The organism is Brevibacillus ginsengisoli, from assembly GCF_050113715.1.
Classification (GTDB): Bacteria; Bacillota; Bacilli; order Brevibacillales; family Brevibacillaceae; genus Brevibacillus_H; species Brevibacillus_H ginsengisoli.
The window spans coordinates 1-115343 of the sequence record NZ_JBNJQR010000011.1; the positions used below are offsets into that span (position 1 = coordinate 1).

Genomic DNA, 115343 nt, shown 5'->3' on the forward strand with positions numbered 1-115343 from the left:
CCTCGCTCGACTTGCATGTATTAGGCACGCCGCCAGCGTTCGTCCTGAGCCAGGATCAAACTCTCCAATAAAGTTGAGTTGATTCTAAACTTCAAAACATTTTGCTTGGCTAGTGTTTGTTTCACTAAACGTTTATTGTTCAGTTTTCAAAGAGCATCTTCATTTACTTTTCAACAACTTTTCGTCAACCGTTTATCAGCGGCGACTCTTACTACTCTATCACATCAGAGTTGATTAAGCAAGAAGAAATTTTTGTTTTCTTTAAAAAAGACTCTCAAAATCTCTTTTTTCTTACATCCGCTCATAGCGACAAAAAGTAATATAACAAAAATCCTCTACAAGCGTCAATAGTTTATTCAAAATAAATCAGATGTAAAAAATGGATAAAAACTTAAACAAATCAGCAGAATAGAAATAAAGAATAAGGTGGTGAATTCCATGTGGTGGAGTAAGAACAAGCCAACCTACAAAAACAACTATAGCGAGTTGTCCACAGTTGAGTCTCAACGAAATGAAGTTTATTTTGAGGAGTTTCCTGAAGGGCCATATGGTGCTGCGACCAATGAAGAATTACTCGGTAAAGCAACAGGCTGGGAGGAGGGCCAATACTCGACAAATGTCCAGTTTGGCTATGAAAATCGGGCTTTGCATCAAGGTTTAGACCGGGGCGATCCTGCCTCACATCCGGCTAATGATCAACCAGAGATGCCTGAATAAACAAACGCCCCGCTTGCTTCCGGCCAATAAGCAAGCGGGGCGTTCTCCTATTCTTCTGCTACAACATGGTTTGTTAGTGTTCCAATATTCTCAATGGTTACCGAGATTTCATCGCCAGGCTGCAAAGGTCCTACGCCGCTTGGGGTGCCCGTAAGCACAACATCGCCAGGGAGTAGTGTCATGACAGCGGTAATCGCCTCAATGATTTGCGGAATCTTGACGATCATTTGATTGGTATTGGAGTCTTGACGAACCTCTCCATTAACCTTGGTCATGATGCGCAAGTTATTGTAATCGATCTTGGAGGCAATCACAGGTCCCAAAGGACAGAAGGTGTCGAAGCATTTGGCACGTCCCCATTGACCATCACTTTTTTGCAAATCGCGAGCCGTCACATCAATGGCGCAAGTAAATCCAAGAATGTAGTCTTCAGCGTCTGCCGCTTTCACTTTGCGCGCCTCTTTTTTAATGATGACAGCAAGCTCTCCTTCATAGTGAAGGTTTTGCGTCAGCTTCGGATAGACGATGGCTTCCCCTGGTCCGATCATCGCTGTGGAAGGCTTCAGGAAAATGAGCGGGTCTTTGGGTACCTGTTTATTCATTTCGTTTGCGTGGTCTTGGTAATTGACCCCGATGCAGACGATTTTGGAAGGAGTGCAGGGTGAAAGCACCTTCACTTCATTCAATGGGACTTCTAGTCCTGTCATGATGGTGCCTTTTCCTTCTTCTCGCTTATAAATATCTCCCTCAATAACCCGAACCTTGTTTTCCGCTTCAACCAACCAGCCATGCTTCACCTTGCCATTGCGTTCATAGCGAATAATCATGAACCATCTCTCCCATTCAGCTTATATATCTAGAATAAATCTACAATCGCTTCACGAGGTTTCGTCGTAATTACTTCTACTTCTGTACGCTCCACCGCATCCTGTACCAAAGCTTCAACGTCAAGAGCTTGCTCAAATTTTTCAGCCAGGTGCGGTTTGGGACGGGTAACCGGATTTTTGGGCGTGAAAATCGTACAGCAATCTTCAAACGGCAAAATGGACAACTCAAACGTATCAATCTTTCTGGATATTTGTGTAATCTCGGTTTTGTCCATCCCAATCAGCGGACGTAAAATTGGAATTTGCACGACACTGTTGATCGTATTCATGCTCTCCAACGTCTGGGAAGCGACCTGACCCAAGCTTTCGCCTGTGGAAAGCGCCAATGCTCCTGCTTTCTTGGCTACACTTTCAGCGATCCGCATCATGAAGCGGCGCATGATCGTAATCGTGTAATCCTCCGGGCAATGCTGGCGAATCTGCGTTTGAATCTCCGTAAAAGGAACAACGTGCAAATTAATCGTCCCGCCGAATTTCGTCAGCTTATGCGCCAGGTCACGCACCTTGTCCAGTGCGCGCTCGCTTGTAAACGGATAACTATGAAAATGAATCGCCTCAAGCGTAGCGCCCCGCTTCATCATCATCCATCCAGCAACTGGACTATCAATACCTCCGGAGAGCAATAGCAAAACCTTACCGCTGACGCCAACTGGAAGACCACCAACTCCTTCAAAGGTTTGGCAGCTTAAAAAGGTTCCTTCTGAGCGGATCTCCACATTCACGACCACTTCAGGATTGTGCAGATCCACTTTAATTCCTTCTACATTTCGCAGGATGTGTCCGCCAACCATACGACTTACTTCCATCGACTTCATTGGATAACGCTTGTCCGCGCGTCGGCTCTCCACACGGAACGTACGCGGTTGAGTCGGCAGGGATTTCACCATCTCCAAAGCCGTAGCGTTAATCAAATCAGGGTCTCCCTCAATTCGTTTGGTTGGGCTCATGGAGGTAATACCGAACACTTTTTGCAGTCGATCAATCACTTCATGCGCGTTTTCACCGTGTAGCTCCACATACATGCGGCCATAGGTGCGGCGTACTTTAATTTTATAAAACGAGCGAAGAACCGATTTGACACTGCGAGTCAACGTCTCTTCGAACTGGTCTCGGTTTTTTCCTTTTAACGCAAGCTCGCCGTAGCGAATCAAAATCACATCGTAATTCATTAGAAGTCCATCCTTTACACTTTCATATATGGCCGCAGCTGGTTCACGCTTTGGGCAAGCGCAGCCAAAAATTGATCGATCTCTTCCAGCTTGTTTTCGCGGCTGAGACTGACCCGAATTGACGCTAGCGCCCTCTCTTTATTCATTCCGGTCGCCATTAACACACGGCTGGGTTCGTTGGCTTTGGAGGAACAGGCAGATCGAGTAGAGACAAGGAAGCCCTTATCTTCCAGTGAATGAATCAATACTTCAGGTTTGACGCCTAAGATCGAGAAGTTCACGATGTGTGGAGCCGCTCCCGTTTCTGGCGTATTGATGAGGCAATTGGGTATTTGAGCCAAACCTTCCTTTAAACGTTGACTCATTTTGCTTAATTGGGGAGTATCGACAATTTGATTCTCCGCCACAAGTCGCATCGCCTTGGCCATTCCAGCAATTCCAGGCACATTCTGGGTACCTGACCGCATTCCACTCTCTTGCCCACCGCCGATAAGTAATGGCTGAAGGGTAATTCCTTCCCTTTTGACCAAAAGCCCAGTTCCTCGTGGACCGTGAAACTTGTGGGCAGACAAGCTGAGAAGATCGATTCCCCATTCGCGAATGGCAAGCGGTACCTTCCCGAAGCTTTGCACAGCGTCAACATGGAAAAAGAGTTTGGGATGCTGCTGCAGGAGCTTCCCGATTTGTTGAATCGGTTGAATGGTTCCCGTCTCGTTATTCACATGCATGATGGAGACGAGAATCGTATCGGGACGAATCGCTCGCTCAACATCTTCAGGTGAGACTCTTCCGTCCTCATTAACGGGTAAAAATGTCGTCTCAAATCCGAAATCCTCCAACTGCTTGCAAACACTGTAAACAGCCGGATGCTCCACTTGAGACGTAATAATATGCTTGCCTCTTCCTTGATATTGAAAAGCAATTCCTTTGATCGCCAAATTATTGCTCTCGGTACCGCCAGAAGTAAAAATAATCTCGCTTGGCTTTACATGAAGCGATTGTGCGGCCAAGGATCGCGCTTGTTTCAACACATTTTCTGCCTCGACACCTTTATGATGAAGGGATGAAGGGTTGCCATAGTATTGCTGCATGGCCTTCGTCATCACATCAACAACCTGCGGATGAGGTTTGGTTGTGGCGCTGTTATCCAGGTAGATCACAGAAGACACCTTCCTCTTGTAAAAACTACCTTTCATCATACCTGATTATCACTGAAATGTTCTACTTCAATTTGTACTTTATTCTGCCCTAACGTTATTTCCCTACACGCCTGGTCTTCTTTTCAAGTGGCATTGGTTCTTGAGCCGATTCTTAAGAATTGCCTCAAGCTCCTGAATAGTCGCGTAGTGTGCAATTTCTTTTGTCGGGAAGGAAAGACCTGTCTTGACGTGTATAACCGAGTCGGATTTCACTTGAAAACCAAACTTGTTTATTAGCTTCAGTTGTTCAGTCGTCAGCATGTTTCGCCTCCTTCAGCTCCATTTTCCTCTAAATTGTGTCAAAAAACATTAGTAAAAATGATTTAATCGATAAAATTTTGAAAAGCAAACGCTTACATCAAAAACCCATCTTTACGCCGGTTGGTCAACTTGTTAGAATAGTCTACAAATTCAGATATATTAAGAAAATATCAAAGGGGAGAAATTGTATGAGTATGGTAGAGGAGCAAATCAAGCGAGTAGAAGATGAATTGAATAAGTTGAAAACAGAACTGGATAAGATGCGCCGACAGACGAATGAATTTGAACGGACGGATACGGATGTCTTTTTGACGGAGGTTTACAACTTCTAAATGATTAACATTCATGGTTTATCCAAGCAGCGCTCAGCTTGTCGTACCTGATGTACGAAGCTGGGTGCTATTTTTTTGTATTTATAAATAAAAGAAGCCTCCGACTCAAGGCTTCCTTGTTCCAATTCTTCGGTATCTTAATGAGTTGATAACATTGGAATCTCTAATGAATAGACGCCGCTGCATACTTCCACCGCAGGGCCCGTCATATATACCCGATTGTTCTCTTCCCGCCATTCAATTTGCAGGTCGCCTCCAAGCAGATGGACTGTTACCTTTCTATCAGTGTCCCCTTTTAGTATGGCGGCTACCGCTGCCGCGCATGCTCCCGTTCCACAAGCTAAGGTAACACCGGATCCTCGTTCCCACACGCGAAAAAGGATCTCCTGACGATTGAGGATTTGGATAAATTCCACGTTCGTGCGCTCTGGAAAGCTTTCGTGAAATTCAATTAACGGCCCGTATTTCACGACTTCCTCTTCATCAATCTGGTCCACAAATAAAATGGCGTGCGGATTGCCCATGGAAACAGCCGTCATGGTATAGGTACGATCCTTTACCGTAAAAGGCTGACCTATCACCGTTTCCTTGGCCTCTCCAGTCATCGGTATCTGTTCTCGAGTAAGTCTCGGCTCGCCCATATCAATCGTCACCTGAGCGGCTTTTCCATCATGGCCCACTTCCACTACTGGTGTAACGATTCCCCCCAGCGTTTCAACAGTAAAGCTTTGTACTTGGATTAAGCCGTGGTCAAATACATATTTGCTCACGCAACGAAGCCCGTTGCCGCAATTGCGAGCCTCGCTGCCATCATTATTAAATACACGCATTCTGAAGTCAGCCGTGTCAGACGGCATAATCAGGATCAGACCGTCCCCGCCAATTCCAAAATGACGATCGCTCACTCGTCTAGCCAACTCTGGAAGGTCTACACCCTCTAAAGGCTCTTCAAAACAATTAACATACACGTAATCATTGCCTAAACCATGCATCTTCGTAAATTTCATTCGTAGACCTCCCCATTCTTTGCCCTCATCATATCATACACCCCCTGTCAGTAAAATGACGTTCCTTTTAGGGAAATATGGTAGAGTAGAATAGGTGAAGACCATCGGAATAGGAGGCTAGCAACATGAACTTGCCACCGCTCATATTAGGAACCACCAATCAAGCGAAACATGCTGCTGTCATACTCGCAACAGGAACAGAGCCTCTTGGTGTCAAGGTTTCCTCTGGAGTATCAGATCAGCCGTTAAGCGAACACGAAACCATTCAGGGAGCCATTAACCGGGCCAAAAACGCATGGGAAGCCTCCCCAAGGCCAACCTATAGAATTGGTCTTGGACTTGAGGGTGGACTACATTACGACGGCATGTATACACAGCAATGGTATTTGTTCTCCGTTTGTGCGGCATGGGATGGAACACGCCTGACGATTGGGAAAGGCTTGTATTTTCCCATACCGAACCAAATCGGTGAACGCGTTCAGCAAGAAGGAATCGAGCTCAAGACTGTAATTGACGAGCTAAGCGGAACAACGAATAACAATCATAAAGAGGGGGCGTATGGACTTTTCACTGCGGGACAAGTAACAAGAGCGAACGTCTTTCGTGACGCGGTGATTGCGGCCCTCACTCCTTTTACTTCTCCCCTATATAATCTGAAATGATCATGACGAAAAAAGCCTCTCCACAATTAAGGAGAGGCTAGCCTGCTTACAAGCCCATCATCGGGCTATGAAATACGGGTAGACAATCAACGCACCCAGAATCGCGATCGCACCCACAATCATCGCCCAGGTACCAAGCGTTGTCGCGTTGCGTCGCATGGCCAGATACCCTAAAACAATCCCAATGGGAGCTAACAGATACGGTAGCATGAATAAGGAAAGCAACGACAGACCGAGACCGACCATTCCTAATCCGCCCGCTGCGTCTCCCCTTGCCTGGTTAGGACCTGTCACAGGAGATTTGGATTCGTTCCGACGTGTATCCATTCTCGGCAAGGCTCCCGCTTCCGCACCCATCTCGTATTTGGTTAAATTGCTGATATCATTGCTTCGATTGGCATTGTTCTGGGAATTGTTTGCTTGTGTGGCAGGCAAATCGGTGTGGGACCATGTGGCTTGTGGCCCGAGGTATTCGTCTGTTTTCTTACCTGGATTATGCATCATGTTTGTGTTTGATCGGGAAGCGTCTGGATTCATGACTGCCCCCATCCAGGTATCCGCTCCGAACTCCGTATCGTCCAGATAGCTCTGGAAGGGCTGCGGAGTGGTCACTTCCTTCTTGTCAGCATTCAGTTGCGCGTTTTTTTCATCCGCCATGATATGCTCAACCCCTTTTCCATAAAGGATTTTGTTGAAGGAAGTAGCCTTATTGTCTCATGAAGGTGTACAATTTAAACTGGAGGCGAGAGGATGAACTCATATAAAAACCTAACGATTGGCATTGATATTGACGGAACAGTAACGGATCCGGGCAGTATATTGCCTTTTATGAATGAAGCGTTTGGCAAAAATTTAACGTTGGCCGATTGCATCGAATATAATCTGGCCACTGTTTACAACATTCCGGAAGAGGTTTTCGAAAAATGGTTGGACGAGCAGGGTGAACATCTGTATCGCTGTGCCACCCTTCATGACGTAGCCGATCAAATTTTAAAACAATGGCATCAAGCCCATCGTTTGGTTTACATCAGTGCGCGAGACGAGAAGCATTTGCCTGTAACTTATGAGTGGCTGGAACGTTTTGAGATTCCTTATCATTCCGTCAATTGCATCGGTTCCCACGATAAATTATCTTCGGCCAAAAAATGGGGCGTAGACGTTTTTCTTGAAGATCGCAAAGAAAACGCTGTTCAACTGGCCGAGGAGCTTCAGATCCCTGTTTTTCTATTCGACACTCCCTACAATCAAGGAACGCTTCCTTCTTTGGTGAAACGGATAAACACCTGGAAAGAGGGAAATATTCTGCTTAATCAGCTTGCCATGCAAACCACCTTCTAAATTCCACCAGATACTCGATGGTTGGCGTAATAAAAAGCAAAGACGCATCTCGTCCGTCGAGATACGTCTTTTTTGGTTGTTGATTACGCGTTCTTCGCTTTGAAGGTGTGACAACAGGTATGGGCAGCAGAACTTGCGGTATCGTGATGTTTGCTGTCATACCCATACTCATCCGCAAATTCGGTGTTGTACTTCGTTTTCGAGTGCTTGTCAATCTCTACCATGATCATATCGGCCTGGCAGTTATTGCCTTGACCCCAATAAGAACAATTCGATACGCTGCACTTCACTTGTGGCATATTGGTTCACCCCCTGACCCTATGGTAACCAGCAAGGGAGTCCTTATACCCAACGTTTTATAGTGACAATCCGCCATCGATGCTCAAAACCGCTCCATTCACGTATCGGCCAGCATCTGATGCCAAATAAAGATACGCGTTGGCAACATCAAGCGGGTCTCCCAGCTTTCGGAGCGGGACACGCTCTTCCATCATGTTGAGAATTTTTTCTGGTACCGCTTTGGTCATCGGAGTAGCGATAAAGCCAGGCGCTACAGCATTGCAGGTAATCCCTTTAGGCCCCAACTCTTTCGCCCATGTCTTGGTCATGGCTATGATTCCGCCTTTGGTTGCGGCGTAGTTGGTCTGACCAAAGTTGCCGTGAATCCCCACAATCGATGAGGTGCTGATAATTCGCCCGCTTCCCCGCTCAATCATATGCGGGACGACGAGTTGAGTACAGGTAAATACGCCTGTCAAGTTGATGGCAATCACCCGATCCCATTGCTCTTCTTTCATCTTGGTTAAGGTGGCGTCCGCTGTGATCCCCGCATTATTGATCAACACATCGATGTGACCATACGCCACCAGAACAGATTGAACCATCCTCTCTACACTTGAACGGTTACTTACATCCACCTGCTCAAATCTCGCTTGCCCACCTTGCCCAATAATCTTTGCAACCGTCTCCTTGCCAGTGGCTTCCTGATAATCGGCAACAACCACCTGTGCTCCTTCTTCCGCAAAAAGCAGGGAAGTCGTTCGACCAATTCCGCTTGCCCCACCGGTGATGATGACTACTCGATCCTTTAATCGCATGTTGTTCCCTCCTTATTTCATCGATTTCATACGAGCTATTCCTTATCTATCGGATGATTTAATCGAAAGAACTTCGATAAAAACTTTTCATATGTTACGATTGGTTTACTCATTATCTGTATGGTAGTTACATCTTAGTTACAAAAAAAGTAAAATCAGAAAGCGTGTGGAGCAATTTGTCTGACTTGGAACGAATCATTATCATTACAGGCGGTTCGGGTGGGCTCGGGTTCGCTTTAGCGAAGCTTTACCTTGCCTCGGGTGACACCGTGATCATAACCGGACGCAATGAAGAGAAGCTAAAAGCGGTCCAACAGAAATTAGGCGCTCCTTCCCACCTGCACACCTATGTCCTCGACGTTTCGGACAATGAACAGGTTAGACGGTTTGCGGCTTGGGTCAGGGTTCACTTTGAACGGTGCGATCTGCTTTATAACAATGCGGGTTCAGCTGTCTTCAAGCCGTTTATGGAGATGAGCGTAGATGAAATCAAAGAAACCTTAACGGCTAATTTAGACGGGGTCATTTATATGACGCGCGCCTTTTTACCCATGATGATTGAAGCGAATCGCGGGCAAATCGTCAATATTGCTTCGCTCGCGGGCCAAGTAGCTTCTGCCAAAGCTTCTGTCTATGCGGCGAGCAAGGCAGCCGTCATCCGTTTTAGTGAAGGACTTCGCAACGAGCTGTACCAAACTGGTGTCCAGATCACCTGTGTCCTGCCCGGACCGATTGATACCACATTCCTGGATCTTGCCGATACCACTGGTACCTACCGTTCCAAAGTTGGTCGCTTTTTGTTAAAACCAGATAATGCCGCTCGGATCATTCGACGCGCAGTCGAGACGAAAAAGGACGAAATCGCCTTGCCAGGACGACTGCATCTTCTCTCCATTATTCACCAGTTGCTTCCCGCTTCAATCAAACGCCTGCTCGCCCCCCTTATTAACCGCAAGTGATTAGCTGAGCTACCTGAGCTTCTGAAGCGGCTGAAGCGCGAGTAAACCAACAATGAGGCAAGCCAATGAAGAAACGAGCAATAAATTCATCACCCCAAGAAATTGAATCAGTTGCCCGGAGAGGAAAGCGCCAAGCGGCATTCCGACTCCTGTGATCGTTCGAGCTGAGGTAAGCACCCGCCCCAACAGATGATCAGGTGTCCCTTTTTGCAAGTACGAGAGGTACAACACATTGTATGGAGCAAAAGCCACTCCGGCAACAAACATAGAGACAACACCCACATGAAAGCTCGGCCAAATCGCCAACGGCAGAGTAGTTAACCCCCATAAGAGAATGATGACGGCAAGGCTCGTCCCAATTGGGTATTTCCAAGTCTTAACGGAGAACCACAGCGAGCCGCATAAGGCCCCGAGAGCCAAGGCTGTCCATAAAAAACCAAGAAGTGTCGCACTCCCTTCCAACTGCTCCTTAGCGAAAAACGGCAAGGCAACTTCTACTGGCCCATACGCCATGTTGAAAAATAGCGTGATTATCAGCAGCACGATCAAAATCGGGCGTTTTCCTATGTAGTGGTATCCAGTCACCAGGTCTTGCCACATGCTTTGGGTTGGGCGTTGATTGGGATTAGTCTGTTGGGTATTGACAGTTGCAATCCCCTTCATCTTATAAAAGCAAATGGCACAAAGGAAAAAACTGATCGCGTCTAAAAGCAGAACGATCACCTCGCCAAAATAACCAATCATCATCCCAGCCAACGCGGGTCCAACCAAATAAACCAGCTGCCATTGGCTTTGCATCAAAGAATTCGCTTTGGTTAACTGCTCTTTATCCTGTACAAACGAAGGAAGAATCGTTTGAGCCCCCGCCGAACTAATGGGTGCCAGCATCCCCAGAACAGCAACCAACACAATCACGATCCATGCCGGAGGATGAAGGATCATCACTAACGCAATAATTGCTAGCAACAAACTCCCCCGAATCAAATTATCCGCAATAACAAGAATCCGTCGATTCCACCTGTCCAACAAGACACCAATAAAGAGCCCTGCAATTACACCCGGAAATAAATAAGCCATGACCATACTCCCAACGATTGCAGGTGAATGAGTCTCTCGCATCATCAACCACGTTAATCCCATCCATCCCATTTGATCGCCCAGCGCAGAGAGAATCAGTCCACTCCAATACCATCGGAAAGAAGGAATTCTCCAGATTGAGTTCATGATTTAACCCTCCTTATGAAATGAAAAGATTCACGTAGAATATTTTAACACTTTTTCAATTATTTTGTATGATAAATTTAGAAAATTAAATAAAAAAGACCCATTCCATTATTGGAGGGTCCAAGTAAACTTTTTTGGTTTCGCAGGAAAAGAATGTCTACCGAGTTTCCGTTCCCAGATGTTGTGAGCGTCGGTTTGAGGGCTTTCGTCCAGCCACAAATACTCCACTTAAAATAAGCACCAGTCCCGCAAGCAACGTCCAGTGAATCGTTTCGTGCAGGATGAGGAATCCCCATAGGATCGCAGTCCCCGGCACGAGGTAGGTAACCATCGAGGCAAACTCCGGACTTCCCGCTTGAATGAGATGATAGAACAAGATGTAGGCGACTCCTGAGCCAAGTACGCCAAGCCCCAGCAAGGCTAACCAAACCGTACTATCTGTGGCAAACGGAACGAACGATATATGCTCATAGCTAAAAGCGACAATCCCGCTTCCCACCGAACAGACGAGCAGCGTTCCTAAAGCGGACTGAAACATCGTGAGACCAACCAGGTACTTCTTGCTTACCTGTGAAGAAATCCCGTAACAAAGCGTAGCGACGAGCATGGCAATAAAACCAACCATGTCAACGGAAACGATCCGGGCCGGATTAATATCTAGCAGGACAAGAATACCAGCAAAGCCTGTGATCATCCCCAACCACTGATTGCGATTGGCCTTGACAGAAAAGAATAACACCCCAATAATCATCGTCCATAAGGGAGTGGTTGCATTCAATACGGAAGCCATGCTGCTTGTTACTCTCGTCTCGCTAAAGGCGATGAGGGACCAGGGAATGGCGGTGTTGAACAAGCCTACAATCAGCATAGGTTTCCACGGGATTCGTTTGAAATGAAAGTTTTGTTTCATGAAGAACATGATGGTCAGAATGGTCAAGACTCCGAACCCGGATCGAAGAAAAGCGATGGACCACGGGCCAAAGTGACTCAAGAGAACTTTAATAAAAAAGAAGGAACCACCCCAAATTAAACTTAACAATCCCAAAGCTAGATACATACCTCGCGGCAAGGTAATCCCTACTTTCTTCTCCATTTCACAGGTCTTGAGGACCCAAGTTTGTTTATTGTATCACGTTTTTGGAATTGATTGAAAAATCAGCTTGTGTAAACGCTCTTTCAAGTGTTACAATACGTTCAAGAATATTTGAACGTTAATTAACACGTGAACGTTTTATCTTTTTAGTAGGTCTTACGAAACTGGAGGATTCGATGAAAAAATACTTCGTTATAGAGACACCAGAACAATTGAAAGCCCTCAGCGATCCATTGCGAATCCAGATCATCGTCATGCTGATTAAAGAGGAGCTAACCGGAAAACAAATCGGAGAGCTGCTGGGGCACTCTGCCTCTCGTATCCATTATCATTTAAAGGAATTGGAGGCGCATGGCTTTGTCAGCGTCAATCGCACGGAGGAAAAGAATGGAATTATCCAGAAATTCTATCGCGCAACCGCTCTTGACTTTGTCGTCAGCGAAGAGCTCCTCCCCCATATTCAGGAGGATACGATGGTTGGGCAAGAAATTATCATCAATCATCTTCGGCAGTCCACCTCGCGTGTGTATAAAGCTCCCGAGGAGTCCTTTCGATTGTTTGCCAATCAGGAAGCGAAGCCACCTCTTCTTTCAGTGGCAGGAGAATTCAAACTCCCACGCCCCGTCATCCATGAATGGCTCAAGAAATACGAGGAATTACGACAGGAGTTAAACCAACTGGAAAAAGAATATGCCAACAAGATTGCATCACAGGAAGCAGAAGATCTAAACGAGATATTTTATATGCTGAACATCGGATTTATGACGAATGAGCAGTTGTTTATCTCTGATGATCAGATTCTGCCGGAAGAGTACGAGAAGGTCACTCCTATAGTGGTCAAGAAACGCACGCGAGAAAAGAAAGGATGAATAGGTGATGCAATTGCAAGCGAATGTCGCGGAAGTACCTGTCTGGAGAAATCGGAATTTTATCAGTTTGTGGCTGGGAACCGTTTGTTCGGCTGTCGGTGATTCTTCTATTTATATTTTGTTATCGTGGTTCATTGTCGATGTTACCGGATCTGAAGCGGTCCTCGGCACCGCATTGCTCTGTATGTCCCTGCCCCGGCTGGTTTTCATGCTGTTTGGCGGGGTGATAGCGGACCGGTTTAATCGCAAACTGGTTCTCGGTCTCTCCTTGATGGCGAGGGCCATTGTCATTGGCTTGTTCAGTCTCTTTCTCTTAGCTGGTGAGAATGAATGGCTTGCTCCCGCTATTTATGTGATGTCCGTGGCATTCGGGATAGTCGACTCGTTCTTCTGGCCTGCTCGAAGTTCTATTGTTCCTCAAGTAATTCCCAAAGAGCGTCTGTCCACCGCCAACAGTATCATGGAAACCTCCCAGCAGGTAAGCAATATCATTGGTCCGCTGTTTGCTTCCCTGTTGCTTTACTCCAAAAACTATCCGCTCATGTTTGCTACCATTGCCGCCGTGTTTCTTCTGAGCGTAATTGCCATCCTCTCGTTACGTATCACTCACATCTCTGATGAAAGACCGAATCAATCAGCCGCCTCCTCCATAGTTCACGACACGTTGGAAGGAATTCGCTACGTTAAACCCATTCGCTCAATTGTGATTATTCTGTTCATTTCTTTGTTTTTTAACGTGACGTTTATGGGGCCGCTGTCCATTGGTCTTCCTATGCTGATTAAACAAATGAGCTGGGACGGAACTTTTTTTGGATACTTACAAGGAGCGATCGGTGTAGGGGCGATCATTGGAGCGCTCATCACAGGGCTTTCGAAAGGATTCCGCGGTTACTACAATCCAATTATTCCATTGTTCGCAGGTCTAATTGGAATGGCGATGGTCGGGGTTAGCTTCATGTCGAGTCTCCCCTATGGATTAGGGGCCATGCTCATGATTGGCATATGCTTAAGTATCATCAACATCCCGATTTTCACCTATATTCAAACCATTGTAGAGGATCGCATGCTTGGACGTGTCATGTCTTTACTCACCCTGATGTCTTCAGGATTAGGGCCAGTCAGTTACGCGATGTCCGCCTTCCTCTTGCAGCAGCACCTAGCGACACCTGATCTGTTGATTATGGGCGGAGGTATTTGCATGGCGATGATGGGCTTTTCTACCATCTTGTTGAAGGATCTTCGCCAGATGGAACAGCATCCGGCTTGGAGACAAGTACACGCCAAAACCAATCAGGAAGCATCGTAAACCACAAATCAATCTTTACAACCTACAAAATAAAATAAACGGGCTCTCCCCTCAGGGATGGGCCCGTTTTTAACTCATTAATGTTTTGGCGTAGGCGCTTGTGGCTGTTGCATATTCGTTGGCATGTTGTTCATTGGCATCTTCATTTTGCCATTCATTTTTGCTTTGTAGCGCTCTTGGGCTTTTGTATCCAGATCTTTCCAGGATGAAAGAGCAGCGTGCTGTGCCTTATTTTCTTTGATAAATTTGGCTGCCGATGCTTTATCTTTGAAGACGGCATAGCCGTAGTGCATCGGTGTTTTTATTTCACTGGAGACAAGGGTTGCCTTGGAAGCCAAGAACCACTCTTTCGTATAATAATCACGCACCCAAATGGCTTTAACGGGTTTGGTTTGCGTATGTTTATAATTCATCATACATCCCAGATCGTCAAAAAATAAGTTCTTCCCATCCGCTGTAACTACCTGAGCAATAAATTGTCCCATCTCATGACCTTTGCCGTAAACTTCCATTTTGCAAAGACCACATTCTTCTTTTACAGCCGGTTCGGTTGGCGACAGTTGTTGTACCGCTTGGTTATTGGTCGGCAGTGGTTTAGCCGCCGGTTGTGAAACAGGAGTTGATGGAGATTTAGCTGACCCTGCGGCTTCCACTAACAAGCCGCTCCCCCCGATCAGACTGATACTGACAAGTCCCGCTACCATCATTTTAGACCAATTAAGTGCTTTTCCCGAATACATGTAAGATCCTCCTTAGATTCCGGTGTTCAACTCCGCTTTGTCAAATCTAGTATAAAATCCCAGTACTCAAAGCGCATGACTCAACCTAGCTATCTTTCAACCAAAAAAATCAACAAATTCGTGAACAACGGACAAAAAACACCTCCGTTCACAAAAAAACAGAGGTGTTTCGCAGGTCGATTATGCAGGTAAGACTATTCGATTACGATGTCTTCCATTTCGCCAATTCGGTTTGGAATTTATCGTTTAAAACTTTAATATATGTACCTTTCATCCCGAGTGAGCGAGATTCCAACACACCTGCACTCGCTAGTTTGCGCAATGCGTTGACGATGACCGAACGAGTTAGTCCAGCTTGGTCCGCAAGTTGACTCGCCACCAATAACCCTTCTTTGGAATCGAGTTGCTCCATGATTTTTTCAATGGCAATCTGTTCGCTGTAAGACAAGGAAGAGAGCGCAATTTTAGCAAAAGTTTTCTCGCGCACTTCACTTTCAATTTCTTCTGTACGGTGACGAACGATTTTCATTCCGATTACGGTTGCGCCAATCTCAGACAAGATCAGGTCTTCTGTATCAAAGACTCCGAAAGCGCGCAGGAGTACCAAGGTACCCAGACGGCCACCACCCGCGATAATCGGCACAATAGTCGTCATCATGTGCGGGAACAAGCCTGTCCACTCAGATGCCAGCATACTGTAGGCACTATCGGTACCGACGTTCGCCAGAGATGAATTCACTTCCAACAGCTTGTAGGTGTAATCCTTTGGCAGGATACTTTTGCTTTCGTCCTGCAGACTGAATTCTTGAGAGTACCCACTACCGAGAATGATGCCGTCCGAGGTGATGATGTACACGTTACTCGCAACCACTTCAGATAAAAGCTTGGCGATTTCCTGATAGCTAACTCCGCTGCCTCCCATGGTCTTTTGCAACATCGTATTAATTCTTCTTGTTTTTTCTAATAGATTCATTTGGAAAATTCCTCCTCTTTACTTTCATGCTCACAGTATTGTCAGAAAAATGCCGTCATATACATGGGGGAGAAAAGTTTAATCACTTTGCCTCTGTATAGCAATTAAACTTTCCAATAAAAAAAGAACAGCTTGCCAACACATGGCAACTGTTCTTTTATACGTGCTTCATTTCTTTTAATAGCCGATTCACGGTTTCACGACGAACTCCGATCAGTTGTCCGATCTCTTCTTGGGTCAACAGCTCGCGAATCGGGGTTCTGCCGAAATTCCCCTGGAACCATTCATACAATAACTGTAGTCGTTCTCTTGGGGTTACGGCTGTTAATTGATCAATTCGCTGCTGCATAGTACGAAGCTTGCTCTGCAACAACAAGGCGACATCCCGGTATTGTTCGGGGTTCTTCTCCAACGTTTTGTACCATTGATCTGCGGGAATGACTTCGATTTCACTGGTCATTACAGCGATGGCCGTTCCGTGATAATCCTTTGGGGTAAGCAATGAGTGATGGGGAAAGACTTCTCCAGGAAGTAGAAGATTAAACAGAAACATCGATCCGTCTTCCTGTATGCGTGTAACCTTGCACAACCCACTGCGCAATTTATAGAGGGGGCCGGTATCACCCTGGCGGAAAAGCACCTCTCCCTTATGTAGAATCATTCGTCTCACCTCTTGACTGATACGCGGATCATTTCGTCGATGTACTCCGCTAATTGGGTTCGTGGACGCTTCAGCTCTGCCTCGGTTACGTGAAATCGCAAATAACGTTCATCCATGTTAAACGCTTCTTCCCTTGCTACCAAAAAACCGCGCGCCCTCTTATCCAACTCTATATACACATCCAACTCAGCATCCTTCAGGAAGAACACAACCTCCAATTCCTCCAAGCGACTGCGATACTCACCAGTCGGACGAAACTCGAACTCTTGCACAAACGGAAAATTGCGTCCCAGAAGACGATTGTACTCACAATCCACCTTAAACAGCTGGAATCCAATGTCCCCAATGGCGCCTAAAACATGTTCCATAAGCGGATGCGGAAGCACCTGAATGAAATCAGAGTCTCCAGGATCGATGGCATTCTTAATATCCAGTCCAGTCCGTATATACACAGGTTGTCTGCCCATCGTTAACGGCGTTTCATAGGGAAGCGGGAACGAGAATGTCAGGACCTTCTCCTCTTTTGGCTTCAGTTTGAATTTGGTCGACAGCAACTGCTTGGCCAGAATGCACTCTTCTTTTCCTTTTTTGTTATCATGCTCGCGCTCGTAGTGAGTAATCACATACATATATATATCGTCGATTTCTTGTTCGATTTCTCCGCCTTCCATATGCACTTCTCCAGTGATCATCTCCCCTGGAATTAACCGATCATTGTGCAACCTTGCGTCTACCTTGGCGGAGCCTACTCCGACACTTGCTAGAATCTTTTTAAAAAATGACATGAAACTCTCTCCTTACGAGCATTTTCATCTTCACGAGGTTCGTAATCACTTCTTTTGTCTATTACGATCTGTAGTTGTTTGTGGTTTCAGTCTGCTCATACATCTACTTTGATTTTAACCGTTACATATAAAAGAATAACACGGGATACAATCGCTGTCTTCAGCCTCACTTCGGCAATTCTTCCTTCCACCACATATTCCCTTCGATACAGCATCTCATGCAACAGCGGATGGAGCAGTTCCCCTACTACTTGATCTACCTTTTTTCCCTTCAACGAGGCGAGATCCTTTTCAATTAAACGAGCGACTGTAGTTTGGGTAAAAGGATCAGGCTTGGGGTCCACAATCACTACCTGAATTCCTTCTATGATCACATCATTACGTTTCTTCGCTACGCGCTGGGATTGATTTAATTTGTCAATGACTTCTTGCTGTCGTTCGATTCGCAACTCCAAATTTCTTTTAATCAGCATTAAATGCTCCATTTCTCGTCCATATAACAGGAGAAAAATCCCGATTCCCAACAGAACGCCCAGCACAAATAAGACCGTATACCGTTTCAAATGCGTACGCTTGGCTTCTTTCATGGTTTAACCTGAGTCAACCAATGAATCGTGATCGTTCCCGCATGAGCGCCGACAAACGCTGTCAAAATCAAAATCAGTTGATTTAACACAGGGGTAAGGTTGCCAAGAAAAATTTTTTCTATCTGTAAAAACGAATCAAATGTTCCACCCAAGGCACCAACCAGACCCCATATCTTTAACTGATTCGATAATTCCAGCATGGTCACCAACGGAGGTCGATGCGTAAGAAACGAACCGATTCCGCCACTGATCGAACCCCCGATGACAATTCCATAGGCCACAAAAAATGTGAGCATAACCTGTACCATTTTTGAAGCACTCCTCACCAAATCTATGCTTATCTCTACGCTGGTGAAGGACAAATTATGTTTCCGCTTTAGACAACCACTATTTGCCGGACAATAAACAGATCAAACCATCACACATTAGAAGGAGGATACAGTATTTCATTTGAAAAGGGGTGTTTCTCATGGCCAAAACAGGAAAAATCGCGGATAAAAACGTACCAATTGGCAAAAGCGAGGACGTTCAATATCAATCAAGCCTGGCGGACGCTGATGATATCGAAGCTCAAAAACGGGCGGATGCTGCTGACAGCCGACAGGAAATGACGCATTAATGGCTATTGACCGAAGGACGGATTCATCGATACGGCAGTTTGAACTTTCCGATCTTGAGAAACTCCATTTGGCGTTGGATATGGCGCAACGTTTTATCCGTGGAGAAGGCTACCATGGAGACAAGCCACAGATTTTGCTGCAGGATTTTGACAGGATGCTCGAAAAGATCAGAGACCTGCGGCATGAAGCAACCGAAGAGCTGGAGCAATTCCATCACCTGATTGATACTTCAGTGCAGGATGCGGACCACGGCAAACAGAATCCCTCTATTTAAAAAAGAAAAGGCGACCAGACAACCGGTCGCCTACCTCTGTTAGCTTCGCTTATTTTTTCACAGATACAATGCGGTTTTCTACTTGCGGTTTAATTGTTTTTTGCTGCATCAAAGCTTCTTCCACGACATCATACAGCGTAAGACCCGTATTGAAGAAGTTTTTCTTCAACGCTTCGTAGCCGTCTCCACCGGAAACAATGAAGTCGTTGGTTGCGACTTTATACGTTTTGGTCAAATCGAGCGGTTGTCCAGCCACTTTCACTTCAACCAAACGTGATCCAGCTGGTTTGGAAGGATCGTAGCTAAACGACATGCCACTGATTTGCGGGAAGCGGCCGGCTCCGGTCTCCACTTGGCTAACGCCATTTTCCAAAGCCTTTTTCAGTTCTTCACCTGTCGCTTCTACGACTACCAATGTGTTCGGGAATGGAAGCATGGAATACAGGTCTTTCTTCGTAATGTCCCCTGCTTTCAGCTGAACACGAATTCCACCAGCATTGGTTAAAGCGACATCTGCTTCATGTCCTTTGATCGTTTTGCTTTTTGCGAGCATGGTATCGGCGATGAAGTTACCTACATTGGTTTCACGCGTCCGTACCAGCGTGCGATCTCCATCCAAATCCACTTCCGATTTGCCGATAACCACATTCATAACACTGTCAATCTTCGCGACAACCTCTTTGACCATTTTATCCACTTCTGGATCGGCTTGAACTTTATCGCTGTACTCCAACAGACCTCCGCTAAATCCTACCAGTTTATCGTGGTAGTAATACAAGTCAGCGCGGCCAAGAGATTTGCCGTACTCCCAATCTTGTACAATGTATGTACCGTTGACTTTTTCAGGTTCTTTCAAAGCGGTATGTGAATGTCCGCCGATAATGAGATCAATGCCCGGTACAGCTTTCGCCAGTTCTCGGTCTACATCAATCCCAATATGAGAAACGACAATCACGTGATCCGCCTGTTTTTTCAGCTCTGGCACAATTTTCTTGGCTACTTCCACTGGACTTTTAAAGGTCAAGCCTTTTACGTTATCCGGGTGTGTCAGAACTGGCGTATCTTCCGCGACAAAGCCTACAAACGCGTATTTTTTACCGCCAATTACTGTGGTGTATGTAGGAACCAATAAGGTTTTTCCGTCAGCTGTGTACACGTTGGAGGAGATAATCGGGTGTTTGACCATGTCTTTCAGCTTCAATAATTGCTGATAACCAAAGTCAAATTCATGGTTTCCTGCCGCTTGTGCGTTGTAATTCAGGTAGTTGAGGATTGGCACGATAGATTCGCCTTTGAACTGATTTACGAACACCGTTCCTTGGAAGGTATCCCCCGCGTCCATGAGCAAGAAGTTCGAATTTTCCGCGCGCCATTCTTTAACCAGTGTCGCAATCTTGGCATAACCAAACTCTTTGCCGTTCGCGTTATCCTCAATATGACCATGTACATCGTTCGTGTGGGCAATTGTTACATGAGTAGTGATCGCCTCGCCCAATGCTTGATAGAAGTCTTTATGGGTTACTTTTGCCGCATCTGTCAGCTTTAACTCGATGCCGACTCTCTTGGCGATTTTAGTCAACTCGGCAGACGACACAGTCGCGTTAGGCAGTCTCACCTGATTATCAGCAATGACTCCTTTTCCTTTTGCCCAGAGCAGGTAAGGGGTCGCCCAATGACCGGATTTGCCCTTCTCAATCTTAACGTCTTTCACCCTGGACAGGATCGTTACAACCTCAGCGAGTGTTACAGGCTTGTCTATCTGCTGGTCACCAGTCGCGCTTCCAGAGAGGAGATGTTCATTGACCATCCAATCTGCATGAGACACCGGATGGAGCGGAGCGGCCAACACAGAACCTGCCATCAAACTTGCACCAAGAACACCAGCGATAAGTGAAAACCCTACGCGATTCAAAACTTTCACAATTTTACCCCCTTGACTCCCTATAATTCTTATATTTGCTAGGTTGAGTATACCAAATATTTACCATGGAAACAGCCCCCATCGACACAATTGGTCAATAGAGGGCTGGCGAGTCAGCGCCTAGACAGTCGCCGACTAATGTGGGTTGCGTTCATCACCATGACGTCAATAAATAAATTGACCATCATGGGATCTTGTAAAACATCATGGAAAACTTTGGGGTTCTGTCGAAAAAATGCTTCATTTGCTTTCACCCAGCTGCGAAAGCCCGAGTTGCTTTTATAATACTGGTTTAATCTGTGCATAGGATCTCTTGAACGCAAGGCCATCACTCCCTAACTGGTCTTACTCGATTCCGTCATCAAAAAAGACAGAGATTAGAAAGATGATTAGCAAGATCCAGATAATAATTTCGAAGCCTTCAAATTCAAACAGTCTGCGCATCACCTATCACCCCTCAAGACCGATTCACTCTACACCTACTGAACAGTATAGGTATATGTGACGTTTGGGTAATTGGCTTTAGACGTGTGTCCCTATACGCCTACAAATCCGCTTATGCCCACACAGCGTGAAAGTCTTGATGAATAAAAACATGCCTGTTTTCACATTACTAACGTGCAAGCTGCTGGTAGAAAGGACAAGACATTGGATGCCTATGACAAACAATCACCTCCTATCCAACCGCACGTTTATTGTGCTGCTTATTACTGCTTTATTTATGCACTTAGCTACCTATTTGGTGATTCCGCTTTTCCCTATTTTCTTGGAGAAAACGAGCCATTTCTCATTGTCTGAGGTAGGGCTCGTCCTTGGTGTTGGGAGTGTAGCTTTTCAGTTGGGAAGTTTGTCAGGAGGGTTCTTGTCCGATCGTTGGGGCAAGCGCAATGTCATGTTAGTCGGTACGCTTATTCAAATGGTGGCTATGGTTGGATACAGCCAAAGTTCCCTTTACGTCTGGTTTCTGCTCTTCTCTGGTCTGAATGGGGTGGGGACAGGATTTTTGGCTCCTACACTAAAAGCGATGATCTCTCAAGTTGTAGATGAAACAGAGCGGACGACCGCTTTCTCCTGGCGAGGAATCGCCGCCAATCTGGGAATCATTCTGGGTGGCTTATTGATTACCGTATTCGCTCTTGGGGCGACCAAAAAGATCTTCTTATACTCCGCGGGCACCCTAGCTGTTCTGGCGGTTCTTACATTTTTCGCTCTCCCCAATGATCGCTGCCAAGGAGAGCAATGCAAACCGATCCCTTTAAGCGAATACAAGGAGATTCTGAAACATCGGAGTTTCCTCTTCTTTTCTGGTGTCTCATTGTTTATTTGGGCACTCTATGCTCAGTTGGCTTTGTTTTTGCCGCTAAGAGCTGACTATGTGCTTCATTCCACCGCTTCCATCGGTCTCATCTGGACCATTAACTCTATAGTCGTTGTCTTGTTTCAAGGACCCATCTCACGGTTCGTTCTACAACGGATTAATCCTTACATCGCCTTGGTTGTGGGAACCGGATTTCTTGGAGCTGGCCTGTTTTTTCTTGGCTGGTCCTCTAACTTCGTGAGCATAAGCGCCTCCGCCATTACCTTTATTGTCGGAGAGATGCTGTTCTTGCCCGTGCTGGATAGTCTAGTTGGTCACTTCGCCAGTCCCAAGTGGATGGGCGCTTATTTCGGGATTGCCAATGTCGTCTCAGGTATTGGGAGTGCCATTGGCAACATCTCAGGTGGTGCCATCATGCAGAGATTTGGCGGAGTTGGCAGCCAGATTCCATGGTTGATTTACGGCTTTTTGACTGTGCTGATTGTAGCGATTCTCGGTCTATTTGCCGCCTACGCCATGCGTCGTCACCATGGAAATAGATACAAACTAACCCACAGAGAAAAAGCAAAATAGGAAGGAGCGAGGAAAATGGCAAACAAAACTCCACAAAAGCAGAACAAAACGGTTCAAAATGAAGAAAAACGCCCCGGCTACGGCGATAAAAAATTAGAAGGACCAAACCGTCCATCAACCTAATCGTTCGTAAGCGCTTCTGCAGATCAAGCGGAAGCGCTTTTTTTTATTCATCTTTTTACGATTTCGTGAGGGATGTTGAACGTTTAGACTTTTTGCCCTATTATGAGTAAAAGGTGATAATTTTTGACAATTTCCGAGGAAAGGAAGTGAGATGTTGCCCAATCGTTCATTTTTTAAATCTTACACAAACTTCATTATTTTACTTCCAATCCTCTTCAGTCTCATTGTATATGTAGGTTATTCTCAGGCGAAAACTCAATACCAACAAGCAGGCCTCCGCAATCTGGACAGGCAGTTGAATGTCATCACGAAAGTCGCCAATCAATACGATCTTCAAGTAAAAAATCAGCAAATTACCTTGGCGCAGGCTCAAACCATCCTCAAAAATACCTTAAGCGGACCTATGCTGCCAAATGGAACCCGCGATATCTCCAAGCTGGATATTACGTTAGGCCCCGGTGACTATTTATTTATTCTCAATTCCAAGGGCGATGTGATATTGCATCCCCAACTGGAAGGAAAAAATGCTTACAATCTCCAAACTCCTGATGGCCGTTATCTGATCCGAGAAATGATCGAACACCCCGAAAATACTCTCTACTACACCTGGAAAAATTCAAACGAAGAAAACCCAAGAGAGAAAATTGCGGTCATCCGCTACTTCCCGAATTGGGATTGGTACATAGCAATCTCCACCTATAATGAAAACTTCTTCGGAATGTATAATAACATCAAATATTTGTTGATCTTTTTGGTTGCAGGCAGTTACATCATCACCGCCTTTTTGTTCTATAACGCTTGGCGCAAAGAAAAAGCACTCCTTCAATCAACGAATGTCAGCAAGCAACTGGCTTACGCCAATCAAAATATCTTAAAAACGTTAGCGGTGGCCCTAGAAGAAAGAGACGCTTATACATCCGGCCATTCCCAGCGTGTTGCCTATTACATGAAATTGATCGCGACGCATATGGCTTTGAGCAAAGAGTTCATTGATACCATCTACACAGGCGGACTGCTCCATGATATCGGTAAAATAGGAATAGAAGACAATATCCTGTTAAAGCCCGGTCGACTTACGCAAGAAGAATTCGAAATTATTAAAACACATCCGGTACGCGGTGAAGCACTTCTGCGAAAACTATACGCGCAGGTAAGCGATCAAGATGACGCTCAAATCAAAACCATCCTGGAAATCACTCGCCATCACCACGAACGCTTTGACGGACGAGGTTACCCCGATCAATTAAAAGAGCACCAAATCCCGCTTGTGGCTAGAATTGCAGCGGTTGCCGATTCTTTTGACGCGATGACTTCCAATCGTTCCTATCGCAAAGGACTGTCTTTTTCCAAAGCATGTTCAGAGATCCACATGAACAGCGGTTCACAGTTCTGCCCAACAGTAGTTGAAGCCTTCTTTCATTGCATTAACGAACAAAATTTCTTTCACGCTCATCAAATTACCTGGGCGAACGAAATTTTACTGCAACGCTTTCAAGAAACCGAGGTTGCAGTAGCCGCTCAACAATAAGAAGGCCCAGGGAGGATTCCCCGGGCCTTTTGCTTATTTTCGGATCACTTCATAGGGTACTTGCGCATCCGTCAGCTGTTGATAAAAATGTTCTTCTTCCTCAAGCGGAATCCGCAGCAGCAAGTATTGGCTAAAATAAAAAACCACGCGCGCCTGCTCTTCTTCCATCAAGGAATAATGCGGGAGTCTGGCCAGATCATCCACGTAGTAGAAGAAATTGTACCGTTCCTCATTCATCTCTGAGCGAAACGTTCTGCTGACAACCGTTGACCCCTGTATATTGTCCCGCAAATTCTCCTTGGTGACGCCAAGCAGTCGCAGGAATTCTCCGGCCCGTTTCCCGAGGGTCTCGGCCAGCATCCGATCGTTGTATTCTACTTCCAAATGGGTTAAGCGTTCTCGCACACTCGAAAGCATCGCCATGAATACTTTGCGCACAACCAGATTGCCTGAGGCAAATTTATTGTCGTAGAAGCTGTACTCAAGTAACGCATTGCCCTCTGATTCACGCCTGGAGAATACAATTCCCTGCATCTTGGTTAACTGCCTCCTGCCTAACGGGCTTTAATTGCCTCAAGAGTTGCCGCATCCAGCTTCTTGATCGCTGCGAACAATAGTCGTTTCGCCGCGTTGTAATCATCCTGATGCATGATGGAAGCGTGGCTGTGAATATAACGAGACGGAATTCCGATAACCGCGGATGGTACCCCTTGACCATGCAAATGCACGGATCCGGCGTCTGTTCCACCTTGCGAGATAAAGAATTGATACTTAATGCCTTCTTGCTCACACAAATCGATCAGAAAATCACGCAGCCCTGGCAACATGACCATTGTTCTGTCATAGATACGCATAAGCAGTCCATCGCCAAGCTTACCCATTCCGTCTGTCACGCCTGGAATATCCCCAGCAGGACTTGCATCCAATGCCAAGAACAAGTCAGGGTTAATCAGGTTGGCGGCGGTTTTGGCTCCGCGTAATCCTACCTCTTCCTGAACCGTTGCGCCAGCGTAGACGACGTTCGGATGTGCTGGATTTTCGTGCAATTCTTTCAACAATTCGACGGACAACGAGCATCCATAGCGATTATCCCAAGCCTTGGCCATGATTTTCTTTTCGTTAGCCAATACGGTGAATGGGCAGATCGGAACGACTTGCTGACCTGGTTTAATTCCGATCTTTTCAGCGTCTTCCTTGGAGTCTGCGCCAATATCAATGTACATATTCTTGATGTCCATTGGACGATTGCGTACATCATCGCTTAAGACATGCGGTGGAATGGAGCTGATAACCCCGATGACTGGGCCTTTTTCCGTGATGATCTGGACACGTTGGGCCAATAGAACCTGTCCCCACCAGCCTCCGAGCGGTTGAAAAGACAAAAATCCTTTTTCTGAAATGCGCGTCACCATAAATCCTACTTCATCCATGTGACCCGCAACCATGATTCTGGGTCCAGCTTCATTTCCTTGCTTGATCCCAAAAATACTTCCCAGATTATCCGTCACGATTTGATCCGTGTAACTTGATATGTATTCGCGCATGATTTTGCGTACTTCGCCTTCAAAGCCAGGTGCTCCCGGTGCCTCTGTCAGCCGTTTCCACAATTCCAGTTGAAAATTGTCAGTCATGAAATAGCCGCCCCTTTACCAAATTTTTTAATCGATCAGTTCCTTTTCATTATCGTTCACTCTCTATATGATTGCAACTCGTTTGCAGGCTGAACGCAACTTCGGCTATCATAAGAGATACCATGAATTAAAGGCAGGTACAATATGAAAGCGTATGATTTTGATGTGATTGTGATTGGCGGTGGACCAGCAGGCTTGATGGCTTCCTACTCCGCCGCAAATCAGGGGGCTCGCGTATGCCTCGTGGAAAAAGGAGAGAAGCTCGGCCGAAAGCTGATTATCTCAGGCGGTGGGCGTTGCAATGTCACCAACGCCAAGGAATTGGATGAGTTAATTAAAATGATGCCGGGTAACGGAAGGTTCATGTATAGCGCGCTGACTCAGTTCGGAAACCAGGAGGTTATCTCGTTTTTTGAGAGCCTGGGCGTCCGGCTAAAAGAAGAAGACAACGGTCGGATGTTCCCTGTTTCGGATAAAGCAACCAGTGTAGCCAATGCCTTAATTAATCAATTGAAAAATAAATCGGTGGAAATCAGGCTGAATAGTCCTGTGGAGCAGGTCTTGTACGAGGATGGGGTATGCCGTGGCGTTTTGCTGAAGAATGGTGATCGCTTAAACTCCCACAGTGTGATCATTGCCGTTGGCGGAGCCTCTGTCCCTCAAACCGGTTCTACCGGGGACGGCTATCACTGGGCGCGTGAGGCTGGACATACCATAACAGAGCTGTACCCTACTGAGGTACCTTTGGTTGCAAACGATTCTTACATACGAAACAAACAGTTGCAAGGTCTCTCGTTACGCAATGTCACGCTTACGCTTTTCGATCCCAAGGGAAAAAAGGTTTCCAGTCAAACAGGTGATATGATCTTCACTCATTTGGGTTTGTCTGGACCTGCTGCCCTTCGAATGGGGCACTACGTGTCGATTACGCAGAAAAAGCATGGACATGTTCCGCTTTCGCTCTTCATTGACCTCATGAACGATCAGTCCGAGGATGAGCTGATGAAAACCACGTGGAGCATGCTGGAAGAACAACCAAAGAAAGCCGTAAAAAATGTGCTCAAAGGCTTCCTCCCCGAACGCCTTATCCCAGTACTCTTGCAGTTAGCCGATATTCCAGAAGAAACGACACTCTCCCATTTATCAAAAAAAAGCTGGCAAAGCTTCGTGCACTTCATCAAGGCATTCCCTGTTACCGTCATCAAGACTTTAACGTTGGAAGAGGCGTTCATTACAGGCGGCGGCGTAAGCGTCAAGGAAATCGATCCCAAGACCATGCAGTCCAAGCTGATTGAAGGTTTATTCTTCGCGGGTGAAGTGATGGACGTGCATGCGCACACGGGCGGCTATAACATTACAATTGCCTTTTCTTCCGGATATATCGCTGGTTTGAACAGTGCCAAACTCGTAGAAAAATAGAATCCACCAGGTTTAAGATTTAGAGAATTGGGTAATATGAAAGTAAGGTACTCTTCTTCCAGAAGAGCGATTCAGAACCCTACTCCCCCTAAAAGTAGTCGGTTGCTGATTCACACACCTCTACTCCCTTTATCTCTTGGAGCGTCGAGCAGTTGGACGCTCATTTTTTTTGAAAAAGATAAGAAGGACTATCAAAATTGACCAATAAAGCTAAAAGCCAGAATTAATAGGTAAAAACCCCCAATAATTACTACACATCCAACCACAAGGTTATATCGTTTTTTAATAGGATTAAAATGTTCCTTTAAATCTGTGATTGGCTGCTCTTCTGTTTTCAAAGTATCAGAACTTGCGGAACCTATATATCCTAAGAGACCTAAAACTAAACCAATTAACCCGAAAGAACTGCTAGTTATCGTATGCGAAAGACGCAAAATAATGGCTAATAACGCTATTATTGGTACTACAACAAGAAGAAAATATTCTTTTATTTTCATTTGTATCCCCAAATTTTTTTATAATGTTCAGCTTTTAATATCCATTCTATTATAACCCAAGTAACTATTTTAACAGAGCCTAAAAAAAACAAGCCGGACGAGAATATCCGGCTTGTTTTCATTTAAATATTTTAATATTGTTCGAACATGCGTTGAATTTCATTTACATTATTGGTTTTGGTCAATGCGAGCATCAGTAGAATCCGAGCTTTTTGTGGGTTCAAGGTATCAGAAGTTACGAATCCATATTTGTCATCATCCGCTTCGTGCGTAGTGACACCACTACCTACACGGGAAGAGCGTACAACGACCACGCCCGCTTTTTTGGCGTCCAGAAGTCCTTCTTGAGTTTCTGGGAAGACGCTTCCGTTTCCTGTACCCGCATGGATAATTCCTTTAGCGCCCGCTTTTACAGCTGCATCCACAAAAATGCGGCTGTCTTGCTCATGTCCATACACGATTTCTACACGAGGCAAAGTGGTAAGATTGGACACATCAAACTCTGATTGGGTGGTATGTTTTTTGATCGATTCTTTGTAGAAATATGGCTTACCGCTGATCATGTACCCCAAGAATCCAAAATCTTGTGATTTAAAGGTGTCAACATTGGTTGTATTGGTTTTGGTAATATCTCGCGCGCCGTTAATTTGGTCGTCCAAGCAAGCAAGAACACCTTTTCCTTTCGCTTCTGGACTAGCCGCAAGGGAAACAGCGTTATACAGATTCATTGGACCATCAGCGCTAGTTGCTGTCGCTGGTCTCATGGAACCTACTAAGACAACTGGTTTATCGCTTTTTACCACGAGGTTGAGGAAGTAGGCTGTTTCTTCGAGTGTGTCAGTACCGTGTGTAATTACGATTCCATCGACATCTTTTTGCGCCAATAATTCATTGACACGTTTGGCAAGTTTCAACCAGATTTCATTCGTCATTGCGGAGCTGTCAATTTTGGCGATTTGCTCACCTGTTATATTGGCTTGCTTCTCCAGACCTGGAACTGCTTTAATCAGTGCGTCTACTCCCAGTACACCAGCTTGATAACCGGTTGTTTGTGTATTACTGGTTCCGGCACCTGCAATTGTTCCGCCAGTCGCAAGGATTTTAATATTCGGAAGATGGTTTGCCTGCTCTGTTGCCTTCACTGGTGCTGGTGCAGCGGCTGATGCGTAAGAGATGATTGGTGCCTGGAGGATGGATGCTGTTAATGTTAGAATGACTGCCGAACTAACCGCTTTCTTTGCTAAATTCATTACGATGCGCCTCCGAAATTATGATTTCTTGAGTGTTTTACTCGAAAGTTATTATAAGTGAAAAGATTCACATACGTAATCGGTTTCACCGCATCGTCACTATTTTATAAATAAATAAACTTATTAATCATATGAATAATTAACCAATTTCTCTTACAATATACGGCTCTCTAAATAAATCAAGGTCAACGCATTCATCGCATTGACCTTGATCTTCTCTATTTAATTCATCAATAAAGTATTAAGTACTTCTATCCCTTACAATTTAAATCGATCCACTGATTCTTGCAGACTGTCCGCAATAGATGATAGCGCCGATGAAGAAGCATGGATTTCTTCTGTTGAAGCCAGTTGCTCTTCAGCGGAAGCGGAGATGCTCATTACCCGTTCCAAATTACGCTTTTCTGTCTCCATCGAATGCTCCGCGTTATCGTGAATCCCTTCAATTCCATCTGATATTTGCTGTACAGAAGCGGATACCTCTTGAATTTGCGAACTCACTTTATTCATGGATTGCAGAATGTTTTGGAATGCTCCATCCGCATCATTCACGCTTTGCAACCCATTTGCCACTGCACCTTTACTGCTATTCATCGAACGAGCAGCCAGCTCCATCTCATTTTGAACGGTCTGAATCAAATTTTTGATCTCGTCAGCCGATTTGGAGGATTGCTCCGCTAAATTTCTTACCTCTTGGGCAACAACAGCGAAGCCTTTGCCATGTTCTCCCGCTCTGGCCGCCTCGATCGCCGCATTCAGGGAGAGAAGATTGGTTTGATTCGCAATTTCGGTGATGACACCTACAATTTGATTGATCTCTTTGGAACGGTCATTCAAGCGACTGATGATTTTGGCTAACTCCTCAACGGTTTGCGAAATTGTGCTCATATTCGAAGTGACAATAGAGAGCGCACAATTACCTTGTTCCGTGCTTTCCAGTGTTTGCAAAGAGGTGCTCGAAACCGCTTGAGCGTTGGAGGCAATCTGCTGAATGCCCTTGGTTATTTCTTCAATCGCAAGCGCTATACGTTCAATGCTTTGTGACTGCAACATGGTCTCTTCAGACATCTCTTGCGTCATTGTCGCGACATGTTCGGTAGCAGAACTAGACTGCTCGGCGCTTGCCGTTAATTGCTCAGACGATGAAGCAATCAGATGAGATTTCTCCGTGATCTGGTAAATCACCGTAGAAAGCGATTCGATCATGTGATTAAAGCTGTGTCCAAGGTCGCTAAGTTCGTCTTTTCCATATACCTCGACCCGGGAAGACAGATCGCCGTTTTGCACTTTTCCTGCGACGATTTTCAATTGTTTCAACGGTTCATGGACGGACCTGAGAATCACATACAAAATGAGCAAACCAATGATAATGGAGATCACAATCGTAACAACGGATGCAAAGAAGATCGGATATGCCTCATCCTTAGCCTCCGCCGTGCTCAGCAAGCTGACAACCTTCCAGCCCGTATTCTTGTTGGTACCATAAAAAGCGTGAACTTCCCGACCTTCATCCAGATACTTCACTTCTCCAGAATCGTTGGCCATCATTTGGTTATAGGCTTCTCCCACTGCTTTCTCAGCACTTTTCAGTTTGGGGTGAACGACAACGTTCCCTTGCTTGTCCAAAACGAAGGTATAACCGGTTTTCCCGATTTTGATATTTTTCACCTGATCCGAGAAATTGTTCAGATTGAGGTCAATCCCGACGACACCTGTACCGTCTTCTAAGGTCCTCGCCACCGTCACAACTACAGCGTCGACAGAAGCGGCTTGGTACGGATCGGTGATGACAACCTCACCCTTGTGCTCCATGGCCAGCTTGTACCACGGTCTTTTACGCGGATCATATCCCGCTGGCATCTGTGCTTGCGGAGAGTTAATATATCCACCTTTCTCGTTACCCACAAAGGTGTTCATCAATTCCGCATGCGAAGTTTGGAAGTGATCCAGCTTCTCGACCATCGCGGGTGAATTAAACTCGCTCGATTTCAGTTCATTCGCTAAAAATTGAATACTACTCTCTTCCGGTGTAAATACATTATTGATCACTGTATTTACATTTTCGTTGCCTGACTTCTCCATTCGTGAAATTTGATCTTGGATGCTGTTTTCCGCCACATTGTAAGAGATTCCTCCAAGAGTGCATAATGGAATCAGTAAAAGCAATAGAAACAGCACAGTTAATCTTACTCTCACAGAGACTTGTCTCGCTAGATTCATATTGGCTTCCCTTCTTTTACTCCTCAATTTAGATTTGGATAAGTTTTCTATGTACAATGTATATTGTACAAGAATATGTTCGCCTGAATTTGTCGATCCTATATAATTTATGTGTCAAGTATGTTCAATATTAGAAAAGACTTTCTCCCTCTCCCTCCTCATTTACCCTGTTACCCTTTTGCCGGGGGACTGAAACGTCGAGGGGTTGAAACAATTTTGACGATAAAACAAAAAGTCTAACTCCCTAATTCGAGAGTTAGACTTTTTGCTTATTGCATACTTATGCGATACAACAATGAGATCCCGCAAAGAATAAACGCAAACCCTAGCAAGAAAAATGTATTTGCGCGCTGCTTCACCCGCTGCTCATTACCTGCAAGGTGGGTACGAATCCTCTCTTGCCAACGCTTCGTTCTAGGTTGCCAGATCACTACCACACCTAAGACGATCAGAAACAATGGTAAGGTGTAGGTCATTTCCGTTGATTCTCCTTATTCTTCCGACGCAAGAGCCAACGATTTACTGAAACGCTTGTCTCTGGTTCCCCTTCAATGACCAACCTCGCTTCTTCTGCAAGGTGAAGCGCCTCACTGAACCGAAGCTGCCTAAACGACGCTTCCGCCCTTGTGAGCAATTCGTTCACTTGCCTGTTTTGACGGCGATAGCGATTGGTATACTGGATCGCTCCTTCCGCCAATTGGCAGGTGGAAATCGTGTGAGTAGCCATTTTTTGTGTATGAGCCAAAGCATCATTCGCCTCGGAAAGCAGATAAGCGACCTCATCAAGCGAATAATTGTGACTGTCCATAATCAGCTTCACTCGTCCAAGCGTCTGGACAACCTGTTCAAACAAAAGTTTCAATTCATCAGGCACACCCGGCAAGTAGCTCCGCTTGATTTGTTGGCGAATCCGGACCAATGTTCCTGAAATTCGTTCTATCTCATCCAGCGCATCATCTTCAGAATCAATGAGAATCTCTTCTTCATCTTCCTGTGCATGGTCGCAAACGAGTTCTTCAGGTACATCTGCCTGTTTCGGAATCACTAATTCATATTCGACTTCTTCCGTATGCCCACTAACTGCTGGCTCGTGGGCCGCTATTTCTTCAACCGGCTTGTTCAATAGAATATGCCGTTCCGCAGCGCTCATCTCAGTTGGGAGCTCCTCTTGCTTTGCGTTGTCGCGTAGCGGCTCGTCCATACCCTCCAACTCGTCTTGCTGATGACCTTGAGCTTCTATTTCAGCCTCAGGCAGATTCTCGGTTGCTGGCTCGTCTGGCTGGACTTCCACTTCCTCATTCCCTGATTCTACTGCAGTCTCATCATGGGGTTCGTTCTCCTGGTTACTCACAATCTCACTTGCACAAGCCACTTGTTTCTGTGCTTGCAAGACGGATTCTTCCATCAGGTGATAGATGTGGTCAACCTGAACCTCAAACGCTTTGGCATGCGTTTGCACGAGTGACAGATTCCCCTCTTCCAAAGCAGTTGTGGCCAGTTGATGCAGTTGACGCGCCTGAAGCAGTCCCGTATCGAGCGAGCTCTGATTCAGATCGTATCCATCGCCTACGGCTGCAGAAATATTTTTCTCCAGCTGCTTTAATTCTTCTTTTAAATCCTTGTGAACCAGAGTGATCAAAGGAGGAATCTGATCCAACGAGGCCGTCAACTCTTCTAATACATTCTGGGCCTCGGTCGTTTTATCAAAAGCCTGAACCGCATCTCCTGCGGCAAGCGCTGTCTTCACTTCACTTCGCAGCTTCTCCACTTCATCCAAGTGTTCTTTTAACTCGTGAAAAGAAAGTCCGTAATCCAAACGATAATTGGTCAGCTTCCTTTCCACCGTCTCGAATAGTTTGACGATCTCTGGAATGACCTGTTTGCTCTCTTTTTTCGATTGTACGACCTTGGTTGTATCTTCCTTTAATTCCTGCAATTCATTCTCGATATCTGTCAGAATCTCTTGACCCTCTGACAACAGGCTGCGGGCCGACTGAAAACGAAAGCGTTCACAAGCGTCTTCTGCTTCAAGGATGATCATTTCTATTTCAGGTATGCGAACTCGAAGCATATTCTCTTTGCGATTGGCCAGCATCGCGTAACGCTCTTCTGTCATGCCGGTCGCCTTACGCATCGATTTCTCCACTTCAATCGTTTGGATCTTCTCTACCAGCTCGTCTTTCCAATCCTCAACATCATCTACTTCTGAGAAGATCTTACGACGCCTGATCATGACCACAATCATCCCAATGATGGAGGCAACAATTAGAATGGCAAGTCCATACAGCCACCATGGGAAACCTCCCCAGATCGAATTGCTCTTGCTTGCTGGTGACGTCTCATTCGAAGCCTTCGAGTTCTCCTGTGAAGCTGGCTTACTTGCCAAGCGGGACATTTCGGCATTCACCTCTTTGATGAACAACTCAATGCCCTTCATGTACTCTTTTTGATTGCGATACGGGACGTAGTAAGAGGTCAGCTTATCATGCAGCAATTCCGGCTTGGCCCCTTTTTTCTGTAAAGCGAGACCAGCATAAACCCCTACCTCTTCTGTATTCATGCCAAGAACGATCACCATGGAATCGTCCGTCAGATTGTACTTGTCATACAACTTGTGGGCGTATTCATCTGCTGTCGGCGCTTCTGGCGTGGTGCTTTCAACAACCACGACTTTATAATGATTGGGATACTGGCCAATGGCATCCGTTAATTTTTGTCGATCTTCTTTCTTCATATAGTTGCCTTCGTCTTGTACAACAGCGTCCGTTTTATCTGGAAAAGGAGCGGCGATTGCCGCATTCGGCATGAACAAGAGCCCGGCAAGGCAGGCAATCAGCAATTTTTTCTTCACTTTTGTCTACAACCCCTTTTCATACTCAAACAGTGTTGGCTCTCGTATCAGCAAGGAAGTAATAAATTGAATCGTGGATGATACTAACCATTCACAAAATTCATCAGAATTAGGCTCCAAATAGTAAACTTCTCGAACAGACTGAGGGTTCAGATAAGGATAGACAAGCAAGCTGGTTAAAGACAGCATCAGCTGATCCAGAGGGGCTGGCGCAAACTCTCCATTCACCATTCCCTGCTCCAGTACGGTGGTAAATCCATGCTTCCACCGTTGGATATAGATCGTCATGACTTCCCTCGCCAGCATGGATTCTACACTTAGTTCACGTTGTACCAGTCTGGTTACTTCCGCATGCTCTTTTTGAAAATAAACATATAGATGAATCATCCGCTTCAGCTTGGCAAACGAGCTCGAAAATTGTTCTTTTTGCTCCAGCTCGTCCAGCAGATGAAAAAACTTCTCGAAGTATGTAGCAATCAGAACTTCCAACAAGCCCTTCTTGCCTTGAAAATGGTAAGAAATCAACGCAAGATTGACGTCGGCTGCCTCCGCGATTTGACGGACAGTTGTCCCATCAAACCCTTGAGCATCAAATAACTTGACAGCCGCCGTCAGAATCCGCATCTTGGTTCGTTCTGTTTTACTCTGCTCTTCCCTCTCCCACTGCATCGGAATCATCCTTCCCAATACGGGATCCCTTCGTAGACTCTGCTCTATTCTCGTAGATCTTACCTAATTTAGAACCACCCCACATGAGAAGTCCTAACAAGCTTACCACGACAAAGAATCTAACTTTGTGCTCATGGAAATTGAAGATGTCATGTCCTAAAATGGCTTCCAAGAAGGTCATCGGGAAATTACCAATTAAAGTGGCAAGAGCAAACTGCGCAAAGGATACAGCAGATAATCCAGAGGCAAGGTTGATTGCTCCTGAAGGTAAAACGGGGATTAATCTTGCCATCAAAATAATGCGAAAGCCGCTTTTCTCTGCTTGATCATTCAGCTTTTTAAAGAACGGCAAGTTGCCCACTTTGGCTTGTGCCCACTCGTGCGCCAGATAACGCGCCACCAAAAAGTTGGTGCAAGCGCCAATAACCGCCGCCAAAAACGACAGGATAAAACCGCCAACCGGTCCAAAGACAATCACATTCACTCCCGCCAAGATAAAAAAGGGAACAAATGGGAAATAGGTCTGCAGAGCCGTTAAAACACCGCTAATCAATACGGACAAAATACCGAATGATTTGATATAGGCTGCAATCAGATGAATATCCCTCGTCTGAAGCAAAGCTCCCAACTTGGTTTGAGTAAGTAAGAGGATCACACCAATCACAGCGACTAAAATTACGGCTACTTTCTTCACCCGGTCACCCCCGGAGATTTTTAAGGTCAATCTCATATATTATAGTACAGATTTACTTCCAAAAAAAGCATTCTCCGCTGGTATTTTCGACAATGTTTCCCTCTATTCTCCGGCACTATTCGACAAGTACAATTAGAGATGGGAGAAAAGGAGGATTCGATGCGAAAATATCTGTTGCTCATTTTTGTCGTTGTACTCGGCCTATCCTTGTACTCTAGCCTTTTCCCTACCCTTCCAGCTGTTGATTCGGCAGGTCATTCTACTGTGTCTGACGGCAATAAGCTGGTAGTCGTCACATATAATATTCGAGGATGTCGGGATGACAACGGCGTAGCGGACGTGGAGGCCATTGCCCGAGAATTGAAGGATCTGAATCCTGATATCATCGCTTTGCAAGAAGTGGATGAAGGATTGCCTCGGTCTGGGTTTGTTCACCAGGCGCAGGTTTTGGCTAAGCTGCTGCACATGAATTATGCCTATTCCCCTTCGCTCAACTTCGTCATTGGGACATATGGCAACGCGATTTTAAGTAAATATCCAATCGATTCTAAAAAGTCGTACATGCTGCCATCTTCGCACGAGCAACGCAGCTTGTTGCAGGCCCAGATTAATTTTGACGGTAAACCACTGATGGTGTACGCTACACATCTTGGACTGGATAAATCGGAGCGTGCCTTACAACTGTCAGCGTTATCGGATTATGTAAAAAGGGACAAGGGGAATCGTCCGGCCATTTTACTAGGAGATTTCAATACCGACCAAAAAGATCCGATGCTGCAACCCTTGCGTCAAATCTTAACGGACCCCTTATATACTCAGCACGAACATTTTGCGACGATCGCTGGCAAACCAGTGAGACAAATTGATCATATTTTTATTTCAAAGGACTTTTCCCTCAACTATGCGACGACTACGACTGCAAGCAGGTCCGATCACTATCCGGTTTGCTTTCATCTGGACGTTCCTCCAATAAAAGCCTAAAAAAAGCGTTCCCATGGTTCGGCCGGGAACGCTTTTTGGTATTGGATATACTTTATGGAGCGGGCAGAATTGTCGGTTTACCATAATTACGTAAAAAGGTCTCAATCTCTGAGTGCTCCACGATGTTTTGATTATGATAGACGTATTGTGAACGAATCGCCATGGTCATCTGTGTCGGGAGCAACTGTTTCCTGTCATAATAAATCGTGTACTCCGCCTCTAATTTCATGTTATCGATCATATTGTCCAGACTATTCTTGCTTGCATCTGATTGAATCTGTGCTGCCCCCGAATGCTTCGGCAGGTCAGAAATACTGAATGCAGCTTTCAGTTTGGGCATATGCACTGTTTGGGTAGACATCGTCTGCGGGTGACGCACCTGGCTGCGCAACCATTCTTTCATTTTATTGGAATCAAGCAAAACCCGGACAGCTTTTAAAGAATCACGCGTGTTCGGATCTCGAAGTGGCAACACCTGAGCTCGCATCTGATCCATCTGCTGCACATTCAGGATTGGATTCCAATTTTCAAACTCCTGACGAATGGAAAAGTCTCCATCATGAACTGGGGACCAAGCCGCGCTACTGCTCATTTTGGAGAACAGTTGAGGACCTTTTGCCAACAAAGACATAGTCGTGATACGCTTCTCTTCCGGATAAGAGTGGCGTACATCCAAATAGACGTCTTTATCTTGAACTACACCGGAGTAGTTGACCAGATTGCTGTTGGTAGTCGTTCCTGTCACCAATTTGGTCCGCCCATAGAAAGAGTAGGCGTTCTGGGCCAGGAAATTATCTCGTACCATCGCATACCTTACTTGTGCATCCGCTTTATCATCCTTAGCATGACAGCCCGTTATCATCAGGAAGGTTAGAGCAACGATCAGTCCCTCACGAATTCGCCTCATCACGTTTCCTCCTTTTCCACTCATCATAGAATTTCCAAGGAAAGAAACGCTTATTCCCACCCCGAACGATCATCAGTTATACGGAATAGTAATGAACTCCATTCCGTTCCTGAACATTCACCTGGTGAAGGATCCGCAATAAGTCGAGATGACCAAGTGTTTCGGACAGCGTAAGCGGCAGTTCTTTTTGATATAACGTAGGAAACAACAAGGCGTTCAGCTCAAATGCGGTTTTGGCCCCATCACGCAAAAAGTTCTTCAAATGATTAGAGCGCTCCCAGTTTTTCTGTAACCGTTGGGCAATCAGTTCACGATGATTGGTCACTACCTCACCGTGACCGGAAAAAATCTGATCGATCTCCATGTCAGCGCACATTTGCAGAGCGGTACGATACTGGACAAGCGTAAGCGGACGCTCCAGCGTATGATTGCGCGGCGGTTCAATAAAGGCATTGGATGACACGTGCTTGATGATGTGATCGCCAGCAACCATCACACGATCCTGCGCTCGATATAACGACAGATGGCTCTGAGAATGGCCCGGGGTATAAAACACCTGCCACTCCGCTAGTCCTGGCACTGCTTCCTGATGCTTCAGCAGCCCGTCAATCTTGCTTTTCTCCGAGAACTTCATCATAAGTTTGTTGAATTTTTCGATAATGGACAACATTTCTTCCGGCAGTCCGCTTTCCCGATAAAGCTTCAAGAAGAACTGGTCATGGAACTCCAGAAACACAGGATCAAGCTCAATGTACGGTACCGCCAAAGGATGAGCGTACGTGACAGCATTGGTCAAACGACGCATCTTCTCCAGCAACCCGCAGTGATCCACGTGATGGTGCGTCAGCACAATTTGTTCAATGTCAGTTAATTGAAAGCCAAGCTGATCCATCCCACTCTCCAAAGCACCCCAAGCTTGTGAAGTCAGTGGCCCTACGTCAACCAACGTTAATTTTTCCCCTTCAATCAAGTAAATATTGACAGCCCCTACAGAAAAAGGGGTTGGGATCTCTATTTGATAAACGCCATTGGCTACCCTTCTCGCCGTGGATGTTCCTTTATCTGCTTGCTGACTCATTTTTCACACTCCTAGCCTTTGTGTATTCCCTAAAGTTTACCATACCCTTGGTATTTAGAGAACACTGCTCCGCGCTGGACGAACCTTTCATTTTCTCTACTTGGAAATAAACACCTTAACAAATCGTGGAATTCAACCGATATTACAGTTGGAAAGATTTTCTTAGATAAAAAAATTTTGGAGGAGGATGAAGGAGTGTATATGAAGATATGGTTAAGCAGAATGACGAAAGTGATGCTGCTTGTTACTTTACTTGTTTTCTCAATTGGCGATGGTTTAGCGTCAGCTGCTAGCATTTCGCGTTTGATTCTTTCCAAAAATACAGTCTCACTCGAAGTTGGCGATTCTTTAGCATTGACCGCGACCGCTCTGTTCGATAGTGGCACGACAGAGAATGCAACGGTCAAAACGGACTGGAAATCGGGCAGTGACCCGGTTGCCTCCGTTTATGCCGGTACAATCACCGCGAAAACAGAAGGAACAGCCGTGATTACCGCAACCTACATGGGGCTCACAGAAGTCGTCAATGTGAGTGTCCACAAAAAAGTAAAGGCACTCTATAAAGACAAGCAGACGATTGATATTCGATCTGGCGGTCAGGACCACATTCAACTAACCGCCCTCTACTCAGATGGCTCTTCCGAGAATGTGACGAATAAAGCGGACTGGACGATTGACAACTATGCGATTGCCACCGTAATGAACGGATTGGTCGTGGGTCAATCCTCTGGTACGGCCACCATTACGGCCAAATACGGAAGCCAAACCGTTACAGTCCCTGTCAATGTCGAGATTATCCGGAGATTGGACCCTTCCAAAACACAGGTTTCCATATTTATCAAAGGAACAGAAACCATCCAGCTGATGGCAACCTTGGCGAATGGCAATGTTGAAGACGTGGCAGCCAAAGCAGAATGGTCCTCCGACAAACCAGGGGTAGCAGATGCGATCAAAGGGGTCATTACCGGATACGGAACAGGACAAGCCGTGATTACAGCCAAATACGGCGGCAAAACAGCGACCATTCGCGTTGATGTGGCAGTAGCCCGCAAACTAGCAGTGGACAAGCCAAACCTGTACCTTCCCAATAATACAAGTGAACAAGTAAAATTAATGGTGACTTACGAGGATGGTACTTCCGAAGATATTACCGACAAAGCTCAATGGACGTCGAATAAAGAATCCATTGCCTTTGTAAGCAAAGGAAAGATTAGTGCCTACGCTCCCGGTGAAGCCGTCATCACCGCCACATACGGAGATAAATCCGCAACTGTCCAGGTAGATGTTGACGTACCAAGGAAGTTGGCACTGAACAAAACCTCGCTCTCCTTGCGTTCAGGAGAAAGTCAGGAATTAAAACTAACCGCTACATACGCGAACGGAACAACCGAAGACGTTTCAGATAAAGCAGAATGGTCCTCCTCTAATCAGGCTGTAGCCTATGTGGTCAAAGGAAAAGTAGCTGCTTATACCTCCGGTGAAACGACTCTGACGGCCAAATACGGTGAGAAGACAGTAAGCTGTATTCTTGCAGTAGATATCCCGAGCAAAATTCAACTGTCCAAGGAGACGGTCTCCTTGCAGGTTGGTAAAACAGAAACCCTGTCAGCACACGCGCTCTACGCGGATGGTCGTGATGTCGATGTGACCAGTCAAGCGGAATGGATCTCAAGTGCTCCAACTGTTGCGGAAATTCGCGGCGGAACGATTACAGCCCTCACGAACGGAACCGCATCGATTACGGTTCGATACGGAAATCGCTTGGCAACTGTTCAGGTGAACGTCGGTGTCATTCAAACGTTAACGGTTGATCCAACGAATCTCGTAATGGGGCAAGGAGAAACCAAAAATCTTTCGCTTACCGCTACCTACATGGACGGAACCAAAAAAGACGTGACTTCTCTCGCTACTTGGACGAGCGCACAGCCAACAGTAGCCAGCGTTACGCAAGGGACAGTTACAGCGAATACCAACGGACATGCTGTGATTACTGCTGCTTTTGAATCCAAAACCGTGACGATTCCCGTGGACATCGGAATGGCCCAATCACTTGAAGCCAATGTCAAGCTGGTCGTCCTCGCAATTAATGAATCCAAAAAGATTGTGCTGGAAGCCAAAGATGCCAACAACAAGATCATCAACGTAACGGAAACAGCGGAGTGGATCAGCAGCAATGGCAACGTAGCTACTGTTGATAAAGGTTATGTCTTGGGAAGAGCCAATGGCCGAGCCAATATTACCGCCAAGTACGGTGGCAAAACAATCGTCATTCCAGTTGAAGTCGGCATCCTGCAAAAGCTCGAAGCCAGTGTACGTTACCTTTCGCTTAAATCTGGGCAAAAAGTACAAATCACGTTGAAGGCTACCTTATCCGACGGTACAACCAAAGACGTGACAAATGACGCCGAATGGAAATCCGGTCAGTATAAAGTCGCAGATGTTGCTGATGGCTTGGTGACAGGCACATCCTATGGAAAAACGACGATTCTCATTCGTTACGCAACAAAAGTAATCAACATCCCGATCGAAGTAGATAATCTCAAGTATCTCAAAACAAGTGATGTCAAAATCACCTTGAAAAAAGGCACTTCCACAAAAGTAAGCGCAACGGCTACTTATATGGACGGATCTGAGTTAAATGTGACGAAGCCAGCTTACTGGTCATCTTCTCATATTCAGATTGCCGATGCAAAAGACGGCATCATTAAAGCAAATGAAGTTGGAGTCACCAACATTACGGTTAGCTACGCTGGCAAACGCGCTTCCATTATCGTCATCGTTCAAGAGTAGAAATCAAAAACAGAGGTTGCCTCTCTCAAAGAAGCAACCTCTGTTTTTTGTTTAATTCGACGCAACAATCACTTGATTGCGTCCATTATTCTTCGCTTCATACAAGGCCATGTCAGCATGGTTGAACAGAGTTTCTACACTTAAATCAGTAGATTTCCCTTTCTCCCATTTCGCTACACCAACTGAAATGGTCACCATCGGACTTGTCATTCCCTCTACCTGTGAGCGGATTCTCTCGGCGATATTAGTTGCAAACGTTTGGTCAATTCTAGGTAGGTAAATGGCTAATTCTTCCCCACCCCAACGAGCGGCAATATCAGACTCGCGGATGCATTGTCTGATCAGCTGAGACACTTGAATCAACACTTCGTCGCCAACCTGATGACCGTATGTATCATTCACCTTCTTGAAGTAATCGATATCAATTAGAATAAGCGACCCGAACGCGTCCATTTCCAGCGAACGCTTCACGCGTTCATTCAGGTAGCGGCGCGCGTACAATCCCGTCAGATTATCGGTGATGACCATACGCTCCACTTCACTATGCAGCATGGCGTTTGTAATGGCGAGACTCGTATGCTGTCCAAAAATCTCCAGTAATTTAAAATCGTCGAAACTAAAATAATGACGTCTTGAATCTGCCACGAGCAGGACACCGGCAACCTCTCCCTCGCGCAAGAGCGGTACACCCATGAATGAAGAAAACGGGATGAGCGAGAACGGCATAATCTCGGTACTTGAATGCGCCAAGATCACCGCTTGCTTGTCCTGCAAAATATCAGCGATTGGACGTTCACCTGAGTCAATCCATTTGCCGGTATGCTCTTTGTTAGAAGATGACAAAACCACCAGATGATCTTCGTCCTGTCTTTTTTGCAAGATGGCGCTGTATTCCGCTTCAAATGTTTCGAGCAGCATCTCGGTAACAAATTGAAGAATATCCTTCAGATTCAAACTGCGGTTTAGCTGTTGAGCCATCTCATTAATCAATCGCAGCTCACGGATGAGGTTACGTGACTGCTGATAAAGCTGAGCGTTCTCAAAAGCGGTTCCAGCTGTTTCTGCCAAAATCGAGATATAGTCCGTTTCATTGGATGACATATTCACGATCTCAGTTGCCGTCAGTTCAAGCACTCCGTAAATGCCTTGTTTCCCCAGCAACGGAGCGGCGATCACCGTCGTCGTTTGGTTATTCACTTGTTGTTTTCCTACGACGAGCGTGCCTTCCAGATAAGCGCGACTACTGAAATCATTTTCTCCTGTTTGGAACGAAAGCTGTTTAACAGGCAGTGTTGTATTCGTATCTACAGTTAAATAAAGCTCCACTTCAAAGAAAGAATATAGTTGGTGAATACTTCTGATAATTTCTTCCAACACATCATTCACATCGATGGAAGCTTGAATTTTTTTGGTTAATTCATACAAAAGATCCTTTTTTTGCGCTTCCCGCCTTATCTGATCGGAAGTAATGGCTCGTAACAGCGCATACGAGATTTTTTCTCCAACCTCTTGTAAAAAGGCGACATCTCGCTCGTCATAGTAAGTCTTGCCATCTGGTTGCACGATCTGCAAAAACATAGCAACCAATGGCTTTCCTTCACAATAAATTGGAAAAATCACTAATTGATCTTCATCTGTTACTGTCGGCTCTATCCGCTGAAGGGCAAATCTTTGAATCAATTGCGTCAAGTGAATCTCATTTTCAGCCAAATTGTTCGCCGTAATTCGCTCATGAGGGACGAGCATCCCAGCTTCGTCTAGACGAACCGCATGACAAGTTCCCTTATCGATGATTTCACTGAGCTGGTCGATCACGCATTGCATGAAGTTCTGCATGCGATCATATCGATTCGCCTTCATGAGAATGTCACCTGTCGCATGTTGAATGTACGCGTCGTATCCCATCGCAATAAGCGGAGTAATCCCTTTTGCAAAGGAGAGCAGATCAAAATCAACTACTTCTTTGGGCGCAAGCAAACCGATGATTGCACGAGTATGTTCACCTCGTTCTTTGATCGGAATCGCAGCGAAGACAACCGATTGTTCCGCTATACAATCGTCTCCCACGCTAATTTCCCGGGTAGAAATCGCCTGTTGGAGAACTGGATGCTTCGTTATTGAATTGGAATTGTCTAAATCCGAATTCCATGTTTGACCCGCCTGCAATGGAAGAGTCTTGATAAGACGACCTGTTCCATCTGTTAAGAAGAGAATACCCGGGCGATCTTCTGGCCATGAGGACAAAAAAAAGTGGGTCATATACATGAATACTGTCTCTAATTTACCCAACATCTGCCGATTGTTCACCACGAACTCCCTCTTCTCTTCCTTCTGGTCTCATGATCATAGGTGATCGATTGCATTAATCGAAACCACTTCCCAAAATCCGCCGCGATAGCGGAAAACACTTGTTCCTGTATTATCAATCCGGGTAATGCCCGTTCCTTGTTCTCCTAGGGTTACATAATGAAGAAACGCATTAATCAAACCACCGTGACTTACAGCGGCAATCGTTTGATTCGGATGATTTAGAGCCAAGTCTGACAAGCATTGATGAGCCCGTTTCTGCATCGCCTCGAATGCCTCGATTCCGTATACAGTCAGATCAGTGGCGAGGTAAGAAAATTGGGTTTGGATCTCTTCCATCGTGAGTCCTTCCCATTCGCCATAGTTACGTTCTCGCAGAGTTTCCAGCGTCTGAAGCGGCACTCCCACAAGATCGGCCAGTTTTTGCGCCGTGCACCGCGCCCGTTTCAAATCGCTTGAATATACGGCAGTAATCGGATGATTGGCAATATGAGCAGCAAGGCGCTCCGCCTGCTCTTCTCCAAGTGAGTTAAGCTCAATATCACTATGTCCTTGAATTCTGCGAAGTTTATTCCAGTCTGTTTCTCCGTGTCGAATGAAATAAAGAATCGTTTCCATTACTTACTCCTTCCGACCCCTATCTAAGCCATTCATTTTCTATTATATAGGATAGACGTCCATCATGCTATAAACTTTGCTTTGCTGTTTGCTATTTCCTTTCTATTTTAAATCTTCATCAATCGTGAAACGTTTGAAATCCTTATACGTCTGAAAGAATAGCTAAGAATTATCAAAGGAGGTAACATTATGAAGCGTATTATTACACGCTCATGTTTATTGGTATTATCGACTTCTCTATTATTCCCGTTTACGCCTGCATTGGCTAACGCCTATACTTCTTCCGCAGGGAAGCCTATGGCGATTGCGGCTGCAGCTCAATCTAACGCCAAGTTTTCCAAGGAACAAGCAATCGCCCAAGCAAAAAAATACTTCTCGATTTCAGATGATTATACGATTGAGAATACTTCCTTTCGAGCAGCTGACGTCTGGCGTCCTTTTCCAGAGTGGTCATTTAATTGGGTGAAAAAAAGCGTGAATCCTGAAGCGGGTCAACCATCGATCTACATCGCGATCCAAGCAGATACCGGTGAATTAACTTCCTACTCTTCCTATTCACCCGAAAAATCCAAGCCGGTTTCCAAAGCCATAAGCCGAGACGCCGCCGAGAAGATTGCCCAAAGCTTCGTCTCCAAGATGGCCCCCGAACGTGCGAAGGAAGTTCAATTATACACCAAAGACACTCCTACTCCTAAGACACCGTTGGGAACCAATGTCATTCACTACTTCCGATACGTTCGAATGGTAAATGATGTTCCTTTCCTTGATAACGGCATCGACATCTCTATTGACGGGAACGGAAGGATCATCAACTATCAATATAACTGGAACGATAAAATAAAATTTGAAAAGCAAAAACCAATCTCCCCCAATGCCGCGATTGAAGCCTTTAAGAAAAATGCAAATGCGCAACTAAGCTTCGTGCTCCCATGGGAAAAAGGACGCTCCGGAGAGAATAACCAACCACTGTTGGTGTATCCTAATCCGTTTACCAGCTTCTATGTGGATGCCTTAACCGGCAAACCGTTAACGATGGGACTAAATGAATTCAAGCCGAATGAAATCTCTGTTCCCGTAAGCGATAAGTCACTGGCACCGCTTCATTCCGGCAATTCATTAGATCAAGATGCGGCTAGCGCCTTTGCCAGCAAATTATTTGGCCTGTCCGATTATAATGTGCAAAGTGCCAATTATAGCGAAAATGATTATCGCGGCAATCGACCGGTCTGGGATATTAATTTTGAAAGAAAAGACAAAGCCCCAACCAAGCGATTTGTCAATGTCTCGCTCGACGCCAAAACGGGTGATGTCCTAAATTACAATACAGATAGTGGCTATCCGACTCCAACCAAGGAGAAACCCGCGTTCACGCAAGAGCAAGGAAGGGACAAAGCCATCCAATTTATTCGCCAGTATTCACCTACTCTAGCTTCCAGCTTGTTTGCCGTTCCTAATATTGACGATTACAAGACTCAGATGGAACAAGGGCGAATGTCCTTCAATTTCAAACGGATGGTTCAAGGAATTGCGGCCGCTTCTGGAGACGCCTATGTAACCCTCGATACCAAAACAGGAGAAATTGTCTCTTATTACCTTTCGACTGGAAATGAAACCTATCCGACGAAAGTTCCTAATCATCATTCAGGTTCTGACGCAATCTCCGCTTATTTAAAAGAAAGTGAAACTAACCTTCTCTACGTGTTGCCACCTGTTCTTGAGCAATCCATCCCAACAGGAACCATTCCTGAGCGAACAGCAACACTCGTGTACCGTATGACTTCCACACCTTCTGAACAACCATATCTATACGATGCGGTAGTGGGCGATTGGAAGAATCAATCCAACGGTAAATCGATTATTCTGCATCGTCCAGTGCCATCCGATTTGAAGAACCATCCTGCTGCCACTGAATTAGGCTTACTTTATGAGTATGATGCGATTTCTTTAATTGATGGCAAAATTATGCCGGATCGCCCCATCACCCGCGGCGAGATGATTGATATGCTCGTGATCGCCTTAAATCAAGGCCGCGATAATCCGTATTGGCTCTCCTCTCGTAAAGCTTCTTTTGACGACGTGGGGAATGGCTCCCGGTATTTCGCTTCGATTGAGACAGCTGTCAATATGGGGATTCTCGACAAGTCCAACGGCTCACTGAAACCGGACGAAAAAATCACGCGTGAAGAACTGGCTGATCTGTTAGTAAGATCATTAGGCTACAAAAAGTTGGCGTCTCACACTTCGCTGTTCACTACAACGCTCACCGATGTGGCCGACTCCAAGGTTCGGGGCTCGATCGCGATTATCGATGAGCTTGGAATTATGAGCGGAACAAAAGGTAAGTTCAAACCAAAAGCCTCCGTCTCCCGTGCCGACGCAGCTGTCTCTTTCTATCGCTTCCTTGATAAAAGAAGAGAAATGAACGAAGCAAAAGATCCTAATTATCGTTACTGATCACTATGCTGTTAAAACAGTCTCTTGACTTATCTAGCATGTACACGATATTATTGAGTGTATGTGTGCAGGGTAGCATTGATTGTAGGTAAAAACGGAAGATGACCCTCTTAGTCCCATCCCTTGTAAATTGCGGCTGAGTAACCTTTTACAACGGAGCACGATGCAGAAACGCTACCGTCTGAAGTTCGTGTAGGTAAAGATGAGACTAGTCTTTCGGAAGTAAACACCTGCGAATCCCAAATTAAAGGAGACTGAAAACACATGGCACGTTACACAGGACCTCGCCACAAATTGGCTCGCCGTCTTGGAATTTCTTTGGACGGTACAGGAAAAGACATTAAACGCAACTTTCCACCAGGACAACACGGACAAAGCCGTCGCAAAATGAGCGAATACGGTGTTCAGTTGCAAGAAAAACAAAAATTGCGTCATATGTTCGGTGTTAACGAGAAGCAATTCCGTCGCACTTTCGACCTTGCTTCCAAAATGTCCGGCGTACTTGGCGAAAACTTCATGAAATTGCTCGAATCCCGTTTAGATAACGTGGTATATCGTATGGGCTTTGCTCCAACTCGCCCAGCTGCTCGTCAATTGGTTAACCATGGTCACTTCCTCGTGAACGGTAAACGCGTAGATATTCCTTCTTACCGCGTACAACCAGGCGACGTGATCACTTTGCGTGAGAAATCCCGCAACCTGTCCCTCGTGAAAGAATCTTTGGAAGCGCGCAACTTCCTTCCAAACTACATCACGTTCAACGACAGCACAATGGAAGGTACTTTCACTCGCTTGCCAGACCGCGAAGAAATGCCTGCTGAAATCAACGAAGTTCTTATCGTTGAGTTCTACAGCCGTTAATAATGAAAAAAGCATTCACCTTAGGGTGGATGCTTTTTTTTGTTCCCTTTCTTTAGGGATATTGGATTTTGTTTATCTAACTCTTGATCACCGTTAGTTTAATTACTTTTCCAGTACTACCAAGTACACAGACACAGTGTGCTTAGTTTCCCAACGATAGCCAACTCAAGGCCTTCCCTTGTACAGATGTTGATTTCCTTCATATTTGGGTTGTATCAAATTTGTAACATATATTACGTCCAATTTTTAAGATAGTTAAGCTATAATGAGCTAAAAAAGTAAAGTCGAGGCTAGAATATGCATCCACATAGAGATGGAAATCCAAAATCGCACCCAGGTTCACATGCAGGATCTATTGATTTTAATGAAAATCCTTTTATCGTGATTTGGGAAACGACCCGCGCTTGTGGGCTCAAGTGCATACATTGTCGCGCTGATGCGCAATATGTGGCGGATCCTAACGAATTGACTCACGAAGAAGGGATCGCGCTTCTTGATGAAATCTACGAAATGGGCAATCCGATGGTCGTATTCACAGGCGGCGATTGCATGCTGCGAAAGGATTTATTCGAGCTTGCCGAGTATGGGATCAAGAAAGGCATGCGTATATCTATGAGCCCAAGCGCAACGCCAGAGGTAACGGAAGCGAGAATGGATAAGGCAAAGGAAGTTGGCATTTCTCGTTGGAGCTTCAGTATCGACGGACATAATGCCGAGATTCACGATGCCTTTCGAGGAATTGAAGGCACGTTTGATATGACCATTGAGAAAATCAAATATTTGAACAAAATCGGTATTTCCCATCAAATTAATACGTGTATTAATGCAAATAACTATCAATATTTAGAACAGATGGCTGAATTAATGAAAGAATTGAAAACGTCCGTTTGGTACATTTTACTCATGGTTCCTGTAGGTCGCGCCGAGATGAAGGATTGCATTTCTCCAGCGGAGCACGAAGAATTGTTCTGTTGGTTATATGAGCTTAGCAAAACCGCACCTTTTGATATTAAGACAACGGCAGGGCAACATTTTCGCAGAGTTGTGTACCAACAAAAGCTGCGTGAAAACCTCGTTGATGCAAACACCATCTCGTTTGAAGATACAAAAACAAAAGATATGGCTTCGTTCATCGATGGACTGAAACGCGCCCCCAAAAGTGTTAACGACGGCGTTGGCTTTATCTTTGTATCGCACACAGGGGAAGTCATGCCGAGTGGATTTTTACCGCTAGTCGTAGGGAATGTGAGAGAAGAAAGACTGCGCGATATTTATCGCAACAGTCCGATCTTAAAAGATCTACGCAGTCCTGACAAATATAAAGGGAAATGCGGCATCTGTGAATATAGAGATGTTTGTGGGGGCTCTCGTTCAAGAGCATACGGAGCCACTGGCGATTATATGGAATCGGAGCCATTTTGCGTTTACGTTCCTCATGCACTACGTGCTAAACAATAAACTGTCACCAACCCAAAACCTCTGCTCGTAAGCTGGGCAATCGACGAAGGTGTTCGCCATGATTTTGTATCGAATTACTTCAGTTTAGTGCCAGCCCTTTAAAGTGAGGGAAAACCGGTTGTTTTTGTGTTACGAGGTTCTTATCGTTAAGAGGTATTCAAGAACGTGCTTTTTCGATCTTGAATACCTCTTTTTACTAAAACTATCGATTTTTTAAAGGAACATTAACCACAAATTTTTTTGAATAAGAAAGTTATCTTTTTTGATTATTGAGTGGAGACCTCTCAAACATCTACTTGTTCTTCTAGTTTCTGAAATATATTTTTACTTGGGTCATGAATGATCTTATACCAATCCTCCATGATGCACCCCCTTACCTTCTACTAACTTAAATCCGAGTTGCCTATACAAAAGTCAAGCAGGAGCATTATCACATCTGTTTCTATCTGTAATCGAGCGCCTTTGTTCGAAATAGTTTTCCAATCCGTTTTTCCCCATGATGAAAAAAATAATATCCTCTAAAGTGAAAAGGATTACATTCATAATGCCGAAGATAGCACTTAGAAACAATGTTGTCTTCAATCCATAGTGTTTAACAGACAGAAAAAGAGGAGTAACCAAACTCTATATTACCAGAATTGCGCGTTTTTTCTAACGATATGAATAAACTCGGTTACTGCAGGCGATAGCCACTTGTTTCTGGGGTACAACATAAATGTAGAAAGCGTTTCTTCATACACCTCTCCTATTAACTTATGATCACGTAACTCTTTCTCTACAGTTATCCGTGGCAATATCGAGACTCCTAGGCCACTTATAATTGATTGTTTTACTGACTCGATACTCCAGAATTCAATGCTGCTTTGAATTCCTATGTTGGATTTTTCTACAAACTGTTCCAGAAGAGTACGATAACTGCAACCTTTATTTGTAACAAGCAAACTGCTCTTTTTCAAATCCAATTGATTGTTGATATTGAAATCATTGGGATATAAAAACATCATTTGCTCTTCTACTATCGTTTCACAATAAATGTTCGAATTCTTCACTTGTTTTCCTAACATGAAGACAAGATCTGTACTTCCATTTGAAAGTTCTTCCTGAAATGTTAAAGGATCGACGTGGTGCCATTCTATACTTACATGAGGGTATTTTCGTTTAAATTCTTCAAAAATTGGTGGAAAACGATAGAGTAATAAGTATTCTGCAATCGTTATGGTGATATGACCTGAAATTTCACCTTCCATTGAAGTTACCTCTTTAATGCCGTCATAAATTTCTAACATCTTTTTGGCGTGAGGCATCAGCTTTTTTCCAACTTCCGTTAAAATTACCTGTTTTCCTATTCGATCAAATAAAGGGCGGCCTAGTTCCATTTCCAAAGACTTTATATGAGAAGTAATGGTTGATTGAGCATAGCCAAGATGATTTGCGGCTTTGGTGAACCCGCCTAACTCAACGATCGCAATAAAGGTAACCAAATGCCGAATTTCCACAAAGATCCGCTCCCCCTCACATCCATCTAAAAAGATGATGGTTTTTATTCAAAATATCAATTTTATTAATTGTTTTCAAGCTCATATACTCGATGTAAGACTTATTCTAAAGGTTGTGATTACATTGAGAACAACGACCGGAATCCTTTATGCGTTTATTTGGGCTACTGCAGCAATTGCTACAAAAATAGGTTTAGTCTCTTCAAGTCCACTACTTTTCGCTTCAACAAGATTGTTTTTTGCAGGGATTATACTATTTGCAATCGTGTATATCGCTAACAAAAAGTATCCTTTTCCAAAAGGGAAAGAATGGGTAAATCTAATAATTCTAGGATTACTTAATTCGACTATTTATGTGGGATGCTGTTTCTTATCCCTTCACCATGTAGATTCAAGCATTTTTAATTTATTGCTCACTTTCAATCCGTTTATTGTTGCCTTTCTTTCCTCCATATTTTTAAACAGAACCATCAAAAGAAATGAGTTGGTGGGAATGTGTCTCTCCGCGTTAGGCCTAGGAATTGCCCTATATCCTTATCTAAACGATATGAATGGAACGTTATTCGGTTTCATTACATTGGGAATTGGTGTTTTTTCAATGGGGATCGGAAGCATTTACTTTAGTAAAATACAAATGAGATTGCCCGGAATTGTAGTAAACACCTGGCAGATTATTTTAGGTAGTGCAATGGCTATGCCGCTTTCGTTTTTATTGGAACCTGATTACTACTTCCATCTCGATTTCTACTTTGTATTTGGGCTTTTCTGGCAGGTGATTGTTGTTTCAATTATTGCGATGTTGCTTTGGTTCTCCTTATTGAAAGAAGACCCTGTCAGAGCAAATAATTTTTTATTTCTAACACCTATTTTCGGATATATGTTATCTGCCATTTTTCTTGGTGAAACAATAACCAACTTTCATTATATCGGCGCACTCTTTGTTATTATTGGTACAGTTTACAGTCAGACGAATATGTTTGGCTTAAAACAGAAAGAGACTAAAATACCTGCTACCGCACAGATTCGTACGGAAGCAGCCGATCAACGTGCAACCGGAGAATCCTAGGAGTTAACCTGCCTGTTAGCTAAATAAAAAAGAGATTGCCGCAGCAATCCCCACTCTTCATATAAATGTATCCCGCTTTCTAAAGGTTAACAAGAGACCACCCTTCTACTTTAGCAAACACGCGTCCCCTCTTTCATCAAACGCGTGCTTAAAGTCAAACGCAAAAGGAGTGGGTCCATGTTGAATATAATAGTTGTATCTCTTAAAAGCTTCCTCCCATGAGACATCCTTCACCTTCTCTGTCCACCACACTACATATGAAAAATGTTTCTCTTGATAAGGCTCCATCCATCTGCTCCTATTTCGCAACGCTTTGCTGTGCATCCCTGAATAGGTAAAACGATATAAGGAATGAAGGCTTTCCCAGACCGTTAGTGTAAGAACAGGGTAACCTTTCCCTTTAGCTTCTTCAGGGAAAGGCACTCCATCTAATGAAAACTCTTCTATAAGATGTCCTGATACAGATGCCTGACGCATTACTTTATATCCCATTTCATAAAAATCACGAGATGCAGGGTGGTCATATGGGTGATTTAGTCTACCAACAGTATAAATTGAAACTAATGCCATAAACAGCCCTCCATTTACAGTCTATACCTAGGTATATTCAAGTAAGATGAAATCTTATAACTTCTAGTTGCCACTACGAATTGGAAGCTCCCCACGCTTTCTCCTATGTCTACTGAAGTGGTCTCTCCGGAACCGACGACACCCCTGAAAACTATTCAATCATCAAGTTTACGTTATTAAACCAAGATAACAAGACAATATCGAAATTAAGCAGCGCAAATAAATAAAATAAAAAAAACGGTCGCTTGTTTTCAGCCGACCGTTTTCATTTGCTTATGATAGTGAGTTCGCAAAACTCCCTTTAGTTTACGATCTTCGCAAACTTCCGCTTTCCTACCTGAACAACCATTCCCGCTTCCACTTTTACCGCAGCGTTAATGTCCGCTACTTTTTCCTCGTTTACTTTCACGGCGCCTTGTTGCACCATGCGGCGTGCTTCCCCTTTGGAATCAGCCAGCTTCAAGTCGAATACAAGATTCACGATATTGGCTTCTCCGTTCTCATAAGAAGACATATCCACAGCTACCTCAGGAATGTCGGTTGGCAACGCGCGTTGTTGGAACACGGTTTTGAAGTGGTTCTCAGCCTCTTCAGCAGCCTGTTCGCCGTGGAACATGCGTACGAACGTCTTGGCGAGGTTCATTTTGGCATCGCGTGGGTGAACGGATCCGTCAGCCAAACCTTCTCGTAACGTTTTCAACTCTTCCAACGTAATATCTGTAGCGAGTTCATAGTATTTAAGCATCAATTCATCTGGAACTGACATCGTTTTCCCATAAATCTCATTCGGCGCTTCGTTGATTCCAATGTAGTTGCCCAGACTCTTGGACATTTTTTGCACGCCATCCAAGCCTTCAAGAAGCGGCATGGTCAGGATGACTTGTTGCTCCTGCCCAAACTCTTTTTGCAACGTACGTCCCATCAGCAGGTTAAACTTCTGGTCAGTTCCGCCTAGCTCCACGTCACTTTGAAGCGCCACGGAGTCATACCCCTGCATCAACGGATAGAAGAACTCATGAATGGAAATCGGTAAATTGTTGGAGTAACGCTTCTCGAAATCATCGCGCTCCAGCATGCGGGCAACGGTTGTTTTGGCCGCCAGCTCCACGACATCAGCGAAGGTCATCGGCGAAAGCCAGGTAGAGTTATAGTTAACCTCCATTTTGCTCGCGTCCAATACTTTGCCAAACTGCTCGACATAACTTCTCGCATTCTCTTTTACCTGTTCCTCGGTCAATTGCTTACGGGTCTCGGATTTACCGGTAGGATCCCCGATTCGGCCTGTGAAGTCACCAATAACGAGCTGCACGATATGTCCGAGCTCCTGGAATTGGCGCAGCTTTTGCAGTACAACCGTATGTCCTACGTGAATATCAGGGGCAGACGGATCCAACCCGAGTTTGACACGCAGCGGAGTGCCTTGGGTCACATAGCGCTCCAGCTTTTTGCGCAGATCCTCTTCGGGAATAATCTCAGAAACGCCGCGACGAATAATTTGCAGCTGACGGTCCACTTCTTGTTTTTGTGCATCTGTAAGAACTAGCTTTGCAGTTACTTGATCTCCTGTTTGCATGGGATACTCTCCTTTTTCCTTGTCCATAAATTCAATGCTCATAAGGCCAGAAAATAAAAAAAATCCCATCCCCTGATAGGGACGAGATTTTGGCTCGCGGTACCACCCTAGTTGGAAGAAAGAACAAAGCTTTCTCCCCGCTTCCTGTCAGATAACGGCTATTCACCGTTCGGCTTTGCGCCGAAATACTCCAGACGTGTAATTCACATTGGACAGGCTACTGGTTTGCACCGACCACCAGCTCTCTGAGCAAGCCTCTTTCCAAGCTACTGAAAGTCTTTCATCGTACGTTTGCATGTAAAGATATATTACTACATTCTTATCACAATCCACCGCAGATTGTCAACGCACCGCAAGACTGACCTTCTTATCAGGTATCGTCCGCTGTGTCGATATGGTATAATTGGTGGCATATTCTAGGGGGGACATACTTATATGGAGAAAAATATGACCTCAGCCGATAAAGCTAGTAATCGAAAAAAACGGCGTCGAGGAAAGAAACACATCGTCTTAACCGTGCTCCAGCTCTTATTGCTCCTGAGCTCCATGGGCATATTGATGGCGGGAGGGGCTGTTGCCGGTTATGTGGCTGCCCTGGTCAAAGACGAGCCTGTTCGCAGCTATGATGAGATCTCCAATAAAATTTTCAGTAATTACTTAACAAGTTTTGCCTACTATAATGACGGCTCACTCATTGGTCAATTGCGTGTTGAAGAAGGTGACCGTCGCCTTGTCAAGAAGAGTGAGGTTTCTCAATATTTAATCAACGCCATTATCGCCACAGAAGACCGCTATTTTTATGAACATAATGGAATTGTGCTTCAGTCCACGCTTCGCGGTGCCCTGCAGGAATTCACCAAACAATCCGTCGTAACGGGTGGCAGTACACTCACTCAGCAACTCATTAAGAATACGATTCTTTCACCAGAAGTAAGCCACAAACGCAAAGCCAAAGAAATTTTCTACGCGCTGCGAATTGAACGAATGTTTTCCAAAGATCAAATTCTTGAAGCGTACATGAACGAGATCTACCTCGGAAAAAACGCCAACAACTCCAATATTTACGGTGTGCAAGCAGCGGCCAAAGGAATATTTGACAAGGATGTCAAAGATCTGAATCTTGCCGAATCATCCTACATTGCCGGTCTGATTCAAAACCCAGGCGCTTATAATCCGTTTAATAAAGATGGCTACCGTCGAGGAAAAGAACGGCAAAAAATGGTTCTTGACCGCATGCTCGAAAATAAATACATCAACCAAAGCCAATATAATGAAGCGCTCAATTCCGATCTGAAAGCTGACTTGGCCAAACCAAGCCAACGCGCCTATGCTGAACACCCCTTCCTGATGATGGAAATCGAGGAACGCGCCGCAGAGGCCCTTTTGGATCAGCAGTTAGCGCAAGAGGGTCGGGATAAATCCACCATCGGACGCAATGAATACCGACAACTGATTGAAGACAAGCGCCGCCAGCTCTTCCGTAATGGATATAAAATATATACGACCATCAATAAAGATGTCGATCGGATTATGCAAGAGGTCTCCTCTAATCCAAAGAATTTTGGGAAAAACATCTCGTACACCATCCGTCGCTCAAATGGAAAAACAGAAAGAATCGAGAACGCTTTGGAAGAAGTTGGCGGTATCTTGATTCAGAATAAAACCGGAGCGATTCTAGGCATGATTGGCGGCCGTGACTTTAGTGTGGAACAGACAAACCATGCAACCGTTCCTCGTCAGCCAGGTTCTGCCATGAAGCCGCTCGCGGCGTATGGGCCAGCTTTTGAATTGGGGCTGTTGCAGCCTGGTTCTCCAATTGACGATTCTCCAGTGCTGTTGGCAGATGGGCAGAAAGGTTCCCATTTACCGCTTAACTGGGATAACAAGTACCATGGAATGATGAGTGCCCGTGAAGCGCTTCGCATGTCTTGGAACGTACCCGCTATCAAAACATATCTCAAGGTTGGGATTCCCACTGCTCTCGATTATGTAAAGAAAATGGGAATTACCACACTTAAAGAGGAAGACAACCATGCGGCGACAGGAGTTATTGGCGGGTTGTCTTACGGATTAACGGCGGAAGAAATCACCAACGCCTATGCCACATTCGCAAATCACGGCAGTTTTATTGACGCCTATATGATCGATCGGATCGTGGATAGTCAAGGTAAAGTCGTCTATCAACACCAGGTTGAGCCGCAGCCTGTTTTTAGTGAACAAACCGCGTATCTGATCACCGATATGATGCGTACGGTTGTCAATTCCGGTACAGGTACGACGATTCGCAAATACATTCCATCGAGCGTTGACGTAGCTGGTAAAACAGGGACAACCAATAGTTCCAACGATCTCTGGTTTGTCGGTTATACGCCAGAGCTGTCCATGGGTGTATGGTCGGGATATGATGAGCCTCATCCCCTATCCACCGGGACTCGGCCAATGGAAATCTGGGGCAAGGTCATGAAGCAAGTGTTGAAGCTTAACCCGTCCCTATCGCCTGTGAATGACACCTTCAAAAGGCCAAGCGGTATCGTTAGTATGACAGTTGACAGCAAATCTGGACTCTTGCCTAGTGACCTGTCCAAGGAATCCGGACATCTCATCACCGATTTGTTCAATAAGGAATTCGTTCCAACCAAGGTAGACGATACCCATAAAAAAGCCAAAGTGGTGGAATACAAAGGCTTCCGCTACTTAGCGAAAGAAAATACACCAGAAGATTTTGTTTCCGAGGGAATTTTCTTCAAGAGTCCAGAACCTCTTGCGCTGTCTCCAGAAGAAATCAGCAACAAAAACAGCAAAGCGGGTACTCGTCCTTCCGATTGGGATCAACGACTTCCTGACAAAGAAGATCCGCGAACCGATGTAAGCGGAACACCAGCCCCACCTAGCAATGTGAACCTGACCAAAAGCAACAATCAGATTACGCTAAGCTGGTCAGCTGGGTCAGAACCAGATTTGTTAGGCTATCGAATCTACCGTGCCAAAGCGGACGGTTTATTTATGAAGCTGTCTACAGTAAAAGATCCAAGTACCACTACCTATACTGATACACCAACTGGACCAGCCGGTTATTATGTAACGGCTGTTGATGTCGCCGGAAATGAATCTGCTCCGTCGAAGGTTGCCGCCACCACTTCGGGAATCGAATGGCAAACACCACTGGAGCCAAATCAAACTCCAGGTCAGTCGCCAGAGCCATCATCCAATCCGGATCCAACATCCGGGGTCAATCCAGGTGATTCCAACCCGCCGGAAACGAATAGTCATGTAGGCAGCCCTTCCGCTCCTGCTGGCATTCACATCAGCAAAGTGGAGAATGGCTTTAAACTCAGATGGAATGAAAATCCTGAGCAAGAACAAGTAATGCTTTACAATATTTACTTCGCATCCGATCCGGCAAATGGTTTTACACTGCTTGATACCGTTTCTGGCACAAGTTTTACGCACAAAACCAATAAGAATAATGGTTGGTATTACGTGACAGCCGTGAACAACTACGGTGAATCCAAGCATTCGGACGATGTAAGCAGCAGTCATGCGCAGTAATCGAACACACGCGCAATACAGACCCACCCAGATTGAGAAGGAGATGGTTGATTCCATCTCCTTCTTCACTAAATAACCCCATTCGTTTTCCTTTCGGTTATGCTAACATACAAATAATGACAGCTTATTGAACCTTCTTCTCCTTGAATTACCATCCTTTCCAAATGAGGTATAATAGTGAATAAAATCACGAAAGACGAGGTGAATCAGCACAAATGATTCACACCAAGCAATTCTTTTCCAAGCATATGACAGCGAACGGGCACAACCTCATCATTGAAGGTCCCGTCAGCCCGAGCGATCTGGCAGCAATGAGATTCGACGAGGGATTAAAGGCATTCCGCATACCAGAAGAACAGCATAGAGCACTGGTAGAAATTGCGGAGCTGCCTGAAGGTCGAATTATTGTGGCGCGTGAAGATGATCTGGTTCTGGGTTATGTGACTTTCCTTCATCCCGATCCATTGGAACGCTGGTCACAGGCCAAACTGGAAGATCTTCTGGAGCTAGGCGCGATTGAAGTAAGTGCCAAGGTACGGGCCTCTAGTGTAGGCAAAGAAATGATTCGTGTCGCCTTTCTGGATGATGTGATGGAGGATTATATTGTCATCACAACCGAGTATTACTGGCATTGGGATCTAAAAGGAACGGGGCTTGACGTGTGGGAATACCGCAAAGCGATGGAGAGATTAATGATGACGGTCGGAATGGTTTGGATGGCGACTGATGATCCGGAAATCTGTTCACATCCCGCCAATTGTCTTATGGCGAGAATCGGCAAGCGAGTGGGTCAGGAAAGCATTCTTGCTTTTGATGGCATGCGGTTTCAAAATCGTTTTCTATACTAACCAAGGAGGCGTCCATTTCTATGCGTATTGAACAAATAATGAGAAGGCGGCTTGTCACAGTTACCCCTTCTACTTCTCTTCAAGAGGCGTTAGCATTATTACGAGGAAATCGAATTCGTCATCTTCCGGTTGTAGAGAACGAGAAGCTTGTTGGAATTGTGTCAGACCGAGACATCCGCGATGCGCTCCCTTCTAGTTTGTGCGAGCATGATGATGATGAGATCGTTCTATTAAAACCGATCAGTGAAATCATGCACCGAGACGTTATTAGCGCCCATCCGCTTGACTTTATTGAGGATGCGGCAGCGACCGTGTACGATTACAAGGTTGGATCATTGCCTGTGGTAGAAGCTGGCCGACTGGTCGGAATTGTCACCGAATCGGATATTTTGAATCGCCTCGTGGAGTTGTTTGGCGTAAACAAGCCAACCTCCCATATTGAGGTGGAAGTGGATGACCGAACCGGAATGTTGGCGGACGTGAGCCAAGTATTTAAGGAAGCCAATACGAATGTAAATAGTGTCATTGTCTACCCTGGAGAAAAGCCGGGCAAAAAGAGTCTTGTCTTCCGCATCACCACTATCGATCCCAGACACATCGTGGAACTACTGGAGCAGAAAGGATTCGTGGTTAGTGACCCCATTAAAGGGGGGATTCAACGTTGAGTCGCAGTTCGAAGCTCATTTATTCAGCTGATTATACGACTTACTACTTCCACGAAGACCATCCTTTCAACCAACGTCGCTTGATTCTTACTCATGATCTGATGGAAAACCTCGGGCTCTTGTCAGAAGACCAGATCGTTCAACCAAGACTCGCGACAGACGAAGAGCTTACTCTTGTGCATGACCCTCGCTATGTTGAAGCCGTACGTTCTCAGGGCCATAGCTCTATCGAACTCCCGCAGTCGGCAAGCTTTGGGTTGGGGACGGAGGACGTGCCCATTTTCTCCAATATGCATGAAGCCACCTCCTTAATCGTCGGTGGAACATTACAAGCAGCTGATCTCGTGATGAATGGTGCTTGCGATCACGCGTTCAACCCTGCTGGCGGCTTGCACCACGCTTTTCGTGGACGCGCCTCCGGTTTTTGCGTATATAACGATTGTTCTGTTGCCATCGCCTATATGCGTAAACATTGGGATGCCAAAGTACTTTACATCGATACAGATGCCCATCACGGCGACGGAGTGCAATGGGCGTTTTACGATGACCCTAATGTTCTGACTATTTCGATTCATGAGACAGGGAAATACCTCTTCCCCGGTACTGGCAATCTTACCGAACGCGGAGAAGGAAACGGGTACGGGTATTCTTTGAACATCCCGTTGGAAGCGTTCACAGAAGATGAATCGTTTCTCTCGCTGTATCACGATGTGTTCCCTCGAATAGTTCGAGGGTTTAAGCCAGATGTGATCATCACTCAAAATGGTTGTGATGCTCATGCCTATGACCCGCTGACCCATCTCTCTTGTACGATGAGAATCTATCAATCGATCCCGAGATTAGCCCATCAACTTGCCCATGAATATTGTGAGGGGCGTTGGATTGCGGTAGGTGGCGGCGGATACGATATCTGGAGAGTTGTTCCTCGCGCCTGGACACTGCTCTGGAGCGAGATGACAGATCAACCGCTTCTCGATCAACCGCTTCCCAAGGCATGGTTGGACCGCTGGCAGTCAGAGAGTCCTTTGCCGCTCCCTCCCCATTTGTTTGACGACGTAACACCGTTTCCGCCAATTCCTAGAAGAGCGGAGATTACGGAGAAAAACAAACTGACGTTGGAGCGCGCTATGATGTACGCACCACAGGGGTGAAAAGAAAAGACTTCGTCCCTTTACGCTCTGTGGAAGTTCGCAAGGATGTTAAATAGTCCGCTCACGACCTCCGAAAGGTGAACCGCCAAACGCTTCGCGCCCCTACGGGGTTGGGTGGCGGTTCGGATCCCTTTCTCCGTTCGTTCCCTAGGCATCACTTCCAAGGAGACGGCAAGCGGACGAAGCTCTTTTCTTGATGGGCTTACGCAATGGAAGGAAAGTCAAATCACTTTACCATTGTAAAGCAATTTAACTTTCCTGTATGTAGAAAAAAGACACGATCGCAACGGATCGTGTCTTTTTCGTTATGCGTGAAATACGACTTCGTACACTTCATACAATTTATAAAAGGATGCAAGTAGCATACAAGTTAAAATAACAAACAAAATGTGCCTGAACCGATAGGCCCACTCATATTTGTATTCATTCGGGTTCTCCCATTTCTTTTTGTCCTCTTTGAAATGAAGAAATAGGATAACCAGTAAAGGTAGAATGACTAACAAGATCACGAGACAGAACAAAACTTGGTTAAAGTACTTCATTGTATCCGGGCTAAGAAATGTCTTCACTACTTCTCCAGCCGATACAGCTAACAAGATGAAATACATGATATTTGAAGTGAAGATCTCCGTCGGTTTCTTCTGTTTTTTGATATCCTTACTGATAAAAATCGGGATGAGAATCAATAACAGAAGTGTACTCAGAAGAAAAATGAGTGTATAGCCTGTCATTTGTCGTCTCCTTCATTACGAAGAGCCCCTACCGAAACGGACTTGAAAATGTCGGATAGGAGGCTCTTCTGTACTTTTTACCCTAAAATTATGAAAGAGACAGCAATCGGAGTAATTCTTCTGGCTGATAGCCTTTTACAGCCTTGTCCCCGGCGACTGTAACAGGTACACCCATAAAGCCGAATTTCTCGACCGCTTCTTGGTACTCTCGCTTCTCCATCACATCGCGCACTTCAAAGGAGATTCCCTTTTCAGCCAAAAGCTTTTTCACTAGTTCACAATCAACGCAGCCCTTGGTGGAATAAACGATGACACTTGGAGCAAGTTTGGGCACGATTTTTACAACCATCTCAAACGACCTCTCAGAAGCAAGCTTGGTAAACTCAACGAAGTTTACGTGAGCTGAACCGTCAGCCTTGTCCGACATGGAGCGAACCACAACGAACGGAATGCCGTTCATGGAGCACACTGCCGCTACGGCTGCGCCTTCCATCTCTGTGCAGGCTGCGTCAAACTGTTGATACAGCCATTGTACTTTATCGCGATCCGCTACAAATTGATCACCTGAAAGAACTCGTCCGCTGACAACCTGAATTCCTTCACTGATCGATTGACCCGCTTCAATGGCTAGCTCCTGCAATTTGCTGTCCGCTTTCCAAATCCACTTGTCTGTAAACGGAATCTGCCCTGGCGCAAACCCCAAAGGCGTAACGTCTACATCATGTTGTACACAATCGGTAGAAACCACGATGTCTCCGATGTTAAGCTGTGGATGAACAGCCCCCGCAACCCCTGTAAAAATGACTTGCTCTACCTGATACTGATCAATCAAAATTTGTGTGCACACACTAGCGTTAACCTTGCCTACACCTGACTTGCAGACCACGACAGTCTTGCCTTCCAGCTCTCCCTCGTAGTAGGTAATGCCCGCTTTGGTGCTTTGTGTTGTACCTTTCATCGCATCCAAATACAGCGCTATTTCTTCGTCCATCGCGCCGATAATCCCAATACGCATGCCTCGATCCCCCTGTTTTGTTCCTCGAATTTACTTCTCTTCTGCCTTGGTGCTTTGTCTGTATTCAATTCGGTGAGGAAGCAAAACAACGTGTTCCTCTACGTGTTCATTATTCATGTATTTGGTCAAAAGCCTCATCGCTACGGCTCCAATATCGTACATCGGTTGAACCACACTGGTCAGTCGAGGGCGAACCATTTCCGCCAAACGAACATTGTCATAACCCATAACCTCAATATCCTGAGGGACACGTAAACCGGCGTCCTGAACAGCGTGAATGGCTCCAATCGCCATTTCGTCACTTGCCGCAAAAACTGCCGTTGGAGGCTCGCTTAGCTTGAGGAAGTCATTCATATGGGACAACCCGGTTTTATACATGTAGTTGCCGTTTGCCACCAATGCTTCATGGAAAGGGATGCCTGCGTCTTCAAGGGCTTTTTTGTACCCTTCAAAGCGTACCAAACCACCCAATGGATCATTCGCTGGGCCCGTAATCATCGCAATTCGTTTATGGCCCTCATCGATAAACAGCTTCGTCGCGTCATATGCGGCTTGGAAATGGTCAATCGTGACAGATGGAAGGACATTGTCCGCATCTCTGGTCGCTGCCAGCACAACCGGAACAGATGCGGTAGAAAGTGCTTGCAAGTGATCTTCCTTCACTTCTCCGCCCATGAACAAGAGACCATCTACTTGTTTTTCCAATAAGGTATTGATCAATTGCAACTCTTTTTCCAGACGTTGGTCTGAGTTACACAAGATAATATTGTATTTGTACATCGTTGCGATATCTTCAATCCCGCGTGCCAACTCGGAGAAGAACATGCTAGAGATATCCGGGATGATGACGCCCACCGTTGTTGTTTTCTTACTAGCCAGGCCTCTCGCAACCGCATTCGGGCGATAGCCAAGACGTTCTATTGCCGCTAAAACTTTTTTGCGGGTAGTTGGTTTCACATTCGGGTTTCCGTTGACCACACGCGATACAGTGGCCATTGATACGCCTGCTTCACGTGCGACGTCATAGATGGTAATTGGCATGACGATCCTCTCTCTTTCACCCATATTCTGGTTTTCATTTTGATTTTCATAATTAACTAGCACATATGATACGATACACAACCTGTTGTTGCAATCGTTTTCTTCATTAAAGTGTGAAAACTTTATTCCGCTTTCGCAAACTTGATATAGATTCGTCTCTTCTTCTGTTCGCTCCTTCATAGCATGCCCTTTTTCTGTGAAAACGTGACGAAATAAAAAAGCTCCGCCGGGAAATCCCCCAGCGGAACCCTTAACTCTTATGATTAACGACCAGAAAGCTCATCCTTGTACAATCCTGATCCTCGAAGTTGTTCTAGCATCTCGTTGAATTGAGGGATGTTGAGCTGTTGCTTCGCATCAGACAGAGCAACATCTGGATCCGGGTGAACTTCTACCATGATTCCATCGGAGCCAACGGCAAGTCCTGCTTTGGCTGTTGGCAACAAGAGATCGCGGCGTCCGGTAGAATGTGTAACGTCTACGAATACTGGCAAGTGAGTCTCTTGCTTTAACAGTGGCACAGCAGAGATATCCAGCGTGTTGCGGGTTGCTTTTTCATAGGTACGAATTCCTCGTTCGCAGAGCATGACTTGCGTATTACCTTCTGATAGAATGTATTCCGCCGCGTAAATGAATTCCTCGATTGTAGCAGAAAGACCGCGTTTCAAGAGGATTGGATGGTTGAGGCGTCCTACCGCTTTAAGAAGCTCGAAGTTCTGCATGTTGCGGGCACCGATTTGGATGACGTCAATGTGCTCAACCGCCGCTTCCAAATCGGCAGGAGTCACAATCTCACTAATGGTCACGAGATTGAATTCATCGCCAATTCGTTTCAGGATTTGGAGACCTTCCACACCAAGGCCTTGGAAATCATATGGAGATGTACGAGGCTTGTATGCGCCGCCACGAAGGACACGCAAACCTTGTTTGGCGTGATTTTCGGCTACCGCGCGAACTTGCTCGTAGCTTTCAACCGAGCATGGACCTGCGATGAGAATCGGGTTGGCGCCACCAAACTCTACCCCTTTAATCGTAATCACTGTATCTTCCGCTTGCTTTTTGCGACTTACCAGCAAGACTTTTTTATCATCTGTTTTTTGCAGGTCGAGAGAAGCTTTAAAGATTTGTTTGAACAGGTGACGAATCGTATCGTCAGTAAATGGACCATTGTTATTCTCAACCAACAGATTCAACATTTGGCGCTCGCGCTCAGGATCAAAACGGTTAACCCCTTGCTTAAGCTTTTCTTTGCCAAGGCTTTGAATCAGCTCGGCCCGTTTGTTAATCAGAGACAAAATTTGAAGATTGATATCATCTACCTGCTTGCGAATTTTCTCTACCGGCTCATTGCTCATTACTCTCTCCACCTCTCATTTATCTGATAGTACTCTCCCAAAGTTAGGGATTATTATAAGGGAACAAAATCAGTTTGTCAGCATTTTAACGCCAAAAAGCGCGAAAGTGAATTGTAAAGAAAAATATAGCGCTTTCAAAGCGAAAAGACTTCGTCCCTGTTCGCTCTGTGGAAGTTCGCAATGAAGCAGGAAAGTCCGCTCTCTCAATCCGAAAGGAAGTCGCCAAACGCTTCGCGCCCTTCGGGTTGGGTGGCGCCTTTTTTCCCTTTCTCCTTTCCTTCGCTAGGTATCACTTCCAAGGAGGCTGCAAGCGACGAAGTCTTTTCTTCAGCTGGCTTACGCGGATGGAAGAAATGTATAATTACTTTACCATTGTAAAGCAATTATACATTCCAATTTGATTTAAAAAACTCGGTTATACCGAAGTTTTTCGGCAACAATAACCGCCAAATATTTCCACAAATGTAACGATCATTTCATGAATTATTCAACTGTTTTCGACAAGTTTCTTTCATCCAGCTTTCCAACTAGTATATTATGGAGATGGGAGTTGTCCTAATTTCTTTTTCTTCTTATAAAGGAGTGGCGTACGTGTCACACGATGATCAAGTGACTCAGGCAAATGAACGAATCTTTGCCTTGGATATTGGAACCCGTAGTGTAGTCGGGTTAATTGTTGAACCTTGTGAGGATCAATTTCGCGTTGTCGATTGCGTCATCCAAGAACATAATGAACGCTCCATGCTCGATGGTCAAATTCACGATGTGGTCGCGGTTGCTAAAGTAATCGATCAGGTAAAAACCAAACTGAGTGAAAAGCACGGATCCCTTACGAAGGTTGCTGTTGCGGCTGCGGGACGTTCCTTGCAAACCCGTCGAGCAACCATTGAAATCGATATCTCTCCGCTTTCCTGGTTGACCAGAGACGATTGCCTGCGGCTCGAATTCTCCGCTGTCCAAGAGGCCCAGTCTCAATTAGCCCGGGATTTAAATGACCGTGATTCTACACACTATTACTGTGTTGGATACAGTGTCGTCAATTATTATCTTGATCATGAAGTGATTGGCAGCCTGATTGATCAACGCGGGGAAAAAGCCCGGGTTGAAGTAATTGCCACCTTCTTACCTCGAGTGGTCGTGGACTCTTTGCTTGCCGCATTAAAACGCTGTGATCTGGAAATGCAAGCCCTTACCCTGGAGCCTATTGCCGCCATCCATGTCTTAATCCCTCCGACTATGCGTCGTCTGAATATTGCGTTGGTTGATATCGGGGCTGGTACTTCCGATATAGCTTTGACCGAGGAAGGTACGATTACCGCATACGGAATGGTCCCTGTCGCTGGCGATGAAATTACAGATGCATTGATGAATGCCTTCCTGCTTGATTTTCCGATCGCGGAATCGGTCAAGCGAGCGCTCGGTGAACAAGAGGTCGTGGAGTTCCAAGATATCCTAGGAATAGAACATTCGCTTACAAAAGAAGAGATTGTCTCGGCAATTGACACCGATGTCTCCAGTCTCGCAAAGAAAATTGCCGACAAAATCATCGAGTTGAACGGGAAATCGCCTCAAGCCGTTATGTTGGTCGGCGGCGGAAGCCTAACGCCCAAACTGCCTGAAAAAGTGGCCGAGTTCCTCCAGATTCCAGCAGCAAGGGTGGCTGTACGAGGTGCTGACGCCATCAAGCAATTTGTGGGTAGTCACCCGCTGATTAACGGCCCTGAATTCGTTACACCAGTCGGTATCGCCGTTGCAGCCCAGCGCAATCCGATCAAGTATGTAACTGTCAATGTGAACGGTTCTCCAGTACGTATTTTTGATCTGCGCAAGATGACCATGGGAGATGCCTTGCTTGCCGTTGGACTGGATATCCGCCGCTTGTATGGTCGTCCCGGCATGGCGATGACGGTAACTTATAACGGACGGATGCGCTTCATCCCTGGTGGGCATGGCACGCCTCCGATCATTACCAAAAATCAAGTAGCTGCAGCCCTCGATGAATCCATTGCCGATGGGGATGAGATCGTGGTAATCCCTGGACAAGACGGCGAAGAAGCAAAGTCGACGATTCTGAATTTGCTGACAGAAGCCGATACACTCGACGTGTGGATTAACAACAAACCTTTTTCATTAGGCCCGATCGCTTATGTAGATCAGAAGCGTCAGGAATTATCTGAAGGCCTGCACGATCGAGCTCAGATTGAAGTAAGGCTCCCTCGTACATTGGCGGAGGTCTTGCATGAGGCGAAGATAGAATCTGATATAGAATCTGATCAGCATTCGAGTTCTATCCGCTTTACTTTAAACGGGCAGGACTACACCTTGCCGCAATCGACTCGAAAATGGTTGGTCAATGGCAAGGAAGTCAATTTACATAGTCGCATCAACTTAGGTGACCAGATTGAGTGGATAAAAGAAGAGATCCCCCTTCCAAAAATCCAAGACATCGTGCCACCAGATCAATGGGTACAACAGGAAATCAAGGTGTTCTTTAATGGCAAACCCGTTACGATTGAAACTGGTCAAATAACGGTAACCATGAATGGGCAGAAAGCTTCATTGGCGGATTCGGTCCTGGACGAAGCCATCATTCAGGTGCAATCCTCCGCAGGTTCAGCGCCTGTATTCAACGATGTGTTCCGCTTTGTGGAGGTTTCGCTGAACAAACCAGAGGGCGCTCAGGTTACCAGACTCGTCATGCTGATTAACAGCGAACCCGCCTCCTTCCAATCGGAGATTTCAGCAGGAGATCGGCTAGAGCTTTATTGGGAATAAGAAAACCTCTCCAAGTAGATATTATGGTGGTTACAAACTATAAGGGAGGTACATCAATGGATGCACAACGCGCTCAAGAAATTGCATCTTCACCTGTCATGGCCCAAGTAACCTATAATGGAGTCCCCATTTATATTCAACATGTTAGTGAACGAAATCAAACGGCCAGAATTTATCCACTTGACCAACCCGAAAAAGAGCAAATGGTACCGCTCTCCACTCTCCAAGAGCAATAAACCAATAAAGCAGGTAGCCTTTTAACTGGCTACCTGCTTTAACTTTATCCGATCGCTTCCGTAATGGATTTTTTGGTGATCTTCCAATGGGATGTGTGCCATTTCACTTGATTGTCTTCCAACAAGAATATCTGCGGAGATTCATGCTTAATGCCATAACGCGCTTCCACTTCATTGGAAACCGGCCGATCTTCGCGCACAAGAATCATGGCGGCAGGGATTGAATGATCGGATAAGAATGCTTCAAACTCGTCAAAGGCGGCAGTACTGATTGGGCATACGGTGCTGTGCTTGAGGATCAGGCGTTTGCCTGGTTGATTCACGAATTCATTCAATTCATCGATCGATTGCAGTTTCGTGGTATTGGACATTCTACTCACTCCTTTACTCCCATTTCATCATGAATAGGATGGAAAGGCAAGGCAGCGATCGTATGTAACTCTCGTATAAGTTTACAGGATGACTTGATGCAATCTACGCCGTGTATCATTCATCCAATTATGGTCACCAAGTGATTGCGCTAATAAAAATATATCAAGAAGTTCATTAATTCTTTCTTCGATTACATCCTTCACATCAATCTCTTCGTATTTATCAGCCACTGCGACCAAGACGTTGGAAAATTCTGATAGAGAATTGAAATCGATCTCCTGCCTTAAAGGAAGCGTTCCCAAATCTTCCATCAGCTGTTTCAATTCTTTTTTAACAGTTTCCACAACCTGGGAGTGTGCGCATTCTTCATTTAAGCACGCGTAAACGGGTACATTCTGAATCTTCACGCGGCTGCGGTACACTACATTGCGCAGCATGATGCTCATTTCGCATCCACAGTGGCTGCATATCTTCTGCATGAATTATTCCCCTCTCTTAACCTTCTCTAACAGTAAACATACTCTTACTAAAATTCGTGAAGTCCAATTAAAATCCTGCCCTAAGTCTCGTGGTACATGGTGGATAAAGTACTAGAAAGACCCACTCGAGAAAATCTTACGCAAATAGGAAAAATGCCTCCTCAACCACTGGAGGCATTCTCGCTTTGTTGTGTCTTCAGGAGATACAAGGCGTACTGCAGCGGCCGTTTGATTGCTTGCTTATAGCGTGCGGTTTGCTTAAGTCCTTTGAAAATATCGCGACCCGGCTTGGGATTTTGCTCAATCAACCATACTCTCCCATTCACGTCTATACCGATATCCAACCCGAACTCCATCATCCGACCGTAATGGTTTTCAACAACGTGTACCAATCGGTAAGCCAATTGGGAGCAATCCTCCAAGATCTGATTGGTTTTTGCCATGCCAAATCGAGGTTTTAAAAAAGCAATCGCATCGACTGCCTTCCCGCCACCATGCAAATTAGAAGTCGAACTTTTTTCTCCTCCTACTCTAACCCCTACTCCGGTTATTTTCCACACTCCAAATTCATCCTTCTGAATCAGCAACCGCATATCCACTGTACGATCCGGAACCAAATTCAGATCCAATCCCTGCTGGACCAGAAAGAACTCATTCTCCAGCTTCTCATCCTCTATCCAGCGTTCCACCCATTTCAAGAGTTGGTTTTTGCCGCTCACCTCTGTAATGACTTTACGGTTGTCATGCTTGCTTCTTCCCATGAGATGAAACTGGCCCTTATTTTTCTTAATACGAACAATACTACGCCCACCCGTTCCGTTATTCGGTTTAACATAGATGACTGGGTATTTGTCGATCATCTCAAGCAGGTGTTCCTTGCTAAACTCCTCCGTTTCAGGTAACCAGCGGTGCATCTGTTCATCTTGGGCCAGTACCTGATACACGTTCCACTTGCTGGAGAATCGGCTGTTGGCGTAGTTAAATAGCGGCCGTTTCCGAAATGACAGGTAGTTTTTGTGCTTCGGCTTCGGGTAATACCGATAGCGATCAATGACGATGTCGGGCCAATTAAACCACTTACTCATCCACCCACCCTCACTAGATGGGATATATCCGCGAATTTGCCGCTTCGCCTCAAATACGTCATCGGGTGAAAATAAAAAAACGGTAGCCCCGAGCTCTTTTCCTTCTTTAATTAAGCGTCGAAAATAGGCTGGTTCCGCGAACTTGGTGCCGCTTCGCCAGGTTAAGATCCCGATGGTTCTATTAGTCATTCTCTCACCCTCTTATTCAACCACTTTAGTGCTTCCGTATCAGGTTATGTGGCCCATTAAAAAAAGGTACTCACCCAATGGCGCAGTACCTTACTGTCATAAAATTCGAATCAAACTCCCCACCCAACGAAAACCACAGGAGTTTCGTCAGGTGGTTTGATTAGGTGTAGACCACATTAACCTTTTCACATTGCGGGCAAATCGCTACTTTGCCCGAGTGACCGTGCTCGTCTTCCACCCGATAGCCAATAATCTTGCCGGAAGAACAAAACAAGCATTCCTTATTGAAGTCCATATCATACTGCGCTTTCCAAACAATTGACTTAAACCCTTCTCCAACTCGAATGGTAATCATGTCCTGATCTCGAAGCTGAGCTAGGGATACTCTTCTCATGGGGATTTTCATCCTTTCGTTTTTTGAAGTCATTTTGTATCCTCTAGCTTTTCCTTGAATTCAGAATAATAAACCTATCTCAAGAAATATAGGCATATGCCGTGCCAGGTTAATGCCCTCTCCCATATGTTATGGGTGTAAACAACAAATACACAAAACAAAGGAGGATTTCACATGAGCAGTCTTTTTAATGGATGCTTTGAAGACTTCAATTTGATTCTAGTTCTGTTCATTCTCTTGGTTATCGTAGGTGCTTCTGATAACTAATCACTAGCAACCTAAATCATAAGCAATTGGATATTACAAAAGGAGGAGTTACCTTGGGCAGCATGTTCAATGGTTGTTTTGATGACTTTGCGTTAATTCTTGTTCTATTCATTCTCTTGGTTATCGTTGGAGTATCTGAAGACAATTAATGACTTCTAAGAAGGAAAGGCTAGCGATCAGCTAGCCTTTCCACTTGTATGCCCTCTTTTAGCCCTTGTGTTTGGGGATCGCGGATAACGGAATCGCCTGGTTTCAAGCCTTCTTCGATCGCCACATCTTCCGCAGTTTCATATCCTTTTTTCACCACTTGCACGTGTGCTTTTCCATCTCTGACTATCCATACGGCATCACCTTTGTTATAAGAAAACAGTGATGTTTTTGGCAAGACCAGTTTCTTTGCTTCTGTATGGATAGGAAAACTGACATCGACAGTTGAACCAATGATCAATGAGTTAGAAAGCTGAGTTGGTTGGACGCGCAACTTTATCTTGCGTTCTGTGATACCCAAAGGAGATACGGTTTCCACGGCTATTGAGGAGATTTGGCTCACTTTTCCGCTGATGATCACGTCTTTGTTTTTTCTTTTCTGCGTAATGGTTACATTCATACCTTCTTTAATATCCTGAAAATCCTCCTGCAAAATAGAAACTTCTACATACCAACGTTCAGTCTGAATAAGTGTCAGTACATTCGCTAGCGGAGCAAGGCTAGCTCCTTCTTTGTAGTCGATTTGTTTGATGATCCCGCTCATCGGGGCATATACCTTGCCATTCATCAATTGATCGTTTAGTTGGTCGATGCGGGCCTGGATTGACTGCTTGGAGCCTGCGAATTGCTCTTTCAGGCCCGATGGTGTTCGGCTTTGTTCTTTGAGCAGACGAAGAGCCTCCTCTTGTTGCGCTAGCCGATTCTTTTTGTCTAGATCGTTTTGCAGAACCTGTTCATATTCTTCTTTGCTAATTGCATTGGCTTCGAAAAGAGCAAGGGACCGTTCCAATTCCTTGTCAGCCGTTTCCACCTGTAAATTGGCTTGATCAATGGAAAGCTCCTGCTGTTTTAGCTGGGCGGAGTAAGGCGGAAGATAAGCAGAAGCGGCCTGACCAGAGATACTTGCCAATTGACCTTCGAGATCAGCCAATTGGAACTGGAGATCTTTTGTATTCAATGTAAACAGCAGGGAGCCTTTATTCACCCGGTCACCTACGTGAACGGCCATCTGTTCGATTCTCCCGCCTATTTGAGAGCTTATCTGTACCTCTTTATCAGCCACGATGGTCCCTTCTTCAACCAAGGAATCTGTCAGCGTTTGCGGCTGTACCTGGATCAGTTCAACAGGTAGCGGTTTCATCCAACTGTACGCGCTATACCCTACAAGAACTAAGACGATTAGGCCGATTATGCTCCACTTTAATGGCTTTTTCATCGTACTCACACACCTTTTTATGAGGGGAGTTACTCCCGATCTTTTAGAACCTCAATCATGGACATGCTTCTGATTTTCCTGGCGATGACACAATGGGCCAAAAGAATAGCCACTACTGTAAAGAGTAGAGCAATCGTGTATGATGCTGCCGAAATCCCAATTGGCACGTTGAAAAGATCGCTATCCATAGATTTGATCAGAGGATATTTGAGCAATATAGAGACCGGCAGGCCGCACAGGATGGCAAAGGTGCCAATAAACCACTGTTCCAACGTAATCACTGACAATACTTCTCTTGATGTCATCCCTATCACCCTGAGCGATGCCAATTCCCGCTGCCTTTCAGCAAGCGAGATCATGCTTGTATTGTAAACGATGGCAAATCCGGTAACCGCCGCAAACGCGAGCATGATCCAAGTGAAGTAATTGTAAGAATCCAATAAAGCAAATAAGTTGGCAATCAGGCGGGCTTTGTCATCCATGGACAAAATCATGGCTTGATTGCGATATTTCTCAAATAGCCGAGAAACTATATCGTGCTCACCGGACAATACGACGGAAGTTACCATCTTCCCTTGTCCCAACTGGCGCTCCAGCGCGTTGATATCCATGTACGCACCCACACCGAGACTTTCTGGAACAATGGCGGATACGTTGAGAGTATATTCCTCTTGATTCGCCCACACGCTTTTTAGTTGCAAAAGAGATCCGACTCGCGCACCCAATTCCTCAGCCAGTTTGCTTGACAAGATGATTCCATGTCCCGGAAGAGCAAGTCGCTCACCCTGTTCGTCATATAGTGTGAAGAGATGAGAATCCTGTTCAATGCCGGTAATAAGCATTTCTTTTTTATGCCAGTTGTGCGAAATCTCTACAGGGGCTTCCAGCAGTCCCTCCACACGTTTGATGCCAGGAAAATGACGAATTTCGTTTAGTACCGCCGTTTCGCTTTGAGGTGAGACAAACGTCATTTTCCCATCGTAAGTTTCTACTTGGCCATAATGAGTTTCGATGATCTCACGGGAACCATCCTGAAAAGAAGAGAATATTGCCATCAGACTAAATGTCAGCATGATACCAAGAAAGCTGGAGAAACTCCGCTGTTTTTTCCGAAACACATTGCGTAATGCCATTTTCCCTTGAATCGTAAGGTTGCGCCAAAGGATTGGTACTTTTTCCAGAATGGTTCGACTGGCTGATAAAGGAGCAGGTGGTCGCATCGCTTCTGCTGGTGAGAGCTGCAGTACGGATCGGCAGCCCATAAAGCCGGCCAAAAGGCAAAATGAGACGGAAAGAGCCATGCTAAATAGCAACCAACGATAGGAAAATTCCTTGGTGATCCCAGGTAAATTGAAGACACCTTCATAGACGGCAGTAAATGGCGAGGCAAGCATTACGCCGATGTATCCTCCGAGCAAGCCGCCGATTAAACCGATAATCAAAGCATGGGACAGGTAATGGAAAAGTATATCCTGATTGGCAAATCCAAATGCCTTCAGGATTCCGATCTGACCACGTTGGATTTCTACCATTCGTTTTAAAACAATGTAAAGAATAGCTGCTGCCACAAGCAAAAACAGGATCGGCATGGAGGCTGCCATCGATCGCAAACCGTTCAATTTTTGTGACAATATGGAATCGCTTGTATGATCCTTGCGCGAATAGATGTGCTTTAGTCCGTATTTTTCCAATCTGGGTTTAAGCCGCTCCTCTACGTCATCGTTAGAAACCCCTGGCTTCAATGTAAAACTGAGCAGGTTGGCAGACCCGTGATTGGAAAAGAGTGATTCAATTGTCTCATCTGGAATATAGCCAATTCCAAACGTCTTAGGAGAAGTAAACAGAACCCCGCCTACCCCCAATGCATAAATGAAAGACGGGCTCTGTCCACTTCCGGCAATGATCAGATCCACCTTTTTTCCGTTAATCAATAGAGACAAGTGATCATGTGGTTTCAGATTGTTTGTTTTTAAAAAGTTTGCATCCAACCAGATTTGCCGTTTTTGTTTGGAAGCGTAAGGTTCTCCTATGAGTTTGACCCCGTTTAGAGCTTCTTTCTTATTCGCTGGAAAGGATACGAGTCGCAGTGTCACGTTATCCTGGTTTGCTTCCGTAACGACGCGAACATCTTTGATCATCTGCCCCTCGATTTGTGCGACTCCCTCGATTCCACTCAAGTGCTGGATCTCACCTGCGGGAATATCCACCAATTCGGCAAATCCATCAGCAAAATGATACTGTTGATAAAAGGCGCTTTTGGCTCTGTCCAAATTTTCAATCACCATCGAGGTTGAAGAGAAAAAAACAAGGCCGATCATGATCACAGCGATGCATGCAAGATACGATGATCTGTTCTGCCACAAGTCACGACGCAATTTTCGCCACAGCATCACCAGATTACCTCCTCTGGTGACCGTGGTTGTTCGATGGTTCTGATACTTGCAATCATTCCGTCTTTTACATGGAAAACACGATCAGCCATTTCAGCAATACCGGCATTATGCGTGATGAGAATGACCGTTTTTCCATACCGTCTACTGTATTCCCGCAGAACTTTAAGTACAACAATTCCTGTCTCTGAATCAAGCGCTCCTGTAGGTTCGTCACAAAGCAATAACTGAGGGTTTTTGGCAATGGCTCTCGCAATCGCCACCCGCTGCTGTTGACCACCTGACATCTGTGATGGAAAATGGTTCAGCTGATCGACAAGCCCAAGTTCAGTTAGTACATCAAGCGCAGGAAGTGGGTTTTTCACTATTTCGCAGGACAACAGCACATTTTCCAAAGCGGTAAGGTTCGGCATGAGATTATAAAATTGAAAGACGAAGCCTATTGTGTGACGCCTGTAACGGGTAAGTTCATGATCACTCATATTCTGCATGGGACGACCATGATAGTACAACTCGCCAGAACTTACTCGGTCCATTCCGCCAATAATGTTGAGCAAAGTACTTTTTCCCGAACCGCTCGGACCAAGGACGACAACGAATTCCCCTTCGTAAATATTGAAGTTGACCGAATTGAGTACATCTACCCGTACTTCTCCCATCTGATACCACTTGCGAATGTTCTTGCCTTCCAACAGTACGTTCATGTCATCAACTCCACTTAGGCTCTCTCTTTGCAAATTGGAGAGAATATAGAACAATTGCACTTCGAACAAATTTGAACAAAATGAAACGAAACATTTAAATTGTTTCATTTTATGAGTTCATGGTATGATAATCAAAAGAAAAGTTCAACAGTCAAAATAAAAAATTTATGAAATGGCAAAATCATGAGGTGACTCGTGTGGATCAAAGTAATGAACGAGTAAACAAAAAAAGAGCCGCTATCCTGACAGCGGCCAAAAAATTGTTAAAACAGTACCATCCGAATAAAGTTAGCATTCGTGATATTGCTTCAGAAGCGGATGTCTCTGTTGTGACGATTTATAATCATTTCCAACATAAAGAGGGATTGATTTTCCACATTGTTAAACAAATGGTGGAAGATCAGATTGAGTATACCCGATCGGTTTTGGAGAGCGCAGGCGATTTTCAGGAAAAACTACAAATACTAATGATGAATAAAAGCAAGACAATCGCCGATTTTCACCCAGAGTTTTTCAATTATATGATGGGTCAGTCTGGATTAGTTACGTACCTGAGTGAGATATCCCATTCGATCAGTTTCCCCCTGCTTCAACAATTAATCGAACAAGGCAAAGAGGAAGGTGCTATTGCCGAAGATATGCCAATCTCCCTGATTATGAGTGTGTTTGAGCTTTATTCTCGAGACATGACCTCCCGAAACAGCATTTTATTATCCAACCATAACATTGCAAACGAATATGAAAAAATCGCGGAGATCTTGATCTACGGAATTTCCGGAAAAAAGCAAGAAGGTAAGTGAATAGTATTCGCCAAAAGAGGCATACACTAAATTACCGAATCTTGCATGCGTGTTTCGTATTTGGCTACTCTAACTAGAGTAGCCTCTTTTTTAGAAAAAACTTTTTTGCAGAAGAAAAATTTTTTATCTTCAGACTTCGCTTTATTAAATTTTTTGTGTACAATTATATGTATCATGGCAGAAGAAAGTGAGGTACATACCCGATGAAAGATCCACGTTTAGTTCAGCTTGCTGATAATTTAGTCAATTACTCTACTCGCGTACAGCCAGGAGAAAATGTACTGATTTACGCGATTGGTCAAGTTCCTGAGTTAGTTAAGGCTGTTGTTCAAAAAGTATATGAAGCTGGCGGAAATCCATATGTGCAATTGATTGACCAAACCATTCAACGCGAATTGTTGATGGGAATCAAGGAAGAACAGTTAGCCGTCATGAGAGAAGCAGACGTTACTTTCATGAAAAAGATGGACTGCTACATCGGCATTAGAAGCGGCGATAACATTAACGAATTGTCCGACGTGCCAAGCGATAACATGAGCCTCTACAACCGCTTATTCCAACGCCCGGTGATGGATGTCCGCGTACCGGAAACCAAATGGGTTGTCCTGCGTTATCCGAACGCTTCCATGGCTCAATTGGCAAATATGAGCACCTCCGCTTTTGAAGATTTCTACTTCAGAGTGTGCAACCTTGATTACAGCCACATGTCTAAGGCAATGGACAATCTGGTTGCATTGATGGAAAAAACCGATAAAGTTCGAATTACTGGACCAGGTACCGACCTGACCTTCTCTATCAAAGGAATCCCGGCAATCAAATGTGCGGGTAACTACAATATTCCAGACGGTGAAGTATTCACAGCACCTGTAAAAGACTCTGTTAACGGTGTCATCTCTTACAACACGCCGTCTCCTTACAACGGCTATACCTATGAGAATGTGAAGCTGACCTTCAAGGACGGTAAAATTATCGAAGCAACCGCTAACGATACGGAGCGTATTAACAAGATTTTTGATACAGATGAAGGCGCACGCTATGTTGGGGAATTCGCGATCGGTGTCAATCCTTATATCCAAAACCCGATGAAGGATATTCTGTTTGACGAGAAGATCGACGGAAGCTTCCACTTCACTCCTGGTCAATCCTATGATGAGGCGCCGAATGGCAACAAATCCTCCATTCACTGGGATCTTGTCAATATTCAGCGTCCTGAGTGGGGCGGCGGCGAAATCTACTTTGACGATCAATTAATTCGTAAAGATGGCCGTTTCGTCTTGCCGGAATTGGAATGCCTCAATCCTGAGAACCTTAAATAGGGAGAAAAATAAGAAACCCAGCACATCAAATGTGCTGGGTTTCTTTTTAGTTTACGCTGGCATGTAGGCCGTTCAGGATTCGATCTCGATTAGTCTCCATAAAGTCACGTGTGGAATCGATCAGGTGGAGGGAAAGCTCCCAACACATTCTCTGATAATCGTCGAGTCCTTCCCCCTGTTCAGTGAATCTTTTCTCCATTTGCTCGAAATGTTGTTTCTCGAACGTGATGCTGTTATCAAAGAGTGTCTCCAGCTCATCTTTGCTTCTAAGAGAGCCAAAGAATATTTTTACTAACAGATCGGAGCGAAGCATCGGAAGTTGAATCGGCGTATTGATTTCCGTGAGAAACAGTTGTTTCCCCTCTTCCGTAATGTTGTAGAGGATTTTATTCGGTTTCCCGGATTGAACGATTTCCCGCTTGGTTACATAGCCTTCTTGTTCCATTTTGCGCAAGGCAGGATAGATCGCTCCATAGCTGGCATCGTAAAAAAAGCCGATATGATTGGAAAAAGCTTGCTTGATATCATACCCACTCATTTCACCATAATTCAGAAAACCTAGAATAATCGTTTTAACGTCCATTTAAAGGCCTCCAGGTACATCACTAATTTTGAAATATATTCGTATTTTTTTGAAATAACCTTTACTTACATTATAAAAGTAATTTCTTTAGTATATCAATACAATCGCAAAACTTTTTACCACGAGTTTACAGTAAATCTTTCGGCAAACCAAATAAATGGGCGTTCCTCTCACGTTTCTTTGCCATACAATGATACATACCTAATCAGGGGTGATCGAACGGTGAAACGCAAAAAATGGTCGACCTTTGTGAAAAGTACTTCCGTTATCAACAGCCTACATCCACTCAACTTTTTGGTGCCCCTAGTGGAACAGGTAAAAGACGGTGTCGTTTCCATCATCACTCAAGATACTCCCAATTCCAAAGACATCAACAAATTGATACAAAACTTCCTTGGAATGAAGGCGAACCCTGAAGATCTTACCGAACGCAGTTTTGGTTCAGGCTTTATTATCAACCCCAGAGGATATATCTTGACAAGCGAACACGTTATCGGTAAATCAAAGAACATTATGGTAAAGCTTTGGAACGGGAGAATCTTTGACGCCAAACTAATATACGCTGATGCGAAACGAGATTTTGCTATTATCAAAATACAGGCTGATTTTCCGCTATCCCCTTTGCCTCTTGGGGACTCCGCTTCAACCAAGGTTGGCGAATGGGTCATTAGTGTAGGTGCTCCACTAGGCTTAGAGAATTCGGTTACTTGCGGGATTATTAGCGCCAAAAACAGACGCTTACAAGTCTCTCACCGATATTATGAAGAGATCTTCCAGACAGACGCAGCCATCAACCCAGGGAATAGTGGCGGGCCGCTGATCAACCTCAGGGGTGAAGTGGTTGGAATGAACGCGTTCATCATCCAGTCGAGTCAATCATTAGGCTTTGCGATTGGCATCAATTCACTTAAGCCCCATCTTCAAAAAAATATGTAACAAAGTAAAAGGAAGAGCGTAGTTGGCTCTTCCTTTTACTGTTCAACCTTATACATCAGTCGTGTCTTGTTTTTTCAAAGCAAGCAGGTAAACTGATTCTCCCTGCAGATTTAATTCTGCTTCAGCCTTTTGAAGATTGGCTAATTGCTGACCATCCAATTCGGCTAATGGTAATTGGTCAAGATGATTATATTTGTCCATACGCCCTCCAAATTTGACAATATTGTGTCAATCATTTAAATTCTTGTAATAATTGACTTGTCATAGCATTTCCCAATGGACATTGGATTATGAATCATTGTAGACTCTACTATGGTACATATTTCCTTGCGTTTACTCCTGTTAAATTATCCCTCTCACCTCGACGTTACTTCTACAGCCTGATACAGCCTTTTTTGGATATAGATGGTGTTTGAACAGCTCCGGAGGGTTCATTATGACTAAATTAATCCGAAGATGGAACCTTGTCTTCTCTTCATTATTGCTTATTTTGTTCCTTTCCACTTTCGGATATGAATTTTATCTAAGTGAGAAAATGAAGCTTCTTTTGCCTGACCAGATTTCTAATTTTCAATTGATCATGATTATTAGTTCTGTCATTATTTCCGCCTTGATTTTGGGTGGCTGGTTCAGTGTGCATCTTCTGTCTCACCGCTTACATCGAGAAGAAGTGCATCATAAACAGATGTTTTTTAATACCATTCGCGCATTGAGCAAGACACTCGAGGCCAAAGATCAATATACGCACGGACACAGCGAACGAGTCGCGCTGCTTTCTCGTGAAATCGCCCGTATTCGTAGCTTCTCTGAACGCGATATTCTCCTTGTTTATCTATCTGGTCTTGTCCATGATATCGGCAAGGTAGGTATTCCCTCCGCCATTTTACATAAGACAGATCGTTTGACAGATGAAGAATACTCCATGATCAAAAAACACCCTACGCTCGGCGTGCAGATCCTGGAGAGGATTAAGGAGTTAGCTCCACTCATTCCTGGTGTTGCTTATCATCATGAGCGGTTTGACGGGAAAGGATATCCCAATGGTTTAAAAGGAGATCAAATTCCGGAGATGGCGAGAATTATGGCGGTAGCCGACGCATTTGACGCGATGACCTCAGATCGCCCTTATCGTAAAGCGATGCCAATGGAAAAAGCGATTGCTATTCTGGAAGAGAATCGCGGCACCCAATTCGACCCTACTGTGGTGGATGATTTCTTAAGTATTATTCGTGAAGAACAAGTGCTACAGGCCTTTATGAAGACAAAGGATACGGATTCCTTCCTTTACGATCTCACTCTATCCGCGGATAAAGTGGCCTTGTGAATTGTCAACCCACTAACCAGTCTAACCCCCTACGTCAAAAACGTCAGGGGGTTGGTTTCGTTCCAATAACCACAGTGGCGTCAAGCTCGTCAAAACTGATTATCTGTGAGATCAACCCGTTGCCCGAGAATAGCTCAAGGGTCATCTGTGACTGCCGCTTGCTTGTCTCAACCAGCAAGTGTCCACCCGGTGCCAGCCAAAGAGGAGCTTCTGCCACGACTCGTCTCTGCACGTCTAATCCGTCCATCCCCCCGTCGAGCGCCAGCCTCGTTTCATGTAGGCGAGCTTCAGAGGGGAGCAGTTCAATCGCCTGAGTGGGTACGTAGGGTGTATTCGCGACAATCACGTTGATACGGCCCCTCAGAGCAGTGGGGAGAGGAGTGTAGAGGTCTCCCTCGTACACTAGACCACCACCTGCGTCAGTGATGTTGCGTCGGGCGCACCGTACCGCGGCGGGATCAATGTCTGTCGCATACAATTCAACCCGTTCTATGGTTGAGGCCAGTACCGCACCCACTGCCCCTGATCCGCAACAAAGATCAACTACAACCGATCCTGGTCGAATGAGAGCGGCTGCTTGCTGGACAAGGAACTCGGTGCGATGTCGGGGGACGAAAACTCCCCGATCCACTACAATCCGCTTATCACAGAACTGTGCCCATCCAATGATGTGTTCAATAGGCAGGCCTGTGGATCGTTGCTCTATCATTCTGATGAGGTCTGTGGGCGTCAGTGCCGAGGAGATAAGAAAGCGTGCCTCATCTTCCGCGAAAACACACCCTGCCTTTCGAAGCTTACTGACGATCCTCGAAAAAAACTTATCTCCCTGAATACCATCCCCACTTACAAATGTCCCCATATCGTCATGAAGTCTCGAATCATCTGTATTTACTGAATGTTCAGTCCTATTAATTGACACTTTTCCCTCAACATCATCGTTTTCTTCAAATCCCAAAGGCGCTTTCCTTGAGTCCATATATCTCCTCTTTCACAGTGCATCTTATTTGCATCTTACTTTAGATAAGAAGGAAACACAACAGACAAAAAAGCACCAATCCCTATAGAGATTGGTGCTTTTACACTTTATAATACTGCATCGATTACCATGAACATAAACAGCACAGGCAGGTATATCAGTGAGCAGAAGAAGGTTCTCTTCGCCCAGACGAATTGATCGTCCTCTTCACGCAATACCATGTAGTTGTAAATCAGGAAGATTCCGCCCAAAATCACGGCTGACAACAAGTAGATCCAGCCGACTACACCAGTAAAGTAGAGTGAGCAGGACAAGAGCAACAATGCCCAAGCGTATCCTACCATTTGACGTTTGGTGTGACGAGGGCCTTTTACAACAGGCATCATCGGAATTCCCGCACGTGTGTAATCCTCATTTTTATACAGAGCCAATGCCCAGAAATGAGGAGGTGTCCAGAAAAAGATAATCAAAAACATCAAAACAGGTGCAATAGCTACATGACCCGTAACAGAGGCCCATCCGATCAAAACAGGCATCGCCCCTGCTCCGCCGCCAATGACAATATTTTGTGGGGTACTTCTTTTCAACCACATGGTGTAGACCACCGCGTAGTAGAGAAACCCTGCCAATGAAAGAAGCGCAGTCATCATATTGACGAAAATAGCGAGGACGGTTACCGATAGGACACCCAACGTAATTCCAAACCACAAAGCATTACGAGGCTCTACCAGCCCGGCTGGAATTGGACGATTGGATGTACGATTCATGATTGCATCAATATCTCGGTCATACCACATATTAAAAGCTGCTGATCCTCCAGAGGACAAAGCCAGCCCAATTAGCATAAATAAGGTGGTCATGATGTTGGGAATCCCCTTCTGGGCAACAAAGGCTGCACAAAGTGAGGTAAACACCAGCATCACAAGGATTCTAGGTTTGGTTAAGGTATAATACACCTTGATGGTTTGAAGCATCGAGCGCGATTCGGTCACAGTAGTATCAGCTGTATAGGAAGCAATATTTTGTTGAATCATATGAGTCTCGACACCTCCTTCTCTACAAAATAAAAAAGTTTTAACACATTCGATATCAATAAGTTAAGTATGTTAGATAAGAAAGGCTAAGTCAATAGCCTTTCTTATCTGTTTCCATTAATTCACCTTCAATTAGTGAACCATGGAGTTGAATGTCATAATCCACATAGAGCCAGCGACAATTGTAAACACAACCACAACGCCAAGAATAAGCGCCATTACGTTATATTTTGGTCCTTCTCCCTCACGAATGTGCATGAAGAAGAACAACTGAACGAGAAATTGTGCAATAGCCATCACCATACTAACTACGACGAGAGCCGTGTTAGTCATCATATGATTCAATACCATCACCAGTGGAATAATGGTGAGGATAATCGAAATGATGAAACCGACGATATACGATTTCGTTGTACCATGATCCTCATTTTTCGCTTGATTATGATGTGCCATTTACATCACCCCCATCAAGTACACAACCGTAAAGAGGAAGATCCATACGGCGTCAAGGAAGTGCCAGTACAAGCTGACAACGAATACTTTACGTTTAGTAACAGTGTTGATTCCGCGTTTTGCCAATTGGAACATCAAACCGGTAATCCAGAAGAGACCAACTGTTACGTGAAGTCCGTGAGTTCCTACCAGTGTAAAGAAGGAAGACAGGAACGCGCTTGTAGCCATCGTAGCCCCTTCATGGACCATTTTCGTAAACTCGCTGATTTCCAAACCAACGAAGCATGCACCCAGTGCTACAGTAACGATCAACCAGCCGATCATATTTTTCACTTTGCCTTTGTGCATCGCAAGTGTAGCAAGACCACTGGTAAAACTACTAGTCAAAAGGATGAATGTCTCAGCGACAAATCCTGGTACTTCAAACAATTCTTTAGGAGTTGGACCACCATTATAGTGGGTACGCAATACCATGTAGGCTGCAAACAAGCAAGCAAACAAGATACAGTCCGTTACGATGAAGATCCAGAAACCTAATACTTTCAACTGTTCATGTTCTTCATGATGGTCATGATGATCATCGTGATGAGCTACAGCCTGACTCATTATACAACCCTCCCTAGAGCAGCTTCTGTACTTTTCACTTCACTCACAGGAATGTAGTAATCCGTATCATATTGGAAGGAACGAGCGAACAAGCAACCAACTACTCCCAACAAGCCGATGATTCCCATCCAGGTCCATTCAAATGTAAATCCGAAACCGGCGATAAACCAGAACACAGACATGATGAATGGAATTCCGGAGTTTTTCGGCATGTGGATTGGTTCAAGTTTCTGACCTTCAAATACATCTTTGCCAGCTGCCATTTCTTCTTTCATATTCATCCAAGCATCTTGATCTTTAACGCGCGGAACACGCGCAAAGTTGTAAAGTGGTGCTGGGGATGGGATGGACCATTCAAGCGTACGTCCTGTACCCCATGCGTCGCCAGTCAAATCTTTTTCACCGTACTTGATGCTGTAAAGGATTTGCCATACTTGGAACAAGAATCCGACACCCATCAGGAAAGCACCCACAGTGGATACAAGGTTCAATGGAGCCCAACCCATATCCCATCCGTAGGTATACAGACGACGAGTCATACCCATGAAACCAAGTGCGTATTGTGGCATAAAGCATACATAGAAACCAATATTCCAAGTCCAGAAAGCCCATTTACCAAGGCGATCGTTTAGTTTGAAACCGAACATTTTTGGCCACCAGTAGTACAGACCAGCCAAGTAACCAAATACTACACCACCGATCAATGTTTGGTGGAAGTGGGCAATCAGGAAGTAACTGTTGTGATATTGATAGTCAGCAGGCGCAACGGCAAGCATTACCCCTGTCGCACCACCAATGACAAAGCAAGGAACGAATGCAAGTGTCCACAACATCGGTTGAGACAAGGTAATACGTCCACGGAACAAAGTGAACAACCAGTTAAATACTTTAACCCCTGTCGGAATACCAATCGCCATCGTCGTGAGTGCGAAGAAGGCGTTAACGTCTGCGCCAGCACCCATTGTAAAGAAGTGATGGGCCCAAGTGAAGTAAGAAAGAACTGAGATGATCATCATGGAGAATACCATGGATTTGTAACCAAAGATTTTTTTCTTCGCGAATGTTGCTACGACTTCGGAATAAATACCGAACGCTGGAATAACTACGATATATACCTCAGGGTGACCCCACATCCAGATAAGGTTGACGTACATCATCGGGTTACCGCCACCCAAAATGGTGAAGAAGTGAGCTCCAAAGTAACGGTCAATGAACAACAGCGCAAGAGAAATTGTCAATACAGGGAAAGCGATGATGATCATGATACAGCTAGAAAGTACAGACCAGCTGAACAAAGGCATCTTCATCAATTTCATGCCTGGTGCGCGCATTTTCAAGATCGTTACGATAAAGTTGATCCCTGTAGCCAAAGAACCGATACCGGAGATCTGAATCCCCCAAATATAGAAGTTCTGACCAGGCCCATGACTAAAGTCAAGCTCTGAAAGTGGCGGATAGCTGAGCCAACCGGCATCAGGAGAACCACCGATTACGAAAGACAAGTTAAACAGCATCGCACCCAAGAAGAATAACCAGAAGCTCACGGAATTCAAGAAAGGATACGCTACGTCACGTGCACCCAATTGAAGTGGTACAACGATGTTAAACAAACCGAACATAAATGGCATCGCCATGAACAAGATCATGATCGTACCATGTGTTGTAAAGATTTGGTTATAGTGCTCGGAATGCAAGAACTGCATATTAGGGAAAGCTAGCTGAATCCGCATGAGCAGGGCATCTACCCCACCGCGGAACAACATTAACAGAGAAGCAAGGATATACATGATCCCGATTTTTTTATGATCAACAGTTGTGATCCATTCACGCCACAGCCATCCCCATTTTTTGAAATAGGTCAAGACAAACACGATGGCAACTGAAGCAAGAACGATAGACACATCTGCGCCATAAATCATCGGATCACCAGTTACGAAAAAGGTTGATGCAAATTGTTTCAAGTTTTCTAGCATCGGTTTTTCAACTTCCTTTCGTTCTTATTGGTGGCCCATGTCCATACTTGGCATACTAGAACTGGACATTCCTGGCATATTCTCATTAGACGACCCACTGTGATCCATATTGAGTCCGTTATGATGCATATAGATACCGCCGTTTTTATTTACAACTTCATTAAACAGTCCTTCTGGGAAGGAAGAGAATGTCTGTACTTCACTAGTACCTGGTTTCACGAGATCAGCGTAACCTTCCTTCGTTAATGCTGGGGAAGATTTCTTCACATCGTCTACCCATTTCTCGAATTCTGCTTGAGGTTTGGCTACCACTTTAAATTGCATGTGGGCAAACCCTGCACCTGTAAAGTTAGCGCCTGATCCGAAGTACTCACCTGGTTTATCCGCCTGCAACCACAATCTCATGGCCATACCAGGCATGGTGTATTCTTGTCCCCCTAACTGTGGAACCCAGAAAGAGTTCATTGGCGCATCAGAAGTCAAAACAAACTGAACTGGTACACCTGCTGGAATTTCCACATAATTGACCGAAGCAACCTTCTGGTCAGGATATTGGAAAAGCCACTTCCAATCAAGTGAAGTAACCTGAATGGTAATCGGTTTGTTATCGCTTACAGGAGGTTTCGTTAATGCAAACGTATCTCTTACCGTAAAGTAACCAAGAACACCGATGATCACGATCGGAATTCCCCACCAAATGATCTCAAGCGTTTTGCTGTCATGCCAATTAGGTTGGTAAGGAGCCGTGTTTCCTGGTTTGTCCCGATAACGCCATACGATATACACTAGAAGAGCTAAAACAGGAATGACTACAATGGCACACAAAATAACAGAAATGATGATCAAATTAAGCTCAGTTTGTGCAACCGGCCCTTTAGGATTGAGAACGATATACTGCGAGTTATCACAACCAGCCAGTATTACGGTCGCCAAGATCCCCATGAAAAGCAGTTTTACTCGGTTAAGCAACTTTGTTTTCCCCAACTCTTTCATCTCCTCTTCTACACATGCCACTTCTAACAAATTAGGGACTTTTGACAGCAGCGGACTTAGGTGTGTTTGGTGAGTTCCTTGCATTATTTTGGAACTAGTTCAGCCTTAAACTAATTCCTCCATATTCAGCTTTTTTATAATACCAAATATAGAAATGATTTTTGTCACAGCTGACGAAAATTCGACAATTTGTCACATTTGAAAAACATTTATTTACAAAGATTCATAATTTCTCCTACTTTTATGTTAGTAGATACATTGCTTTTTGTTCAAATTTGTGTATATAGTCGTCATTTCTCAAAAAAATTCACATATTTTTACAAAAAAATAGGAAGGAAGACACAAATGAAACAACTCACGGTGGCCAATCAAAGCAAATGATGGACAAAAGAAAAAAGGGATTCCTTCAAACGGGAATCCCTTTTTTCTTGGTATGTTATGTTATGTTTTGTTATGATTCGAGTTGCAATTCGGACGTCTCGCTTATGATGGTCCCGATATCTGTTCCCTGGCAAATTTCCTTCATACTGCCCGCCTTATCGAAGTTGAATACATGAATGGGAATCTGATAGTCACGCGCAAGGATAAAGGCAGATTGATCCATTACTTTTAAATCACGGTGGATCACGTCGTTATAGTGCAGAGACTTATATTTTCGAGCGTTCTCGTTGTATTTCGGATCTTCGTTGAATACGCCGTCGACACCGTGTTTGGCTACGAAGATGGCATCACAATTCACCTCAATCGCTCGTTGCACAGAAGGGTAATCCGTGGTGACAAACGGCTGCCCATTCCCTCCGGCAAAAATGACGATATATCCCTTCTCAAGATGATGGATCGCTTTTAAGCGGATATAGGGTTCCGCAACCGATGAAATCGGGATGGCGGTCATGACGCGAACTTCATTGCTTGTTTTTGCCTTTAATACCCCTCTTAGCATCAGGCTGTTGATTACCGTCGCCAAGGTTCCGATGTTATCTGCCTCCGCCCGTTCAATTCCCCAGCTCTCTCCCATATTGCCGCGAAAAATATTGCCGCCGCCAATCACGAGACAGACCTCAACACCCAAACCCACCACCGTCATAATCTCATTGGCAATGTGCTCCAATCGCTCCGGGTCAAATCCGAATTCATGCGCACCGGCCACAGCACCACCGCTTAGTTTAATCAGAACGCGTTTGTACCTCATCCTATCCCTCCATTATCGCCCCAAAAAATAAAAACACTAAAGCATCTCGCTCTAGTGTTTCAACCGAAAAGGGAAAGGAAATAGAAATGAAAATGTTTCGGATTGATCCAGCTCATTCTCATTCCGCTATCCCCCTTCCCTTTATTTTTCTCTTATTATTTTATCTGTGGCTATTTCCAATTTCAATGAAAACTTCCTGATTTTTCACAATTGTTCGGTTGTGAACAATCCCAGCCTGGCAATTCGCTTTGCTGCTTCACGCAGTCTCTCTTCTGGAGATAACAAGGCGACTCGAACATATCCTTCACCCGTTGGGCCAAAGCCCACTCCCGGCGCTACAACTACGTGCGCTTGTTCCAAGAGAAGATCGGCAAACTCAATGGAACCAAGTCCATTCGGAACTGGCAGCCAGGCGAAGAATGAACCTTGGGATGGAGCGGCTTGCCAGCCAATCTCCTGCAATCCTCCAAACAGCGCGTTACGTCGGCTTTCATATACGGCCACCAGATCACGTACACAAGCCTGCGAGTCAGTTAAAGCGCGAACAGCAGCCATTTGAACGGCTCCAAACAAGCTGACAAAATAATGGTCCTGAATAAGGTTAATGAGACGCACCAGTTCTTTATTGCCCACCATCGCTCCTACCCTCCAGCCGGCCATGTTGTAGGTTTTGGACAAGGTGTAGAATTCAACCCCCACCTCTTTGGCGCCGGGGGCTTGCAGGAAACTGACGGGTTTCTTGCCATCAAAACTGATGGCTCCGTAGGCAAAATCATGGCAGACGACAATTTCATTCTTACGCGCGAATTGTATGGTTTCTTCAAAAAATTCAATCGGCGCATTGACCGCAGTCGGATTGTTAGGATAGTTAAGAAACATCAGCTTCGCCTTATTCACGTCTTCTTGCGACAGCTTGCTATAGTCAGGCAGGAAGTTGTTTTCCTTACGAAGAGGCATCATCGCCATTCGAGCTTGGGCAATCGCTACGCCAGACCAGTAGTCAGGATAGCCCGGATCAGGAACCAGCGCAACGTCTCCCGGATTTAAGAGCACCTGACAAATCTCAACCAGTCCTGTTTTGCTGCCGAACAGGATCGCCACTTCCTCTTCTGGATCAAGATCAACGTCAAACTCCTGTTTATACCAGTGAGCAATGGCTTGCTTTAATTCGATGCGCCCTTGAAACGGCGGATACTTGTGATGGAGCGGGTCGGCTACCTGCCTTTGCAATTCTTCGACTATATGGGGTGGAGTCGGCAAATCTGGATTCCCTTGACCCAGGTTAATGATGTCGTAGCCCTTGGCCAACTGCTTATTGACCTTGGCTACTAATGTGGAGAAAAATTGGGTCGGTAATTGTTCCATAATGTGTGCAGGTTGAATTCGCATGTACCTCTTTCCTTTCCTGAGCCGTTCGACTAAGAAAAGACTTCGTCCCTTTTCGCTCTGTGGAAGTTCGCAATGAAGTTGGAAAGTCCGCTCTCTCAATCCGAAAGGGAGTCGCCAAACGCTTCGCGCCCCTACGGGGTTGGGTGGCGACTCTTTTCCCTTTCTCCTTTCCTTCGCTAAGCTTCACTTCCAAGGAGGCTGCAAGCGGACGAAATCTTTTCTTGATAGGCTTGCGCGAATGGATAAGTTTAATTACTTTACCACTGTAAAGCAATTAAACTTTCCAATTTAATAAAAAATAAAAACCCCCTTCAGCGGAGAAGGGGGTACGTGTCTGTTATTCACGCCTTATCTCCCAGGAATTGCTCCTGCTGGAATTGGCACAGATGTGTTCACGATTGATGGAATCGCGTACAACATCCGCTGCCGGGCTTCATCGGGCCAGTCCCTCCGCCTCTCTGGATAAGTGAGTTTTCCTATTCATTTTGTATGTTTATACTAGCGAGCCGAGTGACTTGTTGTCAAGGAGGCTTACTGCTTTATTCTTTATTCTTTATTCTTGTTTCTGGATTTTTACCTTACCGCCGTCTTTTAACAATGTCTGGCCTTTGACAACAACGGTAGCCCCTTCTTTCACACCGGTAAGGATCTCAACTTCATCGCTGCTTCCTTGTCCGACGGTTACTTCCACCTGTTTGGCTACGTTGTTCTCAATCACATACACATAAGATTTGCCTTCCCGTTCAAAAATTGCTTTGCGGGAAACCAATGGTACTTTCTTTTGCCCAGTCGAATCGAAGTTAAACTTCACATTCACGACCATATCGGACTTTAATTCGTTGGAAGGATTCGGGATGGAGATTTCAGTCGGATAAGCTTTCAATTGCGGATCCATCACCGGGCTCACAGCAGTTACTTTGGCATCCAGCACCTTTGCCAACGCGCTTACTTCCACTTTTACACCTGTGCCAACCTTGACCTTGGTTATATCGTTTTCGGATATATTCGCCTTAACAACAAGTGGATTTGTATTCACGAGCGTGATCACAGGTGCTTGCGGGGAAGCAAATTGTCCAACCTCTCCGTTTACACTGGAGATATATCCGCTGAAAGGAGCAGTAACGACTGCATTGGCCAATTGTGTTCTGGCGTTTTGCAAACTAACCGCAGCCTGCTTCACAGATGCCTCGGATACTTGCACACCGCCCATCTGTTGTGCCGTCGACAAGCTCATCTTCGCATTGTCATAAGCGGTTTGGGCATTCGTCAACTGTGAATTGGCTTGTTCCATTTGTTGTGAAGAAACCGCTCCTTGATTAAACAAATTCTGCATGCGCTGCTGGTTCACTTGGGCATCTTTTAAGGCTTGCTCGGACTGCTTCAATCCATTTTTCGCTTGTTCGAGCCCACTATTTGAGTTGCTGCCAGATTGTCTTAGGCCAGCTTGGGCAACCTGCAGGGCAGCTTCTGCTTGTCGTACGCCATTTTCCAGGTCGGCTTCATCCAAATGGAATAACACCGCACCTTTTCCTACATATTGACCTAATTTGACTGGCAATGAAGTAATCTTCCCAGTTACTTTCGGGCTGATATTCACTTCCTGACTAGGTGCAAGCTTGGCAGTCAGTCCTGCATCCAAGGAAACCGAACCATTTTTCACAAGCTCAACTTGTACTGGGGTAATTCTTTCTACAGCTGTGGTCGTTGCCTCTGGTGCTTTTTGCGAGCAGGCAGTTAAGAGAAGTACCGTCGATAACGCCAGTATGAAGTGTTGTTTTTTCACTTTTATACTCTCCCTCCGTTTACTTAAGACGCCTAGGATTCCAGGGTAGGCATATTCTTTTGCTGCTTTTTCAACATCTTCTTCTCTCTTCTTTTCTCCTTTTTGGCTCGACGCTTGATCCCTAAATCATTGAACCAGGAATACACAATGGGGACCAGAATCAGCGTAACCAATGTAGATAAGCTCAAGCCGAAGATAACTGTTACACCCATTGGCTTCTGGAATTCAGTACCTGATCCGGTCGCAAACGCAAGCGGACCAATGGATAAAATGGTCGTGAGCGTAGTCATCAGAATCGGACGCAAACGGATAGGACCTGCCATCAGAATGGCTTCTTTGGCATCATGACCTTTTTTCCGCAACTGATTCACGTAGTCAATCAATACGATCGAGTTGTTCATAACCAGACCGACCAGAAGGATATACCCGATTAGAACTGATACACTCAGGGTAGTTCCCGTTACCGCTAGACCAATCAGGACACCTGGAAGTGTCGGTGGCAAGGCAAACATGATAATAAACGGACTAAAGAAGGATTCAAACTGCGACGCCATTACCATATAAACCAGAATAATCGCCAACAGAATGGCAACACCTAGACTCGTGAAGGATTCGACCATGTCTTTGCTTTGTCCGCCGTACTTCAGCAGATAGCCGTCTGGAAGGTTTAATTGATCCAGTTTTGTCTTGATTTCCTTCATCACGGCGTTAAGATCTCGTCCGTTCAAATCTGCTGTGATTTTCACTTGTCGGGACTGATCTTCACGGTTGATGGCAATTGGAACATCTACCTTTTTAATGGTTGCCACTGAAGAAAGAGCGATCTGTGCTCCTCCTTGACCAGAAATACGGAGATTGTTCAAATAGTTTACATCTTCTCTATAGATCTCTGGAAGCTTAATGTCAATATCGATCTCATCATCACCCGTACGATACTTGGTTACCGTCTGGCCATTAAATGCCGTGCGGACGGCTGAGATGATTTGTCCGGTCGTCAAACCATTCAGGCTGGCTTTTTCCGGATCGACCGATACCTCGTACTCTTGCTTGGTATCCTCGAGGCTGTTTATCACGTTGGTGGTTCCTTTTACACTCTTAACCTCTTCTTTCATGATCGAGCCGATTTCTTTCAATACGTCAAGATCATCTCCAGAAAGCGTTACTTCTACCGGGGAGCCTGTTGAGAATCCAGAGGTAGCACCAACCGTAATCTCAGCTCCAGCAATGTCTGCCAGTTTGGTACGAAGATCTTGTGCAATCTGATCACTTGAACGAGTACGGTTCTGTACATCGGTCAGGAGGACGAACATCGACGCTTTGTTCGATGCTGCAGTGGAAGCCATCTGATTGACGTTACTGCCAACAATCGTTACCATGTATTTCAATTCAGGAATCTTGGAAACCACACTTTCTACTTGCTTCGTTACTTTATCAGTCTCTTGAACGACTGTACCGTTAGGCATTTTAATTGAGACTTGAAGCTGCCCTTGGTCACTTGCTGGGAAAAACTCTGCACCGATCATCGGAGTCAAAGCAAACGAACCGACAATCATCGCGAGCGTAATGACAAGAACTGATTTACGGTGTCCCAGCGACCACTTCAGTAATCGGCGGTAGCCATTTTCCAATTTTTTAAACCCGATATTAAACCAAACAACCGGATTTTTCCCACGATATCCTACGTTTTCATGATGATCCGGGACTTTTTTCAACATGCGCGAGCTTAACATCGGTACTAACATAATGGAGAATATCAATGCCGCGATGTGTGAATACACAACCGTCAACGCGAGTGGCCCAAACAATTCAGAAGCAATCCCTTGCGTAAGGGCAATCGGTGCAAAAACACAGATTTGTGCAAATGCAGAAGCCATTACCGCCGTACCTACTTCTTTGGAACCATCAAACGCAGCTTGCAACATGCTTTTTCCTTGTTCCCGCTGCCGGAAGATGTTTTCCAGAATTACGACGGAAAAGTCTACCAATGAGCCTAAGCCGAGGGTTAATCCGGACAGCGAAATCAGGTTAATGGTTTGCCCCGTCATATACATCAGTACGAATGTGGCCAAAACCGAGACGGGAAGTACAATACTTGCAATAATCATGGAAGAAAAGCTTCCCAAGAAGAAGAACAGCATCAAGATCCCGAACAAACCACCCAAAAGCGCATGTTCAGCCGTCGTATAAATGGAATCCTTGATATAGATAGAGGTATCAATTGCCTCTGTCAGCTTCACATTGGCAGGAAGCTGTTCCTGGATATTTTTGACTTCTTCTTTAACTGCATCAGCCACTTCGATTGTATTGCCACCAGATGCCTTGGTAACCGTGAGGAAGACGCCCTCTTCTCCATTCAGATAGTTCTTGGCCGATACCTCTTTCAATGTATCTTCAACCTTGGCGACATCTTGCAGTCGAATGGAGGCTTTTCCTACAGGAATCGGAGTCAGACCGATTTTGCTGACGTCGGAGAACTCCCCTTCGACTCGGATGTTCATTTTTTCGTCGCCTTCACGAACTGCCCCAGCAGATGCTGACAGGTTGTTGCTGCTGATTGCTTGCTGGACTTGCTCAATTGTCAGGCCGTACGCAGCGAGTTTGGCTGGATCAATAGTAACGTTCACTACTCGATCTCGTCCGCCCTCTACACCTACAGCGGCAACGCCATCAATTCTCTCCAGGCGGGATTGAATCAAATTATCCGCCAAGTCTTTCAATTTGTTGACTTCTGCTTTACCGGTTAATGAATAGTACATAATCGGCTGGCTATTCGGGTCAAATCGCATAACCTTAGGTGAGCCGGCATCATCCGGAAGGGTTCCCTTGATCTGATCTACCTTTTCCCGCAGGTTCAAGGAAGCTTGGTCTAGGTTCGTCCCCCAGTTAAACTTGATAATAACCTGTGACGCTCCCTGCATAGAGACAGAGGAAATGCTGTCAATGTCGGAAACAGTACCAACGGCACTCTCGATTGGTTTCGTAACCAGTTTTTCAACCTCACTTGGTGATGCGCCATTATAAGAGGTTACAACCACCGCAACCGGGAATTTCAGATCAGGCATCAAGTCAATGGCCAGACGTGGTAAGGTGACGAAACTAAAGACTATTAATGCGAGTGTCAACATGATGACTGTTACGGGGCGTTTAATTGAAAATCCCGACAAATTCATCTTTTCTCACTACCTCTCTCGCTAAGCGCGGTTCGTTTCTTCTCTAGATAAGTACTGATCAGTTCTAATGAGTGGTTGACTTGCTCCAACTCTGAAGGTTTGATCCCTTCAAAAATTTCTGGAAAATAATTTTTCTCCATAAACGGTAACCGCTCTTCGAATTTCGGTAGATTGTCTATGCAGGATACCCAAACCACTCGGCGGTCCTTCTCGTCTCTGTTCCGCTGTACCAAACCGTCTCTTTCCAAACGATCTACAATACCTGAAACAGTACTGTAAGACAAATCCATCGCTCTGCTGATATCTCCGATTGTTTTGGGTGCCACTTTGATTTGCTCCAAAACGAGAATCTGTGGTCGGGTAATGCCGGATTTGACGAGTTCCTCGGTAATGATGTCAATGAATAATTGATTTGTTTTGAATATTAGCTCCCGAAGTAGCTCAAATCCCTCCATGTATTCACCCCCCCATTTAACTACGAAATAATTACTGTAAAAATTTCGGGCACCGAAACAAAAAATTTCGTACCTCGAAATAGTATCACAGCTAATATTTCGCTTCAAGGAATAATTACATAAAGTGAATTTGCTGCCAGAATTGGATGGGAACGCAAGATTTCTTACCCAACGAGACGCGTAATCTGCTTCTTCTTCCAAGCCCATTGATAGTACACATATTGGAAAATCAAAACAACCAGAAAAGCCGCGGGATACCCCACCCAGATTCCTTTAATTCCAAGTTCCGTGAAGGTTGAAAGATAATACGCCAGCGGTACTTCAACTAACCAGATGGAGAGTCCATTGATCAAAGTTGGCCATAATACCGTTCCACTCGCCCGCATCAAGGCAGAGATGATCTGTGCATGACCAAGTGCAAGATAACTCCAAAGCGTAATCATCAAAAGACTGTGGGCCATCTCCAGTGTGCTTGTGCTGGTCAAGAACCAGGACAGAATATTCTCTCCGAACAAATACACGGCGAACACCAATACCCCACCGATCACGTAGTTCAAGACGACGCCCGCTCGGAAGACTTCCTTCAATCGATCCAGCTGACCTGCGCCGATCGATTGTGCAGCAAATATCGAAACGGCCATACTCAGGCTCATGGCGGGCATTTGAATGTAGCTAACGACTTGGTTGACTGCCCCATACGCTGCCGTTGCTTCCGAACCATAACGATTGACGAAGGTGATCACGGCAATTTCCGAAAGGGAGACGAGAATCATCCCGATACTTGAGGGAATACCAAGACGTAACAGTAATTTTAACAATTGCCCATCCAATCGCAGATGCCTTCTGATGGAAGCGTCAAACTGGAGTGGATGCTTCTTTTTCCTTAAATACAGCAACATTAGAACGAGAGTTAAGAGCATAGAAATGACGGATGCATACGCAGCTCCAAAAACACCAAGCTTAGGCAGGCCCATCCAGCCGAAGATGAGAAGCGGCAATAACGCTACATTCAATACTGTGCTGATCATGAGAAAATTAGAGGGTGTCTTGGAGTCTCCGATTCCTCGCATAAATGTCGTATAAACAAAAAGCAGAAACATAATAGGAGTAGACAAAAACAGAATTCGTCCATAAAGAACCGTGTCCGCCATAATATTGTCCGGGATCCCAAGCAGACGCATAAGGTCCCATGTAAAGATGCTGCTGATCACGGCCAATCCGAGGCCAAGATAAAAAGTAAAGCTCAGCGAGGTCCCTACAATGGCCTTGACCCGTTCAGTATTTTGCGCACCATGTGCTTGACCAATCAGAATCGAGCTCCCTGCTCCTATCCCCATGGCAAATGCCACCAAGAGAAAAAACAACGGGAAGAATGACGAAATGACAGCGAGCGCATTCACTCCGATCGAGCGGCCAACGATAATACTTCCGATTAACTGGCCAATCGATTGAAGTGCATTGCTTAGAATTAAGGGCACAAGAAACATCAGCATGGAGCGCCAAATTGGTTTAGGCGTTGTCATGATTCACTTCTCCTTTTCACATTAAATTCTCCATCTTCACAAACCACAAATATTATAGTTTATGTTTAATTTAAACAAATATATATATTGTTTATATTTTTGTCAAAATATTTTTTCGCTTACATGTGGGTATTTTTTTGTTTGGAGAGATGGGTTGTTAGTGAGACAGGTACCATGAGGGGTTCACGGACTCTTCTAACAAGTTACAGGAGGAGTGAATCGGTGTTAATTGGCAAAATCATTATAATCATTCTCGGAATATCCAGGGTTCAAGGTGGCATTGTCCGGATCTTCTGAATTTTTTTGGAGGGGCGGTTTGATATTCAGCTTGGTCTAATTACGAACGGATTGGGAGAATTTCAAATGTGGACGATTCAGTCTCTCAAGTTCGAAGGTTATTTCGATTGCACACTGATATCGGAATGGGAAGGGATCAAGAAACGTTGACGCTTCAAGCATTGGACGTTTATAGTTAGAAGGTATACTCGCATGATTTGACAAAATTCTACTTTTTTTGAGGGGTTGCGCTATTCGTGCTATTTAATTCGTACGAGTTTATTTTTTTATTTTTACCAATATCTTTTCTTGGTTATTTCCTATTAAATAAACTTCGATTCAGTTCCCTGGCAATTGGCTGGTTGGCGCTTTGTTCTCTATTCTTCTATAGCTGGTGGAATATCGCTAATCTTCCATTAATGCTCGCTAGTATCCTGTTCAACTATCTGGTTGGAACCCAATTAACGAAGCGGCATGGACGTACAGGAAACCGATGGCTCCTTATTTTTGGCGTCACCTGCAATCTTGCTTTACTTGGTTTCTACAAGTATTCTAATTTCTTTCTTACCAATTTGAATGAAGCGTTCGGCACGCATTTATCTCTCTTGCATCTAGTGCTTCCGCTCGGGATCAGTTTCTTTACTTTTACTCAGATCGCTTATCTCGTGGATGCCTATCGCGGGGAAGTAAAAGAATACAATCTGGTCAACTATATGTTGTTCGTCACATTCTTTCCCCATCTGATAGCTGGGCCCATCCTGCATCACAAAGAAATGATGCCGCAATTCGCTTCCATTCGGACCAAAGTGTTGAATTGGAACAATATCTCACGAGGCTTGCTCCTTTTTGCCATTGGCCTCGGCAAGAAGGTTCTAATTGCCGACTCCCTGGCAGGCTGGGCGAATCCAGGGTTTCAGGCGACTAGTCTCAGTTTGGTTGAGGCTTGGTCTACCGCATTAAGCTATACGTTCCAGCTGTATTTTGATTTTAGTGGATATACGGATATGGCAATCGGGATCGCTTTGCTATTTAACATTCGACTCCCGCAAAATTTTAACTCGCCTTACAAATCTGATTCCATCATTGATTTCTGGCGTCGCTGGCACATGACCTTGTCTCGCTTTTTGCGGGATTACCTGTATATCTCCTTGGGCGGGAATCGGAAAGGACAATTCCGCCGTCATCTGAATCTCCTGATTACGATGATACTTGGGGGGCTTTGGCACGGAGCTGCTTGGACATTTGTTGTATGGGGCTTTATGCATGGAGTGGCTTTGGTGGTCAATCACTTCTGGCGTTCATTGGGCTTCAAGATGCACTGGATACTGGGACGTATTTTTACCTTCCTATTCGTGGTCGTCGCTTGGGTCTTTTTCCGAGCGGATAGTTTCCAACAAGCCCTGATCATTCTAAAAGGCATGGTAAACTTCAGACATATCGGCTTGTCCGCCGGAATCACGCCCGCACTCCCAGCGGGAACGAATGAAATTATTGTGCTTGCCATCCTATATCTGTTTGTAAGCACTTGGAAAAACAGTATCGAATGGGATCGAGAATTTACTCCTAATTGGAAGTGGGGCATTATTGTTCCTTTGCTTCTGGTTGCTGGTATCTTTGGCTTGAACCGTGTGTCTGAATTCTTGTATTTCCAATTCTAACGGAGGGCCTTATGAAACGTCATCGTAAATCCTACAAAACATGGGCCAAATCGGTGCTTGCAACCACTTTGGGCTTGCTCGTTTTACTCGTTGGCCTTAATTATGTCGTTGATCCGCTTCAATTCTTTCATAAAGCCTATATGAAACCTGATTTTTCGGATCAGCAGCGCTATCAGAATCCTGGAATCGCCAAAAACTACGACTATAATACGATTATTATCGGCACATCCATGACCGAGAATTTTTTGCCTTCTTATGTAAACGAGAAGCTTGGTGTACAAGCTGTTAAGCTATCCATGTCCGGCTCCACAGCGATGGAACAGCGAATAATGATCAATCATGCCGTTCGTACAGGCAAAGTGAAAACGATCCTCTGGGGTGTCGACTACTTCTCTTTGCGCGGAGACCCCAATCGGGTACGCCAAGAATTTGGAGAGTTTCCGTACTATCTTTATGATCAGAACCCATGGAATGATCTGAAGTATCTGGTCAATCTGGACACCTCACAGCAGGCTCTTCATTGGATCGGTATACAAGCAGGTGTCGCTCAGCCGGCGAATCCCAGTCTGAATCTGCTGAATACGTGGGAATCTCCGGATTTATTCGGTAGAGAGAACGTCATGAACGAGTGGAATAAGCTGAAGGAAGGCGGTTCCTTCAAGCCAAGCGAATACGAGATGAAACAAGTCCAAAAGAACATGGATAATAACCTTCTGTCCGTCATAAAAGCACATCCTGACGTGCAATTTGTCTTGTATTATCCGCCGTATTCGATCTTGCAGCATCGCTACTTCTATGACAAGGACCCGTCGTTCTTCGAGAATGAACTGTACGTCAAAAAATATCTGTTTGAACAAGTCGGCAAGCAGCCAAACGTTAAAATCTATGATTTTCAGCAGGAACAAAAAATTACGTTTGATCTAAACAATTATAAAGACCTGGCCCACCACTCTCGCAAAGTTAACGAGTGGATTATCGACCAGATTGCCCAGGACAAGTATCGGGTTACTAAGAAGACTTTACCCGTCTATCTTGATCAGCTCCGGGAGCAGGTCGTCAATTTGAAAGAAGGAAATTTTTAAAGAAGAAAAGATTTCGTCCCTCTATACTCTGTTTAAGCTTGCGTGTAGCATCAACTGTCCGCTACGTTCACTGCGGAAGGGAGTCGACAAGAAAATCACTTAGTTTCTCAGTCTGATGTAAAGAATGCCGACTCTTTTCCTTCCTACGTTCTCTACGCTTGGTTTCGCTTAAAATGAGCGTCGAGCGGACGAAGTCTTTTCTTAGTGGGCTTGCGCGCATGGAAGGAATGTTTAATTACCAAAAACGGCATTTCCAACGCTCAAACAGAACGCTAGAAATGCCGCTATTCATTATCAACCCTCATCCATAGTTCGGACAAACTCCCCGCTCTTCCCGCCTGTTTTGCTCTGCAAGTAAGTAGGTCCTATTATCATTTCCTTATCCATTGCTTTGCACATATCATAGATGGTCAGGGCAGCGGCATTCACAGCCGTTAGCGCTTCCATTTCTACGCCAGTTTTCCCTGTCGTTTTGACGGTTGCTTCGAGTGCAATCTTGTCGTCGCCCGCATATTCAAAGCGAATGTCAATTCCAGTGAGAAACAGCGGATGACACATCGGGATCATCTCCCAGGTTTTTTTCGCTGCCATAATACCGGCAACCTGGGCTACCGCAAGTACATCACCCTTGCCAATTTGTCCTAATTTGATACGCTCCAATGTTTCTGGCTTCATTTTGACTTGACTCTTCGCGACCGCTACACGCTCCGTGATATCTTTGGCGGACACATCCACCATACGCGCGCGGCTCTGTTCATTAAAATGTGTTAGTTGATCATTGACACTCATGCTTGATTATCCTCCGATCTGAGACATCCTGCGCAATGTTGGCGTATGGGATTGGGATTGTTTCTCCAAAGCTTGCGCCATCTCATGGGTTTCTGGTTTGATCGATAGAGCGTGGAAGAATAGCTGCCTTAACTCTTCCGGATTCCCGACATGCGGGCGAACATTCAGTTCATCAATCCAATAGAGGCATGGCTTCAAGTTGCCGTCCGCCGTTAAGCGCAGTCGGTTGCAATTATCACAGAAATGATTGCTCACAGGATGGATGAGCCCAAATGTACCCGCCGCCCCCGGCAAGCGGTAATTCTCGCTTGGTCCATTTCCGAAAACATTGGCGGTCTGTTCTGCCGGCAAGCCCATCTCTTTGGCTTTTTCCAAGACAGTTGGGAGCGGCAAATAGCGCTGGCGCCACTCGTCAGATGCTTCGCCAATCGGCATGTACTCAATGAATCGGACGTTTACCGGCTTTTCCAGTGTCAATCGCAGAAAGTCCTCGATTTCGTCATCGTTGAATCCTTTCATTAATACCACATTTAATTTCACTGGCGAGAAGCCCACCTCTATACTGCGATCAATGGCTTCCAAAACCCGCAGCAGGTCTCCCCCTCTGGTGATTTCACGAAACCGCTCCGCTTTCATGGAATCCAAACTAATGTTCACGCGGGTAACACCGGCTTCTTTTAATACCGCCGCTTTTTGAGCCAGGTATATTCCATTGGTTGTCAACGCAATATCTTCTATTCCTTCAATTGCTGAAAGCATGGCAACCAGCTTCTCGATCTCACGCCGGACAAGCGGCTCCCCGCCTGTTAACCGTAGACGCTTCACACCGAGCTTTGCCGCCACCTTGACTACTTCGACAATCTCTTCATAACGTAGGATTTGGTCGTGCGGCTGAAACTCTACCCCTTCAGGAGGCATACAGTACACACACCGCAAATTGCATCGATCAGTCACGGAGATCCGCAAATAGTCATGTACCCGACCAAATCGGTCAACTAATTGTTCAGCTGTCATCTTGCTCCCCTCCGTTCACCTGTTTCCCTTACCGTACCCTACTGCTAATTGAAAATCAATACAGCAACCCCTATCTCGGTGCAGGAATTCCCCTGATTTTGCCTGGATTTTTCCCTGATTTGTCACTAGACGCGTTGGCAGGGGCCAAAAGTTTATGATATGTTCAACTTGCATTACTACTATTCCGTTAGGAAAATCTATGCTAAAGCGAGGGAACCCTATGAAATTGAAACTTCAACTATTCGCTGGTTTAGCTGAAAGAGCTAATGCTCGTCAGATCACAATAGAGCTTGCCGATCATTCAACCGTTAGCCAATTGCTCGAACATCTTGCGCAGGAATATCCGGCGCTCGCTTCTCTTCTGCCGACTTGTTTTGTCTCGATTAATCATGAATACGCCCTGGCCGATCAGACCATCCAATCAGGAGATGAGATTGCTCTTTTGCCTCCGGTAAGTGGCGGTGAAGACGCGCGATTCGCAATCAAAGAGGAACCGCTCTCCTCAGATGCGTTGGTCAAGCTGGTCTCCAATCCTCATGCCGGCGCCGTGCTTACATTTGTCGGAACTGTTCGTGAGTTTACACATGGACAAAAAACAGTCTCGCTCCATTATGAAGCTTACGCGCCGATGGCTGTGGAAAAAATGAAGCAAATCGACCGTGAAATCCAAGAACGCTGGCCTGGTACTCAGGTAGCGATGCACCATCGTGTCGGACATTTGGAAATAGAAGATATTGCTGTAGTGATCGCCGTCGCGACGCCGCATCGCAATGAGTCATTTGAAGCAGGACGCTATGCCATTGAGCGATTGAAGCAAATCGTGCCTATTTGGAAAAAAGAGAATTGGGAAGACGGCAGCGAGTGGAAAGGGCATCAGCAAGGGCCTTGGAATCCTTTGGCCACCTATCAGGAAGAGCCTGCCAAATAAGAAAAGACTTCGTCCCTTTTCGCTCTGTGGAAGTTCGCAACGAAGGAGAGAAGTCCGCTCACTCAATCCGAAAGGGAGTCGCCAAACGCTTCGCGCCCTTCGGGTTGGGTGGCGACTCTTTTCCCTTTCTCCTTTCCTTCGCTAGGCTTCACTTCCAAGGAGACTGCAAGCGGACGAAGTCTTTTCTTGAGTGGGCTTACGCGAATGGAAGGAATGTTTAATTACTTTATCTCTATAAAGCAATTAAACATTCCGAGATTATAAAAAAGCTTCTCTTCGAAGCCCTTTCGAAGAAGTAGTCGAATCTTTTTTAGGTTTTTTCCTGAAACTTTAACACTTTAAAGTTATTAAAGTTTCTTACACGATAACAAACAGAAAGGAGTCCTTTCATTGAACACTCGCTATTCTCGTCAAATCTTATTTGCGCCTATTGGACGAGCTGGGCAAGAGAAGTTGTCCAAGGCTCGTGTCGCGATTGTCGGAATGGGTGCGCTGGGAACCGTGCTTGCCAACCATATGGTTCGCTCGGGAGTAGGTTTCGTCCGGTTCATTGACCGCGATTTCGTGGAGCCTAGCAACCTGCAACGCCAGATGCTGTACGATGAGGAGGATGCCCGTCAGCATCTTCCCAAAGCGATGGCAGCCTATGACAAGCTTTCGCGAATCAACTCCGAGATTACGTTTGAACCAATCGTGGTCGATCTTACACCCTATAATGCGGAAGAGTATCTGTCTGACGTCGATCTGGTTTTGGATGCGACCGATAACTTTCACGTCCGATATTTAATCAATGACGTCTGCGTGAAGCATGCGATTCCTTGGGTATATGGCGGGGCTGTCGGTTCCAAAGGGATGTTTACAGCGATTCGTCCCGGTGTCACACCATGTCTGCGCTGTCTTTTTCCAGAGCCGTTAAAAGCAGGTGACGCGCCAACCTGTGATACGGCGGGTGTGATTGGCCCGCTCATCCACATCATCGCCTCCTATCAAGCAACAGAGGCCCTCAAAATGTTGGTGAATGCAGAGGAGGCCTACAATCCAAATCTCGAACACTTCGACATCTGGGTCAATGAACATTCTCAGATGCGCGTGGGTAAACTGCGACGCTCGGATTGCCCCACCTGTCAAAAGCGGGAATTCCCGTATCTAAATCCCGAATCACCAGATGGGGTAGCTACCTCCCTCTGTGGACGTGACACGATACAAATCACACCCGCTGAACAGACACGTCTGGATTTGGACAATCTGGAGGCCAGATTAGCGCCTGTCGGGGCTGTGGAACGGAATAAATTTTTGCTGCGTTTCCACACGGATGCTCATACGTTAGTTGTCTTTCCCGATGGACGTGTCTTGATTCAGGGAACGGATGATATCGCCAAAGCTCGGACATTATATGACAAATACATAGGCAGTTAAAGGATTTACCGCTCATAATCAGACCGGCTACCCCCAAATTCGTCAAAATCCGACCACATATGAACATTATGTGAATTTAGGGTAGTCGTTTTTGATTTCTTCAAGTATAATGAAGTCATAGCAAGAATCGAAACAGCGTTTCACCAGACGAAACGCGTTTCATTCGAATTGAACATTATTAAGGGAGGTAATCCGTTTGGCTAAGCATGATGCTTTTTCTGTCAAATCGTCCTTGCAAGTAGGATCCAAATCCTATCAATATTACCGCCTTCAAGGCTTGGAAGAGCAAGGTACTGGTGAAGTATCCAAACTTCCTTTCTCTATCAAAGTGTTGCTTGAGGCAGCTGTTCGTCAATTCGACGGCCGTGCAATCACAAAAGAACACGTAAACTCCTTGGCTAACTGGACAAAAGGCCGCGACGCCAACCAAGAAGTTCCACTCATGCCAGCTCGTATCGTACTTCAAGACTTCACTGGTGTTCCTGCCGTAGTAGACTTGGCAGCAATGCGTGAAGCCATGAAACGCAACGGCGGAGATCCAAAACGCATCAATCCGCTTGTACCTGTTGACCTTGTAATCGACCACTCCGTAATGGTTGACGCATTCGGATCCAAAGATGCGCTTGAAACCAACATGAACCTTGAGTTTGAACGTAACGAAGAGCGTTATCGCTTCCTTCGTTGGGCGCAAACCGCATTCAATAACTTCCGTGCGGTTCCTCCAGCAACTGGTATCGTTCACCAAGTTAACTTAGAATACTTGGCAACTGTTGTCGCTTCCCGTGAAGTAGACGGCGAAACAGTTGTATTCCCTGACTCCCTTGTAGGTACTGACTCCCACACAACCATGATCAACGGTTTGGGTGTACTTGGATGGGGTGTTGGCGGTATCGAGGCAGAAGCTGGTATGCTTGGTCAACCAATGTACTTCGTAACTCCTGAAGTTGTTGGTTTCAAACTGACTGGCACACTTGCTGAAGGTGCTACCGCAACTGACTTGGCTCTTACTGTAACTCAAATGCTTCGTAAAAAAGGCGTAGTTGGCAAGTTCGTAGAATTCTACGGTCCTGGTCTTTCCAACATCTCCTTGGCTGACCGCGCAACTGTTGCCAACATGGCTCCAGAATACGGTGCGACGATGGGCTTCTTCCCAGTTGACGCTGAGACACTGAACTACCTCCGTCAAACTGGACGCGAAGAAGACTTGATCCAATTGGTTGAAACCTATACCAAATCACAAGGTATGTTCCGTACAGACGAAACTCCAGATCCTGTGTTCTCTGAAACATTGGAACTTGATCTTTCTACTGTAGTACCAAGCTTGGCTGGTCCAAAACGCCCTCAAGACCGCGTAGAGTTGACTGCGATGAAGGAATCCTTCAACAGCAGCATCCGTACGCCAATCGACAAAGGCGGATTTGGCTTGTCCGATGATAAAATCAACCAAGCTGTAACCGTTAACCACCCAACTGGTGAAACAACTACCATGAAAACAGGTGCTGTGGTTATCGCCGCTATCACTTCTTGCACCAACACTTCCAACCCAAGCGTAATGCTCGGCGCAGGTCTTGTTGCGAAAAAAGCGGTTGAAAAAGGCTTAACCAAACCAGCTTACGTGAAAAGCTCACTTACTCCTGGTTCCCGCGTAGTTACTCAATACTTAATTGACGCTGGCTTGCTTGATTCCCTTGAGACCATCGGATTCAACGTAGCAGGCTACGGTTGCGCAACGTGTATCGGTAACTCCGGTCCTATTCCAGATGAAGTAGCAAAAGCAATCTCTGATAACGACATGACCGTAGCAGCGGTTCTTTCTGGTAACCGTAACTTCGAAGGTCGTATCCATGCATTGGTAAAAGCGAACTACCTGGCTTCTCCTCCGCTCGTAATCGCGTATGCGTTGGCAGGAACAGTTGATATCGACTTGACCAAAGATCCAATCGGTACTGGAAAAGACGGTCAACCAGTTTATCTCAAAGATATCTGGCCAACTCCACAAGAAATTAACGCAGCAATGGGTAAAGCAATGAACCCAGAATTGTTCCGTGCACAATACGGCAATGTCTTCACTGCTAACGAACGTTGGAACCAAATTCCTACACCACAAGGTGACTTGTACGAGTGGAATGGCGAGTCTACTTACATCCAAGAACCACCGTTCTTCCAAAACCTTGAAGGTGAAGTAGGACACATCGAAGATATCAAAGGTGCAAAAACACTTGCTCTCATGGGTGACTCTGTGACAACTGACCACATTTCACCAGCAGGTAACATTGCACCAACCAGCCCAGCAGGCATCTACTTGCAAGGTAAAGGCGTTGAGCGCAAAGACTTCAACTCCTACGGTGCTCGTCGTGGTAGCCACGATGTCATGATGCGTGGTACTTTCGCAAACATCCGTATCCGTAACCAAGTAGCTCCTGGCACTGAGGGTGGCGTAACCACTTACTTGCCAACTGGTGAAGTAGAATCCATCTATGATGCTTCTATGAAATATCAAGCGTCTAACACTCCGCTTGTTGTTATCGCTGGTAAAGAGTATGGTACTGGTTCTTCCCGTGACTGGGCAGCTAAAGGTACATTCCTTCTCGGCGTAAAAGCGGTTATCGCTGAAAGCTTCGAGCGTATCCACCGAGCGAACCTCGTAGGTATGGGTGTTCTCCCACTCCAATTCGCTGGTGACGCTAGCTGGAAATCTCTCGGAATCACTGGTCGTGAAACCTTTGACATTGTTGGCCTCTCTGACGAAGTTCAACCTGGCCAACAAGCAAAAGTAATCGCTACTCGTGAAGACGGCAGCAAGTTCGAATTCGATGTAATCGTACGCCTCGACAGCTTGGTTGACGTAGATTACTACCGCAATGGCGGTATCCTTCAAAATGTTCTTCGTCAGTTGAAAGACGAGAAATAAGTTACTATAGGCTAAGATTCATCCTTCAATACAAACGCCCCTGTTCACCGTCCTGTGTGAATAGGGGCTATTTTCATTGAGATCCTACAATATGGTGCACGAAATGTCGGATCGATCCTAACAACTCCTGCTATTCTATTGGTAAGAAGGAGGTCAACGAAATGGATTCGCTTGAAAAAATGAATGGAGCCTTACGCTATATTGAAGAGAACCTTGCCGACGAGATTGACTTGAAGAAAGTGGCGAGATTGGCTTTATGTTCGGAATATCATTTTAGCAGAATGTTTTCTTTCCTTGCCGGGATTCCCCTATCGGAGTACATCCGTCGCAGACGGCTTACACTTGCAGCATTGGAGCTTACTACGAGTGACGTAAGGATTATGGATGTTGCTATGAAATATGGATACATCTCTGCAGATTCTTTTACCAGAGCTTTTCAAAGCTTGCATGGTGTAACTCCGTCAGAAGCCAGAAACAATACTCCTTTCTTAAAAGCTTATCCACGTTTGACTTTTCAATTGTCCATTCAAGGAGGAAGTGAAATGAACTATCGGATTGAAGAAAAGGCGGCCTTTCGCATCGTGGGTATCAAAAAAAGAGTGCCGATCATCTTCGAAGGAGTGAATCCTGAGATTGCCGCCATGTGGGCAAGCTTGGATGAAGAAACGATCAACACCCTGAAGGCTCTCTCCAATGTAAAGCCTTTGGGACTGCTTAACGCATCCACGAACTTTTCTGAAGGGCGAATGGAGGAAAAAGGCGAGCTTGATCACTATATAGGTGTGGCAACAACAAAGGAGTGCCCTGAAGCCTTTGCACAACTTGAGGTTTCGGCATCAACATGGGCGGTATTCGAAGCAGTTGGACCCTTTCCTAATACGCTTCAAGCTGTCTGGGGTCGAATCTATTCGGAATGGTTTCCATCGTCCAACTATGAACAGGCGGAAGGGCCAGAGATCTTGTGGAACGAGCATAAAGATATAACCTCCCCCACTTTTAAAAGTGAAATATGGATACCCATTACAGCCAAATAAGCGATGTCTATAAGCTCAAATTTCGGCAAAATGCACCCGGTTGATCCTTGGTCTTCCCCCTGTCAAGTAGACAGTTTGAAACAAGCCCCCGTCTAGGTGTTCAGTTAAAATTATGTTTTAGACTGAGCCTAATACATGAACAGCAGCTAGTCTAAGACCTGAAAATAAAGTCTTAGACTTGCTGCTGTTTCTATTGAACTATCGAACCCGTTCGTATTACGCCGCACTGTCATATTCGCATAGTTGCTCTTCATACATTTTGATATATCCAAACGATTCGTATGCGGGCATGGGGGGTTGAAAGATGAACGAGAACAATGGAAATCGCCCTAACAAATGGTCTGGAGATACTCCGGCTGCTTTTCATTCGCAGACAGTGGGTGAACGAGGCCCTGTATTGGAACAGGACAACGTGCTGCATGAAAAGCTGGAGATTTTCATCCATTCGAAATTGTTGGAAAGGCCCGTTCATGTCAAAGGTTATGGCGCATTCGGCTACTTTCAGACCGTGCATGCCATGACGTCTTACACGCAGCTTTGTTTCTTGCAAAATCCGGGTCAGCAGGTCCCCGTCGCGGTAAGATTCTCCTTAGCTGTCAGCAACAAAGGCACGCCGGATACTTCCCGTAACGTGACCGGATTCGCCACCAAGTTCTACACGGATCAAGGTGTGTTCGATCTTGTCTTTAACCATATCCCCGTGTTCCCCGTCCGAGACGCCATCCGCTTTCCCGAGTTTATCAATGCCCTTCTGCCATCGCCCGTCAACAACCTCATCGATCCGGAACGATTTTGGAGCTTCGTCGCCCGAACACCTGAATCCACAAGCTTTCTCGTCCATCTCTACTCCGACGCGGGAACTGTCAAGAGTCTTCGACATATCCCGGGGCACAGCGTCAATACTTACGTCTGGAAAAACGCGCAAGGTGCCCGCACTTACGTGAAATATCATTGGATGCCACTTGCGGGTGTGCAGTATATTGACCGTCAAGAAGCAGCCCGGCTCGCTTGCGAGAATCCCGATTATGCTGGCAAGGACTTATACGATACGCTGAACGCGGGCAAAACGGTTGAATATGGGCTTTACGTGCAGCTGATGAACCCTCAAGACGAGTCCCTGCTCCCTTATGATCCATTGGATAATACAAAGGTATGGGATGAGCGGCAATATCCCTTGCACCCGGTAGGGAGATTAGTATTAAATAGCAATCCTGTTAATTATATGGAGCAAGTAGAAAAGTTGGCTTTCTCCCCTTCCAACCTGCTGGAAGGCGCTGAGTTATCGGACGATAAGATACTGCAGGGGCGTGCAAATATTTATTGGGATTCGCAGCGTCGGCGGCTTGGTTCTGATTTCCGCAAGATTCCGATTAATCATCAGCAGAACTGGACGCCCGATTTCCTTGTGACCAGCGGCAACGGGAGATTCGTGGAAGGACACCTCGTGCGGTCCGACATTCCCAAGCAAGACGACTTCACGCAAGCCGGTGAGTATTATTGTGCTCTTGCCCCATTGCAGCAAGAACACTTAGTAGATAACCTGGCCGCCGATCTTGCTGGCATATCCCCCGAAACGCAAAACATCGTGCTCGGCTACCTGTATCAGGCATCCTCCGATCTTGGGGAACGTGTCGCCCGAAAGATCCAAACATCATAACAGCATGAGGCCAAATCCGACACACATCCAGATTAACATGAGGTCACAGGATACCATCGTGATCCGCACGAGATTATGGTTGATATAGCGCCCCATCCAGTCAGGCAAACAATCAAACATGCTATGCATCCAAGCGGGCATACGCTCCATGATCCAGATGGCCTTTTGCTTGTTTCTAATAATTAGATAGACACAAAGCAATATGCCAATAGAATTGGCGATTAACAATATTTCTTTAAGCCAAACGATACCCAAGACCGCTGCCATCCAATCATGTGAAGACATCAGCACAGTCAAAAGAATCATGTAGACAAAGTAAAACGTATACATGATCTTCGTGAAAACATCCTCTCGTGTTGAAGTCTTTGGCGTTTTTGTTACTTGTTTCATACATCCTTGATGATTCACGTTCATCTCTCCTCATTTTCCTATTATTAGGTGTTTTCGCTTAAGCGTTATGATAAAGGGGCTTTATGAACTCAATATGAATCAAGAAAAACAAAAACGAGCCTGAAGAATCACTTCTTCGGCTCGTTTGGCATGAACACGCTTATTCACCCATCTTCAGGACATCCTTTTCATACGACTGAAATGCATTTTCCATCCCCATGACGACATCTTTAATCTTCATGTATCCACTTGTATAAGGCAATGAATCTCTGATTTCTTCCCACATGTAGTGATACTGACGCAAATCCTCGGTTTCACAAATCACAAAGTCCGTATAATCCTTCCCCGGCAACGCCTCCGCGTCAAAAAACCGCACCTTCACATGCTGTTGATATCTCGCCACAATCTCTTCCAAGGAAGCCGCATGCTTCCTGCGTTCCTCACGTGGCAACGCCAGCCAAGCAGGATAGAATTCCAACAGAACGATCATCATGTACCGCATCATATCATCACCTTTTCCTTGTCAATCTGTACGGTTATTGTAACGTACCATCGAAAGGCGATCATTAACCTATGTTAATCATTCTGCGTCCGGAGCAACCGGCTTAGGGAAACCGGTGAAATCCCGAGATAGGACGCGATTTGGTACTGGGGAATGCGCTTCTCCAAGCCCGGATATTTCACCAGGAAGGCTTCGTATCTTTCTTTTGCGGATAGGTACAATAATTCACGTTCTCGATTTTCTTTGCGAATATACAATCGCTCCACACTCTTGCGTACGAAGCGTTCCCAATGGTGGCTTCGATCCATCAGCTCCTGCAGATCATCGTACGAAATTTCAATGACGACCGAATCTTCCATCGCTTGGACGGTAAAGGCGGAAGACTCTCTTGTGACCATAGCGCCATAGGAGGTGACAAAGTAGTTTTCCAATGAAAAAGCAACATTATACTCCCGGCCATCGGTCAGCGAATAATACAAGCGAAACAAGCCTTCTGAGCAGTAATAGGCGTAATTCACAGCCTCCCCCACTTCAATCAAGCACGTCCCCTGTTTTACCCGTTTGACTTGTGATCGGTCCACAAACCATTGCCACTCTTCATCCGACATTGATATCAACCGTACTTTTTCTTGTAAGCGTTGATAGAAGTCCATGCACCCACCTCAATAAAAAAAAATCACGAGAACTTGTATCATTTCGACGCAACCATGTACGATTGGTAAATAAAAACATTTGAACCAAAATTTATATCCACTCGACTATATAGTATCAGCTGATCCCCTGTTATTCCTTATAGGAAAAAGGAGGTTAATCATGACTCGCGAGTCAGAGTTAATGAAAGAATGCCGACTTGGCAATAAAGAAGCCTTTTACGAGTTGGTGGAGCCTCATTTGGCCAAAGCCTATCGAACCTCCTATGCGATCCTGCATTGCCAAAGCGAAGCCGAAGATGCCGTGCAAAATGCCCTATTGGAGGTCTATCAGTCTCTGCTCTCCACAAGAGAGATTCAGCATTTTGGAGGCTGGTTTCATAAGCTGGTTGTCTACCGATCCCTTGACCTTTACAGGAAAAAGGCAAAAGAAAGCGAACGCACGACAACCGCGGAGCTTCTACCCATGGTCTCGGCCATAGAACCAACTCCAATGGATAGACTGATTGATTCGGAGGAGTACGATCAATTGCTTGTCCATCTGCTTAAGCTTAGCATTCAGCATCGAACCGTGATTGTCCTCTACTATTTTCAAGAATACAACCTTGAGGAAATCGCGCGTCTGCTTAACCTGAAGCTAGGTACTGTCAAATCAAGATTGTATCACGCCCGCATCCAGCTTTCCCAGTTTTACAAGTCGAATACCAGGGAGGGAATTCAATGAATCAGTGGGACCATCAATACCAAAAGGATATCGAAAAAGCCTTGGATAGAATCGAAGTTCCTAAGAGCCTATTCGCTTTCGCTAAGCAGCTTCCGTATCAGACTGTCCAAAAGTCCCTAGCCACTGCCGACCAGGATGAGGGACAGATTATATCCCCAACCAGGAGGAACAAATTTATGAAACTTAAATATGCGGCGATTGCCACAGTTGCAACGATTGCCCTTAGTGTATCGATTGGAGCGGCAGTATCACCTACCTTTGCCGATTATCTCAAATCGCTGTTCGACCGTCCGACGCTTGACCAAGGCTTGCAGGCTGCTGCCAAACAAGGCTTCTCCCAGGTGACAGATTCCGCCATAACGGATCAAGGAATTACATTACGGGTAAAAGAGGTGTTGGCTGATTCGAACCGGTTGATTTTTACGTACAGCCTCGATGACGAGAAAGGCAAAGCGATTGATCCCACTAGCCTATTTGACATTGAGCGTTGGGGTAAAGAGGATATGTACTTCAAAAAAGCAAGAGATGCCTATTATATTACCGATGACTCAGACAAAGTGGTATCGACAAGCATAAACTACCGGACGATTAGTGGCAAAGACGTAACCCAGAGCTTCAAGGAGGTCATTCTTCATCCCCCTTACGCTGATCTGACCTTCCGTTTGCAAGAGGATCTTCATCCGAAGAAGCTGTTCCTGCACATTGACCTTCATGAAATCAACTCCGTCAAGGGCAACTGGAAATTAACTGTCCCTGTCGATTTGGAGAAAAGTCTAGCCTCGACCAAAAAGCTTCCAATCGATCAGGACTACACGACCTCAGATGGCCTGCATATTCAGCTGCAATACGTCGTCTACTCGCCCACCGCAACCAGCTTTGATATTCTATCGGAGTGGACCCAGGAAGGCAAAGACAAGATGAAGAATCATCCGGAGTTTTTCATGTTCGATGAAAAATACTACAGCTACCATATGCTTCGCTACCAGATTGTCAATGAGCGAGGCGAAGTTGTAGCCACTACCTTCCCGACAAATGAAGAAGACCAAAAACTCTTGCCTGTATCCAGCCGTACAGAGGAAGACCATGATAAAGGAGCAAAAATGGTTTGGCACCAATCTTTTGCTCCGTTTAACAAGGGAGAGAAGCTGTTCTTTGAGCTAAAAGGAGTGCAGAGAACGGAGTACCCTCATGAGAAATTGACCATTCATCCTCGTACCTTGAAAGAAAAGCCTGTAACGATGGAGTACAAAGGAAACCACTACACCTTTACCAATTTCACGGTCGATTCTAAAAATAACTGGGCAACCCTTGAGGTTGAGCAGGTTGTGACAGAGATGGGCGGTGATTTCTCGATTACTGATCCGCAAGGCAAGGTCTATCGACCAGATAATTTGGCTTCCAAGGGGGAATGGATCAAGCTTGATCGAAAAGATGGAAAGTTTAAAGTAAAATCGAAATTGGTGTATAAGGACTTCACAGTAATTCCCGATGAGTTGCCTGTCTCACTCGATATTGCTAGTGTCCTCTACGATCATGTGAAGTGGAAAACGTCTATTCCACAGCCTTAATACTGCAAGAAACCCCGCATCACTTCTAATGAGTGGTGCGGGGTTGTGTTATTTCAGCATCTTGCTCATTTTAGTCGCGGCATCTAGCAATGGCTTGGAGAATTCTCGCATCTTTTCTGTGGTTAGTCGATTGGACGGACCAGAGATCGAAAGGGCACAGAGCACTTTGCCTTTGCGGTTGAATATCGGGGCTGACACGGCGGCTGCTCCCAATTCTCGCTCCTCTACGCTAGTCGCATATCCTTCACAGCGTATTTGCTCCAATTGCTCCACAAACATTTCACGATCCACTCGATCTGGCCATTCTGTGTGAGCCAGAATCTGTTCGCGAGTCTCGGCATCTTCATAGGCGACGAGCAATTTGCTGGAAGCTCCAACCGTTAATGGCATGCGGGCACCAACCGGGGCTACCCGTCGAATCGGTTGATTGCTTTGTACCGCCTGAATGCGAATCCGTTCAAATCCATCTCGCACATACAGACTAATCGTCTCGCCGACAAGATCACGAAGGCGCTCCATCTCCGGCAATAAGACGATGGAGATGTCATCTGATTGAGTCAAATTGGCCGACAACTCAAGAATCCTGTAACCCAGACGGAATTTTTCGGTTTCCGGGTTGCGGATAATGAAGCCTTTTGCCTCAAGTGACCCAAGCAGACGATGGACTGTACTCTTGTGAAGGGAGATCCGCTTGGCGATCTCACTTAATCCTAATTCATTTTCTTCCGTAAAAGAGAGCAATATGTCTAAAGCTCGATCTACTGCTCGGACGGTCGTTTTATCCTCTTCCAGTGTTCTCACCTCTTTTGACCACGCGATTGGACTCGTTGTGTTTCACTAGATGAAATAGCGTTTTATATTTATATATCCTTCAGTATACTGGATAACAAAATAGGTCGTAAAGAGTAAACAAGTTGGATACAGGGAAAAAACTCCATTACAAATCTCTTTTAGCAAAAATGCGAGTGGCAATCACGAGTGCAATGATGCTATACAGAATCGCATACCCAATCATCGCGTCACTTGGTGTGGACGCACTTGCAAATATTCCTTGTGAGGCAAATGAAACAGGATCATCCGCTGAATCAAACAAATATAAGGTCATTTTACGAAATAAAGAATCAACAGGAAAGATCAAACTCGTGACAATTCCCGTATTCGTGAGGGACGAGTTATGGAATAAGGCGCCAAATTGCTCCAAAAATCCCCCAACAAAGCTGATTCCGTACAAGATGATCATAATAATGCCGCCACTCATCGTCGTCAATCGGCTGCTAAACAACAGACTGACCGCTACAACAATGATAGGCTGCAAAAGATACAAGCTGCCCGCGTGAATCAGCTGACTAAGTGAAAGCTGAACCGCCAGATAAGGCCCGGCAAATTCCTGATTCACGAAGATAATCCCGAGAAACATCAAGAGAGCGTAAACAATGAGGACACAAGCCAATCCCGTGAACTTGCCAAGGATAATCGTTTGGCGAGTGATCGGGCGTGCAAGCAGCGTATCCATCTGATGGCTTTCCACCTCTCCCGAAATGCTTCCGATACTGCCCAAGATGGCCAACAAGATGGTAATAAAGCTGGAAAAGTAAAGTCCAATTCCTAATAGCTGCGTCCCTACAAATAAATTCTCCAAGGTAAGCCTTGTATCAGTTCCACCCGATTTTCCAACTCCCTCTAATGTTTGATCCGCCGCGAAATGAGTGGCCACCGCATAGAAAATCAGAAAAGCGACCGACATCAGGAAAGGGATGAAAAAAATTCGTTTATACAACAACTCTTTGTACGCTAATTTGGCAATTGTCCACATGATCATGATTCTCCTTTGCCCGTTACACATTGCATAAATATCTCTTCCAAGTGAGGCAGCTTCGGCGTGACCTGATGGATTTCAGCCCCACGGGCACAAAGTGCGGCAACGAGATGAGGCGTATGCTCCTTCTGACACAAGGTAACCAGCCATCGACTTGTCTCATGGATTGCCGCCGGATTCGTTTCTTTTGGGCCGTCCAACCATTCTACCTGTTCCACCAGTTCGGGCAACTCCTGCAGGGTCTCATACGAACAATTAGCGGTGACCATCTCGATCTGGGGCTTAGAATGAGCAAGCGTGCGCCACTCCCCTTGAACGATCAGCTCCCCACGGTTAATAATGGCTACATGATCACACACGGACTCCACTTCACTTAACAAATGACTGTTCAAGAAAATCGTTTTTCCTTGGTCGCGTAATTCTGCCATTAATTCACGGACATCCTTGCGTCCAATTGGATCAAGGGCAGAGGTCGGCTCATCAAGAAAAATCAGCTCAGGATCACCGATGAGCGCTGCCGCGAGCCCGATCCGCTGTTGCATGCCTTTGGAATATCCCTTGATTTTCTGATCGCCCTTCTCTTGCAAGCCTACACGCTCTATCAGTTGATTGATGTGTTGCTTGCGGTCTTTCGGACGATATCCGCTCAACTCGAGATGGGATTCAAGCAGCTGTCTACCTGTCAACCAATCCGGATAACGGAACAACTCTGGCAAATACCCGATTTTCTTGCGGGCTTGCACAGATCCAATCGGCTCCCCCAAGATCGTGGCGATTCCCGAAGTAGGCTGTAGAAGTCCGAGAAGTGTGCGGACAAACGTGCTTTTGCCCGCTCCGTTGGGCCCCAGGTACCCAAATACGACACCACGCGGTACCTGTATGGTAATATTTTTGCAGCCCGCTTTTCCTTGATATTGTTTGGTTAGCTGCATTGTTTCAATGACTGATTCCATCAACATTCCAATCCTCTCTTAGCGAACATTCCGATAGTAGCAGGAAAACCCACCTCACCAATCAACTTTTTGATTGGCGAGGCGGGAGTTTCGTCTACTTATCCGTTAAGGCTGTATTTGTTTAAGCATATCGGTCAATTCTTTCAGATCATATGGTTTGCTGTTTTGATCCGAATTCCATGCTTCGATCGAATGGAGCTGTCCATCCTTTTGCCACATCATGAAGGCTTGATGCTGGTCGCCTGCGAAGATTCCCTTCGCTCCATCAATGGTTACTTCCTTGCCTGTTCCCTCAATATACGGAATCGGCAGTGTTTGTTTCCAATCCTCGATATTCGCCAATTGGTTCTTCACGTTATCGGGAATGAATGGCAAGCGCAAAACAGTTTCTCTTAGTTCATCCAGATTGACATCTGCCGGCGCCTTGATCGTAGGTGACTTGGAAGTAGTATAAACAAAGCTCTTGTGGCTGGAATTCTGCTCATTTTTTTGCTCAAAGCTAGTTCTCACTACTTCCGGGATCGTGATGGAGAATTCTTTTCCATTCAAGGAACTGTCAAACTGAACATCACTGTGCAGCTTTTTCAGGAGTTTATTCGTTTTGTCGGTATCCAGCTCAAAGGTCAGCGTCCAATCGTTATCTTGCTCTACGTGCGACACGGTATAGCCTTTTGGCGCTTGGGGAATGGATACTCCCGCTTTTAGCGCGGCTTCCCGGCTATCGTAGTTTTTATGACGATTCCCTTCCGCTTTTAGTTTACCAATGCCAGCCAATTCCTTACTGCCATCGTTTCCTTGGGCAAACCACTGATTAATTTCCTCCAGATCTTGGTTGGTTAATTTAATCGTCTCGGTTTTATCCACTCGAAAAATGGACAAGAAGTTGCTTGCCGCGGCCTGAACTGAGGGAATGGTAAAGGATCCTGCTACAATTGCCACGGCTGCGGCTGCGGATACCCACTTGGTATATGATTTAGTCATGTGAAACCAGCTCCTTTTCGTTACTTGTTGAACCGTTTGATTACTTTGGTTGATCGCTGCGGGTGCTCCAAGAGAAGGGAAAGGTGAGCGTTTCGTCTCCTGATGCGATTGAGCAGAGCGCGTAAATCGATCCCAGGCAGCGTCCACATCGATGTCGATCTCGTGCTGACTTGCCGTAAAACTCTCCTCAATAGCAATCTGCCCCCAAT

At 45.4% G+C, this 115343-nt stretch carries 106 protein-coding genes, 1 rRNA gene, 1 riboswitch and 1 other annotated feature (1 of these 109 running past the window's edge); of the genes, 39 read left to right on the forward strand and 68 right to left on the reverse strand.

What is annotated here, in order from left to right; all coding sequences use genetic code 11:
• Window positions 1-71: ribosomal RNA gene (locus ACQCN2_RS19905) — 16S ribosomal RNA — on the reverse strand; the annotation flags it as partial.
• 367 nt (window positions 72-438) lie between these two features.
• Between ACQCN2_RS19905 and ACQCN2_RS19910 the strand changes: the two genes are divergently transcribed.
• A complete protein-coding gene (locus ACQCN2_RS19910; protein WP_426930704.1) occupies window positions 439-717 on the forward strand; it encodes a hypothetical protein in 279 nt (92 codons plus the stop codon).
• A 47-nt stretch (window positions 718-764) separates the two neighbouring features.
• On the opposite strand, the gene ACQCN2_RS19915 is transcribed toward ACQCN2_RS19910, so the two are convergent.
• The 4 genes from ACQCN2_RS19915 to ACQCN2_RS19930 all read right to left on the reverse strand — a co-directional run bounded on the left by ACQCN2_RS19915 (window position 765) and on the right by ACQCN2_RS19930 (window position 4233).
• The gene (locus ACQCN2_RS19915; protein ID WP_426930705.1) at window positions 765-1544 is read right to left on the reverse strand and encodes a fumarylacetoacetate hydrolase family protein; all 780 of its coding nucleotides are present in this window, start codon (window positions 1542-1544) and stop codon (window positions 765-767) included.
• Between the two features lie 29 nt (window positions 1545-1573).
• Window positions 1574-2773, reverse strand: a complete 1200-nt coding sequence (thiI, locus tag ACQCN2_RS19920) for a tRNA uracil 4-sulfurtransferase ThiI (RefSeq protein ID WP_426930706.1) — start codon at window positions 2771-2773, stop codon at window positions 1574-1576.
• Between the two features lie 14 nt (window positions 2774-2787).
• On the reverse strand, window positions 2788-3933 hold the full coding sequence (locus ACQCN2_RS19925) for a cysteine desulfurase family protein (RefSeq protein ID WP_426930707.1): 1146 nt from the start codon (window positions 3931-3933) through the stop codon (window positions 2788-2790).
• A gap of 102 nt (window positions 3934-4035) precedes the next feature.
• Window positions 4036-4233: a hypothetical protein gene (locus tag ACQCN2_RS19930; protein WP_426930708.1), complete on the reverse strand. Its 198-nt coding sequence runs from the start codon at window positions 4231-4233 to the stop codon at window positions 4036-4038.
• A 188-nt stretch (window positions 4234-4421) separates the two neighbouring features.
• Here ACQCN2_RS19930 and ACQCN2_RS19935 point away from each other — a divergent pair, with 188 nt between their 5' ends.
• A complete protein-coding gene (locus ACQCN2_RS19935; RefSeq protein WP_426930709.1) occupies window positions 4422-4565 on the forward strand; it encodes a hypothetical protein in 144 nt (47 codons plus the stop codon).
• Between the two features lie 137 nt (window positions 4566-4702).
• Here ACQCN2_RS19935 and dapF read toward each other — a convergent pair whose 3' ends face one another.
• Entirely contained in the window at window positions 4703-5572 is an 870-nt protein-coding gene (dapF, locus tag ACQCN2_RS19940) for a diaminopimelate epimerase (protein ID WP_426930710.1), read from the reverse strand.
• Between the two features lie 125 nt (window positions 5573-5697).
• Between dapF and ACQCN2_RS19945 the strand changes: the two genes are divergently transcribed.
• Window positions 5698-6234 (forward strand): inosine/xanthosine triphosphatase, encoded by a 537-nt coding sequence (locus ACQCN2_RS19945; protein ID WP_426930711.1) that lies wholly within the window; start codon window positions 5698-5700, stop codon window positions 6232-6234.
• Window positions 6235-6291: 57 nt separating this feature from the next.
• Here ACQCN2_RS19945 and ACQCN2_RS19950 read toward each other — a convergent pair whose 3' ends face one another.
• Window positions 6292-6891, reverse strand: a complete 600-nt coding sequence (locus ACQCN2_RS19950) for a DUF456 domain-containing protein (protein WP_426930712.1) — start codon at window positions 6889-6891, stop codon at window positions 6292-6294.
• 93 nt (window positions 6892-6984) lie between these two features.
• Here ACQCN2_RS19950 and ACQCN2_RS19955 point away from each other — a divergent pair, with 93 nt between their 5' ends.
• On the forward strand, window positions 6985-7572 hold the full coding sequence (locus ACQCN2_RS19955) for a hypothetical protein (RefSeq protein ID WP_426930713.1): 588 nt from the start codon (window positions 6985-6987) through the stop codon (window positions 7570-7572).
• A gap of 83 nt (window positions 7573-7655) precedes the next feature.
• Here the strand turns inward: ACQCN2_RS19955 and ACQCN2_RS19960 are convergent, their stop codons facing one another.
• Entirely contained in the window at window positions 7656-7871 is a 216-nt protein-coding gene (locus ACQCN2_RS19960; RefSeq protein WP_426930714.1) for a DUF1540 domain-containing protein, read from the reverse strand.
• A 57-nt stretch (window positions 7872-7928) separates the two neighbouring features.
• On the reverse strand, window positions 7929-8669 hold the full coding sequence (locus ACQCN2_RS19965; protein WP_426930715.1) for a beta-ketoacyl-ACP reductase: 741 nt from the start codon (window positions 8667-8669) through the stop codon (window positions 7929-7931).
• A gap of 176 nt (window positions 8670-8845) precedes the next feature.
• Between ACQCN2_RS19965 and ACQCN2_RS19970 the strand changes: the two genes are divergently transcribed.
• Window positions 8846-9628, forward strand: coding sequence for an SDR family NAD(P)-dependent oxidoreductase (locus tag ACQCN2_RS19970; protein ID WP_426930716.1), 783 nt, complete (start codon window positions 8846-8848; stop codon window positions 9626-9628).
• Window positions 9629-9637: 9 nt separating this feature from the next.
• On the opposite strand, the gene ACQCN2_RS19975 is transcribed toward ACQCN2_RS19970, so the two are convergent.
• Together ACQCN2_RS19975 and ACQCN2_RS19980 are read right to left on the reverse strand one after the other, a co-directional pair.
• Window positions 9638-10852, reverse strand: a complete 1215-nt coding sequence (locus tag ACQCN2_RS19975; protein WP_426930717.1) for an MFS transporter — start codon at window positions 10850-10852, stop codon at window positions 9638-9640.
• A gap of 157 nt (window positions 10853-11009) precedes the next feature.
• The gene (locus tag ACQCN2_RS19980; protein ID WP_426930906.1) at window positions 11010-11921 is read right to left on the reverse strand and encodes a DMT family transporter; all 912 of its coding nucleotides are present in this window, start codon (window positions 11919-11921) and stop codon (window positions 11010-11012) included.
• Window positions 11922-12121: 200 nt separating this feature from the next.
• Here ACQCN2_RS19980 and ACQCN2_RS19985 point away from each other — a divergent pair, with 200 nt between their 5' ends.
• Both ACQCN2_RS19985 and ACQCN2_RS19990 read left to right on the forward strand, forming a co-directional pair.
• Window positions 12122-12814 (forward strand): ArsR/SmtB family transcription factor, encoded by a 693-nt coding sequence (locus ACQCN2_RS19985; protein WP_426930718.1) that lies wholly within the window; start codon window positions 12122-12124, stop codon window positions 12812-12814.
• 7 nt (window positions 12815-12821) lie between these two features.
• Window positions 12822-14120, forward strand: coding sequence for an MFS transporter (locus ACQCN2_RS19990; protein WP_426930907.1), 1299 nt, complete (start codon window positions 12822-12824; stop codon window positions 14118-14120).
• 77 nt (window positions 14121-14197) lie between these two features.
• On the opposite strand, the gene ACQCN2_RS19995 is transcribed toward ACQCN2_RS19990, so the two are convergent.
• From ACQCN2_RS19995 to ACQCN2_RS20020, 6 genes are all read right to left on the reverse strand, one after another.
• On the reverse strand, window positions 14198-14860 hold the full coding sequence (locus ACQCN2_RS19995; protein WP_426930719.1) for a nitrous oxide reductase accessory protein NosL: 663 nt from the start codon (window positions 14858-14860) through the stop codon (window positions 14198-14200).
• 202 nt (window positions 14861-15062) lie between these two features.
• Window positions 15063-15833 carry a GTP-sensing pleiotropic transcriptional regulator CodY gene (codY, locus tag ACQCN2_RS20000; protein WP_426930720.1) on the reverse strand — a complete coding sequence of 257 codons (771 nt, stop codon included), beginning with the start codon at window positions 15831-15833 and terminating at the stop codon, window positions 15063-15065.
• A 157-nt stretch (window positions 15834-15990) separates the two neighbouring features.
• The gene (locus tag ACQCN2_RS20005; RefSeq protein ID WP_426930721.1) at window positions 15991-16494 is read right to left on the reverse strand and encodes a Crp/Fnr family transcriptional regulator; all 504 of its coding nucleotides are present in this window, start codon (window positions 16492-16494) and stop codon (window positions 15991-15993) included.
• 5 nt (window positions 16495-16499) lie between these two features.
• Window positions 16500-17279 carry a sporulation protein gene (locus ACQCN2_RS20010; RefSeq protein ID WP_426930722.1) on the reverse strand — a complete coding sequence of 260 codons (780 nt, stop codon included), beginning with the start codon at window positions 17277-17279 and terminating at the stop codon, window positions 16500-16502.
• A gap of 95 nt (window positions 17280-17374) precedes the next feature.
• A complete protein-coding gene (locus tag ACQCN2_RS20015; RefSeq protein WP_426930723.1) occupies window positions 17375-17866 on the reverse strand; it encodes a sporulation membrane protein YtrI in 492 nt (163 codons plus the stop codon).
• Window positions 17863-18174, reverse strand: a complete 312-nt coding sequence (locus ACQCN2_RS20020) for a YtrH family sporulation protein (RefSeq protein WP_426930724.1) — start codon at window positions 18172-18174, stop codon at window positions 17863-17865. The genes ACQCN2_RS20015 and ACQCN2_RS20020 overlap by 4 nt, the downstream gene beginning before the upstream one ends.
• Window positions 18175-18335: 161 nt before the next feature.
• Here ACQCN2_RS20020 and ACQCN2_RS20025 point away from each other — a divergent pair, with 161 nt between their 5' ends.
• Window positions 18336-18485, forward strand: coding sequence for a YfhD family protein (locus tag ACQCN2_RS20025; protein WP_426930725.1), 150 nt, complete (start codon window positions 18336-18338; stop codon window positions 18483-18485).
• Window positions 18485-18760 carry a hypothetical protein gene (locus ACQCN2_RS20030; RefSeq protein WP_426930726.1) on the forward strand — a complete coding sequence of 92 codons (276 nt, stop codon included), beginning with the start codon at window positions 18485-18487 and terminating at the stop codon, window positions 18758-18760. Before ACQCN2_RS20025 ends, ACQCN2_RS20030 begins: the two co-directional genes overlap by 1 nt.
• A gap of 49 nt (window positions 18761-18809) precedes the next feature.
• Here the strand turns inward: ACQCN2_RS20030 and ACQCN2_RS20035 are convergent, their stop codons facing one another.
• Window positions 18810-20681, reverse strand: coding sequence for a bifunctional metallophosphatase/5'-nucleotidase (locus tag ACQCN2_RS20035; RefSeq protein WP_426930727.1), 1872 nt, complete (start codon window positions 20679-20681; stop codon window positions 18810-18812).
• 652 nt (window positions 20682-21333) lie between these two features.
• Between ACQCN2_RS20035 and ACQCN2_RS20040 the strand changes: the two genes are divergently transcribed.
• Both ACQCN2_RS20040 and ACQCN2_RS20045 read left to right on the forward strand, forming a co-directional pair.
• A complete protein-coding gene (locus tag ACQCN2_RS20040; RefSeq protein WP_426930728.1) occupies window positions 21334-22572 on the forward strand; it encodes an MFS transporter in 1239 nt (412 codons plus the stop codon).
• Window positions 22573-22846: 274 nt separating this feature from the next.
• Entirely contained in the window at window positions 22847-24223 is a 1377-nt protein-coding gene (locus ACQCN2_RS20045; RefSeq protein ID WP_426930729.1) for an HD domain-containing phosphohydrolase, read from the forward strand.
• A gap of 33 nt (window positions 24224-24256) precedes the next feature.
• Here the strand turns inward: ACQCN2_RS20045 and ACQCN2_RS20050 are convergent, their stop codons facing one another.
• Both ACQCN2_RS20050 and ACQCN2_RS20055 read right to left on the reverse strand, forming a co-directional pair.
• On the reverse strand, window positions 24257-24757 hold the full coding sequence (locus ACQCN2_RS20050) for a hypothetical protein (protein WP_426930730.1): 501 nt from the start codon (window positions 24755-24757) through the stop codon (window positions 24257-24259).
• A 20-nt stretch (window positions 24758-24777) separates the two neighbouring features.
• Entirely contained in the window at window positions 24778-25854 is a 1077-nt protein-coding gene (locus tag ACQCN2_RS20055; RefSeq protein WP_426930731.1) for a M42 family metallopeptidase, read from the reverse strand.
• 144 nt (window positions 25855-25998) lie between these two features.
• Here ACQCN2_RS20055 and ACQCN2_RS20060 point away from each other — a divergent pair, with 144 nt between their 5' ends.
• The gene (locus tag ACQCN2_RS20060; protein WP_426930732.1) at window positions 25999-27273 is read left to right on the forward strand and encodes a BaiN/RdsA family NAD(P)/FAD-dependent oxidoreductase; all 1275 of its coding nucleotides are present in this window, start codon (window positions 25999-26001) and stop codon (window positions 27271-27273) included.
• Between the two features lie 191 nt (window positions 27274-27464).
• Here ACQCN2_RS20060 and ACQCN2_RS20065 read toward each other — a convergent pair whose 3' ends face one another.
• The 7 genes from ACQCN2_RS20065 to ACQCN2_RS20095 all read right to left on the reverse strand — a co-directional run bounded on the left by ACQCN2_RS20065 (window position 27465) and on the right by ACQCN2_RS20095 (window position 35454).
• Complete coding sequence (locus ACQCN2_RS20065; RefSeq protein WP_426930733.1) at window positions 27465-27770, reverse strand: hypothetical protein; 306 nt, start codon at window positions 27768-27770, stop codon at window positions 27465-27467.
• A 131-nt stretch (window positions 27771-27901) separates the two neighbouring features.
• Window positions 27902-29020 (reverse strand): type II asparaginase, encoded by a 1119-nt coding sequence (locus ACQCN2_RS20070; RefSeq protein WP_426930734.1) that lies wholly within the window; start codon window positions 29018-29020, stop codon window positions 27902-27904.
• A gap of 258 nt (window positions 29021-29278) precedes the next feature.
• Entirely contained in the window at window positions 29279-31240 is a 1962-nt protein-coding gene (locus ACQCN2_RS20075) for a methyl-accepting chemotaxis protein (RefSeq protein ID WP_426930735.1), read from the reverse strand.
• A gap of 269 nt (window positions 31241-31509) precedes the next feature.
• On the reverse strand, window positions 31510-31716 hold the full coding sequence (locus ACQCN2_RS20080) for a hypothetical protein (RefSeq protein WP_426930736.1): 207 nt from the start codon (window positions 31714-31716) through the stop codon (window positions 31510-31512).
• Window positions 31713-34091 carry a septation ring formation regulator EzrA gene (locus ACQCN2_RS20085; RefSeq protein ID WP_426930737.1) on the reverse strand — a complete coding sequence of 793 codons (2379 nt, stop codon included), beginning with the start codon at window positions 34089-34091 and terminating at the stop codon, window positions 31713-31715. Before ACQCN2_RS20085 ends, ACQCN2_RS20080 begins: the two co-directional genes overlap by 4 nt.
• Window positions 34092-34097: 6 nt before the next feature.
• A complete protein-coding gene (refZ, locus tag ACQCN2_RS20090) occupies window positions 34098-34760 on the reverse strand; it encodes a forespore capture DNA-binding protein RefZ (protein ID WP_426930738.1) in 663 nt (220 codons plus the stop codon).
• Window positions 34732-35454 carry a TVP38/TMEM64 family protein gene (locus ACQCN2_RS20095; protein WP_426930739.1) on the reverse strand — a complete coding sequence of 241 codons (723 nt, stop codon included), beginning with the start codon at window positions 35452-35454 and terminating at the stop codon, window positions 34732-34734. The genes refZ and ACQCN2_RS20095 overlap by 29 nt, the downstream gene beginning before the upstream one ends.
• 159 nt (window positions 35455-35613) lie before the next feature.
• Between ACQCN2_RS20095 and ACQCN2_RS20100 the strand changes: the two genes are divergently transcribed.
• Entirely contained in the window at window positions 35614-36435 is an 822-nt protein-coding gene (locus ACQCN2_RS20100; protein ID WP_426930740.1) for an endonuclease/exonuclease/phosphatase family protein, read from the forward strand.
• Window positions 36436-36487: 52 nt separating this feature from the next.
• On the opposite strand, the gene ACQCN2_RS20105 is transcribed toward ACQCN2_RS20100, so the two are convergent.
• Both ACQCN2_RS20105 and ACQCN2_RS20110 read right to left on the reverse strand, forming a co-directional pair.
• Window positions 36488-37342 carry a hypothetical protein gene (locus ACQCN2_RS20105; RefSeq protein ID WP_426930741.1) on the reverse strand — a complete coding sequence of 285 codons (855 nt, stop codon included), beginning with the start codon at window positions 37340-37342 and terminating at the stop codon, window positions 36488-36490.
• 76 nt (window positions 37343-37418) lie between these two features.
• On the reverse strand, window positions 37419-38420 hold the full coding sequence (locus ACQCN2_RS20110) for an MBL fold metallo-hydrolase (RefSeq protein ID WP_426930742.1): 1002 nt from the start codon (window positions 38418-38420) through the stop codon (window positions 37419-37421).
• 201 nt (window positions 38421-38621) lie between these two features.
• On the opposite strand from ACQCN2_RS20110, the gene ACQCN2_RS20115 reads away from it, so the two are divergent.
• Entirely contained in the window at window positions 38622-41210 is a 2589-nt protein-coding gene (locus ACQCN2_RS20115; protein WP_426930908.1) for an Ig-like domain-containing protein, read from the forward strand.
• Between the two features lie 51 nt (window positions 41211-41261).
• Here ACQCN2_RS20115 and ACQCN2_RS20120 read toward each other — a convergent pair whose 3' ends face one another.
• Complete coding sequence (locus ACQCN2_RS20120; RefSeq protein ID WP_426930743.1) at window positions 41262-43520, reverse strand: diguanylate cyclase domain-containing protein; 2259 nt, start codon at window positions 43518-43520, stop codon at window positions 41262-41264.
• Between the two features lie 33 nt (window positions 43521-43553).
• Window positions 43554-44135, reverse strand: a complete 582-nt coding sequence (locus ACQCN2_RS20125) for a histidine phosphatase family protein (RefSeq protein ID WP_426930744.1) — start codon at window positions 44133-44135, stop codon at window positions 43554-43556.
• A gap of 189 nt (window positions 44136-44324) precedes the next feature.
• On the opposite strand from ACQCN2_RS20125, the gene ACQCN2_RS20130 reads away from it, so the two are divergent.
• From ACQCN2_RS20130 to ACQCN2_RS20140, 3 genes are all read left to right on the forward strand, one after another.
• Window positions 44325-46589, forward strand: coding sequence for a YcdB/YcdC domain-containing protein (locus ACQCN2_RS20130; protein ID WP_426930745.1), 2265 nt, complete (start codon window positions 44325-44327; stop codon window positions 46587-46589).
• Between the two features lie 264 nt (window positions 46590-46853).
• Complete coding sequence (gene rpsD / locus ACQCN2_RS20135) at window positions 46854-47450, forward strand: 30S ribosomal protein S4 (protein ID WP_426930746.1); 597 nt, start codon at window positions 46854-46856, stop codon at window positions 47448-47450.
• Window positions 47451-47747: 297 nt separating this feature from the next.
• Window positions 47748-48908 carry a TIGR04053 family radical SAM/SPASM domain-containing protein gene (locus ACQCN2_RS20140; RefSeq protein WP_426930747.1) on the forward strand — a complete coding sequence of 387 codons (1161 nt, stop codon included), beginning with the start codon at window positions 47748-47750 and terminating at the stop codon, window positions 48906-48908.
• Window positions 48909-49537: 629 nt separating this feature from the next.
• On the opposite strand, the gene ACQCN2_RS20145 is transcribed toward ACQCN2_RS20140, so the two are convergent.
• Window positions 49538-50404 carry a LysR family transcriptional regulator gene (locus ACQCN2_RS20145; protein ID WP_426930748.1) on the reverse strand — a complete coding sequence of 289 codons (867 nt, stop codon included), beginning with the start codon at window positions 50402-50404 and terminating at the stop codon, window positions 49538-49540.
• Between the two features lie 115 nt (window positions 50405-50519).
• Here ACQCN2_RS20145 and ACQCN2_RS20150 point away from each other — a divergent pair, with 115 nt between their 5' ends.
• Window positions 50520-51470, forward strand: coding sequence for a DMT family transporter (locus ACQCN2_RS20150; RefSeq protein WP_426930749.1), 951 nt, complete (start codon window positions 50520-50522; stop codon window positions 51468-51470).
• 105 nt (window positions 51471-51575) lie between these two features.
• On the opposite strand, the gene ACQCN2_RS20155 is transcribed toward ACQCN2_RS20150, so the two are convergent.
• Entirely contained in the window at window positions 51576-52040 is a 465-nt protein-coding gene (locus tag ACQCN2_RS20155; protein WP_426930750.1) for a DUF3291 domain-containing protein, read from the reverse strand.
• A gap of 301 nt (window positions 52041-52341) precedes the next feature.
• Window positions 52342-53613, reverse strand: a complete 1272-nt coding sequence (gene tyrS, locus ACQCN2_RS20160) for a tyrosine--tRNA ligase (RefSeq protein WP_426930751.1) — start codon at window positions 53611-53613, stop codon at window positions 52342-52344.
• 74 nt (window positions 53614-53687) lie between these two features.
• Window positions 53688-53906 (reverse strand) — a binding site (T-box leader).
• A gap of 142 nt (window positions 53907-54048) precedes the next feature.
• Here tyrS and ACQCN2_RS20165 point away from each other — a divergent pair.
• The 4 genes from ACQCN2_RS20165 to ACQCN2_RS20180 all read left to right on the forward strand — a co-directional run bounded on the left by ACQCN2_RS20165 (window position 54049) and on the right by ACQCN2_RS20180 (window position 59826).
• Entirely contained in the window at window positions 54049-57162 is a 3114-nt protein-coding gene (locus tag ACQCN2_RS20165) for a transglycosylase domain-containing protein (RefSeq protein WP_426930752.1), read from the forward strand.
• A 215-nt stretch (window positions 57163-57377) separates the two neighbouring features.
• Window positions 57378-58010, forward strand: a complete 633-nt coding sequence (locus ACQCN2_RS20170; protein ID WP_426930753.1) for an N-acetyltransferase — start codon at window positions 57378-57380, stop codon at window positions 58008-58010.
• Window positions 58011-58030: 20 nt separating this feature from the next.
• The gene (locus ACQCN2_RS20175; protein ID WP_426930754.1) at window positions 58031-58675 is read left to right on the forward strand and encodes a CBS and ACT domain-containing protein; all 645 of its coding nucleotides are present in this window, start codon (window positions 58031-58033) and stop codon (window positions 58673-58675) included.
• Complete coding sequence (locus ACQCN2_RS20180; protein ID WP_426930755.1) at window positions 58672-59826, forward strand: acetoin utilization protein AcuC; 1155 nt, start codon at window positions 58672-58674, stop codon at window positions 59824-59826. The genes ACQCN2_RS20175 and ACQCN2_RS20180 overlap by 4 nt, the downstream gene beginning before the upstream one ends.
• A gap of 305 nt (window positions 59827-60131) precedes the next feature.
• On the opposite strand, the gene ACQCN2_RS20185 is transcribed toward ACQCN2_RS20180, so the two are convergent.
• From ACQCN2_RS20185 to ACQCN2_RS20200, 4 genes are all read right to left on the reverse strand, one after another.
• Complete coding sequence (locus ACQCN2_RS20185; protein ID WP_426930756.1) at window positions 60132-60557, reverse strand: hypothetical protein; 426 nt, start codon at window positions 60555-60557, stop codon at window positions 60132-60134.
• Between the two features lie 88 nt (window positions 60558-60645).
• Window positions 60646-61572, reverse strand: coding sequence for a 5'-methylthioadenosine/adenosylhomocysteine nucleosidase (locus ACQCN2_RS20190; protein ID WP_426930757.1), 927 nt, complete (start codon window positions 61570-61572; stop codon window positions 60646-60648).
• A gap of 30 nt (window positions 61573-61602) precedes the next feature.
• The gene (ccpA, locus tag ACQCN2_RS20195) at window positions 61603-62613 is read right to left on the reverse strand and encodes a catabolite control protein A (RefSeq protein ID WP_426930758.1); all 1011 of its coding nucleotides are present in this window, start codon (window positions 62611-62613) and stop codon (window positions 61603-61605) included.
• Window positions 62614-62876: 263 nt separating this feature from the next.
• On the reverse strand, window positions 62877-63968 hold the full coding sequence (locus tag ACQCN2_RS20200) for a bifunctional 3-deoxy-7-phosphoheptulonate synthase/chorismate mutase (protein WP_426930759.1): 1092 nt from the start codon (window positions 63966-63968) through the stop codon (window positions 62877-62879).
• A 591-nt stretch (window positions 63969-64559) separates the two neighbouring features.
• Here ACQCN2_RS20200 and ACQCN2_RS20205 point away from each other — a divergent pair.
• Window positions 64560-66743: a cell division FtsA domain-containing protein gene (locus tag ACQCN2_RS20205; protein ID WP_426930760.1), complete on the forward strand. Its 2184-nt coding sequence runs from the start codon at window positions 64560-64562 to the stop codon at window positions 66741-66743.
• A 56-nt stretch (window positions 66744-66799) separates the two neighbouring features.
• Window positions 66800-66979, forward strand: coding sequence for a small acid-soluble spore protein H (locus ACQCN2_RS20210; protein WP_426930761.1), 180 nt, complete (start codon window positions 66800-66802; stop codon window positions 66977-66979).
• A gap of 44 nt (window positions 66980-67023) precedes the next feature.
• On the opposite strand, the gene ytxJ is transcribed toward ACQCN2_RS20210, so the two are convergent.
• From ytxJ to ACQCN2_RS20230, 4 genes are all read right to left on the reverse strand, one after another.
• Window positions 67024-67350 (reverse strand): bacillithiol system redox-active protein YtxJ, encoded by a 327-nt coding sequence (gene ytxJ / locus ACQCN2_RS20215; RefSeq protein WP_426930762.1) that lies wholly within the window; start codon window positions 67348-67350, stop codon window positions 67024-67026.
• Window positions 67351-67431: 81 nt separating this feature from the next.
• On the reverse strand, window positions 67432-67830 hold the full coding sequence (locus tag ACQCN2_RS20220; RefSeq protein WP_426930763.1) for a hypothetical protein: 399 nt from the start codon (window positions 67828-67830) through the stop codon (window positions 67432-67434).
• 161 nt (window positions 67831-67991) lie between these two features.
• Window positions 67992-69104 carry a YheC/YheD family endospore coat-associated protein gene (locus tag ACQCN2_RS20225; RefSeq protein ID WP_426930764.1) on the reverse strand — a complete coding sequence of 371 codons (1113 nt, stop codon included), beginning with the start codon at window positions 69102-69104 and terminating at the stop codon, window positions 67992-67994.
• 160 nt (window positions 69105-69264) lie between these two features.
• Complete coding sequence (locus ACQCN2_RS20230; RefSeq protein ID WP_426930765.1) at window positions 69265-69498, reverse strand: hypothetical protein; 234 nt, start codon at window positions 69496-69498, stop codon at window positions 69265-69267.
• A gap of 174 nt (window positions 69499-69672) precedes the next feature.
• Here ACQCN2_RS20230 and ACQCN2_RS20235 point away from each other — a divergent pair, with 174 nt between their 5' ends.
• Together ACQCN2_RS20235 and ACQCN2_RS20240 are read left to right on the forward strand one after the other, a co-directional pair.
• On the forward strand, window positions 69673-69765 hold the full coding sequence (locus ACQCN2_RS20235; protein WP_426930766.1) for a YjcZ family sporulation protein: 93 nt from the start codon (window positions 69673-69675) through the stop codon (window positions 69763-69765).
• 62 nt (window positions 69766-69827) lie between these two features.
• Entirely contained in the window at window positions 69828-69914 is an 87-nt protein-coding gene (locus tag ACQCN2_RS20240; RefSeq protein ID WP_426930909.1) for a YjcZ family sporulation protein, read from the forward strand.
• Window positions 69915-69934: 20 nt separating this feature from the next.
• Here ACQCN2_RS20240 and ACQCN2_RS20245 read toward each other — a convergent pair whose 3' ends face one another.
• From ACQCN2_RS20245 to ACQCN2_RS20255, 3 genes are read right to left on the reverse strand one after another with little or no spacing between them, the layout of a single operon-like run.
• Entirely contained in the window at window positions 69935-71188 is a 1254-nt protein-coding gene (locus ACQCN2_RS20245; RefSeq protein WP_426930767.1) for an efflux RND transporter periplasmic adaptor subunit, read from the reverse strand.
• A gap of 29 nt (window positions 71189-71217) precedes the next feature.
• Window positions 71218-73578: an ABC transporter permease gene (locus ACQCN2_RS20250; RefSeq protein WP_426930910.1), complete on the reverse strand. Its 2361-nt coding sequence runs from the start codon at window positions 73576-73578 to the stop codon at window positions 71218-71220.
• Window positions 73578-74282, reverse strand: coding sequence for an ABC transporter ATP-binding protein (locus ACQCN2_RS20255; RefSeq protein ID WP_426930768.1), 705 nt, complete (start codon window positions 74280-74282; stop codon window positions 73578-73580). Before ACQCN2_RS20255 ends, ACQCN2_RS20250 begins: the two co-directional genes overlap by 1 nt.
• A gap of 197 nt (window positions 74283-74479) precedes the next feature.
• On the opposite strand from ACQCN2_RS20255, the gene ACQCN2_RS20260 reads away from it, so the two are divergent.
• The gene (locus ACQCN2_RS20260) at window positions 74480-75082 is read left to right on the forward strand and encodes a TetR/AcrR family transcriptional regulator (RefSeq protein ID WP_426930769.1); all 603 of its coding nucleotides are present in this window, start codon (window positions 74480-74482) and stop codon (window positions 75080-75082) included.
• A gap of 203 nt (window positions 75083-75285) precedes the next feature.
• Window positions 75286-76398: an aminopeptidase gene (locus ACQCN2_RS20265; protein ID WP_426930770.1), complete on the forward strand. Its 1113-nt coding sequence runs from the start codon at window positions 75286-75288 to the stop codon at window positions 76396-76398.
• Window positions 76399-76444: 46 nt separating this feature from the next.
• On the opposite strand, the gene ACQCN2_RS20270 is transcribed toward ACQCN2_RS20265, so the two are convergent.
• Window positions 76445-76981: a helix-turn-helix transcriptional regulator gene (locus ACQCN2_RS20270; RefSeq protein WP_426930771.1), complete on the reverse strand. Its 537-nt coding sequence runs from the start codon at window positions 76979-76981 to the stop codon at window positions 76445-76447.
• 222 nt (window positions 76982-77203) lie between these two features.
• Here ACQCN2_RS20270 and ACQCN2_RS20275 point away from each other — a divergent pair, with 222 nt between their 5' ends.
• A complete protein-coding gene (locus tag ACQCN2_RS20275) occupies window positions 77204-77917 on the forward strand; it encodes a S1C family serine protease (protein WP_426930772.1) in 714 nt (237 codons plus the stop codon).
• Window positions 77918-77965: 48 nt separating this feature from the next.
• Here the strand turns inward: ACQCN2_RS20275 and ACQCN2_RS20280 are convergent, their stop codons facing one another.
• Window positions 77966-78118 (reverse strand): hypothetical protein, encoded by a 153-nt coding sequence (locus ACQCN2_RS20280; RefSeq protein ID WP_426930773.1) that lies wholly within the window; start codon window positions 78116-78118, stop codon window positions 77966-77968.
• Window positions 78119-78353: 235 nt separating this feature from the next.
• Between ACQCN2_RS20280 and ACQCN2_RS20285 the strand changes: the two genes are divergently transcribed.
• A complete protein-coding gene (locus ACQCN2_RS20285; protein ID WP_426930774.1) occupies window positions 78354-79241 on the forward strand; it encodes an HD-GYP domain-containing protein in 888 nt (295 codons plus the stop codon).
• 43 nt (window positions 79242-79284) lie between these two features.
• Here the strand turns inward: ACQCN2_RS20285 and ACQCN2_RS20290 are convergent, their stop codons facing one another.
• The 12 genes from ACQCN2_RS20290 to ACQCN2_RS20345 all read right to left on the reverse strand — a co-directional run bounded on the left by ACQCN2_RS20290 (window position 79285) and on the right by ACQCN2_RS20345 (window position 94785).
• Window positions 79285-80100 carry a putative protein N(5)-glutamine methyltransferase gene (locus tag ACQCN2_RS20290; RefSeq protein WP_426930911.1) on the reverse strand — a complete coding sequence of 272 codons (816 nt, stop codon included), beginning with the start codon at window positions 80098-80100 and terminating at the stop codon, window positions 79285-79287.
• A gap of 224 nt (window positions 80101-80324) precedes the next feature.
• Window positions 80325-81251 carry a heme o synthase gene (locus ACQCN2_RS20295; RefSeq protein WP_426930775.1) on the reverse strand — a complete coding sequence of 309 codons (927 nt, stop codon included), beginning with the start codon at window positions 81249-81251 and terminating at the stop codon, window positions 80325-80327.
• A 132-nt stretch (window positions 81252-81383) separates the two neighbouring features.
• Window positions 81384-81704, reverse strand: coding sequence for a cytochrome o ubiquinol oxidase subunit IV (gene cyoD, locus ACQCN2_RS20300; RefSeq protein ID WP_426930776.1), 321 nt, complete (start codon window positions 81702-81704; stop codon window positions 81384-81386).
• Complete coding sequence (gene cyoC, locus ACQCN2_RS20305; protein ID WP_426930777.1) at window positions 81705-82310, reverse strand: cytochrome o ubiquinol oxidase subunit III; 606 nt, start codon at window positions 82308-82310, stop codon at window positions 81705-81707.
• The gene (locus ACQCN2_RS20310; RefSeq protein ID WP_426930778.1) at window positions 82310-84283 is read right to left on the reverse strand and encodes a cbb3-type cytochrome c oxidase subunit I; all 1974 of its coding nucleotides are present in this window, start codon (window positions 84281-84283) and stop codon (window positions 82310-82312) included. The genes cyoC and ACQCN2_RS20310 overlap by 1 nt, the downstream gene beginning before the upstream one ends.
• A 24-nt stretch (window positions 84284-84307) precedes the next feature.
• Entirely contained in the window at window positions 84308-85276 is a 969-nt protein-coding gene (locus tag ACQCN2_RS20315; protein ID WP_426930912.1) for a ubiquinol oxidase subunit II, read from the reverse strand.
• Between the two features lie 451 nt (window positions 85277-85727).
• A complete protein-coding gene (pyrH, locus tag ACQCN2_RS20320) occupies window positions 85728-86465 on the reverse strand; it encodes a UMP kinase (protein ID WP_426930779.1) in 738 nt (245 codons plus the stop codon).
• A gap of 204 nt (window positions 86466-86669) precedes the next feature.
• Entirely contained in the window at window positions 86670-87854 is a 1185-nt protein-coding gene (locus ACQCN2_RS20325; protein ID WP_426930780.1) for a pyridoxal phosphate-dependent aminotransferase, read from the reverse strand.
• Window positions 87855-88199: 345 nt separating this feature from the next.
• A riboswitch (SAM riboswitch) is annotated at window positions 88200-88323 on the reverse strand.
• An 84-nt stretch (window positions 88324-88407) separates the two neighbouring features.
• The gene (locus ACQCN2_RS20330) at window positions 88408-89643 is read right to left on the reverse strand and encodes an efflux RND transporter periplasmic adaptor subunit (protein ID WP_426930913.1); all 1236 of its coding nucleotides are present in this window, start codon (window positions 89641-89643) and stop codon (window positions 88408-88410) included.
• Between the two features lie 26 nt (window positions 89644-89669).
• The gene (locus ACQCN2_RS20335; protein WP_426930781.1) at window positions 89670-92807 is read right to left on the reverse strand and encodes an efflux RND transporter permease subunit; all 3138 of its coding nucleotides are present in this window, start codon (window positions 92805-92807) and stop codon (window positions 89670-89672) included.
• Window positions 92804-93262 carry a MarR family winged helix-turn-helix transcriptional regulator gene (locus tag ACQCN2_RS20340; protein WP_426930782.1) on the reverse strand — a complete coding sequence of 153 codons (459 nt, stop codon included), beginning with the start codon at window positions 93260-93262 and terminating at the stop codon, window positions 92804-92806. The genes ACQCN2_RS20335 and ACQCN2_RS20340 overlap by 4 nt, the downstream gene beginning before the upstream one ends.
• Window positions 93263-93426: 164 nt before the next feature.
• Window positions 93427-94785, reverse strand: coding sequence for an MATE family efflux transporter (locus ACQCN2_RS20345; protein WP_426930783.1), 1359 nt, complete (start codon window positions 94783-94785; stop codon window positions 93427-93429).
• Between the two features lie 533 nt (window positions 94786-95318).
• Between ACQCN2_RS20345 and ACQCN2_RS20350 the strand changes: the two genes are divergently transcribed.
• Both ACQCN2_RS20350 and ACQCN2_RS20355 read left to right on the forward strand, forming a co-directional pair.
• A complete protein-coding gene (locus ACQCN2_RS20350; protein WP_426930784.1) occupies window positions 95319-96719 on the forward strand; it encodes an MBOAT family O-acyltransferase in 1401 nt (466 codons plus the stop codon).
• 11 nt (window positions 96720-96730) lie between these two features.
• The gene (locus ACQCN2_RS20355) at window positions 96731-97801 is read left to right on the forward strand and encodes a hypothetical protein (RefSeq protein ID WP_426930785.1); all 1071 of its coding nucleotides are present in this window, start codon (window positions 96731-96733) and stop codon (window positions 97799-97801) included.
• Between the two features lie 294 nt (window positions 97802-98095).
• On the opposite strand, the gene moaC is transcribed toward ACQCN2_RS20355, so the two are convergent.
• Both moaC and moaA read right to left on the reverse strand, forming a co-directional pair.
• Window positions 98096-98590 (reverse strand): cyclic pyranopterin monophosphate synthase MoaC, encoded by a 495-nt coding sequence (moaC, locus tag ACQCN2_RS20360; RefSeq protein WP_426930786.1) that lies wholly within the window; start codon window positions 98588-98590, stop codon window positions 98096-98098.
• Window positions 98591-98596: 6 nt separating this feature from the next.
• Window positions 98597-99604 (reverse strand): GTP 3',8-cyclase MoaA, encoded by a 1008-nt coding sequence (gene moaA / locus ACQCN2_RS20365; RefSeq protein ID WP_426930787.1) that lies wholly within the window; start codon window positions 99602-99604, stop codon window positions 98597-98599.
• Window positions 99605-99824: 220 nt separating this feature from the next.
• Between moaA and ACQCN2_RS20370 the strand changes: the two genes are divergently transcribed.
• The 5 genes from ACQCN2_RS20370 (at window position 99825) to ACQCN2_RS20390 (ending at window position 107550) form a co-directional block, all read left to right on the forward strand.
• A complete protein-coding gene (locus ACQCN2_RS20370) occupies window positions 99825-100532 on the forward strand; it encodes a molybdenum cofactor biosynthesis protein MoaE (protein ID WP_426930788.1) in 708 nt (235 codons plus the stop codon).
• Between the two features lie 390 nt (window positions 100533-100922).
• Entirely contained in the window at window positions 100923-101948 is a 1026-nt protein-coding gene (locus ACQCN2_RS20375; protein WP_426930789.1) for a ThiF family adenylyltransferase, read from the forward strand.
• Between the two features lie 196 nt (window positions 101949-102144).
• Window positions 102145-104859, forward strand: coding sequence for an aconitate hydratase AcnA (gene acnA / locus ACQCN2_RS20380; protein ID WP_426930790.1), 2715 nt, complete (start codon window positions 102145-102147; stop codon window positions 104857-104859).
• A gap of 161 nt (window positions 104860-105020) precedes the next feature.
• Window positions 105021-105893: an AraC family transcriptional regulator gene (locus ACQCN2_RS20385; RefSeq protein ID WP_426930791.1), complete on the forward strand. Its 873-nt coding sequence runs from the start codon at window positions 105021-105023 to the stop codon at window positions 105891-105893.
• 304 nt (window positions 105894-106197) lie between these two features.
• Entirely contained in the window at window positions 106198-107550 is a 1353-nt protein-coding gene (locus ACQCN2_RS20390) for a catalase (RefSeq protein WP_426930792.1), read from the forward strand.
• On the opposite strand, the gene ACQCN2_RS20395 is transcribed toward ACQCN2_RS20390, so the two are convergent.
• From ACQCN2_RS20395 to ACQCN2_RS20405, 3 genes are all read right to left on the reverse strand, one after another.
• Window positions 107545-107958 carry a hypothetical protein gene (locus ACQCN2_RS20395; protein ID WP_426930793.1) on the reverse strand — a complete coding sequence of 138 codons (414 nt, stop codon included), beginning with the start codon at window positions 107956-107958 and terminating at the stop codon, window positions 107545-107547. The genes ACQCN2_RS20390 and ACQCN2_RS20395 overlap by 6 nt on opposite strands.
• A 142-nt stretch (window positions 107959-108100) precedes the next feature.
• The gene (locus ACQCN2_RS20400; RefSeq protein ID WP_426930914.1) at window positions 108101-108442 is read right to left on the reverse strand and encodes a darcynin family protein; all 342 of its coding nucleotides are present in this window, start codon (window positions 108440-108442) and stop codon (window positions 108101-108103) included.
• A gap of 74 nt (window positions 108443-108516) precedes the next feature.
• Complete coding sequence (locus ACQCN2_RS20405) at window positions 108517-109050, reverse strand: Crp/Fnr family transcriptional regulator (RefSeq protein WP_426930915.1); 534 nt, start codon at window positions 109048-109050, stop codon at window positions 108517-108519.
• Window positions 109051-109255: 205 nt separating this feature from the next.
• On the opposite strand from ACQCN2_RS20405, the gene ACQCN2_RS20410 reads away from it, so the two are divergent.
• Together ACQCN2_RS20410 and ACQCN2_RS20415 are read left to right on the forward strand one after the other, a co-directional pair.
• Entirely contained in the window at window positions 109256-109816 is a 561-nt protein-coding gene (locus ACQCN2_RS20410) for an RNA polymerase sigma factor (RefSeq protein ID WP_426930794.1), read from the forward strand.
• Window positions 109813-111384 carry a DUF4179 domain-containing protein gene (locus ACQCN2_RS20415; RefSeq protein ID WP_426930795.1) on the forward strand — a complete coding sequence of 524 codons (1572 nt, stop codon included), beginning with the start codon at window positions 109813-109815 and terminating at the stop codon, window positions 111382-111384. Before ACQCN2_RS20410 ends, ACQCN2_RS20415 begins: the two co-directional genes overlap by 4 nt.
• 48 nt (window positions 111385-111432) lie before the next feature.
• On the opposite strand, the gene ACQCN2_RS20420 is transcribed toward ACQCN2_RS20415, so the two are convergent.
• From ACQCN2_RS20420 to ACQCN2_RS20435, 4 genes are all read right to left on the reverse strand, one after another.
• Window positions 111433-112176: an IclR family transcriptional regulator gene (locus tag ACQCN2_RS20420; RefSeq protein WP_426930916.1), complete on the reverse strand. Its 744-nt coding sequence runs from the start codon at window positions 112174-112176 to the stop codon at window positions 111433-111435.
• Between the two features lie 145 nt (window positions 112177-112321).
• Window positions 112322-113197, reverse strand: coding sequence for an ABC transporter permease (locus ACQCN2_RS20425; protein ID WP_426930796.1), 876 nt, complete (start codon window positions 113195-113197; stop codon window positions 112322-112324).
• A gap of 2 nt (window positions 113198-113199) precedes the next feature.
• Window positions 113200-114159, reverse strand: coding sequence for an ABC transporter ATP-binding protein (locus ACQCN2_RS20430; RefSeq protein ID WP_426930797.1), 960 nt, complete (start codon window positions 114157-114159; stop codon window positions 113200-113202).
• A gap of 99 nt (window positions 114160-114258) precedes the next feature.
• Window positions 114259-115343, reverse strand: the 3' portion of a protein-coding gene (locus ACQCN2_RS20435) for an anti-sigma factor family protein (RefSeq protein ID WP_426930798.1). Its footprint extends 139 nt past the window's final position; 1085 of the gene's 1224 nt are visible here — the last part of the coding sequence; its start codon lies beyond the right edge, outside the window — the gene reads right to left on this strand; its stop codon occupies window positions 114259-114261.

Coding starts and splice junctions, on each gene's coding strand:
- ACQCN2_RS20155 (WP_426930750.1), bottom strand. CDS start 52,040: ATGGCATTAGTTTCAATTTATACTGTTGGTAGACTAAATCACCCATAT.
- ACQCN2_RS20190 (WP_426930757.1), bottom strand. CDS start 61,572: ATGCGTATTGGGATTATCGGCGCGATGGACGAAGAAATAGCGCTGTAT.
- ACQCN2_RS20040 (WP_426930728.1), top strand. CDS start 21,334: ATGCCTATGACAAACAATCACCTCCTATCCAACCGCACGTTTATTGTG.
- ACQCN2_RS20250 (WP_426930910.1), bottom strand. CDS start 73,578: ATGCTGTGGCGAAAATTGCGTCGTGACTTGTGGCAGAACAGATCATCG.
- ACQCN2_RS20385 (WP_426930791.1), top strand. CDS start 105,021: ATGGATTCGCTTGAAAAAATGAATGGAGCCTTACGCTATATTGAAGAG.
- ACQCN2_RS20290 (WP_426930911.1), bottom strand. CDS start 80,100: ATGGGGACATTTGTAAGTGGGGATGGTATTCAGGGAGATAAGTTTTTT.
- ACQCN2_RS20060 (WP_426930732.1), top strand. CDS start 25,999: ATGAAAGCGTATGATTTTGATGTGATTGTGATTGGCGGTGGACCAGCA.
- rpsD (WP_426930746.1), top strand. CDS start 46,854: ATGGCACGTTACACAGGACCTCGCCACAAATTGGCTCGCCGTCTTGGA.
- ACQCN2_RS20405 (WP_426930915.1), bottom strand. CDS start 109,050: ATGTCGGATGAAGAGTGGCAATGGTTTGTGGACCGATCACAAGTCAAA.
- ACQCN2_RS20235 (WP_426930766.1), top strand. CDS start 69,673: ATGAGCAGTCTTTTTAATGGATGCTTTGAAGACTTCAATTTGATTCTA.
- ACQCN2_RS20115 (WP_426930908.1), top strand. CDS start 38,622: ATGAAGATATGGTTAAGCAGAATGACGAAAGTGATGCTGCTTGTTACT.
- tyrS (WP_426930751.1), bottom strand. CDS start 53,613: ATGCAAACAGGAGATCAAGTAACTGCAAAGCTAGTTCTTACAGATGCA.
- ACQCN2_RS20020 (WP_426930724.1), bottom strand. CDS start 18,174: ATGGTACAGGTTATGCTCACATTTTTTGTGGCCTATGGAATTGTCATC.
- ACQCN2_RS20295 (WP_426930775.1), bottom strand. CDS start 81,251: ATGATTCAACAAAATATTGCTTCCTATACAGCTGATACTACTGTGACC.
- ACQCN2_RS20130 (WP_426930745.1), top strand. CDS start 44,325: ATGAAGCGTATTATTACACGCTCATGTTTATTGGTATTATCGACTTCT.
- ACQCN2_RS20065 (WP_426930733.1), bottom strand. CDS start 27,770: ATGAAAATAAAAGAATATTTTCTTCTTGTTGTAGTACCAATAATAGCG.
- ACQCN2_RS20200 (WP_426930759.1), bottom strand. CDS start 63,968: ATGAGCAATGAGCCGGTAGAGAAAATTCGCAAGCAGGTAGATGATATC.
- cyoC (WP_426930777.1), bottom strand. CDS start 82,310: ATGAGTCAGGCTGTAGCTCATCACGATGATCATCATGACCATCATGAA.
- ACQCN2_RS20265 (WP_426930770.1), top strand. CDS start 75,286: ATGAAAGATCCACGTTTAGTTCAGCTTGCTGATAATTTAGTCAATTAC.
- ACQCN2_RS20165 (WP_426930752.1), top strand. CDS start 54,049: ATGGAGAAAAATATGACCTCAGCCGATAAAGCTAGTAATCGAAAAAAA.
- ACQCN2_RS20025 (WP_426930725.1), top strand. CDS start 18,336: ATGGCCAAAACAGGAAAAATCGCGGATAAAAACGTACCAATTGGCAAA.
- ACQCN2_RS20310 (WP_426930778.1), bottom strand. CDS start 84,283: ATGCTAGAAAACTTGAAACAATTTGCATCAACCTTTTTCGTAACTGGT.
- ACQCN2_RS20270 (WP_426930771.1), bottom strand. CDS start 76,981: ATGGACGTTAAAACGATTATTCTAGGTTTTCTGAATTATGGTGAAATG.
- ACQCN2_RS20170 (WP_426930753.1), top strand. CDS start 57,378: ATGATTCACACCAAGCAATTCTTTTCCAAGCATATGACAGCGAACGGG.
- ACQCN2_RS20410 (WP_426930794.1), top strand. CDS start 109,256: ATGACTCGCGAGTCAGAGTTAATGAAAGAATGCCGACTTGGCAATAAA.
- ACQCN2_RS20005 (WP_426930721.1), bottom strand. CDS start 16,494: ATGATTCTACATAAGGGAGAGGTGCTTTTCCGCCAGGGTGATACCGGC.
- ACQCN2_RS20255 (WP_426930768.1), bottom strand. CDS start 74,282: ATGAACGTACTGTTGGAAGGCAAGAACATTCGCAAGTGGTATCAGATG.
- ACQCN2_RS20110 (WP_426930742.1), bottom strand. CDS start 38,420: ATGAGTCAGCAAGCAGATAAAGGAACATCCACGGCGAGAAGGGTAGCC.
- ACQCN2_RS20340 (WP_426930782.1), bottom strand. CDS start 93,262: ATGGAGGGATTTGAGCTACTTCGGGAGCTAATATTCAAAACAAATCAA.
- ACQCN2_RS20285 (WP_426930774.1), top strand. CDS start 78,354: ATGACTAAATTAATCCGAAGATGGAACCTTGTCTTCTCTTCATTATTG.
- ccpA (WP_426930758.1), bottom strand. CDS start 62,613: ATGCCAATTACCATCTATGACGTCGCACGTGAAGCAGGCGTATCAATG.
- ACQCN2_RS19930 (WP_426930708.1), bottom strand. CDS start 4,233: ATGCTGACGACTGAACAACTGAAGCTAATAAACAAGTTTGGTTTTCAA.
- ACQCN2_RS20225 (WP_426930764.1), bottom strand. CDS start 69,104: ATGACTAATAGAACCATCGGGATCTTAACCTGGCGAAGCGGCACCAAG.
- ACQCN2_RS20430 (WP_426930797.1), bottom strand. CDS start 114,159: ATGTTGATGGAATCAGTCATTGAAACAATGCAGCTAACCAAACAATAT.
- ACQCN2_RS19985 (WP_426930718.1), top strand. CDS start 12,122: ATGAAAAAATACTTCGTTATAGAGACACCAGAACAATTGAAAGCCCTC.
- ACQCN2_RS20105 (WP_426930741.1), bottom strand. CDS start 37,342: ATGAGGCGAATTCGTGAGGGACTGATCGTTGCTCTAACCTTCCTGATG.
- pyrH (WP_426930779.1), bottom strand. CDS start 86,465: ATGAGGTACAAACGCGTTCTGATTAAACTAAGCGGTGGTGCTGTGGCC.
- ACQCN2_RS19950 (WP_426930712.1), bottom strand. CDS start 6,891: ATGGCGGATGAAAAAAACGCGCAACTGAATGCTGACAAGAAGGAAGTG.
- ACQCN2_RS20140 (WP_426930747.1), top strand. CDS start 47,748: ATGCATCCACATAGAGATGGAAATCCAAAATCGCACCCAGGTTCACAT.
- ACQCN2_RS20325 (WP_426930780.1), bottom strand. CDS start 87,854: ATGCGAATTCAACCTGCACACATTATGGAACAATTACCGACCCAATTT.
- ACQCN2_RS20355 (WP_426930785.1), top strand. CDS start 96,731: ATGAAACGTCATCGTAAATCCTACAAAACATGGGCCAAATCGGTGCTT.
- ACQCN2_RS20280 (WP_426930773.1), bottom strand. CDS start 78,118: ATGGACAAATATAATCATCTTGACCAATTACCATTAGCCGAATTGGAT.
- ytxJ (WP_426930762.1), bottom strand. CDS start 67,350: ATGTCCAATACCACGAAACTGCAATCGATCGATGAATTGAATGAATTC.
- ACQCN2_RS19910 (WP_426930704.1), top strand. CDS start 439: ATGTGGTGGAGTAAGAACAAGCCAACCTACAAAAACAACTATAGCGAG.
- ACQCN2_RS19955 (WP_426930713.1), top strand. CDS start 6,985: ATGAACTCATATAAAAACCTAACGATTGGCATTGATATTGACGGAACA.
- ACQCN2_RS20070 (WP_426930734.1), bottom strand. CDS start 29,020: ATGAATTTAGCAAAGAAAGCGGTTAGTTCGGCAGTCATTCTAACATTA.
- ACQCN2_RS20185 (WP_426930756.1), bottom strand. CDS start 60,557: ATGACAGGCTATACACTCATTTTTCTTCTGAGTACACTTCTGTTATTG.
- thiI (WP_426930706.1), bottom strand. CDS start 2,773: ATGAATTACGATGTGATTTTGATTCGCTACGGCGAGCTTGCGTTAAAA.
- ACQCN2_RS20240 (WP_426930909.1), top strand. CDS start 69,828: ATGTTCAATGGTTGTTTTGATGACTTTGCGTTAATTCTTGTTCTATTC.
- ACQCN2_RS20080 (WP_426930736.1), bottom strand. CDS start 31,716: ATGACCTACACCTTACCATTGTTTCTGATCGTCTTAGGTGTGGTAGTG.
- ACQCN2_RS19935 (WP_426930709.1), top strand. CDS start 4,422: ATGAGTATGGTAGAGGAGCAAATCAAGCGAGTAGAAGATGAATTGAAT.
- ACQCN2_RS20315 (WP_426930912.1), bottom strand. CDS start 85,276: ATGAAAGAGTTGGGGAAAACAAAGTTGCTTAACCGAGTAAAACTGCTT.
- ACQCN2_RS19960 (WP_426930714.1), bottom strand. CDS start 7,871: ATGCCACAAGTGAAGTGCAGCGTATCGAATTGTTCTTATTGGGGTCAA.
- ACQCN2_RS20055 (WP_426930731.1), bottom strand. CDS start 25,854: ATGACTGACAATTTTCAACTGGAATTGTGGAAACGGCTGACAGAGGCA.
- ACQCN2_RS20220 (WP_426930763.1), bottom strand. CDS start 67,830: ATGCAGAAGATATGCAGCCACTGTGGATGCGAAATGAGCATCATGCTG.
- ACQCN2_RS19945 (WP_426930711.1), top strand. CDS start 5,698: ATGAACTTGCCACCGCTCATATTAGGAACCACCAATCAAGCGAAACAT.
- ACQCN2_RS19995 (WP_426930719.1), bottom strand. CDS start 14,860: ATGTATTCGGGAAAAGCACTTAATTGGTCTAAAATGATGGTAGCGGGA.
- ACQCN2_RS20425 (WP_426930796.1), bottom strand. CDS start 113,197: ATGTGGACAATTGCCAAATTAGCGTACAAAGAGTTGTTGTATAAACGA.
- dapF (WP_426930710.1), bottom strand. CDS start 5,572: ATGAAATTTACGAAGATGCATGGTTTAGGCAATGATTACGTGTATGTT.
- ACQCN2_RS20335 (WP_426930781.1), bottom strand. CDS start 92,807: ATGAATTTGTCGGGATTTTCAATTAAACGCCCCGTAACAGTCATCATG.
- ACQCN2_RS20015 (WP_426930723.1), bottom strand. CDS start 17,866: ATGAAAGAAGCCAAGCGTACGCATTTGAAACGGTATACGGTCTTATTT.
- ACQCN2_RS20210 (WP_426930761.1), top strand. CDS start 66,800: ATGGATGCACAACGCGCTCAAGAAATTGCATCTTCACCTGTCATGGCC.
- ACQCN2_RS20400 (WP_426930914.1), bottom strand. CDS start 108,442: ATGCGGTACATGATGATCGTTCTGTTGGAATTCTATCCTGCTTGGCTG.
- ACQCN2_RS19990 (WP_426930907.1), top strand. CDS start 12,822: ATGCAATTGCAAGCGAATGTCGCGGAAGTACCTGTCTGGAGAAATCGG.
- ACQCN2_RS20100 (WP_426930740.1), top strand. CDS start 35,614: ATGCGAAAATATCTGTTGCTCATTTTTGTCGTTGTACTCGGCCTATCC.
- ACQCN2_RS20075 (WP_426930735.1), bottom strand. CDS start 31,240: ATGAATCTAGCGAGACAAGTCTCTGTGAGAGTAAGATTAACTGTGCTG.
- ACQCN2_RS20045 (WP_426930729.1), top strand. CDS start 22,847: ATGTTGCCCAATCGTTCATTTTTTAAATCTTACACAAACTTCATTATT.
- ACQCN2_RS20125 (WP_426930744.1), bottom strand. CDS start 44,135: ATGGAAACGATTCTTTATTTCATTCGACACGGAGAAACAGACTGGAAT.
- cyoD (WP_426930776.1), bottom strand. CDS start 81,704: ATGGCACATCATAATCAAGCGAAAAATGAGGATCATGGTACAACGAAA.
- ACQCN2_RS20030 (WP_426930726.1), top strand. CDS start 18,485: ATGGCTATTGACCGAAGGACGGATTCATCGATACGGCAGTTTGAACTT.
- ACQCN2_RS20415 (WP_426930795.1), top strand. CDS start 109,813: ATGAATCAGTGGGACCATCAATACCAAAAGGATATCGAAAAAGCCTTG.
- ACQCN2_RS20050 (WP_426930730.1), bottom strand. CDS start 24,757: ATGCAGGGAATTGTATTCTCCAGGCGTGAATCAGAGGGCAATGCGTTA.
- ACQCN2_RS19975 (WP_426930717.1), bottom strand. CDS start 10,852: ATGAACTCAATCTGGAGAATTCCTTCTTTCCGATGGTATTGGAGTGGA.
- ACQCN2_RS20230 (WP_426930765.1), bottom strand. CDS start 69,498: ATGAGAAGAGTATCCCTAGCTCAGCTTCGAGATCAGGACATGATTACC.
- ACQCN2_RS20175 (WP_426930754.1), top strand. CDS start 58,031: ATGCGTATTGAACAAATAATGAGAAGGCGGCTTGTCACAGTTACCCCT.
- ACQCN2_RS20245 (WP_426930767.1), bottom strand. CDS start 71,188: ATGAAAAAGCCATTAAAGTGGAGCATAATCGGCCTAATCGTCTTAGTT.
- moaC (WP_426930786.1), bottom strand. CDS start 98,590: ATGAGTGTCAATGATCAACTAACACATTTTAATGAACAGAGCCGCGCG.
- ACQCN2_RS20345 (WP_426930783.1), bottom strand. CDS start 94,785: ATGACAACGCCTAAACCAATTTGGCGCTCCATGCTGATGTTTCTTGTG.
- ACQCN2_RS20390 (WP_426930792.1), top strand. CDS start 106,198: ATGAACGAGAACAATGGAAATCGCCCTAACAAATGGTCTGGAGATACT.
- refZ (WP_426930738.1), bottom strand. CDS start 34,760: ATGCAGTGGGAGAGGGAAGAGCAGAGTAAAACAGAACGAACCAAGATG.
- ACQCN2_RS20010 (WP_426930722.1), bottom strand. CDS start 17,279: ATGTCATTTTTTAAAAAGATTCTAGCAAGTGTCGGAGTAGGCTCCGCC.
- ACQCN2_RS19965 (WP_426930715.1), bottom strand. CDS start 8,669: ATGCGATTAAAGGATCGAGTAGTCATCATCACCGGTGGGGCAAGCGGA.
- ACQCN2_RS19915 (WP_426930705.1), bottom strand. CDS start 1,544: ATGATTATTCGCTATGAACGCAATGGCAAGGTGAAGCATGGCTGGTTG.
- codY (WP_426930720.1), bottom strand. CDS start 15,833: ATGAATCTATTAGAAAAAACAAGAAGAATTAATACGATGTTGCAAAAG.
- ACQCN2_RS20370 (WP_426930788.1), top strand. CDS start 99,825: ATGAAATTGAAACTTCAACTATTCGCTGGTTTAGCTGAAAGAGCTAAT.
- moaA (WP_426930787.1), bottom strand. CDS start 99,604: ATGACAGCTGAACAATTAGTTGACCGATTTGGTCGGGTACATGACTAT.